This is a genomic window from Kribbella yunnanensis (assembly GCF_039529655.1).
GTDB classification, from domain to species: Bacteria; Actinomycetota; Actinomycetes; order Propionibacteriales; family Kribbellaceae; genus Kribbella; species Kribbella yunnanensis.
On the sequence record NZ_BAAANF010000002.1, the window covers coordinates 485,345 to 598,273 of the forward strand.

Here is a 112,929-nt window from a genome sequence, read left to right on the forward strand (position 1 = left end):
CGGGAGGTGGGGGTGGGTGGTTGCTGTTTGTGGGTGGGGTGGGGTTTTATCGCGGGGTGACGGATGTGCACGGGGCGATTGATGCGGTGTGGCGGATCGAGTCGGCGCGGATTGTGGCCGGGGTGGCTCGGATCGTGCGGGATGTGGGGCTGGCGGAGGAGCTGGCGGGGGACGCGTTGGTGGCGGCGCTCGAGCAGTGGCCGGAGTCCGGCGTACCGAATAATCCGGGTGCTTGGTTGATGGCGATCGCCAAGCGGCGGGCGATCGACTTGATTCGGCGCAAGGAGACGTACCAGCGGAAGCTTGCCGAGATGGGGCATGAGCTGGAGATCGACGGGGAGAGCGTCGAGGACGACGTGGAGGCGATTCTCGAGGATCACATCGAGGACGACCTGTTGCGGCTGGTGTTCACGGCGTGCCATCCGGTGTTGACGATGGATGCGCGGGTGACGTTGACGCTGAAGTTGCTGGGTGGGTTGAAGACCGACGAGATCGCGCGGGCGTTCCTGGCGCCGGAGTCGACGATTGCGCAGCGGATCGTGCGGGCGAAGCGGAACCTGGCCAAGGCTGGGGTCGGGTTCGAGGTGCCGGCTGGGCCGGAGTTGCTTGATCGGTTGGGGAGTGTGCTCGAGGTCGTCTACCTGATCTACAACGAGGGTTACTCCGCGACCGCCGGTGACGACTGGATGCGGCCTGCGCTGTGCAACGAGGCGATGCGGCTCGGTCGGTTGCTGGTCGAGCTGATGCCGGACGAACCCGAGGTCCTCGGGCTGCTTTCCCTGATGGAACTGCAGTCCTCCCGTGCGAACGCCCGCGTCGGCCCCGATGGCGAGCCGGTGCTCCTCCTCGATCAGGACCGTCGGCGCTGGGACCGCCTGCTGATCAACCGCGGTCTGGCCGGTCTCGACCGCGCGTGGGCCCTCGAAAAACCGCCCGGCGCTTACCTCCTGCAGGCTGCGATCGCCGCCTGCCACGCCCGAGCCGCCGACCCCGACGACACGGATTGGGCGCGAATCGCCGGCCTGTACGCCGTACTGGCGCAGCTCGTCCCGTCACCGGTCGTCGAGCTGAATCGTGCGGTCGCGATCTCGATGGCGTTCGGTCCTGAGCAAGGGCTGGAGGCGGTCGACGCCCTCGCCGACGAGCCGTCGCTGAGGGACTATCACCTGCTGCCGAGTGTTCGCGGGGACCTACTCTTCAAGCTCGGCCGCCTCGACGAGGCGCGCAAGGAGTTCGAGAAGGCCGCCGGCCTCACTCGCAACGAACGCGAACGCACCCTCTTGCTCGAACGCGCCGCCGCCTGCTGAAAAACACAGTCCGGGAGCCCCTTGCAGCGGAGGCTCCCGGACTGGGAGGGGTCTACTGGTCGATCACCAGATCTGGTTGACCCGGCTGCGCTCGGCGGAGTTCGGGTACGCGTTGGTGCAGGACGGGCCAGGGCCACCACCCGACATCAACTCCGAGCACGGGCCAGAGTAGTGGTCCGGAAGGCCAAGCACGTGGCCGGTCTCGTGCGCGGTGATCCGGGTCGAGTCGTACTGCTGCGCCTGGCGGTAGTCGATGAAGATGTACCCGTGACCGCGTCCGTCGGTGGAGGCGTACGAGCCGCGGGAGCTGTTGCCCTCGCGGTAGGTGAAGTCGCCGCCGCTGGTGACCTCGGCCAGGCGGACATCGGTGACGGACGAGTTCCAGATCTGCGTGCTCCGGTTGATCTGGGTCCGGAAGGTCGATCCGATCACTCGGTAGGTGACGGTGACCGCGGCCAGCTTCTGGCCGGCCTTCGCCGCAGCGGCGTGCTTGGCGAGCGCGGACTTCATCACCGCGTCGTAGAACGCCTTGTTGGCGGCCTGGTCCTCCGGTGAACCGGTGTACGACGACACCGTGGTCGGCGCGGCTTGCGGGGCCGGTGCTGCGCTGGCGGTGGTGGCCGGTACGGCGACGGCAGTGGCGAGTACGGCGAGGGTTGTCAGGGCATAACGGTACGACATGGGCGGGCCTCACTCCGTTGGGCGGCGGATACGAATAGCGACCGGGGGACTACCTGTCGCTACTTCTCCGGAGAATGCCAAACCTGTCTGGTGTATGCATCCCCTCGTCCCCAACACAGGGGATAACCCTCACAATTCACCGTCCACCCGCCAAAAACCCCCCCGTACCGACCATCGCCGGCAAGGGGATAACACCAACGGATAACCCGCGCGCTTGCCCCTTCTGACCCCTTGTGAAGGGGGGAGAAGGGGCAACGCCGGGGGATATCCGTTGGTGTGTGCGGGGGTTACTTGGAGCGGCTGGCGAGCCAGGCTGCGGCGCCGGCACCGAGCAGTACGGCGCCACCTACGGCGGCTGTGGTTTTGGGGTGCTGCTTTGTGAGCGCGGGGACGTGGGTCGCGGTGTCCTTCACGCGGAGACCGGCGTACCCGGCGTTGGCGCGGATCCGCTGACCGGCGACGCCGGCGTTCGCCTTCACTCGGCTGCCTGCCTCGGCGGCTGACTCCTTCAGCCGCTTCGGGACGTTGAGCTGGTGGGTGAGCTCCTGGACGGTGTCGGCCAGGTGCTGGCGAGTCTGCTCGAGTTCGAGGCGCAAGGCCTCGGTCTCGGAGATGTCGTCGCGGTGTTTCATGAGGTGAGAGTCCCTTCCGGGTGATGGCCTCTGAGGGCTTCGATGTCCTCGTGGACACCCTCGACGGCACGTTGCGGAATGGGCGGAGTGGCGTGACTGACATGACGTTTGCCCAGCACCGCCGCGACTGCGGCGACGGCGAACAGCGCGACGGCGACGATCAGCGCCGACAGCCACGTGGGTAGTACGACGGCGAGCCCGCAGATGGCCGCGGCGATCAGCGCACCGAGACCGTAGAGCGCGAACGTGCCGGCCCCACCGAACAGGCCGATACCGACACCGGCCTCCTTGCCTTTGTCCTTCAGCTCGGCCTTGGCCAGCTGCAACTCGTCGCGAACGAGCCGGCTCATGTCGCTGGCCAGGTCACTCACCAGCGCGCCGACATGCTCGTCCCGTACGACGCCTGAACGCGTACTCATCCTCGGCCTCCCGTGATCGGCTCTGACGCCCAGTACCCAACTGGTTAGGTTGTGAACATGGATCAGACTGCCCTGAACGAGCTCATCCGCCGGTTCTTCGACGCCTTCGTCTCCGGCCCCGACTGCGAGGAGCGGCTGGACGCGTTGCCGGAGCTCTTCATCCCGCAGGCCGTGATCGTCCGGACCTGCGGCAGCGAGCCGCTGGCCTATACCGTCGACGAGTTCATCGCGCCCCGCCGCGTGCTCCTCACCGGCGGCACGCTCACCGACTTCCGCGAATGGGCGCTGGACGGCCGCTTCGACATCTTCGGCGACATCGCGCACTGGTACGGCGCCTATGCCAAGGAAGGCCGTCAGGACGGTGTCGCGTTCACCGGCCGCGGGATGAAGACGATCCAGTTCGTCCGGACCGCGGCCGGGTGGCGGATCAGCGCTGCCGCCTGGGATGACGAGCGTCCAGGTGTCGTCATGTCGTGAGCATGATGGTCAACAGTTGATCAGTGATGACGACTGTTGAGTTGAGCGTCACGACTGCACGGTTCCCCGATACCGTCAATGTGGCGGGCAACGTCGTACCGGCCTGTGTCACGGTGACTGCGGTGGCTGCGCGGGCGGTTTCGAAGGCGAGGGTCTTCAAGCGCAGACGGCCGTGCCGGACCTCGACAGTCGCCGTCTGCGAGGTCGCCGTACGGGTCTGGTGGTAGCGACCCCAGCCCTCGGCGGCCGTGAAGGCGCAGGCGAACTCCTCCGGTGTCAGTCGCGGCGCGAACCCCAGATGACCGCGCGGTCCGTGGTATTCGTACCCGCAGGCCGCCAGGTAGGTGCCGAAGCTCATCATCGCCCGCGCGTAGTGGTCGCTGGCCTCGATCTCGTTGTAGGGATTGCGTTTCTCGCCGCGATGCCGGTCGTAGATCGCCCGCGACACCGCAAGTCCCTCAGCGGTCAGACCCTCCGCGAACAGCTGCGCGGCGAACTGCCACTCCTGCCCGGTCCACACCTCGTTGAAGTACGGATGCCCACCGGCCTCGGTGGATCCGCCGTTCGGCCAGGTCACCATGATCGTGCCCGGCTCGTTGGCCGTCGTGTACACGCGGCCGGCGGGCAGGCCAGGCGGCCGGTACGCCGATGGGTTCGGCTGGAAGTTGTTGCGGTACAGACTCGTCAACGCCGTACGCGCCTTGTCCGCCGCGAAGACCCGCGGGAGTCCGAGCTGAGCGGCGTACGTCTGCCCATACATCTGGTCCACGAATACCCCGCGGTTCGTGTTCGCCGCCGGGTGCGCCGGGTCGACCTTCTGCACGTAGTAGCCGTAGGTCCCGTTCCACAAGGATCCGTTCAGGTACGACGATCCGCGGTCGGCGATCGTGGTGTACCGCGTGGCCGCCGTGGGGTCGCCCATCTCGGTCGCCATCGCGGACGCGGCCCGCAGCGCGGCGACGTACAGGCCGCTCAGCCAGGGGATCTCGCCGAACCACTCGGTGTCCAAGGTGTTCCACTGCCCACCGCGGAAGATGCCGTCCTGATCGGATCCGTCCCGCGCCGAGATCACGTATTCGACCGAGGTCTTCACCTTCGCCCAGACCCGGGTCAGGAACGCCGTGTCCGGGGCCATCTGGTGTTCGCGATAGATCCGCAGGATCGTGCCGCAGTGCCCATCCGCGAACGAGGATGCCGCGTCACCGGACTCACCGCGGTTCGCGATCTCGCCGCTGGGCTTGTAGGCGATACCTAGGTCGACGCGTTCGCGGGTGTCGCGTTCGAGATCGGGGAACAGTCGGCCGATCGCCTGGGCGTAACTCCACACGTGCTGGCAAGTGCCGTGGCAGCAGTAGACGCCTTCCCACGCGTAGAAACGGCCGTCGCTCCAGCGATGACACGTGCCGGTCGCGATGGTCGAGGTGTTGGCAAAGGTCCGCTCGAGAAACCAATGCGGCAAGGTGGAATCGTCGTACCAGGTCCGCACCCATTCGCGCGTGCCCGACTCCAGCCGCTCGAGATTCGCCGCGATGTGCTCGGTGACCTGGCGAGCGGAGTTGAAGCGGGTGGCGTAGTGCCGGAGGAACGTCGAACCGTTGGTCAGATGCCCGAAGTGCCGTCGTTCCGGCGTCGGGTAGAACCAGCTCTGCGCGAATCGCAGGGTTCGCGATTCACCGGGTGCGAGGCGGACGCTGACCGCGACCGTGCCGACCTGGGTGTCCGAGCCGTCCACCTCGGCCGGACCATCGGCCGCGTTGAAGAGTTCGGTCGGCGTCGACCAGGCCGCGATTGATCGCCGTACGACGGCTTGCGATTCGACTGTGGACAAGGCGAAACTGCCCGCATCGGTGCGGTCGGCAACGGGTTGCTGGCGAATCGGCCGGTCGCTGAAGATGATCCGGTCGACGTTGATATGGCCCCAGCCGCCGGTGGACTTGTCGATGATCTGGATCTGCGCGGACTTTCCGGCCCAGCGACCGACGGACCAGCAGATCGCGTCCAGCGGTTCGATATCGGCGCCGGTGGCGGTGGCGACCACGGCACCGTCGACCAGCAGGTTGACCGCGGTCGTCGCCGGGTTGCTGCCACCGCCTGTCCACACAGTGATGTAGCGCCGGTCGATGGTGAAGACGCGGCTGGTCAACGTCCCCTGTGAGCCGTCGAGTGAGCCGTCGCGGAAGTTGTACGACGTCACGAACCGGCTGCCCGAAACGTTGAGCTCGGTGCGGTTGCCGAACGGTCGCCGGAAGTCGGCCGGCGTCTCGACGACCGTGACCGGCCCCGCCCCGAACGCCGTACCGGTGACTGTCCAGCCGTCGTAGTTGGCGCGTTCCCAGTCCTCGAAGAGGATGTCGGCCCGGTCGGTGAACGTGATGCTGCCGACGTTGATGTGCGCCCAACCGCCACTCACGTTGTCGACTACCTGGATCCGCGCGGTCTTGCCCTCGTAGTTGCCGACATCAAGCAGTTGGCCGACCAGAGGTTCGCTGTTGGTACCGGTGGCCGTGGCCACGACGTTGCCGTCGACAACCACATTCACGCTGCCCCGATTACCGCCGCCGATCGCGACGGCGACGTACCGGCGGGAGATCTCGAACGGCGGGCTGGTCAGCGTGCCGGTCCGGCCATCCGGATCCCCACTCAGCCGGAAGTTGTACGACGTGACGAATCGCGATCCCTGGACGTTCAGATCGCCGTACCGCTGCATCAGGGCTGGGGTCTGCTCCGGCTTCACCGGTCCGGTGCCGAACGCGTCGCCGGTGGTTGTCCAACCGCCGTACGTGTCGCTGCCCCAGGTCTCGAAGACGACATCGGCCCGGTCGCTGAAGACGATCCGATCCACGTTGAGATGCGCCCATGCGCCGGTCGCGTTGTCGACCAGGCGGAGCTGTGCGGTCCGGCCCTGGTACGACGAGACGTCGAGCACCCGGGTCTGCATCGGCTCGGTGTCCGCGCCACTCGCGGTGGCCACGATGTTGCCGTCGACAACCACCTGGAGAGCCGTGGCGGTACTGGCTCCACCGCCGATATGCGCTGCTACGAAACGACGATTCACGACGAACGGCGCGCTGGTCAGCGTGCCGACATGGGCATCCGCGCCGCCGATGTCGTTCGGGTTGGCGCGGTAGTTGTGCGAGGTGACGAACCGCGTCCCGTGGGCTCGGAGGTCGCCGAACCGCTTCATGTACTCCGGGATCGCCGCCACCGCGACCGGGCCGGCCCCGAACGCGGTGCCGGTGGCGGTCCAGCCGTCGTATGTGTCGCGCTCCCAGTCCTCGAAGAGGATGTCGGCTCGCGGCGAGGCCACCGGATCGGCCGCCGACCACTCGATCCCGGACCCGAAGGCTGTCGCGCGTTGTGTGGTCGGCTGGCTGCGCCGACTGTCGAGGCAGACCGGATTCTCGGAGTACCCGAGCAGCGTCGCATCGACAGCCTCGGCCGATGTATTGCGCAGCGTGAAGGCGAAGACCGTGGCCGGCAGTGTCGAGTCGAGCGTCTCCAACGGGGTGAACGGCGAGAATGCATCGAGCGTGACCTCGACCGGGCTCGCGATGCTCTTGTAAGACACTCGGCCGATCGGGTACTGCCCGGTGAAGCGCACGTCGCTGAAGCCCTTGGCGTCGACGTACCGCGCGGTTGTGCCGGTGCGCAGCGCGAAGCCCTGCCGGAAGCGGGTGGCACCGGGTGCGTCGGCGGACAGCGGCGTGACGTAATGCGTACCGGCGAAGTCGGCGCCGCCGAGCGGATAGCTCAAGGCGTTCGCCACATCCCAGCCCCACATCCGGCCGTCGCCGGACAGGTAGACCTGGCCCGCGCAGCCGCCCCCAATCGGCATGCCGATCTTGGCGAGCGCCGTACCGGAGTAGACCGTCGGCTCACCCCGATCCGCGAGCGCAGCGGCCTCGGCCGCCGTCAGCGGAGCACGAGGTACAGCGGCGGCGCGCAGAGCATCCGGCGCGGCGAGTACGCCGAGCCCGGCCGCGCTGATCGAGAGGAAGGTGCGCCGCCCGACACCCGCGCGCGGGCATGAGCCTCCGCAGACGGGGTTGTCACAGGCGGAAAGCTGAGAGGCCGGCTCGGAGGCGGGCAGTCCAGGTGCGGCAGGCGGGTGGGGCTGGATATCCATCGCGGTCTCCCGGGGCGGTGGGAACTCCTGGCCCAGCACACTAGCCCGTCAGGCGCCTCTGAGCAATCGATTTCCCCGTGGCTAAAAGGCCGAGGGCCCGGTGGACGAATCCACCGGGCCCTCGGGTACTACCCCGTTGTACTACTTCGAGCAGGTGTAGATGCTCGCGTTGTCCAGCCACCAGTTGGCCGGGATCAGGTCGGCGAAGTCCTTGCCGTGTTCGGTCCAGCGGAACTTCAGCTGCTTGCCCTGGAACTCGGTCAGGTCCAGCCGGCTGGTCTCCCAGCCGCCCGAGTTGCCGTGCCAGGCGGCCGGCTCGTCGTCGAAGTTCGGGTCGACGGTCGGGCCGTTCGTCCAGCTCAGTGCGGAGCTGTCCTGCCAGGTCGCGCCACCGTTGTCGGAGTACTCCAGGGTGGCGGTACCGGTGCGGACACCGAAGATGATGAAGACGTTGTAGAAGTTGTACGCGTGCTGGAAGCGCAGGTACGTCTTCTGGGCCTTGATCTTGGTGCCGTTGGCGGTCTGGATGCCGATCGCCTGGTCGGGGGCGGTCACCATGCCGAACATGGAGTCGTCACCGTCCTTGCTGTACGACGTGTCGACCTGGGAACCGTCGACGCCCTCCGCCTTGCCGAGCACCCAGCCCTGGTCGCGGACGACCTTGCCGTCCGGGTACTCCTTGAAGCTGGTCTTCAGCAGGTTCTTGACCTTCGCGCCGGCGGTGTCGCAGACCGGGGCCTGGGCGGGCAGACCGACGGCCGGCTCCTTGTCCAGCTCGGTGGCCTTGATGGCCAGCTCGACCTGGGCACAGTCCTTCTTGGTCATACCGGACTTCTTTTTCTTGGCCAGTTTGTCGCAGGTCGCGCGCAGACCCTCGGCGAGGTCGCCGTAGTCGGCGCCGGTGGTGAGCACCTTCTGGGTCTCGTGCCACAGCACCTCGGAGCGGGCCAGGCCGATACCGATCATCTTCTGGCCGTTGAAGCCGCCGCCGTCGGCGATCAGGTACGCCGTCTTGTTGCCGACACCCGAGTTCAGGTGCACGCCGCCGTTGTCCTGGAAGAAGTCGTCGACGAACCAGTTCGGGCTCGTCATCTTGTCCGGGTCGTTGAACTTGGTCGGGTCGGACATGCTGCGGATCGCGCCGAGGCTCGAACCCTCACCCATCAGCCAGCGGTTCTCCGGGGTGTCGTCCGCGGAGCCGTTGGTCAGGTCGACGAACTCGCCCATGATGTCGGACAGCGATTCGTTGATGGCGCCGGCCTCCCACAGGTAGGCCAGGCCGGAGGTGTTCTGGGTGACGCCGTGGGTCAGCTCGTGGCCGGTGATGTCGTCGGTGCTGACACCTTCACCGAAGGCCATCTGCTCGCCGTTCCAGAACGCGTTGGCGAACGGGCAGCCGCCGTCGACGCAGATCCGGACGGTACCGCGGATCGCCTTGCCCTTGCCGTCGCCGTAGTCGACGCCGATCAGCTGGGTCAGGTCGGTGCCCAGCGACTGGTAGGTGTCGGAGGTGTCACCGAAGAATTCGAAGACCTGGTTGACGTCCGGGACGTCGGAGGCCGGACCGCCCTCGACCCGAGTCGGCTCGAAGGCCTTGCCGGTGCCGCAGCGCACGTCCTCGCCGCCGGTCTGGATGATCGCACGGTTCGCGTCGCAGACGATGCGGTTGATCTTCTCGCTCATGTCCCAGGCGAGCAGGGCCTGGCCGGTGGCGTGCACCATGGCCTGCCAACGGACATCGCCGGCGCCGGTGACCTCGTACAGGTAGACCGGGATGGCGACCGAGCCGGGCTGGCGCGTCATCAGGCCCATGTCGAACCAGCGCGGGCCGGTCAGCTCGGCCTTCAGCTTCGAGACGTCGAGCTTGCCCTGCTTGGCGACCGCGGCCAGCGCCGCCTCCTGCGCCTTGGCCTTGGCGGCGTCGACCTTGTCGGCGGCCGGGAAGGCGCCGTACGTCGCCAGTGCGACCTCGCCGTTGGCGGACTCCAGCGAGCCGGCCTTGTCCAGGTTGGTGACGATCTCGCCGCCGAACACCTCGACGCCGTCGATGGTCTGCTGGAAACGCGTCTGCGAGCCGTACTCCGACATCGAGGTGCCGGTCGCGACCAGGTCGGCCGGGCGGGCGCCGAAGTACGGCGCGACCGCGTCGACCTGGGCCTTCGCGACGGCTGCCGAATCGGGGCGGCTGGTGGCGGCCTTGGCCGCGCGGGAAGCCACCGACTTCGGTGCCTTCAGCGGAGTCGTCGGGCGGACCGAGTGGGCGCGGCCGAGGGCATCGCGCTTGGCGACGATCCCGGCGCCACCACCGGTCGGGGTGTCGAGCTGGCGAACGGTCGGCTTCGGGGCCGGGTCTGCCGTCGGCGCACCGACGGCGGCATTGGGTGCAGCCAAAGTCAGAGCGACTGCGCCGGCGGCAAGACCGGCGAGCCAGGTACGGGCTTTCACAGAATTCCTCCCAGTTCCGTCTGGCGCCAGGAACGCGACGAGCCCCCAAGCTCGTTCCTGGCCGGAACGTCCAGCCCCAACCGGAGATCACAAGCGGGGCGGACGCTTGTTGACCGCACCCTGTCATCCGGCGACTCCGGATCGCGACCGGCTGTGATCCATGTCACATTGGTCCCTGAACTACGCGGGTTTTCCTCCTCGCGCCGGGTAATTTCCGCAGGCCGTGTCGATCTGGCGCGAGAATGTTCGACGCACTGCCAAGACCACCTAGTGAAGGAGCAGTGCCATGCACACAACGGTTTCCAAGGACGGTACGACGATCGCCTACGACAGGCGCGGTTCCGGACCGGCCCTGGTGCTGGTCGACGGCGCCCTGTGCAGCCGCGCGCAGGGCCCGATGCCCGAGCTCGCCGAACTGCTCGCGGATCGGTTCACCGTCTACAACTACGACCGCCGCGGCCGCGGCGACTCCGGCGACGCGGGGGAGTACGCGGTCGAGCGCGAGATCGAGGACCTGGCTGCGATGATCGAGGTCGCGGGCGGATCGGCGTACGTCTATGGAACGTCGTCAGGCGCGGCGCTTGCGTTGCAGGCCGCGAACGCCGGGTTGCCGATCGAGAAGCTGATCGCGTTCGAGCCGCCGTTCGTCATCGACGACACCCGCAAGCCGATGCCGACCACCTTCATCGCGGACCTCGAGGCGCGCAAGCCGGCCGATGCGGTCAAGTACTTCATGACCAAGGGCGTGGGCCTGCCTGGCCCGCTCGTGACGATGATGCGGCTGATGCCGGCCTGGAAGCAGATGACGGCCGTCGCGCACACCCTCCCGTACGACGCTCGGTTCGTCGCGCACAACGGGGTTGGTCGGCCGCTCGACACGACGCAGTGGGCGGCGGTCGACGTAGCGGTGCTGATGGTCTTCGGCGGGAAGAGCCCGGCCTGGATGAAGAACTCGGTGAGCGCGGTGGCGGACGCCGTACCGGGTGCGGAGCTGCACGAAGTGCCTGGTCAGACGCACATGATGGCGGCCAAGGCGATCGCTCCGGTGATCACTGATTTCAGCACGCGGCCCCGGTGATCCGCGAACGGATCACCGGGGCCGGGAAGTAGGTCAGGCGCGGGCCGCGTCGAAACGGGCCTGGGCGTCGGCCCAGTTCACCACGTTCCACCAGGCCTTGACGTAGTCCGGCTTGACGTTCTTGTACTGCAGGTAGAAGGCGTGCTCCCACATGTCCAGCATCGCGATCGGGATCTGCCCGGCCGGCAGGTTGCCCTGCTGGTCGTACAGCTGGTGCACCAGCAGCTGGCCGCCGAGGGTGTCCCAGCCGAGGATCGCCCAGCCGGAACCCTGGATCGTGGTCGCGGCCGCGGTGAAGTGCGCCTGGAAACCGTCGAACGAGCCGAACGACTCGTCGATCGCCGCGCCCAGCTCGCCGTCCGGCTTGTCGCCACCGTCCGGCGACAGGTTCTGCCAGAAGATCGAGTGGTTGACGTGCCCGCCGAGGTTGAAGGCGAGCGTCTTCTCGAGGCCGACGATCGCGCCGAAGTCACCCTTGTCGCGGGCCTCGGCCAGCTTGTCGAGGGTGTCGTTCAGGCCCTTCACGTAGGTCGCGTGGTGCTTGGAGTGGTGCAGCTCCATGATCTCGCCGGCGATGCTCGGTGCGAGGGCGCCGTAGTCGTAGGAAAGATCGGGAAGCGAATACGTGGTCAACTCTGCTCCTTCGTCGGGGCCCCGGGGGCCGGTATCGCCGCTGTCCTGGTGTCACCACCAGCTTGAAACTTCAACCACGGTTGAGGTCAAGACGCCACGCGGAGGGACGGATCCCGGCGGCACCTCCGACCGGTGCCCGATGCGACCGCCACCAACCGCAGGCGCACCCATCGGACCCCACCAGCTTCACATACGCCCCCACAGCCCCGGCCCCGGGTCTCGGTCCTTGTCGGTAACGACATGTAGTAGTCCTCTACGTAGACCGCCCGGCACGCTCAACGAGTGAGCGGACCGGGCGTTGTTGGCCCCTACTACGTGTCCTTAGCTACAACAGCTCGATCAGCTGACGGCGTAGCGCTGGTTCGAACCCCTTCGGATCGTCGGCGAACCCGATATGCCCGCCGGGGAAATGCGTCGGCGTGATGCCGAGCAGCCCGGCCAATGCGGTCGACGTTCGGTCGCACAACTGACCAGTTGAGTCGGCGCCGATACCGACGACCACCTGTACGGCGCTCAGTCGTGCGAGGTCCGGTTGCCAGCTGATCGACTCGCGCATCTCGTGTTCGAACCAGAACCGCTCGTCAGCCACCACCTGCGGATCCCGCTCACCACCGAACATCGCCTGCGCCACTCCCGGCGGCAGGTCGATATTCGCCAGCGCGAAGAACTGTTCCCAGGCGCCGACGACATCGCCCTTCAGGTAGTCGGCCATCATCGCCTCCGACTTCGCGAGCAGCTCCGCGCCATCCGGAACTAGTCGATCCAGCGGCGGCTCATGCGCGATCACCGCCAGCACGGTGTCCGGATGGTTCTGCGCAAGCGCCAGCACGCTCACCGCCCCACCGCTCGACCCGAACGCCACCGCTGGCCCGCGATCGACGTACCGGATCAGCCGCGCCAGGTCGTCGGCGCGCTGCTCGGGCGTCGACGTACCGGTCAGTTTGCTGCGGTTGACGCCGCGCGGATCCGTCGTCAGCACGCTGTGGCTGTCCGCGAGCAGGTCGGCGATGGGTGCGAACGCATCCGCACCCATCGGTGCGCCGACGAGCACAACCAACGGCCCGCTCCCGCGCACTTCGTAGTACAACTCGGCCTCAGGTACCACCAGTGTGTTGTTCATACCCCCTCTACGAACGGGGGTACGCCGGATGGACACATCAGAGGCGTTGCCACAGCGAGGGGGCGTTGGGCGGTTCCCAGGTTGTGATCGAGGTGTGCGCCTGCAGGCACTTGTAGTTGATGCCGCTGTAGGTGACTTGCGCACCGACGGCGTACGGCGTGTTCGGTGCCCAGGTCGTCGTACCGGGCGGGCCGGTCGGGGGTTGGGACGGGGACGGTGTTCCGGTGCAGGCGCCGAAGATCTCGAACTCCCAGAGTGAGAAGCCGTAGACCGTTGCGCGGCTGGTGCCGTACATGCGGACATATCTGGCGGTGCCGGTGATGGCGAGATCCTCGATCGCACCCGAGCCGAAACTCGTTGAATAGGCGTCTGACCAGGTAGTGCCGTTGCTGGACAGCTGGATCTGGTACGCCCGGCCGTAGGCGACTTCCCAGTTGAGCCGGACTCTCGACAGTGCCTGGACCGAGCCCAGGTCGACGCGGAGCCAGTTCGGTTCGTTGTGAGCGCTCGACCAGCGGGTGCCGGTGTTGCCGTCGACGGCGTAGGCCGCAGCCTGGTTGGCGCTCTCGATGCTCGACGCGGTCACCGGCTTGTTCCTGGACAGCAGTGGTCCGCAGGTCGGCGGCGGCGTGGGTGGTGGACCCGCGCCACGCGTGTAGGCCGCGACATAGTCGATGACCATCGGGCGACCCGGAATCGTCGATCCGGTGGGGGTGCCGATCCCCGACTGGTTGTTCGGGAAGGCGCCGCCGATGGCGACGTTCAGGATGATGAAGTACCCGGCGTGGCCGGTGATGGCGTTCCAGGTGCCGGCGTCGACCTGGTTCTGGGTGACCTGGTGGAACTGCTGACCGTCGACGTACCAGCGGAATGCGTTCGGGGTGCTGGAGCGGTCCCACTCGAACGTGTAGGTATGGAAGGCCGACTGGCAGCTCGAGCCGGGACAGGCACGGTTGGCGACGATGCCGGTGGTCTCGTTGCAGGGGCCGCCCGGGTTGACGCCGCAGTGCAGCACGCCCCAGACGCTGTTGATGCCGTTGACGTTCTCCATGATGTCGAACTCACCGACGCTCGGCCAGTTCCAGTAGTTACCCCGGTACGGCGAACCGAGAGCCCAGAACGCGGGCCAGTAGCCCAGCGCTCCGGCGCCGGTCACGTTGGGCATCTGGATCCGGGCCTCGATCCGGAGCAGGCCGTTGTCCGGTGCCTTGAAGTCGGCCTTGTGGGTCTCGATCCGGGCGGAGGTCCAGTTGCCGGCGCCGTCGCGGAGTGGGGTGATGCGGAGGTTCCCGCCGCCGTCGAGGCTGACGTTGGCGGGATTGTTCGTGTGCGCGGCGATCTCACCGGTACCCCAGTTCCCCGGTCCGCCGGGGTAGGAGTGGCCGATGTCGAAGATCCAGTTACCGCCACTCGGCAAGCTGTTCGCCGGGCCGTTGAAGTCGTCCGCCCAGACCTGGGTCCACCCGGTCGGCGGTGGTGGCACCACCGCCTGCGACCGGGCGACGCGCACGCTGACGGCGGTCAGGCCCACGAGGGCGGCGGTCGCGAGGACGAGTGCGGTTCTGAGCAGGGTGGTTCGGGGACGAGGTGGGGCGGGCATGACGGACCTCCTCGACGAGGTCGGAGCGGGGCGGGAGAGAGGTGATAGTGCAACCTTGTTGGCAATTCCATGAAAGCGCTCTCATTCACCGCTGTCAACGCTTCGCTGAACGGTGTCGCCCGATGGACGCAACCGCCACAAAGAGGTCGTCTCGCCCACCCGAGCCCGCCGATGAGTCGGTACGACGCTCGACCGCCCAACCACGCGGAGTCCGGCCTCCCGGAAGGTGGTCAGCAGTTGATCCCGCGACCGAAGCCCGAGCAACTCGGCCACATCCGACAACACCAGCCACGCCTCGCCCCCCGGATTCAAGTGCTCCCGAACCCCGTGCAAGAAGCCACGCAACATCCGGCTGTCCTCGTCGTAAACAGCCGTATCAAGCACCGTCCAAGCCCGCCCCGGAACCCAAGGCGGATTACACACAACCAAGTCCGCCCGCCCCACCGGAAAGAGATCCCCCTCAACCACCTCAAACCGCGCGCCCACCGCGCCCGCGGCGTCGGGCGCTGGCTCGCCTACCCGTGCCCGTCCACCTCCGGCATCGGCCCGGCCCGCCCTCGTCCTGCCACCTGTGACGCCGGTCCTCTCCGTCCTCACCACCCTCGGATCGCCAACCGCGTCGTCGGCGCGCATCGTGTCGCCGGCCGCATCGGCCCGGCCCGCCCTTGTCGTGCCACCTGTGACGCCCGTCCTCTCCGTCCTCACCGCCTTCTGATCGCTCACCACCAGGGCGGTCAAATTCTCCCGTGCACATGCGACCGCCCGCGGATTGTTGTCTGTGGCAACTACCTTCGGGATGCCGCGGCGCAGCAGCACCGCTGCCAGTACCCCGGTTCCAGTGCCGATGTCGAACGCCACCTCCGCCGGCGGCAACGGCTCGGCGGCGACCAAATCGACGTACTCGGATCTTGTCGGCGCGAAAACCCCGTAGTGCGGATGAATCCGCGCGCCCAGCGCAGGCAGGTAGATCCCACGCTTCCGCAACTGATGCGCGCCGACCACCCCCAACAACTCGCGCAACGGAATGAGCCGCTCGCCGTCCGGTGCGCCGTACGCCTCCGAACAAGCCTGATAAACCTCCGGCGCCCGCCGCAACCGGATCTCATAGTCTTTTGTTGCTATCAGCAACGAATTCAACAGTTCTGGCTTTCGGGTCCGGCGACCGAGCGCCGCCAGCAGCTGTCTCGCATTCTGGAAATCGCCCTCCCAGCGGAGGGTGTGGCCTCGGCGGATCAGGCGCAGCGCCCGATCCGCGGACATGGTGTCGTCCACGGTGATGAGATTCAAGAGAGTCGTCCCTGCCATCGAACAGAAGAAGGTGGGCAGCACGGCTCACCCGGAGGCCTGATCGGCGCCGGGGAGCGGACGACGGAACTAGCGGACTACCGCCGCAAAGGCAGGTGCGGTCACCCGGTAAGTCTAGGCCGTGTCTGGCGGCCCCGCGCCTACTGCGCTGCACTCGGCACGGCACCTCGCCGCACTGGAGGAAAGGCCACGATGAACCACATCGAGGCCTCCCCTCCAGCGCACCGATGCACCGCACCGAGCACATGCTCGCTACGGCCCGGGACCACCAGACACGGCCGGGGTGGAAACCGAATAGAATCGCGCCCAGGAATCCCCAGAAGACGGCTTGAGGTTTGCTGTGCTCACCATGCAGGACGCGCTGATCGCGCTGACGAAGTACTGGACCGACCGGGGCTGCATGATCGTGCAGCCGTTCAACACCGAGGTCGGGGCCGGGACGCTGAACCCGGCGACGATCCTGCGCGTGCTCGGTCCCGAGCCGTGGCGGGTCGCCTACGTCGAGCCGAGTGTCCGGCCCGACGACGCCCGGTACGGCGAGAACCCGAACCGGCTGCAGACGCACACCCAGTTCCAGGTAGTGCTCAAGCCGGACCCGGGGAACCCGCAGGAGCTGTTCCTGGACAGCCTGACCGCGCTCGGGGTCGACATCCACGCGCACGACGTCCGGTTCGTCGAGGACAACTGGGCGAACCCCGCCACCGGCTCCTGGGGGCTCGGCTGGGAGGTGTGGCTGGACGGGCTGGAGATCACCCAGTTCACCTACTTCCAGCAGGCCGGCGGGATGACGCTGGACCCGGTGTCGGTGGAGATCACCTACGGCATCGAGCGGATCATGATGGCGCTGCAGGGTGTCTCGCACTTCAAGGACATCGCCTACGCGCCCGGCATCTCGTACGGCGAGGCGTTCGGCCAGGCCGAGTACGAGATGAGCCGGTACTACCTGGACGACGCCGACGTGGAGTCGCAGAAGCGCCTCTTCGAGGAGTACGCGAACGAGGCCCGCCGGCTGCTCGACTTGCGCCTCCCGGTGCCCGCGCACATCCAGGTGCTGCGCTGCTCACACACCTTCAACGTCCTCGACGCTCGCGGTGCGGTCAGTACGACGGAGCGCGCGAAGGCCTTCTCGCGGATGCGCACGCTGGCCCGCGAGGTCGCCCAGCTGTGGGCAGAGCGTCGTACCGAGCTGGAGCACCCGCTGGGCACCGCCGAGCTGCCGCCGGCCGCCGAGGCGCCGACGTCGTTCCCGGTCGCGACCGGGACTCGGCAGTTGACGTTCGAGATCGGCACCGAGGAGATGCCGCCGTCGGAGGTCACCAAGACCGCCGCCGCCGTGAAGGCCGCGCTGACCGAGAAGCTGGGCGCGACCCGGCTCGGCCATGGCGCCGTCACCGTCTACGCGACCCCGCGCCGCGTGGTCGCCTTCGTCGCCGAGGTACAGGCCGGCGAGCCGGACGCCGAGCGCGTCAACCGCGGTCCGAAGAAGGTCGCGGCGTACGACGCCGACGGTAACGTGACCAAGGCCGCCGCCGGGTTCGCCCGCGGTCAGGGCGTCGAGGTCAGCGAGCTGCACACTCTGGACGTCGACGGCGTCGAGTACGTCGCTGTCACCAAGCCGGACCCGGGTCGCGGCGCGGCCGAGGTGCTGAGCGGCGTCCTGAGCGAGATCGTCGCCGGACTGCGTTCGGACAAGAACATGCGGTGGAACGACGCCAAGCTGTCCTTCACCCGGCCGGTCCGCTGGCTGGTCGCACTGCTCGGTGACGAGATCGTGCCGGTCTCGGTGTCGTCGCTGGCCGCCGGCCGGACGACGCGCGTGCACCGGACCGCCGCCCAGCCGAAGGTGGAGATCGCGTCCGCCGAGGGCTACCTGGACCTGCTCCGCATCCACGGCATCGAGGCCGACCCGGCACGTCGTCGCCAGCTGATCATCGAGACCTCCGAGCGGCTCGCCGCCGAGGTCACCGGGAGTATCGACTTCGCGGCCGAGTCCGCGCTGCTCGACCAGATCGTCAACCTCGTCGAGGAGCCGACGCCGATCCTCGGCAACTTCTCGGCCGACTACCTGGACCTGCCGCCGGAGATCCTCACCACGGTGATGCGCAAGCACCAGCGCTACCTGCCGGTGCGCGACGCGGACGGCAAGCTCCTTCCGCACTTCGTCGCCGTCGCCAACGGCTCGGTGAACGAGGCGACCGTGCGCAACGGCAACGAAGGCGTGCTGCGCGCGCGGTACGAGGACGCCGCCTTCTTCTGGCGCGCCGACCTCGAGACCCCACTGGCCGACATGAAGGCCGAGCTGGACAAGCTCGCCTTCGAGGAGAAGCTCGGTTCGATGGCCGACCGCGCCGGTCGGATCGGCCGGATCGCGCTGGCGCTGGCCGCGGTGGCCGAGGTCTCGGACGACGACCTGGCGACGCTGACGCGGGCTGCTGAGCTGGCGAAGTTCGACCTCGGTTCGCAGATGGTGGTCGAGCTGACGTCGCTGGCCGGGACGATGGCGCGTGAGTATGCACGCCGTGCCGGTGAGACCGAAGCTGTCGCGCAGGCTTTGTTCGACATGGAGCTGCCGCGATCGGCGGGTGACCCCGTTCCGTCGACGACTCCGGGTGCGCTGCTCGCACTCGCGGATCGCTTCGACCTGCTGGCCGGGCTCTTCGGTATCGGCGCCAAGCCGACCGGTAGCTCGGACCCGTTCGCGCTGCGTCGCGCGGCCGGTGGGGTGGTCGCGATCCTGCGCGAGCACCCCGCGTTGCGGGCGATCACCTTGCCGGCCGGCCTGCAGGCGGCCGCTGCGGAGATCGGTGCGCAGGGGATCGACGTACCAGCTGAGTCGTTGGACGAGGTGGCCGAGTTCACCATCCGGCGTTACGAGCAGCAGCTGATCGACCGCGGCGACGACCACCTGCAGGTGGCCGCAGTGTTGCCGCTGGCAACGGCTCCGGCAGTCGCCGACGAGACCCTCACCAGCCTGCAGAAGCTGGTCGGTAGCGCCGACTTCGCTCAGTTGGTCGCCGGCCTCCAGCGCGTCCGCCGAATCGTCCCCGAGGGCACGGAAGCGTCGTACGACGCAGGCAAGCTCACCGAGCCCGCCGAGGTCGTCCTCCACGAAGCCGTCCAAAAGGTAGGCCAAGCCCCCACCGCCCTGGCCGACTTCGTCACCGCCGCCACCATCCTGGTCGAGCCCATCACCACCTTCTTCGAAGAAATCCTGGTCATGGCCGAAGACCCCGAGGTCAAGGCCGCCCGCCTAGGCCTCCTAGCCACCATCGGCGCCCTAGCCGCCCCAGTCCTCGACTGGCAGGCCCTAGGCACGTCGCTCACCCCGTCGGAGTAGCTCCTTCACCCACCCGCGCCCCCTCAACCGGGCGCGGGTGGGCCGTCACCTACCCAGCAGCGGGATCAGCCGTTCGGCGATGACTCGGTAGCCCTCGGGGCCGGGATGGACACCGTCTGTGTAGAGGGCTTCGGCTTCAGCACTGGTGAGGATGGTGCGGCCGTCGATGATGCGGACGGCTGGGTCTACTCGGGCTCCGCGTTCTACGCAGGTTCGGACGTCTTCGAGGGTGAGGCCTACCGCGTTGGGCGTGGTTTCGCGGTCGGGGACCACGAGGGGCGTGATGACGACGATGGGGGTCTGCGGGTGGCCGTCGCGGACTGTCCGCACGAAGGACTCGACTTGGCTGGGGAGGGTTCGGCCGCTGTAGGTTGCGCCGCCGTAGATGTTGACGCCCAGGCACAGCGAGATGAGCTGGGCCGGGGTGTCGCGGATGGTGCGGGCCGCGACCGGGTCCAGGTGGCACTCGCCGGACAGGCCTAGGCACGTGAGGTGGTAGCCGTGGTGCCGGGCTACCAACGCCGGCCAGGTTTCGGAGGGACCGGCGGCGCCGCCGGCTTGGGTGATGGAGCTGCCGTAGGTGGTCCAGCGGGGGCCGGTTGCCGGGAGCGGTTCGGTTGGACCGTCAAAGCTGAGGCCGCGTACGGCGACTCGGCCGAGTTGTGGCAGCCAGATCTCGACCGACCGGGGACCGCCGGGTGGGAGGTCGATAGTCAGTTCCTGCTCGCCTTCGCCGATCTCGCAGCGGCGGTGGAGTTCGCCGTCGACCAGGACATCCAGCGGCGCGACCCGCTTCGCGATACCGCGCGTCGCCCGTAACTCGACGCGGACCGCCAAAGCCGTCGTACTCCAGCGGCCGCAGACGCCGGCGGGTGTTCCGGCACGTTCCCAGAGGCGTTGGCCGGGGCGGTCAGGGTCGCCGATCCACTCGGTCAGGGCGAGGTCTTGGCCGCGGGGGTCGAGGCGCCAGTACGTCGTCCAGCCGTCGCCGTCGGTTTCCGCGTACTGGTAGCCGGTCCATAATGCCTCCGTCATCCGTCCACCCTCCGGATAGCCTGCAGTCGAGAAGCACAGCTTATGAGGAGGCCCAATGCCGGTGACCGCTGCCGAGATCGCCGCTCGCTCGCGGGGGATCGCGCCGTCGCTGCACGAGTACCTGCCGCCGACGCCGTTGCTGCCGTTCCACGGTTTCGGTGCGGACCTCGGGATCGAGGTGCTGGCCAAGTGTGAACACCTCCAGCGCACCGGCTCATTCAAGGCACGTGGAGCGCTGGCGAAGATCCTCTCCCTGACCGACGCCGAGCGGCAGGCCGGCGTCGTCACCGCCTCCTCCGGCAACCACGGCCTCGGCGTCGCCAACGCACTGGCCCTCCTCGGCGGACGCGCGATCGTCTACCTCCCCGAGAACGCATCGACGAGCAAGGTCGCCGCGCTCCAACGACTCGGCGCGGAACTCCGGGCCGAGGGCAACGACACTGGCGCCCAGGAGCTGAAGGCACGGGCCTATGCGGACGAACACGGCCTGACCTACGTCTCGCCGTACAACGACGCCGACGTGATCGCCGGCCAAGGAACCATCGGGGTCGAGCTGATCAAACAACTGAAGGGCGAACCGCTGGATGCAGTGGTCGTCGCCGTCGGTGGCGGCGGTCTGATCAGCGGTATCGCAGCGGTCCTCAAGCAACAGCTCCCCGGCATCAAGGTGTACGGCGCCTCGCCGTCAGCCGATGCCGCGATGGCCGAGTCGGCGCGCGCGGGCGAGATCGTCACGGTCGACGCAGCGCCAACGCTTTCCGACGGTACGGCGGGCAGTGTCGAACCAGGCGCGATCACCTTCGACCTGTGCCGGGAACTCGTCGACGAATGGATCCTCGTCGACGAACCCGCGATCCGCGACGCGTTGCGGGCGGTCATCGACACCGAGCACCACCTGATCGAGGGTTCCGCCGCGATGGCGTTCGCGGCCGCCCGGACGCTGACGACCGGCCGCGTGGCCGTGGTGTCGTGTGGCGCCAACATCTCCTCGAAGACGCTGGCCGAGGTACTGGCTTGAGAGAACTGGTCGTCCTCGGCACCGGAAGCCAGGTGCCGTCCCGCGAACGCACCCAGAACGGGTACTTCCTGCGCTGGGACGAGGACGGGTTTCTGTTCGATCCGGGGGAGGGCACCCAACGACAGATGCTGTACGCCGGGGTCGCGGCCGGCGCGATTACGCGGCTCTGCATCACGCATTTCCACGGCGACCACTGTCTCGGCGTACCGGGAATCGTGCAGCGGCTGTCACTGGACGACGTACCGCATGCTGTTCGTGCGCACTATCCGGCATCCGGGCAGGAGTACTTCAACCGCCTCCGGTACGCCGCTGCCTTCTACGAGCGGGCCGAATTGCTGGAGGAGCCGGTCGAGGAAGACGGCTTGCTGGCCGTCGGTTCGTTCGGTCAGTTGTGGGCGCGGCGGCTGGAGCATTCGATCGAATCGTTCGGCTACCAGCTGATCGAACCCGACGGTCGACGGATGCTCCCCGACCAACTGAAGGCCCACGGCGTCGCCGGCCCGGATGTCTCCCGCCTGCAGCGCGCCGGCTCCATCACGGTCGACGGCCGCACGGTTCACGTCGACCAGGTCAGCGAACCCCGTCGTGGCCAGCGCTTCGCCTTCATCATGGACACCCGCCTCTGCGAGAACGTGCTGGCCCTCGCCGACCAGGCCGACCTCCTCGTGATCGAGTCCACCTACCTCTCCGCCGAAGCCGACCTGGCCCGCCGCTTCGGCCACCTCACCGCCCGCCAGGCCGCCCGAGTCGCCCAGGAATGTGGCGTCCGCAAACTCGTCCTCACTCACTTCTCCCAGCGCTACCTGGAACCCGCCCGCTTCCACGAAGAAGCCGCCGCCGAATTCTCCGGCGAAATCGTTGTCGCCTCGGACCTCTCCCGAACCGCGGTCCCCGCCCGGCGTTGACCATCCGCCGACCGACAGGACGTATACGCCCACTGGCCCCCAACGCACTCATGCCTCAGGCGGGCCACGGCGTGTGCCACCCCTATACGTCCTGTCGTTGTGCAGACGATCAAGGGTTGTCGGCGAGGAAGTCGTCGATGAGGGCGTTCACCTCGGTGGGAGATTCGAGGGCGGCGAGGTGGGCGGACTGCTCCAGTACGACGAAGCGGGCGCCGGGGATGGAGTCGGCCATCAGTTCGGTTTCGGCGACCGGGAAGGTCGCGTCCTCGGCGCCGGCGACGACGAGGACCGGGGTGCGGATCTGGCCGAAGAGGGTGTGCTGGTCGGGGCGGTGCGGGACGACGCTGGTGACGGCGTGCAGGCCGGACTTCACGTTCACCTGCTGGGCGAGTTGCTTGACTGTGGCAACGACTTCGGGCTTCTCGCGTTTCGCCGTCGGTCCGAGGAAGGCATCGACCACGGGACCGACAAGCGGACCGCGGATCCCGCCTAGCAATCGGGCCGCCAACGTGAGGAATCCGTACTCGAATTTCTGGCGCGGGTTCGACGGCGAGGCGGTCGCATTCATCAACACAGCAACGCCGATTCGGTCCGGATGCAGAGCGGCGAACGTGCCGCCGATCATCCCGCCCCAACTGTTGCCGATGACATGGACCTTCTCGACACCCAACTCGTCGATGATCGCCACGATGACGTCCGCGCACTGCTCAAAACTGAACGGCCCCGCAAGATCCGAGCTCCCACCGTGCCCCGGCGGATCCACCAGCACCACCTGATAGCGGTCGGCGAAATGCGCGATCTGCCCAGCCCACAACGTCCCGTCCATCAGCAGACTCGGCCAGAACAGCATCGCTTCCCCGGATCCCCGTACCCGCACGCGGATCTTCCCCAGCACCGTCTCGACGTACCGATCCTCGACCCCGGTCAACGACATGACCGCACGCTACCGCTCAGATACTCGGTACGGCGAGAGTCAGCCGCTGCGCGAGGTCGCGGACGTGGGCGATGAGCTCAGGCGGCGACTCGATGTCGAAGGGGTGGCCGAGAAGGCCGACGTACAGGGCGAGTTCGTCGAGCGAGTTGGAGCCGGCCTCGACCCTGGTGGTTGCGGAGTCGATCGCGGTCACGGTGGCGACGTTGGGGCCGAGTTGGTCGGCGACGACCTCGGCGGGGGCCTGAATGCGGAAGACGGCCTGGTAGCGGTAGCCGGCCGATGCGGTCTTGGTCTCGGGGACCTCGCGTGGTGTGAAGCGCGGTCCGGTGGGGATCACCGGCTGCACGCGGTCGAGGCGGAAGGTGCGCCAGTCGGTGCGGTCGAGGTCCCAGGCGATCAGGTACCAGCGGCGACCGGTATTCACCAGGCGATGCGGTTCCGTCGTACGGCGGGCTTCCGTGCCGTCGTGGTTGCGATAGTCGAACCGCAGGCGCTGGTGATCGCGGCACGCCTCGGCGACCGCCAGCAGCACATCCGGTTGGACCGCGGCCGCCCCAGACGGTGTCACCGCGACGCCCTGAAGCAGCTTGACCCGATGCCGCAACCGCGAAGGCAGAACCTGCTCAAGCTTGGTCAGCGCACGAACCGACGACTCCTCGATCCCGGCAACCGTCCCACCGGCAGCCTGCCGAAGACCGACCGCCACGGCGACAGCTTCCTCGTCGTCGAGGAGCAGGGGCGGCAATGACGCCCCGGCGCCCAACCGATAACCAGCCACGCCCGGTACGGCGTCGACCGGGTAGCCGAGGTTGCGCAGCTTCTCCACGTCACGCCGGACGGTTCGCGGGCCGACGCCGAGCTCGGCGGCCAGGGCGGCGCCGCTCCAGTCCCTGGGGGATTGGAGCAGCGACAGCAGTTTGAGGAGTCGTGCGGAGGTTTCCAGCATGCGCAGAATTCTTTCCGGTCGCCTAGGACAGGAGTTGACCTAACTGGCTGGAAGACTACAAGACATGACGACGATCAAGCCCTTCCGCATCGACATCCCGCAGAGCGCACTCGACGAGCTGGCCGCGAAACTGGCCGCCGCCCGGCTCCCCACCCCGCTGCCCGGTGACGACTGGACCACCGGCGTACCGGTTGCGTACCTGACCGAGCTGGTCGACTACTGGCGGACCAAGTACGACTGGCGGGCCGCGGAGGCCGAGCTGAACGCGTTCCCGCAGTACACGACCGAGATCGAGGGCCAGCAGATCTACTTCCTGCACGTGACCTCGGCCGAGCCGAACGCGCTGCCGCTGCTGCTGACGCACGGGTGGCCGGGCTCGGTGGTCGAGTTCCTCGACCTCATCGGTCCACTAACGAACCCGGTCGCCCACGGCGGCGACGCGGCCGACGCGTTCCACGTGGTCATCCCGGCGCTGCCCGGATTCGGGTTCTCCGGTCCGGTCTCCGAGGGTGGTTGGACCGCTGACCGGATCGGCCGGGTCTGGGCCGAGCTGATGAACCGGCTCGGGTACGACAAGTACGGCGTACAGGGTGGTGACATCGGTGGTGCGGTGTCACCCGAGGTGGCGCGGGCGGCTCGCGAGCACGTGGTCGGCGTCCACACGAACGGCGGGCCCGGCCCGATGCCGCCGCTCCCGCTGGCTGATGAGGAGCTGCAGAGCCTGAGTGCGCTGGAGCAGGATCGTGTCGCGCGGATCGGCAAGTTCATGCAGGAGGAGTTCGGCTACATCGCGATCCAGGCGACCCGCCCGCAGACGCTCGGCTATGGCTTGGTCGACTCGCCGGTCGGGCAGCTGGCCTGGATTATGGACAAGTTCCACGCCTGGACCGACCCCAAGAACGTCATCAGCAACGACCGCCTGCTCACCAACGCGATGCTCTACTGGCTGACCGGTACGGCGAACTCGGCGGCGTACGTCGGTTATGCGCAGGCGCAGGCCTGGGGAGCCGGCAAGGTGAACTCCGGCGTCCCCACCGCTGTACTGGCCTTCGCCCACGACGTGCCGGTCCGCAAGTACGTCGAGCAGGAGAACACGGTCACCCGCTGGAACGACATCGACCACGGCGGCCACTTCGCAGCCCTCGAAGAGCCCGAGCTGCTGGTGGCCGACGTCCGCGAGTTCTTCAGCGACCTTCGCTAGAAGTCACCTGAAGATTGCCCTGGGCCTCCAGGGAGAGGTCCTGCCAGTCGGACCAGGTCTTCAGGCGGTCGGCGTAGGCCTGCTGGATCATCGGGTAGAACCCCAGGCCGAAGAGGATCCGGAGCGGCGGGTTGTCCGAGTCGACGATCTTCAGCAGGGCCTGCGCTGCCGCGGCCGGGTCACCCGCAGGCTGCTTTCCGGCTATTGCGCCGAGCCGCTTGCGCAGGTCGTCGTACGCCGGACTCGGCTGGGCCATGTGGTCATTGGCCAGCGGATCCGGGTTCTTGCCCTTCCTGGTGGCGAAGCCGCCGGGCTCGACGATGGTGACCTTGATGCCGAACTCGGCGACCTCCTGCGCGAGAGCTTCGTTCAGGCCTTCGAGGGCCCACTTGGACGCGTGGTACGCGCCGCCGAGCGGCATCGCGATGAGCCCGGCCGCCGAGGACAACTGGATGATGTTGCCGGAGCCCTGCTCCCGCAGGTAAGGCAGTGCGGCCTTGACGACCCACACCGCACCGAACAGGTTGGTCTCCAGCTGGTCCCGCAGTTCCTGCTCGCTCAGTTCCTCGATCGCGCCGATCTGGGCGAAACCGGCGTTGTTGACGATCACGTCCAGCCGGCCGAAGTGCTCGTGGGCCCGCTGCACACTCTGGTCGACGGCGGCCTTGTCGGTCACGTCCATCTGCAGCGGGAGCAGCGCGTCGCCGTACTCCGTCACCAGCTCCGCGAAGCTTTCCGTCGTCCGTGCGGTCGCCGCGACCTTGTCGCCGCGCGACAAAGCGGCCTCGACGAACTCGCGGCCCAGACCCCGCGACGACCCGGTGACGAACCAAACCTTGCTCATAGGCTCTTCCTTCTCTCGTTGGATTCGCCCACAAGACGCCGCCCGCCCACTTCCTGTGACAGCTACGACGAGTGACCCGAGCCACACCGCCACCCGCAATGGATCCTCCGTCAGTAGTCGGTCGAGGTGGACAGGTGCGCCCAGGCAGCGGTCTCGTCGGCCCGCTCCTGGGCGCCTTGCTGGGCGCGGGTGAAGGCGTCGGTGCCGAGGAGGAGGCGGATCGGGGGCTGGTCGGCATCGACCACCTGGAGGATGGCTTGGGCTGCCTTCGCGGGGTCGCCGGCCTGCTTGCCGTCGGCCTCGACGCGATAGCGGTTCATCGCGCCGACGGTCTCGTCGTAGTCGGGGTGGGTCGGGGCGATCGTCATCGACGAACCGCCCCAGTCGGTCCGGAAGGCGCCCGGCTCGATGATCGTCACCTTCACACCGAACGGTTTCACCTCGTTGTTCAGTACCTCGGAGAACCCCTCGACGGCGAACTTCGCGGTCTGGTACGCGCCCATCCCCGGCGTCCCGCCGACCCGGCCGCCGATCGATGAGAACTGCAGGAAGTGCCCACTCTTCTGCTCGCGGAACACGGGTAGCGCTGCCTTCGTCACGTTCACCACGCCGAACAGGTTCGTCTCCACCTGGGCGCGGAAGTCATCGTCGGGGGTCTCTTCGATCGCGGCGCTGTTCGCGTAGCCCGCGTTGTTCGCGACCACGTCGAGGCCGCCGAACTCGTCCACAGCAGTCTGTACGGCGGCCCGCGCGGCCGCCGGGTCCGTCACGTCCAGCGCGACTGCCCGCACCTGATCGCCGTACTTCGTGACCAGGTCGGAGAGCTGCTCGGGGGTCCGCGCTGTCGCGACGACCCGGTCGCCAGCCGCAAGCACTGCCTCGGCCAGCGCACGCCCGAGGCCACGGGAACTACCGGTGATCAACCACACCTTGCTCATTGTCAGTCCTAACTAACCAAACGGTTGGATACTTCATGAGCATATAACCAACCGGTTGGTTATATGATTCCCGCATGCAGCAGCGGAATGCCGACCGGACCCGAAACAAGATCCTGGCCGCGGCCACCGAGGAGTTCGCCGAGCGCGGGATCGCCGGCGCCCGGGTGCAACGGATCGCGGAGGTGGCCGGGTGCAACAAGGCCATGCTCTACGCGTATTTCGGCAACAAGGACGGGTTGTTCGACGCCGTCTTCAGCGCCTCCGTCGACGAGTATCTGGAGGTCGTCGGCTTCGACACCGAGGATCTTCCGGCTTACGCGGGGCGACTGTTCGACTACTTCGAGGACAACCCCGCGCGGTTGCGGCTGACCAGCTGGTACCGGCTCGAGCGGCCGGACGGTGAACCGCTCGAGGCGATCATTGCGGTGAACCAGCACCGACTCGACGAGCTCGATCGCGCGCAGCGCCGCCGTACCGTGTCGAAGCAGTTCTCGTCGGTCAGCCTGCTGCCGTTGATCCAGGCGATCGCGACGAGCTGGTCGTCGATGACACCTGAGTACGGCGCGGCCACGCCTAGCCGAGCTTCGCGGCGGAAGGTTGTGATCGCGGCGGTGGAAAAGATTCTCAGCTGATTCATTGGTTGACCCGAGTCTGTTCTCAGATCCGCGAGCTCTACTCGTACCAGAAGGAACTGGGCTGAGGAGGGCAACGGCAATGAGCGACGGTGCGGGACAGCAGGACGACCAGCAGGCACAAGGGCCGCGGCCCGATCAGGGTCCGCGACCCGAGTGGAATGCTCCGCGGGCGGAGGAAGAGACTCCGCGGCGGGCGATCCCGCTTCCGCCCGGACCGCAGTACCAGCAGTCCACTCCGAACCAGCCGGCACCCAATCAGCCGGCACCGAACCAGCCGGCACCGAACCAGCCGGCACCGAACCAGCCGGTGCCGAATCAGGGTTGGCAGAACCCGGGATGGCAGTTGCCGGGGGCACCTGTTCAGGGATCCCAGTATCCGCAGCCGGTGCAGCATCCGCAGCAGGCACAGGTGCCGGCGCCGTACGGCGGCTGGCACAGTGGCGGTGGTTATCCACCGGTGCCCGGTCAGGTCATCGGTTCCGGTCCGGCCAAGCCGCCGCGGAAGAAGAAGCGCCGGTTGCTCGCTGCTGGTGCGATGAGCATCGCGGCGTTGCTGGTCGCTGGATCGGTTGCCTGGGGCATCGATCAGCAGGTTGGCGGTTCGCACGGTTCGCAGTTGTCGCAGACGCAGTTCGACCCGGCCGCTGTCGCGTCGAAGGTGTCGCCTGGGTTGGTGAACATCAACACCGTGCTCGGGTTGGAGAATGCGAAGGCTGCGGGTACTGGCATCGTGCTGACTTCGGATGGCGTGATCCTGACGAATCACCACGTCATCGAGGGTGCGACGTCGATCACGGTTACGGATGTGGGCAACGGTAAGACGTATGTCGCGACTGTGGTCGGGTACGACGAGGACCACGACATCGCCGTACTGAAGCTGAAGGATGCCTCGGGTCTGCAGACCGCGAAGCTCGGGAACTCCGACAACGTCAAGGTCGGCGACCAGGTGGTCGGGATCGGGAACGCGGGTGGCAAGGGCGGTACGCCGACGTACGCGGCCGGCAAGATCACCGCGCTGAACCAGGCGATCACCGCGACCGACCAGAACGGCCAGGACCCCGAGAACCTGAAGAACCTCCTCCAGACCGACGCGAACATCCAGGCCGGTCAGTCCGGCGGCCCGCTCGCGAACGCCAACGGCGAGGTGATCGGCGTCGACACCGCCGGCAACAACGGCGGCAACGGCGGCCAGGGCAACCCCGGCCAAACCTCCGCCGGCACCGCCACCAACTCCAACCCCCACCTAGCCGCCGACGGCGACGGCTTCCCCCAGAACCCGTACGGCGACCCCGGCACCGGCGGCCAGTGGAACGGCGGCCAGGGCTACGGCGGCCAGGGGTACGGCGACCCGGGTCAGGGTAACCAGGGCTACGGGGGCCAGGGTGACGGCAGCCAGGGTGACGGCAGCCAGGGTTATGGCGGGCAAGGAAATGGCGGGCAAGGAAATGGTGGTCAAGGGAACGGCGGACAGGGCGGTAGCGGTACCGGCGCCCAGGGGTACGCGATCCCGATCAACCAGGCGATGGACATCGCCAAGAAGATCCAGTCGGGCCAGGAGTCCGCGGACATCCACATCGGCGCCGACCCGCTGCTCGGTGTCTCGATCGTCCCGAACGCCGGTGTCCAAGGTGCCGCGATCCAGGACGTGATCCCGCAGGGCAAGGCCGACGAGGCCGGCATCACCGCCGGCGACGTCATCACCTCCTTCGACGGCAAGCCCGTCACCTCACCCGAGACCCTGTCCGAGCTCCTCGACCAGCACCACCCCGGCGACAAGGTCGAGGTCGCCTGGACCGACCAGCAAGGCCAATCCCACAAAGCCACCATCGAACTAGTCACCGGCCCAGTCCGCTAACCCACCCACCGGCCCACCCGGCACCAACCCGCCCGCCGGACCACCCGGCATCAACCACCCCGCCGGACCACCCGGCATCAACCACCCCGCCGGCCCATCCCGGCTAACCACCCCGCCGGCCCGGCCGGCACCAACCCCAACCCGGGTCGCCAGCACCACCCCCTTGCTCGGCGGCCCGCACCGGGCCCGGCGCGTCTCCCCCTCCCCGAGGCGCCCGGGCCCGCTTTCACGTCCCACCCCACCCCACCTTGAGCAGCGTTCGACCATGGGCGAGCCGCTGATGTGGTTGGTGGCTTCTCAAAGTGGCGTTTCGCGCCCAAAGAGCTGCCGACCCACCTTTGCGCGTGGATCTTTGGGCGCGGATCGCGTCTTTGAGTACCTGTCGACAGTGGTGAGCGCGTCGAGATGGTTGGTGGGTTCTCAAAGTGGGGGTCTGTGCTCAAAGAGCAGCCGACCCACCTTTGGGCGTTAGGTGAGGCGGGGGAGGGGGCTGGGGTGTTCCGCAGGGTGGAAATGGGTGGATGGGGTGGTGAACAGGTGTTTACTGTGGTGGGGTGAGGGCTCGGGCGGTGCTGGGGGTTTTGGGGTCTTGTGGGGTACTGGTTTCGGTCAGTCAGACGATTGTGGTGCCGCTGTTGCCGGAGTTTCCTGGGATTACGGGGAGGTCGGCGGCTGATGTCAGCTGGTTGTTGACGGTGACGCTGCTGACTGGGGCGGTGTTTACGCCGCTGCTCGGGCGGGCTGGCGACATGTATGGCAAGCGGCGGGTGTTGTTGGTTGCGTTGAGCTCGATGGTGGTTGGGTCGCTGTTCTGTGCCACGAGTTCTGACTTGCCGCTGTTGATTGTTGGGCGGGCGTTTCAGGGGGCCGCGATTGCGGTGGTGCCGCTGGGGATCAGCATCCTGAGGGATGAGTTGCCGCCGCGGCGGGTGATTCCGGCGATCGCGTTGATGAGTTCGACGCTTGGGGTCGGGGCGGCGTTCGGGATTCCGGCTGCGACGTTGGTGGTCGAGTACTGGAACTGGCACACGATGTTCTGGATCTGCGTCGGTCTTGGCGTGCTCGACATCCTCTTGGTGCTGCTGCTTGTCCCCGAGTCCACCGTCAGGACCAGCGGGCGGTTCGACATTGTCGGCGCACTCGGGCTCGCGGCGTTCCTCGTCTGTCTGCTGCTTGCGGTTTCGAAGGGCAGCGCGTGGGGCGCCGGCCCGACGATCGCGCTCGCGCTCGGCGCAATCGCCGTCGTACCGGTCTGGGTTTGGTTCGAACTCAGGACAGTCTGCCCCCTGGTCGATCTGCGGGTCTCGTCCCGCCCCGCAGTCCTGTTCACGAACGCCTGTGCGTTGCTGATCGGGTTCGCGTTCTACGCCAACTCGTTGGCGACTGCGCAGCTCGTGCAAGAGCCGACCTGGACCGGATACGGGCTCGGGGCATCGATCGTGGTGAGCGGTTTGTGTCTGTTGCCAGGCGGGGTCGCGATGGTGTTGTTGTCGCCGGTTTCGGCGCGGATCTCGACCGCACGTGGGCCCCGGTTCAGCCTGGCGATCGCGTCGGTGCTGATGGCTGCCGGGTACGTCGTTCGGTTCTTCACGAGCCATTCGATCGCCGGGATCGTGCTCGGTGCGACCGTGGTGTCGGCCGGTACGGCGATTGCGTATTCGGCACTCCCGGCTCTGATCATGCATGCTGTGCCGGTGACCGAGACGGCGGCTGCCAACGGCCTCAACACCCTGATGCGCACGGTCGGGACCGCGATCTGCAGCGCGATCGTGGCCACCGTGCTGACCACTGTGACCGTGTCGAAGGGCGACCGCGTCGCCCCGACGCTGTCGGCGTACCTGATCGTGTTCGCGATCGCCGGCTTGGCCGCGGCGGTCGCTGCGGGGCTGGTCGCGTTGATCCCGGGCCGCAGGCCGGCGGGTGCGTCGTGATCGACCCAGGCCGTACGGCGATCCTTCGCGCCGCTCGGCGTGCGTTCGCCCTGCAGCCGTACGCCGCGGTGACGTTGCGCGGGATTGCCGCAGACGCCAACGTGAGCGCGGCACTGATTGTGAAGCACTTCGGCAGCAAGGAAGCGCTCTTCGAACGAGTCGCGGATTTCAGCGAGGCCGCGGAACTGCTGCTCGCGGCGCCGGATGCCGAGCTCGGTGCGCATGCTGTCCGGACGCTGGTCACCTATCGCCGGGACAACGGCCTGGATCTGCTGGTACGGGTGATCTTCGCGGCCGGCGGTGGTGACGAACGCGCCCTGATTCGCGAACACTTCCGTGATCAGGTGACCCGCGCCTTCGCGAACCGCCTGACCGGCCCGGATGTCGACCTCCGAGCGGAATTGATCACCGCCCAACTGCTCGGTCTCAGTGCCGCGATGGCGATCGAGAAGACCGGCTCGGCCGCCACCGCGGAGGCCGAGCGGATCGTCGACCTCTACGCCCCGGCGATTCAGGCGCTGATCCACTAGCTCGAAATATGAACAGGTGTCTCGTACGCTGGACATTGAGGCAGTCATCCTGCTGTGACGCCGCTAACATGGTGCGACCGGCTCGAGAGGCGCTGCAACGGATCTTTACGATCCGCCACGCTCGGGTGGGGCCTCGTTGGGGAGGCACGTTGCAAGGGCGCCTCCGGAGCGAATCTGGAGGTGACGCGACGGATGAGAATTGACCGGGGCGGCGGGGTGGGGCAAGCAACAAGCACAGCGAGACTTCGGGAGCTGTTGTCGGAGCGAGTGGCGGTGCTGGACGGTGCCTGGGGCACGATGTTGCAGGGCGCCAAGCTGACCACCGAGGACTATCAGGGTGACCGTTTCCGCGATCACACGCATGACGTCACCGGCGACCCCGACCTGCTGATTCTGACCCGTCCGGACCTGATTCTCGACGTCCACCGGCAGTACCTCGCGGCCGGCGCCGACATCACCACCACGAACACCTTCACCGCGACGAGCATCGCGCAGGCCGACTACGGCCTGGAGGCGTACGTCCACGAGATGAACGTGCGCGGCGCGCAGCTCGCCCGGCAGGCGGCTGACGAGTTCGGTGACCGGTTCGTCGCCGGTTCGATCGGCCCGCTGAACGTGACGCTGTCGTTGTCCCCCAAGGTCGACGACCCGTCGTACCGGGCGGTCACCTTCGAGCAGGTCAAGGCGACGTACGCCGAGCAGATCGCCGCACTGGCCGAGGGCGGTGTCGATCTGCTGCTGATCGAGACCATCTTCGACACGCTGAACTGCAAGGCTGCGATCGCCGCCGCCCAGGAGGTCGCGCCGCATCTGCCGTTGTGGATCTCGGTGACGATCGTCGACCTGTCCGGCCGCACCCTGTCCGGGCAGACCGTCGAGGCGTTCTGGAGCTCGATCGAGCACGCCGACCCGCTCGTCGTCGGCGTCAACTGTGCGCTCGGCGCGGCCGAGGCGCGTCCGCATGTCGCCGATCTGTCCCGCTTCTCCGACACGTTCGTCGCGGCGCACCCGAATGCCGGCCTGCCGAACGCCTTCGGTGGGTACGACGAGACTCCGGACCAGACGGCTGGTTTGCTGCACGAGTTCGCCGAATCGGGCCTGGTCAACATCGTCGGCGGTTGTTGCGGGACGACGCCGGCGCACATTGCCCAGATCGCGACCGCGGTCAAGGGCCTGCCGCCGCGGCCCGTCGTACCGACTGATCACACCACCCGCTTCTCCGGCCTGGAGCCGTTCAAGATCAGTGCCGACACCGGCTTCGTGATGATCGGTGAGCGGACCAACGTGACCGGATCGGCGCGGTTCCGCCGGCTGATCGAGGGGGACAACCACCAGGCCGCGGTCGACGTGGCGCTGGAGCAGGTCCGCGGTGGCGCGAACCTGCTGGACGTCAACATGGACGCCGACCTGCTGGACTCCGAGCAGGCGATGACCACGTTCCTGAACCTGATCGCGACCGAGCCCGAGGTGGCCCGGATCCCGATCATGATCGACAGCTCGAAGTGGTCCGTGCTCGAGGCCGGCCTGAAATGCGTGCAGGGCAAGGGCGTCGTCAACTCGATCAGCCTGAAGGAGGGCGAGGAGGAGTTCCTCGACCGGGCCCGGCGGATCATGTCGTACGGCGCGGGTGCGGTCGTGATGGCGTTCGACGAGCAGGGGCAGGCCGACACGGTTGAGCGCAAGGTGGCGATCTGCGGCCGTGCGTACGACCTGCTGACCGGGATCGGTTTCCCGGCCGAGGACATCATCTTCGACCCGAACGTGCTGGCCGTTGCGACCGGCATGTCCGAGCACAACGGCTACGCGAAGAACTTCATCGACGCGTTGCCGTTGATCAAGGAACGCTGTCCGGGTGTGCACATCAGCGGCGGGATCTCGAACCTGTCGTTCTCGTTCCGTGGCAACGACGTCGTCCGCGAGGCGATGCACTCGTCGTTCCTGTACCACGCAGGCAAGGTCGGCCTGGACATGGGAATCGTGAACGCCGGTCAGCTGGCGGTCTACGAGGACATCCCGAAGGACCTGCTGGAGCTGGTCGAGGACGTCATCTTCGACCGTCGTGACGATGCGACCGACCGGCTGGTTTCGTTCGCCGAGAACGTGAAGGGCAAGGGCACCAAGCGCGAGGTCGACCTGAGCTGGCGCGAGGGCACGGTCGAGTCGCGGCTGTCGCACGCGCTCGTGCACGGGATCGTCGACTTCATCGAGGCCGACACCGAGGAGGCCCGGCAGAAGCTGCCGCGGCCGCTCGAGGTGATCGAGGGTCCGCTGATGGACGGGATGAAGGTGGTCGGCGATCTGTTCGGCGCCGGCAAGATGTTCCTGCCGCAGGTGGTGAAGAGCGCGCGCGTGATGAAGCGTTCGGTCGCGTATCTCGAGCCGTACATGGAGGCGGAGAAGGAGCAGGCCCGGCTGGAGGGTCGCGCTGAGGCCGTCCGCGGTCAGGGCAAGGTCGTGCTGGCCACCGTCAAGGGCGACGTCCACGACATCGGCAAGAACATCGTCGGTGTGGTGCTGGGCTGCAACAACTACGAGGTCATCGACCTCGGTGTAATGGTGCCTGCGGCAAAGATTCTCGACACGGCTATCGCTGAAGGTGCCGATGCGGTTGGGCTGTCCGGTCTGATCACGCCGTCGCTGGACGAGATGGTTGCGGTGGCCAGTGAGATGCAGCGCCGCGGACTCAAGCTGCCGCTGCTGATCGGTGGCGCGACCACGTCGAAACAACACACTGCGGTTCGCATCGCTCCGGCGTACGAGAAGACGACCGTGCACGTGCTGGATGCGTCGCGCGTGGTCGGCGTGGTGTCGGATCTGCTGGATGACGACCGGGCCGAAGCGCTTGCCATCAGCAACGCTGCGGACCAGGAGCGGCTGCGTGAGCAGCACGCCAACAAGCAGCGCGCACCACTGCTGACCGTGGAGCAGGCTCGCGCGAACTCCGAGCCGGTCGAGCACGGTACGCCGCCGGTGCCGGCATTCACGGGATTGCGCCGGGTGTCGCCGAGCATCGAGACGCTGCGGGCGATGGTCGACTGGCAGTTCCTCTTCCTGGCTTGGGAATTGAAGGGTAAGTACCCGGCGATCCTGGACCAGCCGGTGGCGCGCGAACTCTTCGACGACGCGAACACGTTGCTCGACGAGATCGTTGCCAACGGCTCCTTCACGGCCGAGGGCGCGTACGGTTTCTGGCCGGCGCACAGCGAGGGTGACGACATCCTGCTGGACGGTCTGGATGTCTCGTTCCCGATGCTGCGGCAGCAGACCGAGAAGCCGGCCGGTCGGCACAACCGATGCCTGGCGGACTATGTGGCGCCGGCGGATGACTACCTCGGTGGTTTCGGGGTGGCGATCCACGGGGCCGAAGCGCTGGCGGCGACGTACGAGGCGAAGAACGACGACTACCGCGCGATCATGGTGAAGGCGCTGGCCGACAGGCTCGCCGAAGCGTTCGCCGAGTGGATCCACCTGGAGGCGCGGAAGGCGTGGTTCGAGCCGGATGCCGAGCCGCTGCTGGAGGACCTGCACGCGGAGCGGTTCCGCGGGATCCGGCCGGCGCTCGGGTACCCGGCGAGCCCGGATCACAGTGAGAAGCGCGAGCTGTTGGAGCTGCTCGAGGCCGACAAGCTGGGGCTGGAGCTCACCGAGTCGTTCGCGATGACCCCGGCGGCCGCGGTCTCGGGTCTGATCTTCCAGAACCCGGCGTCCCGCTACTTCAGCGTCGGCCGCCTGGGCAAGGACCAGATCGAGGACTACGCGCGCCGCCGCGGAGAAACCGTCGAGGAAATCGAGCGCTGGCTCCGCCCGAACCTCGCCTACGACCCGGCTTAACTGGGGCCGGGCTCGGCCGGGCCGGCCGGCCCCGACCTGGGCCGGCCAGCTCCTCGCCGACCGGCCATCTTCTCCCCGACTGGCCGGCTCCTTCCGACTGGCCTGGTCCGGAACTAGCCTGACCCACATGACCGTGACTTTGCGCCCAGCCGTGCCTGCTGACTCCGACGCTATCGCGTCCATCTGGCATCTCGGCTGGGCCGACGGTCACCACGGGCATGTGCCCGACGAGTTGGTCGCCATCCGCACCAAGGAGTCGTTCTGGACTCGTGCTGCGGACCGGATCGGCGACGCCACGGTCGCGGTCGTGGGTGACGACATCGCCGGGTTCGTGATGGTGGTCGACGACGAGGTCGAGCAGGTGTACGTCTCGCGGGACCACCGAGGTTCGGGCGTGGCGGGCATCCTGCTCACCGAGTCCGAGCGGCAGGTTGCGGCCAACGGGCACGGCGAGGCCTGGCTGGCGGTCGCGACCGGCAACGCCCGGGCCCGCCGGTTCTACGAGCGCTGCGGATGGACCGACGGTGGGCCCTTCGACTACCCAGCGTCAGTCGAGCGCGGCACCCTCCCGATCCCGTGCCATCGCTACGTCAAAGCCGTGACATCTGTCAGCTGAGTCGCACCCCGGACGGGTTTAGGTTGCAGAAGCAAGCCAACTCGTTCTGGGAGAGGTCATCATGGGTATCCGCATCTCGCGGCGGATGGTTGCCGTCGGTACGGCGGCAGTCGCGCTGACGTCGGTGGTCGGTGGGGTCGCGTACTCGGCGGGAGTCGCGACGAAGCAGCCGGCCATTCAGACGTCGACACCGCACAGTGAACGCAATGTCACGAATATCGACGTACTGCGGCAGCAGCTGCGGAACTACTACGGCGATCCGCTCGGATCCGGGACATTCGGTGCCGACAGCAACTATGCGCGCGAGGCCGGCTCGGTGGCCAAGGCGGGACAGCGGTGGATCTCGGCGCAGCACCACACCAAGAAGACCAAGGCGATCCTGCTGGACGTCGACGACACCTCGCTGGCCACCTGGAACTACGAGATCGCGAGCAACTGGGCGTACAACCCGACGACCAATGCGGATTACGTGCTGGGGCAGAAGTTCCCCGCCGTACCGGGGATGGTGGACCTGGTGAAGACCGCTGAGCGAGAGGGTTATGCGATCTTCTTCCTGACCGGCCGTGGCGCCGCGCAGGAGCAGGCGACGCTGGGCAACCTGACCGCAGATGGCGTCGGGATCGATGCCGGATACCCGAAGCCGACCACTCTGCCGAACGGCGAGGACGGTCTGTTCACGAAGCCCGCGCTCGCCGACTACCCGGCGTACTTGAAGACGGCCTGTGCGGCAGACCCGAACGGCGCCTGTACGACGATCCACTACAAGTCGGCCACCCGCGCGCACATCGAGTCGCTGGGCTACGACATCGTCGCGAACTTCGGCGACCAGTACTCCGACCTCAAGGGTGGGTACGCCGACCGTACGTTCAAGCTGCCGAATCCGAACTACTACCTGCCCTGAGCAATCCGGCCGACCAGCTCGCGGCGGCTGCGGACACCGACCTTCGTGAAGATCGACTTCAGGTGACTCTGCACGGTGTGCGGTGACAGATGCAGCCGCCCGGCGATCTCGCGGGTGTCGTTGCCCTGCAGGATCAGCTCGGTCAGCTCCCGCTCGCGCGGGGTGAGCCCGTAGGCGGCCGAGATGAGAGGTGCGATCGACGGTACGGCGGCCGCCTGCAGGACCACTGCCACGCGCTGGTCCCAGGCGGTCTCCGCCGTCGCCGGGGCGGCGTGGACCTGGATCCACTGACCGGATTCGCCCAGCATCCGCGCGGTCGCCTCCTGGCCGGTGAGGCGGACCCGCTCGACGACCGAAACCACCTCGTACGGCAGCCGGTCGGCGGTCACCGAGCCCTCGAAGCCGAACTCCTCGAGCCAGCGCGCGGTCGACGGCGTGTGCGACTCGACCCGGCGGTCGCTGTCGAACACCAGTACGCCGGGCCACAGATCCGCACCTGGTCCCGCGGCCCGTGCGTGCACACCTGCTGCCCGAAAGGACAAACCCAGCAGGGGTGCGATCACGTTGGCGAAATCGCGTTCCTCCGGGGTGAAATCGCCCTGGCGGAAGAACGAGGCACAGCCCCACGGAATGCCGTCCACGACGAACGCCGTCCGCAGTTCGCCGGTCATCCCGACTGGTTCGAGCAGAGCGACGTACCGGCTGCTTTTGCGTAGTTCGCCACCGGTCGCCTCGCTCAGGATCCCGGCGTGCCGGGGTGCCTTGAACAACGAGGCGAACGAGTTGTAATCGTCATACAGGTAAGCGATTTCGGCGATCTCCGCGGTCGGCGCCGGCATCTTCTCGGCCGAGTACCGGGTCTCGATCAGCGTGCTCGGATCCATCGCGTGCCAGCAGCTGCTGTCCCGCGGCAGCGCGCGGCGCAGGACCTGCTGGGCCTCGTCGAAGAGGTCGGCCAGCGGCAGCTTCGCGGCCGCCAGTGAGACCACCTGGTCGTAGGCGCGGAAGTGGGCAGCGTGGTTCACCTCTCGATGGTCACACACGCTCAGCGGGTGGCGGTATCCCTTAAATGTGGCATGGCCGCCGGGCCCGGCGGCTGGTTAGCGTAACCGCGTTCGTACTTCGTCTTCCTTGGGGGAACCAATGCCTGCAGCAACCACCGTGTTCACCGCCGTCGACACGCAGGACTTCGACGCCTTCGCCGCGATGCTCGCCGACGAGTCGACGTTCGTGTTCGGCAACCAGGAGCCGTTCGTCGGGATCGAGGCGATCCTGGCCGGGAACGCGGCGTTCTTCACGGCGGTCCAGCGGACCGAGCACCACATCAACCGGGTCTGGACGGTCGGCCCGACCACCCTCGCCGAGACCGACGTGACCTACACCCGCCTCGACGGCAAGGAGGTCACCCTCCCCGCGCTCAGCACCTGGGACGTCGACGAGGCCGGCCTGATCACCAGCTACCAGGTCTTCGCCGACCTCACCCCGGTCTTCGCCCCCTGATTCACCGCGGGAGTACGCCGGTCAGCAGCGTGGTGAGCTGCTCACGCAAGGTCGGCTCGAACTCCATCCGCAGTGGCGCGAGGGAGGGGTCCGCGCAGAATGCGGCCAGCAGGGCCGGGGTGGGATGGGCGTGGGTCCACACCGCCCCGGCCAGCATGCTTGCCGGTGGGATGAACCGCATCGCGCCCTCGCGCCCGATCTCGGGCAGCGCGATCGTGACCAGTTCGATCATCCGGTCGTAGCCCACGGCGGCCGATCGTTTGAAGGCCAGCGCCGTCTCGGTCGAGATGTTGCGCTCCAGGACTGACGCCTGACTGCTGATCAGGTCGCAGAGCACCGGGCGAGCGCTGATCGTGCTGACGATCACCTCGACCAGCAGGTCGGCACGCTTGGCGAGCGGCGCGGACGACGGCATCGCCGCGATCCCGGCGGCCAGGTCGTCCACCCAGGACGTCAGCTCGGTCGCGGACAGCTCCAGCAGCACGGCTTCGCGGGACTCGAAGTACTTGAGCACGTTCGACTTGGCCAGGCCGACGCGGCGGCTCAGCTCGTTCAGGCTGACGTCGTTGACCGGCATCTCGGTCAGCATCTCCGCGGCGGTGGCCAGGATCGCCTGGCGCCGGACCGCGCGCTGCTCCTCGCTGCGGGCGCGCTGGAAAGTCGTCACCCTCACATCCTACAGACCAACGGTCTGTTGTTATCGAACCAGCGGTCTGATAACGTCTTCCATAACAGACCATCAGTCTCTTATGGAGGATCCGATGTACGTCGTCCCCGACCAGACCGGCAAGCTCGCCGTCGTCACCGGTGCGAACAGCGGTACCGGCAAGGAAGCCACCAAGCGCTTGGCCGCAGCCGGCGCCCAGGTCGTGATGGCGGTCCGGACCGTCGCCAAGGGCGAGGCCGCCCGCGCCGAGATCCTCGCCGAGGTCCCCGGCGCCCAGCTCGAGGTCCGCCGCGTCGACCTGGCCGACCTGGCCTCGGTGCGTGAGTTCGCCGACGGCCTGATCGCCGACGAGTCGCACCTCGACCTGCTGGTCAACAACGCCGGCGTCATGCACCCGCCGAAGCGCTTCGGCACCGCCGACGGCTTCGAGCTCCAGTTCGGCTCGAACTTCCTCGGCCCGTTCGCGCTCACCGTCCGCCTGCTACCGCTGGTGCTCGCCGCGCCCGCACCGCGCGTTGTGACGATGAGCAGCGGTACAGCGAACTACGGCCGCATCCGCTGGGACGACCCGAACTGGCAGCAGCGCTACAACCCGTTCCTGGCCTACGCGCAGTCGAAACTCGCCGACCTGATGCTGAGCAACCACCTCGCCAAACTCGCCACCGACCGCAACTGGAACCTGCTCAGCGCCGCCGCCCATCCCGGCTACACCCGCACCAACCTCCAGACGGCTGGGGCTTCCCTCGGCAGCAACCGTTCGAGCGAACCCTTCATCAACCGCATCCTCGGCCCACTCCTGCCTTCCCAGGAAGTTGCCCAGGGCACCGAACCGCTGTTGTTCGCCGCCACCAGCCCCGAGGCCCAGCAAGGCGCGTACTACGGCCCGTCCGGAAGGTTCCACCTCGTCGGCCCGGTCGAACTCGCCAAGGCGCCGAAGCGCTCCCGCAACGAGTCCGACAACGCCCGCCTCTGGTCACTCGCCGAATCCCTGACCGACGTGGCCCTCCCGGCGAAAGTGGGCTGACTACTTCTTCTTGGCAGCGTTGAGCGCGGCCACCGCCCGCCCGCGGTACGCCGTGATCACATCGGCGAGCGGATGTTCCTGCGACGGATTGGCGATCAGCTTGTCCAGGGTCTGGTAGATCTCCTTCAGGCGCTCGTCGGCGATCGCCGCGTCCGGTGCGTCGATCACCGCCTTCATCTTCGCGGTCACGGCCCGGTCGGCGGCCGTCGACAGCGCGTGGGCGAACTCGAACTTGACCGTCTTCAGTTCGCCGTCCGCGTCGTGCTCGTGACCGGGCTGATCCTTGGCCAGCAACCCGTGCGCCTGCCGGTCGCCGAACTCGACCTGCTTCTTCTGGATGTGCTCGTCGAGCTTCTCGGCGGCGGTGCGGAGCAGAAGCACACCGCCACGGCTGCCGAGGACGGTGCCGAGGCCGCCGACGGCAGCTCCCTTGGCCGCGTCGGTGATCGGACCGAAGGCGCTCGGCTGCTCGATCCCACGCTGGAACCCGCGCTTGGCGCCGTCGTACACCGCGCCCGGTAACGCGTAGGCGACTGCGCCGGCCTGGTTGATCGCGCCCATCAGGTCTTCCATGGCGCTGTCGTGCTTGACCGGCGACTCGTCGCCGAGCTGAACCTGGTCGGGCGTCGGCGAGTTCTTGCTGCGGCCGGCGAGTTTGTCCACCAAGGGCATTTCGGCGTCGATCTCGTCGGCCGCACCACGGATCTTGTGCGACAACGCGTGCATGCTGTCGGTCTTGCCGAAGGTCGCGGTGGTCAGCCCGCTGAGCTTGTACTCCACCTCGTCGATCGCGATCTCGACGAAGTTCGAGTGTGACCAGAAGTCCTCCAGGGCGTGCGACGCCCGGCCGATCAGATTCAGCGCCTCGGGCGAGGCCGCGTGGCCGGACGGCGCGGCGCCGCCGGAAGTACGCCGTACCTCGGAAGCTGTCTCGGTGGCGACCGCGGTCGCGGGCAGGGCTCCGGTGAGCGGCGCTGCTGTGTTCTGGTCCGGCTTGTCCAGTACGGCGCGCATCGCCTTCGAGTGGTCCGCCGCGGCTGCGGTCTGGCCGCGCGCGAGCTCGGGATGGGTCAGCTGGGCGGCGTTGAAGAGCATCTCCTTGATGTACTCGCGGGAGATGTACATGTGCGGCGGCAGCCCACCGGTGTCCAGCGGGCCGAGCTCGGCGACCTTGTCGTTGGCCGCGGTCGCGGCCGGGTTGTCCATGTGCTCGTAGAACTTGTAACCGCCGTACGACGTGCTGTCGGCGAGCTTGCCGGGGTCCGCGAGCGCCGCGTCGATGATCGCCTGGCAGGCGTTGTGGAACGCGGTGATCTCGGTGTTGGTGAGCCGGCCGTCCTTGGCGGCGAGCTTGACCGCCTTCCACTCCAGGATCGCGTTGCCGAGCGCGGGGTGGGCCTGGGAGAGGTCGCGTTCCCAGTTGGCGGCGTAGATCAGGCCGATCTCGTCCGGCGTGAAGCCGGAGCCTTCGAGGCCGTTGACGACCGAGGTGCGGTGGTAGCGGGGGTCGAAGTGCTGGACGGCCAGCTGTTTCGGGGCGGGGAGGGCGGCGAGTGAGCCGGAGGCGGCGGTGCGGGAGTGGGCGATCGACTCGGCGCCGGCTTCCAGGGAGTCGTGGCCGCCCGGTGCGCCGGTGCTTTGCTGGACTACGTGGCCTAGTTCGTGGGCGAGGACGTGGTCGCCGCGGGGTGTTCCGGGGGAGATCCCCGGAGCCAGGTGGACGTCGTGGCCCTCGGTGAGGCCGTGTACGCCGGCTGACGCGGCGCGGGTGCTGTCGCGGTGGATGGTGGTGGGGGAGAGGTCGAACCCGGTGACGCCTTCGACCTGGCTGCGGACGGTCGACTCGGGGGCGCTCATCATCGCGCCGGCGACCGCTGCGTTGCCGGCCAGGCGGCCGAGGTCTTGGATGCGGGACTGTTCCGGGGTCAGCGTTTCGGTCTCGTGGGTGTGGCCGACTGAGTTGCTGTCGAGCTCGTCGTCCTTCTCCGCCGACTTCCGCATCGCATCCCCTCCGCCCGGACTACCGACGGTAGCTGGGCGCCGACGTACGTCGTAAGAGACAAACGGGCATCGCAACCTGCACCCTAAGGAGATGAGCGAGTGGTCGTTTGGCGAGATCTACGAGTCGTATGTGGGCCGCTGGAGCCGGGTGGTCGCCGAGGAGTTCGTCGGCTGGCTCGACCAGCCCGCAGGATTGCGCTGGCTGGACGTCGGTTGCGGGACGGGTGCGTTGACGAGCACCATCCTGCGGACGGCGAACCCGGCCTCGGTGCTCGGTGTCGACCCGTCGGCCGGCTTCGTCGGGTACGCGCGGCAGACCATCCCGGACGCGACCTTCGAGGTCCGCGCGGCCGACAACCTCCCGGACGGCCCGTACGACGTGGCGGTGGCGGGCCTGGTCCTGAACTTCATCCCTGAGCGCGTCGAAGCACTCCGGCGGATGCGCGAAATCAGCCCGACTGTCGCCGTCTACGTTTGGGACTACGCCGAGGGCATGCAGCTGATGCGGTACTTCTGGGACGCGGTGGTCGCCCTGCGCCCGCAGGATCGCGAGTACGACGAGGCCCCGCGCTTCCCGTTCTGTACGGCGGAAGGCCTGACCGGCCTGTTCACCGAGGCCGGGTTCGACGCGACCGAGACCCGGGCGATCGTCGTACCGACTGAGTTTGCGTCGTTCGACGACTACTGGCAGCCGTTCCTCGGCGGGCAGGGCGTCGGACCGGCGTACGTGCGCACGCTGGACGAGGCGGATCGCGATGCGTTGCGGGAGGACATCAGAGCTCGGTTGCCGATCGAGGCCGACGGGTCGATCCGGCTGACCGCACGAGCCTGGGCGGCTCAGGCGTCGAGGTAGTCGCTCCGTAGTAGGCCGAAGAGTAGGTCGTCGGTCCACTCACCCTTGATCCAGGTGTGCGACCGGCGCAGACCTTCGCGCTGGAAACCGACGCGCTCTAGCAGTCGCGCGGAGGAGGTGTTGCGGGCATCGCACTCGGCCGAGACGCGATGCAGGTTCTTCGCCGTGAACAGATGATCGAGCAGCCCGCGCACGGCCTCGGTCGCATACCCCTTGCCCTGGTACGCCGGTGCGAGCGTGAACCCGAGCTCGGCCTGCATCAGGTTCTCGTCCAGGTGCAGTCCGAGATCCCCGATCAGTACGCCGTCCAGGTCGACGGCGTACTGGAACCAGCCGGGCGCATCCGGATCGCCGTTGCCGAAGCCGGTGACCGTGGTCAGCGCCTCCGGCTCCCGGACCGGCGCCTCCCAGGACTGGAAGCGGGCGACTTCGGGATCCGATCGGTATGCCGCGAACGCGGTCGCGTCGCCAGGAGTGAAGCGGCGCAGCGTCAGCCGCTCGGTCTGCACGAACATCTCGCCATCATGTCAAACCGCGGCCGTCGGCTCCGTCTGATTATCGAGAGGAGTATGCCGATGAGATTCCTGTTGATCGTGCACGGGGAAACCCGCGCTGACCTGCGCAGATCCGTCTTCGAGCAGGCCGCCCGCGAGGCCGGTGAACTGGTCGGCGGTGAGCTGCTGGCGCACCAGCAGCTCACCGTGACTGTGCCCGATCGGGCCGGCCCCGAGGACATCGACGCGTACTACGTGATCGACGTCGACAGCCCAGCGCGCGCGGTCGAGCTGGCCCGGCTGCTACCCGACGCCTGCCTGGAAGGCCGGTACGTCGAGATTCGCGCGATCATGCGGCCGGCCGGGGAGCTCTAACGCAGTACGTCGAACCACAGATTCGTGCCCGCGGTCGTGGATCGTGGTTGGAGGCGGACCGTGCGACCGCCCGGTTCGTCGAACACTCGGGTCCCGGCGCCGAGGAACACCGGCGCGATGATCAGCAGCACCTCGTCGAGCTCGCCGGCCGCGATGCACTGCCGGGCGATGTCGGCGCCGATCACGTTGACGTACTTGTCCCCGGCCGCCGCCTTCGCCATGGCGATTGCCTCAGGCAACTGATCGACGTACGTGACACCCGGTTCCGGCGTACTCGGCAGGCGGTGGGTGACCACGAAGAGCGGTCCGTCCCAACCGCCGCCGAACGCCTCACCTTCACCGGGTTCACCCTTGTGCGGGTCGTCGCCGTCGTGCGAACGGCGGCCGACCAGGATCGACCCGATCCGCGGAATCAGCTCGGTGACCTCGGGGTTCGGGCCGAGATAGGGGCGCATCCACTGCATGTCCCCGTCCGGTCCGGTGATGAAGCCGTCGGCCGACATCGTCACCGAATACAGCAGCTTGGCCCTGCTCGCTCGTTTGTCCATAGTCGTTGAGACGAGCGAGCAGGCGAAAAGTCATCGCGAGGCGGGACCGACGTCGGCCGGCGTCAGCGGACGACGTACCGGGGTTGCGGTGTTGTACTCGTCGGCACCGACGTCCGCGCGGCCGGTACGAGCCTGGCCGTCGGCGTCCTGGGTCACCGACGCGTAGGTGCGGCTCGCGGCATCGATCGCCGGGCTCCCCGCACCGAGACGCCGTACGCCGTCATTGCCCGCGACCAGCTTGGGGTCCTTGCGGGTGAAGCCGGAGGCCGGGATGTTGCCGTTGCCGGCCGCGCCCCAGAGGATATTGCCCGACCAGGTGATGCCCTGCTGGTACGGCATCGACACCAACGAACCGGAGTCGCCGACGAGCAGGTTGTCGGCGATCGTGCAGCCCAGGGGTGGCAGGGTGCGCTGCGATTCGCCGCTGATCGCCGTACCGGAGGAAAGCACGGTGTTGAGGGCGATCGTCACCCGGTCGGGTGCGTCGTTGCCGCGGCGGCTCTCCGCATCATCTTCCGGTTTGTGGTCGCGGACGCTGCCGCTGCCGAGCACGATGCCGGAGCCGCTGACGCGCTCGACGTAGTTGTTCACGATCAGGTGATCGTTGCCGTAGATCCGGATTCCGTTGCTACCGGCAAGAATAAAGTTGCCTTCGACCCGGGTCTTGTTGCCGTGCCGGAGCACGATGCCGCCGAGGCTGTTGCGAACCGTGTTGTAGCGAATGAAGTTCGCCGACGACTTGACCGAGATCGCCTCCGGGTCGCCGTTCGCGCGCTCGAACAGGTTCTCCTCGACGATCGCGCCCGCGTCGCTGAGCGAGCGGCCGCTGAGACCGAGCCGGATCGGCTCACCGCCGTTGTCGCCCGCGAAGGTGTGGTCGGAGAAGTAGTTCCGGACGATGCGAACGCCGCGAGCCATCCCGGCCGAGCCGGGGCCTTCGACGCCGAGGAAGACGCCGAGCGTCGACTTGCCGTGGAAGTGGTTGCGCTCGACGACCGCGTTGTCGCCGCGAACCATCAGCCAGTGCATCCCCTCCACATCCGCGAGCTGGATGTCGTTGCGGCTGATCCGGATGTTCTTGCAGGTGGTCGGGATATCGAGGGTGGTCCGCTGCCGCAGCTTGAAACCACTCAGCACGACGTACGCCGAATCGGTCAGCACGAACCCGCGGTCACCGGCCAGTGTGGCGCCGCCGGTCGATGCGGCCCGCACGATGATCGGGGCGGACGCCGTACCGCGGCGGCCCTGGATCGGGATGCCTTGACTGCCGGTGACGTTGTAGGTCCCGTCGGCGAGCACGATCTCGGCTCCGGGCTGGGCGGCGGCGATCGCGCGCCGGAGTTCGTCGACGGTCCGGACCTGAGTGGCCCGGGTACTGGCTCGCGCGGAGCTGGTCCCGCCGATGGCGGCGGTTGCAAGGGCGGCGGACAGGAAGGTACGGCGGCCGAGTGATGGCATCGGGGTCTCCGGGGTTCGGGGCGGTGGAGGGGCGGCCAGTGTGTGGTCGGTTCGTGGTGGATGGCAAGCGCTTACCGCCGGGGTCGCCAGAATCTCCCGCGGGGTGGAAGATTCGGGGCCGGAGTTCCGCAACGCGCCCCCTTGGGGAGTCCGCGCTGGGTGCGCGGTAGCCTTCCGGCCACGTGGTCTTTTCGGATTGTGGAGCGAGGTGGTCGGGACGATGCCGGAGGGTGACGTCACGCGCCGGGTCGGGCCTGAGCTCGACCTGAACCGCCCGTCCGACGCCCGCATCTACGACCTGATGCTGGGCGGTAAGAACAACTTCGAGATCGACCGGCAGGTCTTCGCGGAGCTGCTCAAGGTCGCCCCGGAGATCCCGCAGCTCGCCACCGAGAACCGCCGCTGGATCGCCGCCGCGATCAACCGGATGGCCGCGGCCGGCATCCGCCAGTTCCTCGACCTCGGCTCCGGCCTCCCGGCCGAGCGCAACCTGCACGACGAGGTGCTCGCCGTCGATCCCTCCGCGCGGACCGTGTACGTCGACAATGACGTGACCGCGATCGCGCACGGCCAGGCCCTGCTCGCGGACTACCGCAGTACCTTCTTCGCCGCCGCCGATCTCCTCGATCCGGCGATGGTCCTCGAGCACCCGACCGTCGTCGACGCACTCGACCGCGACCGCCCGGTCGGCCTCATCTTCGGCCTCACCCTGCACACCCTGCCCGGCACCGACCAACTCCGGCAGCTCCTCGACGACTACCTGTCGCCGTTCCCCTCGGGCTCCTTCGTCGCCATCACCCACCCGATGAACCCCAACGACGGCAGCCGCCTGGCCGACTTCGCGACCTCCATCGAAGCCAAGTTCCGCGAGTACTTCCCGCGCCTCCGCTTCCGCACCCGCGAAGAACTCACCGAGGCCCTGACCGACCTCGAGATCCTCGACCCCGGCATCGTCGACCTGGCCCACTGGTGGCCCACCGGCCAGCAAAACCTCAGCCCCACCGGCGCCGCCCGCCTCATCCTCGGCACCCTAGCCCGCAAGCCGTAACCCCCCACGTCCGCCCCCACCTGATGGGTTCACCCACCAGCTTGTGGGTTCTGCACCCGCATGCGGGTCGAACACCCACAACCCCATGGGTTCACCCACCAAACGCGAGATGCCCGCGCCCCCTGACACCCGCCGCTGCCCTCGCCCTCAGTACGCCGCCCGTTCGTGCGTCCCCGTTTGGTGGGTCCTCCGCCGTACGAAGGAGCAGGTCGTAGTCGGACCTCGCCGTACGAAGAAATAGGTCGCGGTCCCGCGTGTGGAGAAATGGGTGGTGGGGTGGTGGGGGACGGTCGATGATGGGGGTATGTCTGCTGAGGCTGCTGCTGCCTTCTGATCTGCGGTTGTTCGCGTGATCACACCTGTCGGGTACGACGGGTGTTCTGGTGTGCAGTTGTCCAGTGTGGAGCTTGTTGTGCTTGAGATTGCTTGTGACGAATCCGGGTTTTCCGGATCCAATCTGCTCGACCCGATGGCGCCGGTCATTACGCATGCCTCGGTTGACCTGACGGTCGTGGAGGCGAGTGAGCTGCTCAGCGGGATCAAAGCCCGGACGACCAAGGAGTACAAGTCGAATCGGCTCCTGCGTCCCGATCAACGGGCTGTGCTCGAACGGTTCCTCGCAGCGCTCAGTGGGCGGGCGCACGTGCATGTGATCGACAAGACGTCGTACGTCGCGACTCGGGTGCTCGAGTTGTTCACGGGCGAGCCCTCGTACGGCGATGGGACGCGACTCGGCCGGGATCTGGATGTCGGCGTACTGCGGTCGCGGACCGAGTTCCTTGAGTCGTTTCTGGTGCTGGCTCGGACCAAGCGGTTGCGGCTGCTCGATCATGGCGCGATCGACCGGTTCTTCGGGTTGCTTCCGGAGGAACTGCGTGGATTGTCGCGAAGCCGGGTCGAGGAGACGTTGCTGCGGTTGATCGAGGATGATCCGGCGATTCCGCCGCCGCTGGAGCCGATGGTCCCGGCGTTGGCGGAGACCGCGCTGTTCTGGAGCGCCGGGGAGCGGTCGATCAAAGTGGTGCACGACGAGCAGAGTGCGCTGACCCCGCATCGGGTGGCTCGATTGGCCGGGTACCTCGCCACGGCCGTCGTACCGGCTCCACCGCCTCTGGCTGGGGTTCGGCAGGTTGATTCGCGGCTGGATCCGCGGGTGCAGGTGGCCGATCTGCTGGCCGGGGTGGCGCGGCGCGCGGCCGAGGTCCCGGGGCTGGCAGAAGTTCTTGGCGCAGAATGTCGAGGGCTGCTCGGCGGCCTCGACGTCGCGGGTATCCAACCAAGGAGGATGTCGTGAAGTACGTGATCCTGATCCACTCCAACCCGCAGCCGTGGGGCCACCCGACCATCGACTTCACCGAGGTCGGCCGGGCGATCCCGGCCGACGAGCGGGCCGCGATGGGCAAGGAGTTCGAGGAGATGCTGACCGAGCTGTCGGAGTCCCGTGAGCTGGTCTCCGGGCAGGCGCTCGGCCCGGCCGCCGGCGCGAAGCTGTACCGGACCGGTCTCAACGGCCGGGTCACCACCGACGGTCCGTACGCGGAGGCGAAGGAGCATCTGGCCGGGTTCTTCCTGATCGACGTGGACTCCGAGGAGCGCGCCGACGCCATCGCCCAGCGGTTCGCGGGGCCCGGCGACACCATCGAGCTCCGCGCAACAATGTGACGCGGTAATTTAATTCCCGTTCCGGCACCGGGCCGGACGTGACGTACGCCGTACCGCAACGCGCCTGACTCACCTAAAGTGGTCGAACTTACCGAGAGTCAGGAGGCGACGCAGTGACGACTGTCGTCCTGATGGGCCCACCCGGTGCCGGCAAGGGCACTCACGCCGGGACACTGGCCGGCGAAGTCGCCGTGCCGGCGATCTCGACCGGCGACATCTTCCGGGCACACGTTGCCGCCGGGAGCGCGCTCGGCCGAACCGCGCAGCAGTACGTCGACTCCGGAGCGTATGTGCCGGACGAGGTGACGAACGCGATGGTTCGCGAGCGGCTCGCCGAGGAGGACGCCCGCTCCGGCTTCCTGCTGGACGGATATCCGCGCACTCTCGACCAGGCCGCCGTACTGGACGACTTACTCGCTGCACAGGGTCGCGACCTGACTGCAGTCATCGTGCTCCGCGTCGACCGCGAATCGCTGGTCCGCCGTCTGCTCCGCCGAGCCGAACTCCAAGGCCGCTCCGACGACTCCGAAGACGTCATCCGCCGCCGCCTCGAGGTGTACACCGAGCAGACGGTTCCGCTCGTCACCCTGTACGGCGGCCGCGGCCTCGTGCACGAGATCGACGGCAACGGCGACATCGACGCGGTCCGCGAGCGCATCCTGCAGGTCACCTACACCTTCACCCCCGCCAGCTGACGGAACATCCCATCCGGCAGGTGGGTTGTGATGGGTATGCATGGTGAGTACAAGGTGCCGGGTGGGAAGTTGGTCGTAGCCGATCTGGATGTGGTGGGGGACCACGTTCGGAGTGCGCAGATCAGTGGGGACTTCTTTCTGGAGCCCGATGATGCGCTGGAGCGGATCAATGGCGCTCTAGCGGGGTTGCCGGTGGTGACCCCGGCTGCGCAGGTGGCGGCTCGGGTGCGTGGCGTGCTCGGGGACGGCGTCGAGATGGTCGGATTTTCGCCGGAGGCAGTGGCGGTTGCGGTACGGCGGGCTTTGACCGGCGCGACCGGTTGGCACGATCACAAGTGGCAGTTCGTGCATGACGTTCCGCGCGACCCGGCCTTGCAGATGGCGCTGGACGAGGTGCTGACCGAGCAGGTCGGGGCGGGGGAGCGGCCGCCGACGTTGCGGGTGTGGGAGTGGGATCGCAATGCGGTCATCATCGGTAGCTTCCAGTCGCTGCGGAACGAGGTCGACCTCGACGGCGCGGCGCAGAACGACGTGACGGTGGTACGGCGGATCTCCGGCGGCGGCGCCATGTTCGTCGAACCGGGGAACACGATCACCTACTCGCTCTATGTCCCCGAATCCCTGGTGTCCGGGCTCTCGTTCGTCGAGTCGTACGCGTTCCTCGACGACTGGGTGATCGGGGCGCTGAACGACCTCGGTATCGCGGCGACGTACCAGCCGATCAACGACATCACCTCGCCGGCCGGGAAGATCGCGGGTGCCGCGCAGAAGCGGTTCGCGGGTGGCGCCGTACTGCATCACGTGACGATGGCCTACGACATGGACGCGACGAAAATGCTGCAGGTACTGCGGATCGGTCGCGAGAAGCTGTCCGACAAGGGCACGACCAGTGCCAACAAGCGGGTCGATCCGCTGCGCAGCCAGACCGGTCTCGACCGTCGCGAGGTGATCGACCGGATGGCCGCGTCGTTCAACACTCGCTACGGTCTGACCGACGGCACGATCGATGCCGACACCGTTGCCCGCGCGGAGGCCTTGGTGGCAACGAAGTTCGGCACCGACGACTGGCTCCACCGCGTGCCCTAGCGGCTGAGGTTGTAGAAGGTCGCGTTGCCGATCGGGTAGCTCTTGACCACCTGGAACTCGCGCAGCGCGGCCGCGACGTCGTCGGTCAGCAGACGCTCGCCCTCGCGGATCAGGATCGGTGAGACGCCGAGGTCGAGCTCATCGATGAGACCGGCCAGCAGGTACTGGCGAACGGTCGACGCGCCACCGCCGATGATGACGTCCTGATCGCCGGCCGACTCCTTCGCCCGATCGAGTACGACGTCGATCGGCGCGCTGGTGAAGTGGAACGTCGTACCGCCCTCCATCGTCACCGACGGACGCTCGTGGTGCGTCAGGATGAAGGTGTCGTGGTGGTACGGCGGGTTGTCGCCCCACCAGCCCGTCCAGGACTCGTCCGCCCACGGACCGCGGTGCGGACCGAACATGTTCCGGCCCATGATCGTCGCGCCGGCCTGCTCGTGGAAACGCTGCAGCTGATCGGCCTCGGGGCCACCGCGGCCGCTGTCCCGCTCCACCATCGCGGATTCGTACCAGGCGTGCAGTCCTTCGGTGTTGTCGCCGAACGGCTCGTCCATCCGCTGGTTCAGCCCGGACGAGAATCCGTCGATGCTGACCGTGAAGTTGGCTACTCGTACCTTGCCCATGACCTGCTCCTTCCGAGGGTTCCTTGCTTACACCCCTCGGTCGGAGCCGTCACGAGCACTTTGACATCAGGTGGAGAAGTTTCTGCCGGGACCTCTGAAGTGGCCGCGGTGGTGATGCCGGCGGCGGTGCATGCTGCTGAAGATCGCGACCCAGAACACGCCCCACAACAGCCAGGGCGCGGTCAGTGTGACCGCGGTGATGACCAGGCCGACCATCAGGAACGGCACCAGCATCAGGAACGGCGGCGGCATCGTGAACTGCTGCGGTCGGCCCGGTCGCTGCGCCATCTGCAGCTCGCCCGGCTGCGGCAGGTCCTCGAAGAGCGGTTCCAGCTCGTCGACAAACCGGGCCCGAGTAGCAATCTCGCTGCGCTCCTCGAACTCGTCCTGCGTCAGCCGACCGGCCACGAAGTGCTCACCGAGCAACTCCACCGCCCGGTCCCGCTCCGAGTCCCCGATCCGCACTGCCCGGCGGGCAGCCCGCGCACCCCGGTCGTCACGGTCCTGCCGACCCGACCGCACCGATCGCAACGGTGCGGCGTACCAATCAGGGCCCTGCCATTGGGGCGTGCTCATCGCTCTTCGTCCGCCGGTCGATCGTCGGCGAGGATTCCGTAGAGCTTCCGTCGCAGGTCAGCCACCGCGTCCTTCGCCGCGGCCTGCTGCTCCGGGGTTCCGGTCGAGATGATCTGCCACATGGCCGCGGCGACCTGACCGAGCATCGGCTTCAGCCCGTTGTCGTCGGCCTCCGTGGGCGCGCTCATCGCCTCCCAGGGCGCGGCGACCTCGTCGGCGTGCTCGGCGACGTACGCCCGGCCCTCGTCGGTCAGGGTGAACGTCCGCCGCCCGGTCTCGGCGTCGGCCGTCACCAGGCCCTCGTCCTCGAGCTGCTGCAGCGTCGGGTAGATCGAGCCGGGGCTCGGCTTCCACGCGCCGCCGCTGCGCTCGGCGATCTCCTGGATGATCTGGTAGCCGTTCATCGCCTGCTCGGCCAGTACGGCGAGGATCGCGGCCCGGACGTCGCCCCGCCGCGCCTTCGGTCCGCGCGGTCCCCAGGGTGGCGGCCCGAAGTGCTGCCCGCCGCCGAACATCCAGCCCGGCCCGGGGCCGAACCCCTGATGCCCGCGGTGCCCGCGCCGGCCGCCCATCGCGGTGTGCAGGTCGCGTTTGAGATTCTCGAAGAAGTCGTCACAGTTGCGCTCCGCGCGGGCCCAGGGCCAGCCGGCCGCGTACGCCGATCCCGTCATTCCGATCCACCATCCTTCAGGCTCCGATAGTTCGACGATATATCGCGAACGATCGGTACCCAACCCCTCTGAAGGATGAAAAACACCCACCGAACCCCTAAGGGTCGGTGGGTGCTGTTGTCCGGCAGGTCAGGCGTTCAGCTTGAGGTTCGCCGCCGTCGCGATCAGGACCACGTTGCCGTTCTCGACCGCGACCTCCTTGAGGGTGGCGTCGTACGGGAGCTTCGGCAGCGAGATCCCGCGGGCGAGCCGGGCCTTCAGCAGGTCACGGGCAGCCGCCGGCACATCGCCGGCGATCTCGTCGACGGTCAGCGCGACCCGGCCGTTCTTCGCGGTCGGGGTGACGGCGACGTCGAAGTCGAAAGTACCCAGCGTCAGCTTGGCCCGCAGTTTGCCCTCGACGGCCTCCATCTTGAGCCCGCCGAGCCCGGTACCGCGGGCGGCGAGCTTCGCGACCTCGGCCGGCGACAGCGCCAGCCGGATGTCGGTGCTGTCGACAGTGACCGCCGCGTCGCCGCCGGTGACCACAGCTCGCGGGACGTGGACGCCGGTCATCTTCACCTCGAGGTTCTCGCCCGGCACGTCGGAGAACGTCGGCTTCGTCATCGTCATCGTGACCGACGAGAACTCCTCCTTCGCCACCTGTGGCAGGAACCCGAACCCGCCGATCTGGACGGAGGTGTCCTGAGCGGTCAGGTCGTAGCGCGCCGCCTGCTGCTCGGCCATCGAGGCCAGCCGGTTCTCGGCGGCCCACGCAGCGGCCCGATCGGCCGCTACCAGCAGCACTCCGAGCACGATCAGCGTGACGACCAGCCGCCGCACCCAGCGACGTGGTTTCCTCGAACTCATCCCAGCCCTTCCCGGCTTCGGTGTCCCCGTCGAACCCGCACAGCTTAGGGTGTGCCCCCAACTACTGACGCCCGGTGGACCGATTCAGTTCGATCATCTCCTGTACGGCGTCCGCCACCGGGACCGGTTTGATGCCGAAGGCAACAATTGCGGCGGTGCTGTCGAGGGTGAACGGACGGCGCCATTGGTACTGCGTCTCGACCGATGCGCGGGCGGTCGGGGCGAACAGCCCGGCCAGTCGCAGCAGCAACGAAGGCATCGCCGAGATCCGGGCCGGCGCCGTACCGGCGAGCTCTGCGGTCAGGGTCGCCAGTGCGCGCACCGACATCGGCTCCGGGCTTGGCACGTGCCAGGCGCGACCCCACGCTGCCTCGTCGTCGGCCACGGCGACCAGGGTCCGCGCGACATCGCCGACGTACGTCCAGCTGTGTGGTGCATCGAGGTCGGCGGGGATCGAAGCCGCCTTGCCTGCCAGGAGTTTCGGGAGGACAAGCACGCTGTACGGCGACGTCGCGCCCGCGCCGAGGTAGTCCGAGCCGCGGACTTCGGCGGTGCGGATCCGCCCGGCCTCGTGTGCTATGAGTGCCTCGGTCCACACCTGCGTTCGGACTTGGCCCTTGACCGAGTTCGGCCGCAATGGCAGGTCCTCGCGGATCGGACCGTCGACTTCGCCGTACCCATAGAGGTTCCCGGTCGTCACCAACAGTGCTTTGCTCAGCTCAGCCGCTCGCACCAGCCCTGCACCCAGTGGCGGCCAGTCAGTGGCCCACTGGTGGTACGCCGGTCCTGCGCACGAGTAGATCGTCGCTGCGCCCTCGGCGATCCGCGCCAGTTCGTCGCCGTCCGTTGCGTCGGCCGCCACTCCTTCGACGCCATCCGGAGCGCCGCCTCGCCTACTGATGAGCTTCACGCGGTCCCCGCGCTCCACCAGCAACCGTGCAACCGCCGTACCGACCGGACCACGCCCGACAACCACCTGCAATGCCATTGCTCCAACTTACAATGGACCTCCGCCTGCTGTGAGGATCGTCATGGACAGCTTGATTCTGCAGACCGTCATCGGACTCGTCTTCGCCTTCGCGGCCTTCTCGGTACTGGTCTCCGTGCTGACCGAGGTCGTCGCGCGCTACATCGGGCTGCGCGGTGAGTACCTGCTGCGCGGTATCCGGTCGCTGGTCGACGGCAAGAGTGATTTCACGATGCGGCTGCCGGATCTGGTTCGCCGTACGTCGCAAGCGCCCGAGCCCAAACCAGGTGAGCCGGCGGAGCCGATGGTGACGCGGATCGTCGAGCAGCCGATGGTCTCGCGCTCGGCCGCCAAGGGTGAGGCGCCGCCGAACGCGGGGAACGCCAAGCTGAGTGTCAAGGACCGGCGGAGTCTCCCGTCGTACGTCTCGGGCCGGTCGTTCGCGCGCGCGTTGGTCGGGGTGCTCGTCCCGGACGCCACCGGCGCCACGACGATCACCGAGGTGCGCGCGAAGGTCGTTGCGCTCGACGCATCGAACCCGTTGAAGCAGCCGTTGCTCGGTCTGCTCGCCGAAGCGGGCGAGGACGTGGCGAAGTTCCGCGCCGGCATCGAGGAGTGGTACGACGACCACATGGCGCGCGTGTCCGGCTGGTACAAGCGGCACGTGCGGTGGATCTCGCTGGCGCTCGCATCGATCGTTGTCGTCGCTTTCAACGTCAACGTGGTCGAGCTGACTCGCTCGCTCTACACCGACGAGGCGCTGCGCGGCGCTGTGGTCGCTCAAGCCACGGTCAGCTCCAACTGCTCCGGTACGCCGGCGGAGTGCCTGGACGACCTACGTCAACAGATCCGTGACGCTCGTGCGTCCGGTCTGCCGATCGGGTGGGGTGTCACCGCCACCTGCTCGTTGCCGGACGCCTCGTGCAACTGGTTCGAGCGCCACGGTCTGGGCGACGCAGGCGCCGTACTGCTCACACTGCTGGGCTGGCTCCTGATGGCGCTGGCCACTCTGCCCGGTGCACGCTTCTGGTTCGACGCGTTGTCTCGCCTTGGCTCACTGCGCTCCAGCGGACCGAAACCCCGCGCGAGCTAAGCCTTTGGTGCTAGAGCATTTGAGGCTTCAGCCCGATGTGTGCGGCAGGTCCGAGTTCCTAGGTTGATTGGTGTTCCGATCAACCGAGGGAGAACGATGAAGCGGATGGTTGTCGCTGCCGCAGTGTGCCTGCTGGCAGCAGGGTTGACGAGTCCGGCGTATGCGATGACAGGCGGTACGCCGGCTCGCAGCGCGGAGGCGCCGTGGATGGTGGGAATCGCCAATGTGGCGAAGAAGCCGGGCGAGCCCTATCTGCAGCGGTACCGCTGCGGCGCCGTACTGATCTCGCCGACGCGAGTGCTGACCGCCGGACACTGCCTGGACTACGCCGCTCCGGGTGATGTCGAGTTCCACATCGGCGACAAGGTCGTGCAGGCCAAGGCGTTCTCGACGCATCCCGGCTACCGGATGCTTGATTCGACGGTCGATCCGGACAACCCGCAGGCGCAGGTTGCAGTCAACGACCTGACCATTGTCGAGTTGGCCCGGCCGGTACGAGGGGTTCGGCCGTTGCCGCTTGCGCAGACCGCGTTGCGGCCTGGGACCACGCTGACCGTCTACGGGCACGGGATCACTGCCCCGCCGCAGCCGGGAACGACGTACAGCTCGGTTTTGCTGAAGGCCTCGCTGCACGCGCAGCCGTCGTCGGTGTGTGCCGCCCAGGACAAGTCTGGCGCTGCCGCCGATCCGTCAGTGCTGTGTGCACAGGCGCCGGGTATGAACGTGTGTCCGGGGGACAGTGGCGGTCCGGTCGTGGCACGCGAGTACGGCCGACCTGTCCTCGCCGGTCTGATCAGTTCCGGCGGTGAGATCGTCGGCAAGGAGTGCGTCCAGGGTGCGATCAACGAGTTCACGAACATCCCTGCGCTGCGTGCTTTCGCCACTCAGGCACATCCGGTGTGGGCGCCGCGACTGGCTGGCACGGCGAAGATCACTGGGACGCCTGCGGTCGGTCAGACGCTGACCTGTTCGCTGCCTGGTTGGCGCAACCCCAAGCCGACCAAGGCGGTCGAGTATCGCTGGGTGCATCGCAAGACCGGTAGCGACGACTGGTACTTCGAGATCGAAGGTGCGAAGGCAGCCAGCTTCACGCTGACCAAGGCTCAGTCAGGTGAGGACGTCGGCTGCATGATCACCGCCGAGAACGCAGGCGGTCATACCGAGTACCTCCCGAAGCCGGTGGCTGTCGGCTGACCTACGGCAGTGCGCGGCGCAGCCGGAGCTCGTCACGAATAGCAGGGGGCACCGGCAGCCCGTACCGCTCCAGGGCCTCCTCGTAGGCTGCCAGCGCCGACATGAGCCGATCCCCGTTGCTGCGGAGGCCGCCGCCACCCGGCGGCCGCGCGGCACGGCCCAACCGCTCGGCCACTCGCGCCGACACGACTGCGGCGTACAGGTGGGAGAGGTCGTGGTCGGCGTTCGACCGACGGCAGACGTCGCCCAGCTCAGGACCACGCAGGTCACTCACCGCTCGCTGCCTCGATCCCGGAGAGGACGAACTGCGCGGGTACCTCGTTGTCGTCCGCACTGGCCTGGACCATCGCCTGCTCGGCGACATCCTCCGGCGTACCGGGCGGGATGGTGAGTAGATCGAGCCGCCAGCCGTAGGAGTCGCGCATGGCGATCAGCAGGTTGAGCGGCTGAGTCGTGAAGTAGCCCATCGTCACCACGCGCCCGTTCACCGCCAGCCGCGCCGGGTGCGCACTCCACGACGGCCGGTGCAGCAGCAGCCGGGTGACGATTCCGTCGCCCAGCTCGTCCAGCGCCATGATCAGACCGGGGAGCTCCGTCACCGGGTCGTCCGTCCGCGGCCACCAGGCGCCGTTCAGCGGTAGGTCACGGTTCGCAGCCTCCCGCAGTCGCAGCCGCGGCGTCGTCGGTTCCTGCTCGAAACCCGCGACTCGCGCCCCCGACTGAAACTTGTTCACGACGTGGACCTGGACTCGAACCGAACCTTCATGGCGCATCCCTACGGGTGGCCGGCGCGGCACCTCAAGGGGGATGTCGTCGACTCCGGATTCCCTCACCCTACGCCCTCTCGCAGACCCGCATCCCCGGCCCGCGTGGCTACACGGGTTTGTGTAGGGCGGGTATGGCGGCACCCGGCAGGTTGGAAACGACCGCAGTCCGTCGAGACCTGGGGAGATGACTGACCATGCCGGCCGCTACCTGGTAGTCACTGCGCCATTCGAACTCTGGTTACTTACGGGAGTGGTTGTTTCTGGCAACCACTCCCGGCCTTGCTGCCATCTGTGCTACACCTGCTCGCAGAAACCGACCCGGGGTGGCGAGGGCTGGGGGCCAGATGCGACTGCGAGTGCTCGGACCGCTGGAGGTTCGGGACCTGGACGACCGGCCGCAGGTGCTGGGACGGGTCAAGGAGCGAGTGCTGCTCGGCATGCTGGCGCTGCGCGTCAACACGCTGGTGTCTCGGGACGCGCTGCTGGCTGGGCTGTGGGAGGGCCGGCCACCGCGGTCCGCGCCGGCCAACGTGACGTCGTACGTGTCGAATCTGCGGCGCATCATGCAGCCCGGGCTCGTCCTCGAAACGCTTCCCGGTGGGTATCAGCTGACAGCTGATGCCGATGCGATCGACCTCCTGTCGTTCGAGCGACTGGTCGAGCAGGGGCGCCAGGCCCGGGCCGACGGGCAGCACGCGCTCGCGGTCGAGCGGCTGACACAGGCCGCCGGGTTCTGGCGCGGACCGGTAATGGACGGGCTGCCGGTACCGGACGCCGTACGGCCGGAGATCGCCCGGCTCGAGGACCTGCGACTGACCGCACTGGAGGAATGCATCGATGGCCGGCTCGAGCTCGGGCAGCACGGCACGCTCGCTGACGAGCTGGCCGTGCTGACTTCGCGGCACGAGTTCCGCGAGCGGCTCTGGGGACAGCGGATCCTCGCGCTGTACCGGTCCGGTCGGCAGTCCGAGGCGCTGGCGGCGTACCAGGAGGTGCATCGGCTGCTGGACGAGCACCTGGGGATCGAACCGGGTGCTGCGCTGCGTGCACTGCATCAGCAGGTACTGCGCTCGGATCCGAAGCTCGAGTACGCCGTCGTTGCCGAGCCCGTGGTCGTCAGCTCGTGGACGCCGCCGCGGCAACTGCCGCCAACTGTGTGGGCCTTCACCGGTCGGGCCGACGAGCTGGCGTGGCTCGAGTCGCAGGGTGCTGCGGAGACGATGACCGTGATGGCGCTGGTCGGCACCGCCGGGATGGGCAAGACCGCGCTGGCAGTGCACTGGGCGCATCGCGTGGCGGACCGGTTCCCCGACGGGCAGCTGTACGTCGATCTGCACGGTCATGGCACGCAGGATCCGTCGACTCCGATCGAGGTACTGACGTCGTTCCTCCGTGCGCTCGGCGTACCGAGTGAACGGATCCCTACCGACGTTGAGACGGCGACGGCGAGCTATCGCTCGAAGCTGGCCGGTCGACGGGTGCTGGTCATCCTCGACAACGCAGGCTCTGCTGAGCAGGTCCGTCCGTTGCTGCCGGGGGAGCCTGGTTGTCTCACAATCGTCACTAGTCGTCGCCGTATGACCGGACTGGTCGCTCTGGATGGCGCTCGCGCGCATGTGGTCGGGGGACTCACGCCGGACGACGCTCACGAGCTGCTGACGCGGCTCCTGGGCGCGGAGCGCGCCAACGCCGAACCAGCTGCGGTAGCGAAGCTCGGCGAGGTGTGCGCCCACCTTCCGCTGGCCCTGCGGCTGGCCGCGGCTCGGGTCGCCGGTATGGACGGCTCGATCGAGGACTGTGTCGCCGACCTCGCCAGTGTGCAGACCCTCGACATGCTCGCCGTCGACGACGAGCCGAGTGCGGTCAGGGCAGTCTTCGACTCGTCCTATGAGCCGCTGAATCCATTGGCACAAAGGCTGTTCCGGCTGCTCGGACTCGTGCCTGGCGGCGGCTTCACCCGTCGTACGGCGGCCGCGCTGCTCGACGTGCATCCGGACAAGGCAGACGCGGTGCTCGACGTACTGGTGTCTGCGAGCATGATCGAGCGCCGGGCTGCGGGGCAGTTCGTCATGCATGACCTGCTCTGCCGGTATGCCACCGAGAGGGTCGCTGCTGAATCCACCGAGGATCGTGGTGCCGCTTTGGGGCGGTTGTTCGGCAGCTACTTGCAGGACACCGAGACGGCTGTTGTCACGATGGGTTCGGGGATGGCTCGGATCACCCAGCCGCTCGCGGAGATCCTTCCTGAGCTGGAGTTTCAGGGGAGTGGCGAAGCCCTTGCCTGGCTTGATGCGCAGCGACAGAGCCTGGTCGCCGCTGCGCTGTACGCCGCCGAGCACGGTCCACATGGTGTGGCCTGGCGGCTGTGCGATCAGCTGCGCGGCTACTTCTGGGCTCGTCGCTGTCATCCCGAGTGGCTGACTGTCGCGGAGGCCGCGGTGACTGCGGCCGGCGACGACCTTGAGGCCGCTGCGGCTGCCAGACACTGCCTTGGTGACCACTTCTGGAGCCTTGGCGACTACGAGCCCGCGATCCGCCAGTACGTGCAGGTTGTTGCCGCTTGCGCGGAGGCCGGTCTGGCGCGGCGACAGGTCGGCGTACTGATCAATCTGGGCGCTGTCCATCGTGAGCTCGGTCATCTCAATCAGGCGCACGACCGCCTCCGGGATGCGCTGGATGTTGCCCAATGCAACGAGTTCGCCGAGACCACCATTCGCGCCAACCTCGGTGCGCTGCATGTCGAGATGGGGCGGATGGAGGACGCCGTACAGGAGCACACACGCGTCGTCGATGGAGGTCAGGCCTCCGCGCCAGAGCGGGCTTTCAGTCTCAACTCCCTGGCGACCGCCCACCGCCACCTGGGTCACCTGGACGAGGCGCAGACCTGCGCCATGAACGCCCTCGCCCTGCATCGCGAGACCGGCAACCGCGCCGGCGAAGCCAGCGCCCTGGAAACCCTGGCCGCGATCCACCTGGACCGCGACCACCCCACCGAAGCCTTCGCCTTCGCCAAGGATGCCCTGGCCATCGCCCAAGCCATCGCCAACCCCCGCGCCGAAACAGCGACCCTCACCATGCTCGCCGCCGTCCACCTCCACCAAGGCGACCACACTCAAGCCGAGCACTACTTCACCCTCGGCCTCGAGTCCGCGCGCACCAACCGCATCACCTACACCGAGCTGGAAGCCCTCCTGGGCCTAGCCGCCACTCACCAAGCCACCGCCCGCCCCACCACCGCCCGAGCCCTGGCCACCGAAGCCCGCCAAGCCGCCCAAGCCTCCGGCTTCGCCCACCATCAAGCCACAGCCGAAACCCTCCTTACTGGACTAGGCCAGTGACCCGATGGCTGCCTAGGGTCGTGCGAAACGACGAGGAGGCTTTATGCACAAGAGGAAACTGGGGATCGCTCTTGCCGGTGTGGCCGCAACGGCCGCGCTGATCAGCAGCCCCGTACAGGCAGTCGCCGCGCCCGCACCGGTCGCAGCACCTGCCGCGGTGAACGGTGACTACTACTTCACCGGCGAGTACTACACCTACCTGAACGACTGCAAGGCGGTCGGCGCGGAACGAGTCAGGTTGGGCTGGATCGCGGCCTACGCCTGTCTCAACGGTTCACCCGCGCCGTGGGACGACTACGAACTCTGGGTTCGCAACTAACAACACACCAGAGCTCCGGACCTCACTGCGAGGTCCGGAGCTCTGTCTAGCGGTGGTCGAGTTTGCCGAGTGGCCAGGTGGATTCCAGCCAGTCGACGAGCGTGCTGTGGAGGCCGGTGTCGAGGTCGGCTCGGTCGGCGCGGACCCAGCTGCGGAGGACGGCGTCGTACTCGGGCTTCTTGGACGGGTAGAGGTAGACGCAGCCGATCACGTCGCCGGTGCCGGGGTCGAGCACCGTGTAGGTGAAGCCGCGACGGCTGGTGAAGTCGTCGGCATGGCGTTGCAGGTCACCGAGGTTCGCCTCCAGTGACATGCCATCCAGCGGTGGCCACTGACCCATCTGCGCAGTCGCGCGGATGTGCTCGATACTCCCGCTCCACGCCGCGTGATCGGCGACGTTGTGCTGCGGACCCAGCGGTTCGAGCCGGAACCGCGGATCGACGTACTCGGTCGGCACCTCGAAGTCATCGGGAACCAGCGCAGTGTCTGCCATGACCGCAACCCTACGATCAGTCCGGGCGGCCCTTCAGACGGCGGTTGAGGGCGCGTTCGGTTTCGCGGGTGGCTTCGCGTTCGGCGAGAGCGTGCCGCTTGTCCCAGGTCTTCTTGCCGCGGGCCAGGGCGATCTCGACCTTCGCGCGACCGTCCTTGAAGTACAGCTTCACCGGGACGATGGTCAGGCCGCTCTCGTTCACCTTGCGCTCGATCTTGTCGATCTGGGCGCGGTGCAGGAGCAGCTTGCGCTTGCGCCGGGAACCACCCTCGAACCAGCGCGCCTGCGAGTACTGCGGGATGTGTACGCCGTGCAGCCAGATCTCGCGGTCCTCGATCTGCGCGAAGCCGCCGACGAGCGAGGCCCGGCCGGCGCGCAGGCCCTTGACCTCCATACCCTGCAGCACGATCCCCGCCTCCCACGACTCACCCAGTTCGTACTCGTGGGCGGCCTTGCGGTTGCGGGCGATCACGGGATCGGTTTCCGGCTTCTTCACACGACGATTCTGCCTCGATCGACGTTTTGGAGCGTGTTGTTACTCTGGGTGATTCCCTCCTAGCCAACCATGACTGAAGGGTTTACCCCCATGGGCATCTTCGACTCCCTCAAGGACAAGGCCACCGAGCTCCTGTCCGGCGCCACCGACAAGGTCACCGAGGCCACCGGTATCGACCTGTCCGGCGCGACCGACAAGCTCGCCGAGACCACCGGCGTCGACGTCGGCGGCGTCGCCGACCAGGCCACCCAGGCCACCGAAGGCCTGGCCGACCAGGCCCAGGGCCACGCGGAAGCGGCCCAGGACCAGGCCAACGCCTTCGGCGACCAGGTCACCGAAGCCACCGGCATCGACCTGCCGACCGAAGGCCTCACCGACCAGGCCACCGACAAGTTCGGCGAAGCCACCGGCCGCTGACCGTCTTTTCCATCGGCTCCCGCTCTCCAGCGGGAGCCGATCGGTTGGAGCTGAGTCAATGCTGAAGGTCCGCGGCATCTCCTACCTGATTGGTGAGGACACCGCCGCCGTACGACGAGATCTCGAGACCATCGCCCGAGATCTGCACTGCACGACTGTGATGCTGATCGGCGCCGACGGACCGCAGTTGATCGACGCCGCCCGCACCGCCCTTGAGATCGGTCTGGGCGTCTATCTCCGCCCCAACGTCCCCGAACTCCCTGAGCCACAACTCCTGGCCCACCTGGACGCCGTCGCCGCAGCAGCCGAGGAACTTCGTCAGGCCCACCCCGACCAGGTGACCCTCTTCGTCGGCAGCGAGTTCTCCCACACCGTCCCCGGCATCGTCCCCGGACCTAAATCCTTCCTGCGGCTGAAGCTCATCCTGCGATTCCATCGCCTCCTACGGCGCAGGCTCAACCGACGCCTACACAAGCTACTAACCGCCGCCGCGACCACCGCACGCCACCGTTTCCACGGCCCCATCACCTACTCCGCGGCCGGCTGGGAGCACGTCGACTGGTCCCCGTTCGACCTCGTTGGCGTCAGCCTCTACCGAGGCCGCCGCAACCACGCCACCTACCCGGACCGCGTCCGCAGCCTGGTCCGTGACAACTCCCAGCCCGTAGTGATCACCGAGTTCGGCTGCGGCGCCTTCACCGGAGCCGAACTCCGTGGCGCCGGCTCCTTCCAAATCGTCAACTGGTTCGCCGACCCCCCACGCATCCGAGGCGACCATCCACGCGACGAATCCGTCCAGGCCCGCTACCTGGGCGAACTCATCGACCTGTACGACGCGGACGGCGTACACGGCTGTTTCGTCTTCACCTACGCCATGCCCGATTTCCCGCACCGCGACAACCCCCACCTCGACCTCGACAAGGCCGGCTTCGGAGTCATCGCGGTCACCGAGGACGGCGTACGAACACCCAAGCAGGCATTCAACGAGGTCGCTCGCCGGTACGGCGCGATGGCCGCGAAGTGACCCTACGGCGTGGAGAACAGGCCGAGCCCCGGAGGCGTGGGACCGTCGGCGCGGACGCCGTTGGTGACCCGGAGGAACTCCAGCTTCTCCGCGTCGGCTGAACCCGCAGCCACTGTGTAGACGACGAGCCGGATGTCGCAGCCCGGGACGGTCAGCACGTCGCAGTCGCAGACCACCTCACCCACCTGAGGGTGTACGACGGTCTTGCGAGCCGAGACGTGCGGTCCGACGCTGCCCTCGTCCCACCGGCGGGCGAACTCCGCGCTGGCCGACCGCAGCTCCTCGACGAGGCTGCTCAGGCCGCGGTCGCGGGGATAGTTGACGAGAGCCGTGCGCAGGTCGGCGACCAGGGCGGGCTTGAGGGCGTCGCCATCCTGGAGCACGGGCCAGGACGTGAGCCCGCTGGACCCTGTCGCGAAGACCGCCCGGGCCAGGTTGCGCTCGTTGTGTGCCGATGCGCTGGGGTCGCCCATCAGGACAGCCCATCCGGGAGTCCAGGTCAGCAAGTTCCAGTCGACGCTGAACACACCCACCGGGAACTCCCCGAGGCGGGCCAGCATCCGCTGGACCCCGGCCGGAATATGCGTCGAGATCGTCCCCTCCTGGGGAGGCAGCAACCCGGCCAGCCGGTAGGCGTGATCGCGTTCCATGGACTGCAGTTGCAGTGCCCTGGTCAAGCTCGCGACGACCTGTGCCGAAGGGCTTTTGGCGCGTCCCTGCTCCAGGCGAACCACGTAGTCGACCGACAGCCCGGCGAGTTCGGCCAGTTCCTCACGGCGTAGCCCCACCGCACGTCGTCCGGGCCGAGAAGTCAGTCCGACGTCGGCGGGAGACAGACGGTCGCGCCAGCGGTGCAGCGCCGTACCTAGGGTCTCGTCCACTCCGCCATTGTGTCCGCCCGGCCGGCGTCGTGCCTGGTACTGGCTGTCCTACCGTCACGCAGAGCACTGGCTGGCCGCTGGCCCCGGACCGAGAGTGGACGCATGACCACCACCTTCATCACCGGAGCCAACAAGTCCCTCGGGTACGAGACCGCCCGCCGCTTGATCGAGGCCGGCCACACCGTCCTGATCGGCGCTCGTGATCCGGAACGCGGCCAGGCGGCCGCCGACGCACTCGGTGCCCGCTTCGTCCAGATCGACGTGACCGACGACGCCTCGGTAGCCGCTGCCGCCGCCCAGATCGCGGCTCGCGAGGGCAGCATCGACGTACTGATCAACAACGCCGGTATTTACGGGACGCACAGCCCCGCCGACCAGATCACCGCCGCTGACGCCAGCGAGGTGTTCGACGTCAACGTCGTCGGGATCGTCCGGGTCACGCACGCGTTCCTGCCGCTGCTGCGCAAGTCCGCGCACCCCGTCATCGTCAACGTGTCAAGCGGCATGGGCTCGTTCGCGGCCACCCACGACCCCGACCGCGTCGAGTCGCGAAACCTCGCACCGCTCTACACAGCCTCGAAGTCCGCGGTCACCATGCTGACCACGCAGTATGCAAAGTCCTGGCCGGACATGAAAGTCAACGCGGCCGACCCCGGCTACACCGCCACCGACTTCAACGCCCACAGCGGCCCGCAAACCGTGACCGAAGGCACCGACGCAATCGTCGAACTCGCCAGCATCGGCCCAGACGGCCCAACCGGAACCTTCCGCGACCGCCACGGCGACCTGGCCTGGTGACCATGAGCCGCGATTCCGCAGCGATCAGCGCAGACTAGAACCAGAAGTCGGCTTCCGGGTTCTCCGGTGTGGGGCCATCGAGTACCGGTCGCGGTTGACCGAGCAGATGCTGATCGAAGAACGCACGTACATAGGTGCGAGTCAGGGCCAGCCCACGAGCTCCCTCAAGGCCGCCCGGTTCGGATAGACCTAGCTGGTCGGTCAGGACCGTGAGATCGGTGAAGCTGGCGTGGTCCGACTTCTTGAAGGTGATCCATCGCTTCCACCCGGCTAGCCGTGGGTAGTCCCGATCCCAGGACGGCTCATGACCGCCGGGCACATGCCCGTCGCCATTGCCCAGCAGCAGGAACGGCTTGGTGAACCCGGTCGCCGGAATCGGCGCGAAGAACGTACCGTCCATGTTGATCCCGGCCAGTACTCGACGATCATTCAGCATCACCTGCGACGCCGAGTTGCCGCCGATGGAGTGCCCGGCCATGCCGATCAGCTTCGTGTCGATGATGTTGAAACCCTGTGGCCAAACTGGTTCAGGGCCGATCAGCCGGTTGATGACGAAGCCGACATCGGCTGTCCGTACGGCGGTGATCTGCACACTGTTCGCCGTACCGCAGGCAACACAGGTGGTCACGTGACCGTCGGGGAACTCGGTGCCGTACGACTCGTAGTTGTGACCGATGAGCGCGACCACGTAGCCGCGGCTCGCCAGCTCCTCGGCCAGACCGGTCAAGGTCGAGCGGGTATAGCTGAAGCCCGGCGACAGCACGATCAACGGGAACGATCCGCCTGCGGCCGGCGCGTTGACCCACGCCCGGCTCTTGGTCTGAGCAACCTGCTCGGCCGGGACTTCGGAAGCGCCGAGCCAGTCGAGGAACAGCCTGGCTTCACCAGCGGTCATGTACGGATGCGGCGCACCAAGTGCGCGCCACGCGGGATAAAACATCGTCACCATCAACTGGCGCGCCCCGGACTCCGGCACCCACGGGTCGACACGGGCCTGGTCAACCAGGTGGAACGTCTTCGTACCGACGTACAGCTTGCCGGTAGGAGCCGGGATGGTCAGCGGGCTCGGGGGAGCGGCTGAAGCAGGCGCCGCGACCATCAGCGCAGCCAGCATACCGATGCTCGTCAGCAAGGCTCGAAACTTATGCATAGAGCCTATCCAAGTGGGCGCTCAACCCCACCAACACGACCAAAAAGGCAACCCTTCGCGCCGAGACGCTACAACGGTCTCGATGGTGTCGCTGTCGCGGCGCTGAAGCCGGGCGAAGCCCTGGTGTACGGCCGGACCGAGGCCTACTGGGTGGTCGCTCGCTCCCTAACGACAATGCGCCTCCGGTCCTAGCGCAGGACCGGAGGCGCTCAGTAGGGCCTATACAGGCGCTTGGAAGCCCTTGAGTTTCCCATCGCCACCGCACGTTTTACACATCTCGGTCACCCAGGCCGTACTCACCTCGGAGTTCCCCCGTACGCTGACAGCGGCACGGGGAACCCGCAGTTCGCCGGTACCTTCGCAGGTCGGGCAGATCGTGTTCATTCTTACCTGTTCACCCATCCGACGCCTCCGCACTGCGGACATGGTTCCTGAACGTTCTCGGTCACGGGCTTGCCGTTCTTGATCCGCTGCTTCGGGGTGATCTTCCATGCCTTGCCCTTGCAAGACGGGCAGATCTGCTGCGCGGGTCGGTTGTCTCTCGCCATGACACTTCTCCCTCGATGATATAGCCGGACGGACTGGGCCCCCTCTCGGCAGAGGTGGAGGAGAACGTTGAGGACGTTCAGCCGAGAGAGGACTCAGGCTTGGAGGCGCGACCGGCGCGGACTCAGGGACCGTCTGCACGCCAGCCGCGCCGGACTAGATCGGCCGCCTACCTGCTTCCACCATGGCGGCACGGACTTGGTGGTACGGCGAGGTCTCTGCCGTGGAGTCGGCCGGGCTCTCGAGCGGGTCAGGATCGAGCCAGAGCACCTCCGAGGCGCCAAGGTGACCATGGATCTCAAGAAGGTCGAAGACGCTTGGCCAGAAGGTCATCGCCGGATGAATACCGAGCCATTTCAGAGCTACCCATTGGTGGCCCTCATGGTCGGGCGGGAACTCAACGCCGAGTGCTACCACGCCTGTGCCGCTGACGTCCGATGGGTCGCGGTACCGACACAGCTCGAACCGGCGCATCACTGGACCTCTGCTAACTGCTCTGCGATCGGCTCGTTCTTCGTCCGCAGGCGCAGAGGGGCGAACCTGTGCGCGATGAAGGCGGCGTAGTCCTCGGCCTCCCCGGCAGGGCCGGTCCAGTCGGCTATGGCATGCGAACCGAACCGCATCCGCATGCGATGTAGCGGCTCCGCATTGTCTGCTTGATCGGTCATCGACGCCCCCTGCGCAGGTCATAGGAGAGGTCCCACAGCATCCCGATGAGCGAGGCGCCCGTGACGATCGCGAGCACCCACATGGTGGCATTCATCTGACCTCCCCCTTCCGCGCCGGTGTCCTCTGTGTGACAGTTAGTAACTGGCTTAAGCCAGTGTGGTCACCAAGCTGCGCGGGTGTCAAGCACTGGCTCAAGCCAGCACCTACGATGGGTCCGATCGAGTCCGACAGCGGCCCTGGCGAGGAGTTGCCCGATGAGGGAGGTTGCGACGAACGCCGACAAGGAACATGCGAGCCGGACGATAGAGCGCGACCTGCGACGCCAGGTCGAAAGTGGCGCTCTCGCGGTTGGCGAAAAGCTGCCCTCTGAACGGGCGTTGGCTGAGCAGTACGGCGTAGCCCGCAACACAGCCCGTGAGGCGATCCGTCTACTCGCAGAACAAGGGCTGGTAACCATTCGCCACGGCAGCGGCGTCACCGTGCGAGGCAAGCCGCGCTTGATGCGGTTCGGAGCCGAGCGCTACGCACGCACACTGCGCCAAGAGACCTGGCTGTCGCCGTTCCGTGCCGAGGTGGGACGCCAAGGACGCGAACCTCGCGTGGACTGTACGTCGATCACGCGGATTGCCCCGCCGGCCGACATCGCCGAGCGGCTGCTGATCGACCCTGAGACCGAAACCGTGGTGCGTCGGGAGAACTGGTACTACGCCGACGACGAGCCAATGCAGGTGGGCGTCACCTACTCGCCTTGGTCGATCGTCGAAGGAACCCCGGTGGCTGACTCCGCGAAGATGGGCAAAGGCAGCCTGTACGCCCGGTTCGAGGAGCGCGGCCACGCCATCACGACCATCCGCGAGGAGGTCACCGCGCGGATGCCTACACCCGATGAAGCCAAAGGGCTGCGCATCCCAGACGCCGTACCGGTCCTTGAAGTCACTCATACCGGCATCGACCAGGACGGCATGCCGTTCGAGGTCACCATCTTCACCATGCGCGCCGACTACAACGCCCTTGACTACCGAATGCCCGTGGAGGACTGACCCATGCCAGATCCGATCATCCGCCCCCGTCAGGACGCAGATCTGGAATCGGCCGGTGCAGCCTTGGTCGACGTACACAGCACCGACGGCTACCCAGTCGAAGGCGTTGCTGATCCGGTGGCCTGGCTCGAACCCGCCGGGCTAATCAGCTCATGGGTGGCTGAACTCGACGGCCAGATCGTCGGGCATGTTGCAATCAGTGAGCCGCAACCCGGCGACGACGCCGTCCGGCTCTGGCTCGAGCAGTCCGACGACGCGGTCGAGAATGTCGCGGTGATCGGCCGCTTGTTCGTCACCAAAGCCGCCCGCCGCAAGGCCATCGGAGAGCGGCTGGCGCGCGCCGTCGTCACCGACCCCGCAGTCCACGGTAAACGCTTGGTCCTAGACGTGATGGACAAGGACCAGGACGCCATCCGTCTCTACGAACGTCTCGGCCTCAAGAAGATCGGCGTCGCCACGCACAAGTTCGGCGAAGACCAGTCGATCACCGCTTACTGCTACGTGGTGCCCGAGATGAGGTAGACAGCGATGGCCGTTACGGATGCGCCGTTGCCGGACGCGGACATTGAGCCATCGTTTCAGCGCGAGCACGTCGCGGGATCCGCCTACCGAAACTGTGTGTGCATGCCCTTGGCTATTAGCCGGGGTGTCCGGCTCTGACCTGGGAACAGTCTGGCTATCCCAGGTCAGAGGCTGGTTGGTGCCCCCAGCAGGATTCGAACCTGCGACGCACGGTTTAGGAAACCGACGCTCTATCCCCTGAGCTATGGGGGCGCACTGCGGGGGACAGCTTAGCGGAGAGTGCTCTGGTGGTGTTGGCGGCGACGGTGGTTGGGTCTGTGGGTGGGCGGTCTAGGAGGGTGGCTAGGTCGGGGCTGGTGGTGTTGAGGAAGCCGTGGCGGATGGTGGTGGCGATGGAGGCCAGCATGGCGGGTTGGAACGGTAAGAGGGTTGGGTCGGCGAGTAGGCGGGAGCGGTAGTCGGCTAGGCCGAGTGTGCGGTGGGGGACTCCGAGGTGGGCGGCTACGTCGTTGGCGCTGATGGGGGTGCCGACTAGGTCGTAGGTCTGGTTGAGGTGGGAGTTGGGGGTGGCGGCGATGGTGGCTGTTGCGGCGGCTAGGTCTGTTCGGGCTACTGCGGCTAGGCGGCCTGAGCCGAAGGCGGACTCCAGGCCGTTGGGGGTCCAGGCGATCAGGGCGCCGAACAGTTCGGCGTACAGGCCATTGCGGAGGATGGTCCAGGTGAGGCCGCTGGCCTTGATGAGCTGCTCGGTGGCTCGGTGGGCTAGGGCGAAGCCGAGGTGGTCGCCGGCGGTGGTGAGGCTGGTGTAGATCACGTGGTCTACGCCGTCTCGGACTGCGGCGTCGAGGGCGGCTTGGTGGCGTGCGATGACTAGGTCGTCCTCGGCGTACCCGGCGGAGACTAGGACCAGGGTTGAGATGCCGGTCAGGTCGAGGGTCGTGGGGTCGTCGAAGTCGAGTCGGCGCTGGCCCTCTGCCGGGGTGCGGGTGCCTCCGATGGCCGGGATTCCTCGCTCGGCCAGGTGGGCCAAGGTGAGGGATGCGAGCTGTCCATTGGCTCCGGTGACCATGATCATTGAAGTTGTTGTCCTCACAGGTTGGTTCTCATCAGTAACTACTGTGAAGATCCTCAGTGTCGGCTTGCTCGTCCCACAAGGAGGCAGTTCCGTGTCAGCGAGGCACACCGAAGTAACCGTCAGGGCTGCTGATCTCGACCCGTGCGGCAAGGTGGATCACCCTGATTGCGGGATCCGCGAGGTTCTGGACCGGGTTGGAGACAAGTGGTCGGTCCTGGTCATCGTTGAGCTCGCGAGCGGCGTACGGCGGTTTCGGGAGTTGCAGCGGGCCGTTGACGGGATCTCGCAGCGGATGCTGACGTTGACGGTTCGCCGGCTGGAGCGGGACGGGCTGGTGGTGCGGACCGTCTATCCGACGGTTCCGGCGCAGGTCGACTACCGGCTGACTGAGACCGGCGCGAGCCTCACGCATCTCGTGAAGGCATTGGCCGACTGGTCTCTCGACCACCGGGCGACCATCGCCGAGGCTCGCCACAGCTACGACACTGAACACCCCGACAACGACATCCGCTGAGGTCAGCCGGTGAGGACGCGGACTCCGAGGTGGCCGGAGATCGAGGCGTAGCGCTCGGCGTACAGGGTGGTGCAGCGGGACGACGCGCAGCCGGCGCCGGCGAAGGTGATGCCGCGGATGGTGGCGGCGCTGGAGCCGGAGCGGCTGTAGACGGGACCGCCGGAGTCGCCGCCGATGATCGCGATCTGGCCGCCGCGGGTTGCGCGGATGACGAAGGTGGTGCAGCCGTCGACATCGCAGTACTTGGCTGACGTCGAGCGGACGGTGAGCCCGCAGAGCGACGTACTGAAGCTGCCCGACTGGCAGACGACGGTGCCTACGCCGGGGTCGGCGCCACCGGTGACGGTGCGCTTGGAGGCGGAGTCGCCGGGGCCGTCGGTCCAGATCCGCGGGCCGTAGGTGCTGCCGGTGAGCAGCGACTGGTCGTAGTCGGGGTAGTTGGTGCGGACCGAGGTGGTGCCGTAGAAGTTCGGGCCGGACTTCCAGGTGGTGCCGACGCCGCCGCAGTGGCCGGCGGTCACCGAGCCGCGCTTGCCATCGGAGCGGCGAACGACGGAGAAGCCGGCTGAGCAGTTCTTCGCGGTGGACGAGATGCGGGCACCACCCCAGTGGCCGCCCTTCGGCGTGTCACTGAGCCGGGAGGTGCGCTCGAGACCACCGGCAATCGCCTGTACGCCGGTCAGTCCGCGCAGGCCCGCGATGGACTCGGGCGACGTGCTGACCTCGTCGTACTCGACCTGGATGTTCTCGCTGACCGGGTCGAGGTCGGCCCCGAACGTGGTGCGCTTCGCGTCGTCGGACCAGGCGCGGGCACCGACCGTGTTCCACGCGTCGGCGATGGACTTGGCCGAACGGCAGCTGCGCTCGAGGCCGACCATCTGTTTGCCGGCGGCCGGCATGTTCTTGGCGAGGGCGGCGCGGTACTTCTTCTCGTTCAGGACCTTGGTGTCCACCACGACCTTGTAGCCGGTCGTTGCCGTACCGATCACGCCGATCACGCCCTGGCTCAGCCCGAACGGCAGCCCGGACTTAGGGCGGCCGGTCGCGTCGAGCGGCTCCAGCGAGCGGACGGCGATCCCAATGCCTTCACCCATGGTCTCGCCGAGTGGGCGCGGATCCTTGGTCGACGTCGGTTGGGACAACCGCTTCGCCGCGGCGGCGCTCACACTCGGGCCGCCGTGGGAACAGGCTGCTGCGGTGGTACCGGCAGCAGCCTGTGGCCGCCCGGCTGCAGTGGGGGTGAGACCGACTGCGAGGAGTGAGACTGAGCCAAGGGCCAGCAAACCGACGGTGGCTGAGAGTCGCACAGGGCTCCTTCATCGGTGGACGACCTCGGTCAATCGTCCGCGCAGAGACTCCGCTCAGTCAATAGGTGATCACCGTCCGCAAGCAAATTTGACTACCCTGCGCGAGCGTACTTCGCAAGCTCGTGTCCGTCCGCGGCAGCGAACGTGAGCGTGTCCCCGGTGACTGCGATCCGCTTGGCGGACTGCAGGACGCCGGTGTGCGGAACGTTCTCGCAGCCGATCAGGTGCTGCGGACCGATCTTCGCGGCGAACTCACCGCGCTGACCGATCGTGAACGTGCCCTGGAGGGCGTTGCAGCCATCCGAACCGGACCAGGTGCCGTCCGCCTTGAAGAGCAGGACCGGATCATCCGGCCGCGGCATCTTCAGGGACTTCGTGCCGGTGATCTGGACAGCGTGCCAGCGGCCGGCGATGGTCTTGGCCGAGAACGGCTGGACCGCAGTCGTCGTCGGGGCTGTGCTCTGGGGGGCTCCGCCGGCGGCAACCTGTGGCTGCTCCGGTGTGTTGCCGCCGGTGAGAGCAAAGCCGGTGACGGCGACCGCGGCGACTGCGACCGCTGCCGCACCGGAAACCATCCAGGTACGGCGGCGGGCTTGGCGGACTCCGGTCGCGGCGCGGTCGGACAGACCGCTCGCCGGCGGTACGGAGGCCGCGGCGCGGTCGAGTGTCCCGCGCAGCTCATCCTCGAGATCGGTGTTGCTCACGACAACCTCTCATCAACACGGTTGGACTGCCTGCTCTGCCGGAGCGTGGCCAGCCCGCGGCTGGCCGTCGCCCGGACGGAGGACGGTTTGATGCCGAGCAGCTCGGCGATCGTGCGGTCGTCCAGGTCCTGGTAGTAGCGCAGCACCAGAACGACCCTCTCCCGGGCCGACAACTCCTGCAGGGCATGCCAGAGGTCGTCGGAATCCACGATGCCGGTGGCGGGATCGGGCACCGTGCTGTGCGGGTCGACGTCGGCCGTCGGCGCCTCGGTGAACGAGCGCCGGCGCGTCATCGACAGGTACTCGTTGACCAGGATCCGCCGCACGTAGTGATGCGGGTCGTCGGCCTTGCGCACCTTGCGCCAGGACCGGAACGCCTGCATCAGCGCGATCTGCGCCAGGTCCTCGGCCCGCTGATAGTCGCCGGAGACGGTGAAACCGAGCCGCACCAGTTCCTGCCCGCGCGCGGACACGTACTCCTCGAACTCCACTCGCCACTCCCCGGCTGGGCGTACAACACCTCACATCTATTAGATGCATCGAGATGCTCAGAGTGCTGCACAGGTGCTGCATTGGTTGCCGCACAGTCTGATCTCACCGTGCTGCTTTCAGGTGCTGAGTGTCACCGGGCGGTCCAGACCGGGGTGAACCGGTCTGGACCGCGGGTGTGACCCGGTCCGGACGGCTTCGGGGGGCGCGTCCGGCGCAGGGTCAGCGCAGGCCGAGCGACTTGATCAGCTCGGGGGTCGCCTGACGCGGCGCCGGCAGTGCGCCGGGCTTGCCCTGGCCCTCCAGCGAGGTCGCGACCAGGCGGCGGCAGCCGAAGGACTCCACGGTGACGGACAGGACGCCGCGGTCGTTGTCGGTGAACCGCAGGACCCAGGTCGGTCCGAGCTCCTTGGTGCAGAAGCCCGGCTTCTTCGCGACCGGAGGCGCTGCGTTGACCAGCCCGAACAGCTGGGTCGCCTGCGCCGCGGTGCGCTTGGTGGTCACGTTCGCGTAGGTCTGCCCGGTCGCGCCTTCGTCGTACTGGCAGATCGTCACGGAGACCGGCTGGAACAGGGACTTGGCTGTGCCGGCTCCCCAGGCCACCTTGTCGGTGGCGGTCTTGACCGCCGCGATGGTGTCTGGGCAGTCCATACTCGGGGTGCTGCTGGGTGTGCTCGGAGTCGGCGTGCTGGTGGTCGGGGTACCGGTGGGCTGGGCGGCGGGCGGGGACGAGGCGTTCTCGGAACCGCAGGCGGCGGTCATCCCGAGAAGCGCCACGACAAACGTCGCACCGATCAGGCCCCGTGTCCGTAATGCGCTCACGACTGGGTCCTTCCGGTTGGCAAGGTCCCCCATGATGGTCGACAGGAGTCTCACCGCGAGCGCCAAACCATCACGGCGGCGCGTCGTTCCGGTCACACGGGCCGATCGTGCGGCAACCGAACCCGACCTGTAACGCGCACGCGCTGTACGCCGTTGCGCACTACGATGGTGTCCCGTGGGCCGCAACGACAACAGAGCCGGTACGGCACAGCGTGAGCGCGACGAGTGGCAGCTCGGTATCGACTGGGCGCGCTGGCTGCTGGGCGGGAACCATCCGCAGCCGTTGACCATCTACGGTCTCGTCCTCGAACCGGGTGAGGTCGCGTACGTCAACACACCCGCGCATTACGCCCGCCTGTACCGGGGGAGTGGCCGCTACACGCAGAGCGGCGGCTTCATCATCGGCCACCCCGCACTCGTGGTCGGAGCGATGGCTGCCAACGCTGCCGTGAACGCGAGCCGCAAGGCTGCAGCGAAGCGCAACACCGAGCTGATGTGGCGAGACCTGCAAGAGGTTCCCACGGTTGCGACGAACTATCGGATCCTCTGCCAGCTGCCCGGCCGCGGCTGGTTGAGCTTCTACTACAACGCAGTGCAGGAGTTCTATCCCGATCCGGCCAACTGGCAGATCACCTTCGGATTCCAGAACGCCGAACCGCTCCAGCTCGGCGGACTCGCGATGCCGACCTTGTCGATCCTGACCGCGTGGTGCGTGCTCGGCAGTGACCGCTGGCACGGCGAACCGGGCATCCAGCCGCTGCTCCAAGCCGCCGTCGCTCCCCAGATCGACCCGAACGCCGTCCAGGGCGAGGTGGTCGCCGACCAGCCGCGTGAGCTCGGCACCGGCGAGCCCCGCGGACTCGGTAACCTGGAACCATGACAACTCCGTACGAGGACGACGAGCCGGTGCTGCCCGACCAGACCCGCGACGACGACCCGCGGAGCTGGGGCGAAGGCGACTCCACCAGCGACGACGACGAGCGCATCCTGCGCGAGGTCCCGCCGCACCACGGATGAGCTCAACGGTTCTGCTCGTCCATGGCGGTCTGTGGGAACCCATGGACGCCGAGAAGTTCTGGGGTACGCCGGGGATCACCGCCGGACTCACTTCTGCTGGCCTGACCGTGTTTGCCCCCGACCGTCCGAAGGATCCGAGCGGTTGGGACGTCGAGCTCGAAGCCCTCGGTGAACTGCTGGCGAATCACGCCGGACCGCTCACCATCGTCGGCGCATCCAACGGATGCACAGTTGCTGCTTTGCTTACATTGGTCTACCCCGATCTGGTCGAGCGACTCGTACTTGCCTGGCCTGCAACGGCAGGTGACGCCGGGGTCGACACGCTCGTGCTGGCCGGTCTTCTCGGCCGCGGTTGCGCCGCCGATGATGCCGAGAAGCTGTTGGCCGGCGACACACTGCGAGGTACGACGGACGGCGATCTGATCGAGCTGGCTCGGATCCCGGTCGCCGTGCTTCCGTCGCTGCTCGAGAATCCGACACATCAACGTCAGACGGTCGACGCCCTGCTGGGGCTGATCGCGGGAAGCCGGGAGCTGCCCGGTTGCCCGGAACCACCGCGCCCCGCCTTCTCGTCAAATCAGATCAGTCCGCCGTACCTGGATCAGTTCGTGCGGACGATCGTGGAGTTCGTGAAGTAGGAGTTACGGCCGCAGACGCAGGGAGTCGCGGATCTCGGTCAGCAGTTGCTGGTCGGTGGTCAGCGCCTCGTCGTCCGGAGCCGGCTCCTCACCCCGCTTGCGGCGCTCGGCGAGCTTGTTCAACGGCACCACGATCAGGAAGTACACCGCGGCAGCGACCGTCAGGAAGTTGAAGATCGCCTGCAGGATCAGCCCGATCCTGAACTCCGAGTTGTTGAGGGTGAACGCCCAGACATCGCTGATGTCCGGCTTGCCGAAGATGGCGGCGATCAACGGGGTGATCAGACCGGCGACGATCGACTCGACGATCTTGACGAAGGCTGCGCCGATGACGAACGCGACCGCGAGGTCGATGACGTTCCCGCGCATGATGAATTCTTTGAAGCCCTTGAGCATTGGAGTGCCTCCACGAAGCGGATGTTGTACTCCGGTCAACGTAGGACCGCACCGCAGGTCACGCGAGGGCACGCGCCGCAGTGATCAACTCGTATCCGGGGTCAGCGCGACACTGATTCTGGAATTCGTCGTGGCCTGGGCCAGTCTGGCGGCGACGGCGGGGGAGACGGCTGTGACGATCAGTGCGCCGGTCGATCGTGAACTCGGCAAGGCGATCACCCGGACGGCGTGGGCCACGAGGCCGGCCGCAGCGGACGTCGTACTGGTGCCGGCGTAGAGGTCGATGCGATCGCCGACCCGGAGCAAGGCGCCGACCTCGGCGTCGTCGATACGGAACGGATATGCGACCAAGCCGGAAGGGACCAGGCCTGGGCCTAGGAAACGGGCATCGGTGAGTGGTTCGCCGGCTCTGACCGGTCCGGTCAAGACGCGAGCTGCGAGGTCGGCGCCGGGTCTGAGGGCTGCCGAAGGTACGGAGTCGGCAGGCAAGGCGAGCGAGCGTAAGTCGTCCGCGGTGGGCGTGATTCCGCCCGGTAGGTCACGGGCTGCGGCCAGGACAGTGACCGTGGGTGGGGCGGCGGGAGCGAGGGAGGCGAGGCCGAAGTAGACGGCGGCCGCGGCGGCGACGCCGGCCAGGAGGCGGCGGTGCCAGCGAGCGGCTCGGGACAGATCGCGAAGGAACGAAAGGCTTTTCATGCCAGAGAAAGTACGAGTTTCTCCGGCACTACTTTCAGTTATCCACAGGCCAGATCAGGCAGCGCTGGTGGAGCTGGACGAGCCGCCCGAGCTGGACGTCGTGGAGCTGCTCTTGCTCGACGAGTCCGAGGACTTCGCGGCCGGCTTGGAGTCCGAAGAGGAGGTCGACGACGACTCCGACTTGGCCGGGAGCGAGCTCTTGCCGGACGAGCGGCTGTCGGTGCGGTAGAAACCGGAGCCCTTGAAGACAACACCCACCGCGTTGAAGACCTTACGCAGCGTGCCCTGGCACGCGGGGCAGACGGTCAATGCGTCGTCGGTGAAGCTCTGCCGCACCTCGAGCGCCTCACCGCAATCGGTGCACTGGTACTGGTACGTGGGCACGGTTGGTTCCCTTCAGGCCGCTGGCACTCCTACTACTCGACTGCTAATAATGCGTCAGCGGCCCGAAGTATTCCAAACTCCCGTCTCAACTGCGCCCCGCAGCCCCCTCCGGACGCAGAGCAACGCAAAGTTCACCGGACCCCATTTGGGGCCACGGGCTGCATTCTCTACGGTTGGGTCCGTGCGTCGCCTGCTTCGAGCCGTCATCATCTGCGGTATCGCGCTCGCCACGGTCCTCGTGGTGATCGCCGGTACTGCCGTCTTCGTCGTCCGCCACTCCTTCCCGACGTACGACGGGACGGTCGAGCTGGCGGGTCTGGACGCCGATGTCGAGGTGGTCCGGGACAGCAACGGGATCCCGCAGATCTACGCCTCGAACCCGGCCGACCTGTTCGCCGCGCAGGGCTATGTGCACGCGCAGGACCGGTTCTTCGAGATGGACTTCCGCCGGCACGTCACAGCGGGCCGGCTGAGTGAGCTGTTCGGCAAGGACGCACTGGAGACGGACAAGTTCGTCCGCACGCTGGGCTGGCGCCGGGTCGCTGAGAAGGAGCTCGGGCTGGTCAGCCCGTCCACCCGGCAGTACCTGGACGACTACGCCCGCGGTGTGAACGCCTATCTGGACAAGCACAGCGGTTCCGGCCTCAGCCTGGAGTACGCCGTACTGGGTCTGGATCCCAATGGTCGTCGGGACTATCGCCCGGAGCCGTGGACCGCGGCCGACTCAATGGCCTGGCTGAAGGCGATGGCCTGGGACCTCGGCGGCAACATGGGCGAGGAGATCAACCGCACCAAGCTGCTGGCCACGATTCCTTCCAAGAGCGTCGACTCCCTTTACCCGGCGTACCCGTACGACCGGAACGAGCCGATCGTCCCGACTGCTTCGGTCGGCAAGGACGGCAAGTTCAGTGCGACTCCGCCGGCCACCAACGAGCTCCGGCGCGGCATGCTGACGACCGATCTGCTGAAGTCACTCGACTCGGTGGACAAGGTCGCCAAGGGTCTGCCGCAGCTGCTCGGCCAGGGCGACGGCATCGGTTCGAACTCATGGGTCGTGTCCGGCGACCACACCGACAGCGGGAAGCCGCTGCTGGCCAACGACCCGCACCTCGGCGCCACTATGCCGGGCATCTGGTCGCAGGTCGGTCTGCACTGCACCAAGCAGAGCCGCACCTGCCCGTACGACGTCTCCGGCTTCAGCTTCTCCGGACTGCCCGGTGTGGTGATCGGCCACAACAACGCGATCTCCTGGGGATTCACCAACCTCGACCCCGATGTCCAGGACCTGTACCTGGAGAAGATCGAGGGCGACAACGTCCTCTACAACAACCGCTGGAAGCCGCTGTCCAAGCGCGAGGAGACATTCAAGGTCGCCGGCCAGGACGACCCGGTGAAGATCACTGTGCGGGAGTCCCGGCACGGCCCGATCATCTCCGACGTCGGCGCCGAGGAGCGCGAGACCGGTGAACTGGCCGCGCGGCGCGACAAGGCAGCGACGGCGTACGGCGTGGCTTTGCAGTGGACTGCGCTCCGGCCGGGGAAGACCGCCGACGCGCTGTTCGCGATCAACCGCGCGCAGAACTGGACCCAGTTCCGCGACGCGGCCCGGCAGTTCGAGGTCCCTTCGCAGAACCTGATCTACGCCGACACCGAGGGGCACATCGGCTACCAGGCGCCCGGTCTGGTCCCGATCCGCAAGGTCGCCAGCGGGAAGTGGCCGGTGGCCGGCTGGGACCCGAGGAACGACTGGACCAAGTACATCCCGTTCGACGCGATGCCGACCGAGCTCGACCCGGCCGACGGGATCATCGTCACCGCGAACCAGGCCGTCGTACCGAAGTCGTATCCGTACTTCCTGAGCGACAGCTGGGACTACGGTTACCGGTCACAGCAGATCTTGGACCGGATCAAGGCGGCCGGCACGCTCGACGCGAGCAAGATGGCGTCGATCCAGCTGGACACCAAGAACCGGGCCGCCGAGATGCTGGTGCCGTCGCTGCTCAAGATAGGGATCAACGACGCCTTCGACCGGCAGGGGCAGGACACCCTCAAGGGCTGGGACTTCACCCAGCCTGCCGATTCCGCACCGGCGGCGTACTTCAACGTCGTGTGGCGCAATCTGCTGTCGCTGACCTTCCACGACCAGCTGCCGAAGGCGGCCTGGCCGGACGGCGGCTCCCGGTGGGTCGAGGTCGTGCACACGCTGCTCGGGCAGCCCAGCAACAGCTGGTGGGACGACCTGCGGACGCCACAGCGGGAGAGCCGCGACGACATCCTGCGGCAGTCGCTGGTCGACGCCCGCGAGGAGATCACCAAGAAGATGGCTCGCGAGCCGTCGAACTGGAAGTGGGGTCAGCTGCACAAGCTGACGCTGGAGAACCAGACACTGGGTACGTCGGGCATCGGTGCGGTCGAGAAGCTGTTCAACCGCGGTCCGTACGAGCTCGGTGGCGGCAACTCGATCGTGGACGCGACCTCCTGGGACGCCTCGGTCGGGTACGGCGTGACCTCGGTGCCGTCGATGCGGATGGTGGTCGACCTGTCCGACTTCGACAAGTCCCGCTGGATCAACCTGACCGGTACGTCGGGTCACGCGTTCTCGAAGAACTACATCGACCAGACGAAGCTGTGGGCCAAGGGGGAGACGCTGCCCTGGGCGTTCACGCGTGGTGCGGTCGAGGCCAAGCGCGAGCACACGCTCACGTTCACCGGTAAGCCCGAGCGCTAACAGACAGGTACCAGTCCGCGCGGTGTGAGCGCCGCGTGGACCAGGTGGTCGTGCGGATCGGACGGTAGCGAGTCGACGACCTCGGAGTCGTAGACGGCCGCCCAGATCGGCGTACCGGGCGTGACGCGCGTGAGTGCCCGGTCGTAGGAGCCACCGCCGCGCCCGAGCCGCACGCCGTCCCGTGCGACCGCCACGGCCGGGCAGAGGACCAGTTCGGCGGTGCTGATCGCCGCCGGGCCCAGATCGGTCCGTGGCTCGGACAGACCGAGGCGCCCCGGGACCAGGTCGGCCGCACCGGGCGCAACACCCCAGCCGAGGTCGTTGTCGGCGTACAGGATCGGCAGGAGCACCTCACGGCCGCTGGCCAGCAGCCAGTCGATCAGTGCGCCGGTCTGCGGTTCCGCGCCCATCGAGACGTACAGGGCGATCCGCTGCGCACTCTGCAGGAGCGGTAGGGAGCGGGCAGCGGGCAGCAGGTCCTCGGCGGGCCTCGCGGTGCGGGCGGTGAGGAAGTGCTGCCGCGCTACGGCCTTCGACGCGAACACGCTCTGATCGTAGGCGGGCGTGACGCGGTTAACACTGCGATTACCCCGTGTCCCCTAGGGTTGTGACATGAGTGCGGTGGGGTTGAAGCAAGCTCAGGACAAGATGCGGGCGGCTGGGGCGGCTGAGGTCGCCATCCGCGTGTTCACCCACTACTACCGGCTCCTGGAGTCCGGTCAGCAGGGGACGATCCGCGAGGACGACATCGAGCCGGTGGGTGATCTGCCGCATCTGGACCACCTGGACACCGACCCCGAGGCGATGCGGGCCGCGCTGGCCGAGACCGTGGTGATCAAGCTCAACGGCGGCCTCGGTACGTCGATGGGGGTCACCGGACCGAAGTCCGCACTACCGGTCAAGGACGGGCTGAGCTTCCTCGACATCATCGCCCGGCAGATCCTGAGCACGCGGCGTAAGTACGACGTACCGCTGCCGCTGGTGCTGATGAACTCCTTCCGCACCAAGGAGGAGTCCCTGCAGGTCCTGAGCGAGTACGACGGCCTCCGGGTCGACGGTCTGCCGCTGGACTTCCTGCAGAACATGGAACCCAAGTTGTTGGCCGACGACCTCACTCCGGCCGAGTGGGAGCCGGATCCGGAGCTGGCGTGGTGTCCGCCCGGCCATGGTGACCTCTTCACCGCTCTGGTGGCGTCCGGCACGCTGGACGCGCTCCGCGAGCACGGCTTCCGGCATGCGTTCATTTCGAACGCCGACAACCTCGGTGCGACCGCGGACCCGCGAATCGCCGCCTGGATGGCTGAGCACGACGTGCCGTTCGGCATGGAGGTCTGCCGGCGGACCCGGTCCGACCGCAAGGGCGGGCACGTCGCGGTGCGTAAGTCGGACGGCCGGCTGATCCTGCGGGACAGCGCACAGGTCGCTGAGGAGGACAGCAAGTACTTCCAGGACATCACCCGGCACCGCACGTTCAACACGAACAACCTGTGGATCGACCTGGACCGGCTGGCCGACCTGATGGCCGGTCACGACGGCATCCTGGGCCTGCCGATCATGGTGAACCGCAAGACCGTCGACCCGGCCGACCCCACCTCACCGAAGGTGATCCAGCTGGAGACCGGGATGGGGACCGCGATCGAGACGTTCGAGGGCTCCCAGGCGGTGCTCGTGGACCGCAGCCGGTTCAAGCCGGTCAAGACCACCAACGACCTGCTCGTGCTGCGCTCGGACGTCTACGAGCTCGACGACGCCGGTGACCTCAGCACGACGCACGAGGGTGACGAGCCGTACGTCGACCTCGACCCGGAGCACTTCAAGATCCTGGCCGACTTCGACGCGCACTTCGCGGCCGGACCGCCGTCGCTGGTCCGGGCCGACCGGCTCGAGGTGCGTGGCGACGTGGTGTTCGGCAAGGACGTCACGGTGATCGGTGAGGTCGAGATCGAGGCCGCTGCGGGTGAACGGCGGCTGGTCCCGGACGGGACGGTTCTCGAAGGCTCATGAAATACCTTCCCCGCCCCACCGCCCCGGTCGACGACCTCCTGATCCGGCCGCTGGAGCCGTACGACACCGACGAGGCCGCGCAGGTCTGGTGGCGCTCACGGCACGCTCCGGGCGCTCAGCTGCCGCCGGCGATCCACACGGCCGAGCAGGTGGCGACCTGGTTCGCCGAGGTACTGCTCCCGGACGCACAGACCTGGGTGGGACTCGACGACGGCCGGATCGTCGCCGTACTGACGCTGGACGGTGACGACCTCGACCAGCTGTACGTCGACCCGGAGGTGGCCGGCCGTGGCATCGGATCGACACTGGTCGATCTGGCCAAGGATCTGCGGCCCGGCGGACTCGCCCTGTGGACCTTCCAGACCAATCTGAGCGCCCAAGCCTTCTACCGCTCACACGGCTTCACCGAAGTACGCCGTACCGACGGCGCAGCGAACGAAGAGCGCGCACCGGATGTCCGGATGGTGTGGGGTAAGCACCCCGAGGCGGTCACCGACTGAGGGCACGTCTGGTAATTCCCCGCCTACTGCGCTGCACTCGGCACGGCACCTCGCCGCACTGGTGCAAAGGCCACGATGGAAAAGCATCGAGGCCTCCGCCCCAGCACACCGATGCACCGCACCGAGCACATGCTCGCTACGGCGCGGAATCACCAGACATGCCCTAAGGTCGGGCACGTGAAGCGCAGTGTTGAGGAGCATCTGGAGGCCGTACTCGGGCGGGTGACCGCACTGCCGGCCTTCGACCAACCGCTGATGGAGGCGCTGGGTCTGGTACTCGCCGAGGACATCGTCTCGGGAGTGAACCTGCCCGGGTTCGACAACTCGGCTATGGACGGTTATGCCGTCCGGGCCGAGGACCTGGCTGGTGCGAGTGGTGCGGCGCCGATCACGTTGCCGGTGATCGGTGAGCAGCGCGCGGGGCAGATGGTGCGGACCATCGTCACGCCGGGCACGTGCATGCGGATCATGACCGGCGCACCGATGCCGCGCGGCGCGGACAGCGTCGTACCGGTGGAGTGGACCGACGGTGGGACCGTCAACGTGCGGATCGACCAGCAGCCGCCACTCGGTGGATCGGTACGGCGGTTCGGTGAGGACGTGCAGGCGGGTCAGCAGGTGCTCGAGCGCGACACGTTGCTCGGGCCGCGGCAGATCGCCGTACTGGCTGCTGTTGGCCGGGCCCGGGTCAAGGCGCGGCCGCGACCGCGGGTGGTCGTGGTGTCCACCGGATCGGAGCTGCGTGAGCTGGGTACCGCTCTGGGTGATGGACAGATCTATGACTCGAACAGCTACACCATGGCGGCGTGTGCTCGGGACGCCGGAGCTGAGGTGTACCGCGTTGGAGTGGTCGACGATGATCCGAAGAAGATCATGGACACACTGAACGACCAGCTGTCCCGTGCGGATCTGGTCATCACCACCGGTGGTGTCAGCAAGGGCGCGTACGACGTGGTGAAAGAGGTGCTGACCAAGACGGGCACCGTGGACTTCCCAGAGGTCGCTATGCAGCCAGGGAAACCGCAGGGCTTCGGAGTGCTCGGCGCCGACGAGGTGCCGATCTTCACGCTGCCTGGGAACCCGGTGTCGGCGTACGTGTCCTTCGAGGTGTTCGTGCGGCCGGCTCTGCGCAAGCTGATGGGCCAGATGCCGTACCGGCGGAGTCTTACCCGCGGAGTGTGCCTGGACGGGTTCAACTCCCCGTCCGGGAGGCGACAGTTCGTCCGCGCAGCGGCCAGGTCCGGCGACGAGGGCTGGATGGCCAGTACAGTCGGCGGGCACGGCTCGCACCTGCTCGGCGGGCTGAGCCGGGCGAACGCCCTGATCGTGGTCCCGGAGGACGTGACGTCGGTCCGGGCCGGTGAGCAGGTTGAGCTCTTGCTGCTGGACGAGGAGACCGGATGACGCAGGACCGGGGGCTGACCCACGTCGACGAGACGGGGGCGGCACGGATGGTGGACGTGTCCGCCAAGGACGCCACCACCCGGCGGGCTGTTGCCTCTGGCAAGGTTCTGGTCTCGGCCGAGGTGGTCGCGGCGCTGCGCGGTGACGGCGTCCCGAAGGGTGATGCCCTCGGCGTCGCACGGATCGCCGGGATCATGGGCGCGAAGCGGACACCCGACCTGATCCCGCTGTGCCATCCGATTGCGATCACCGGCGCCAAGGTCGAGCTCGAGGTGGCGGACGACGCCGTACTGATCACGGCTGCTGTGAAGACCACTGATCGAACTGGTGTCGAGATGGAGGCCCTGACCGCAGTGGCCGTGGCTGGGCTCGCCGTCATCGACATGGTGAAGGCACTGGACCCGGCTGCCGTGCTGTCCGACGTACAGGTCGAGCGCAAAGAGGGTGGCAAGACCGGTCTCTGGGAGCGCTCGTGAAGGCGCTGGTGATCAGCATCTCCAACCGGGCCGCCGCTGGGATCTACACCGACACCACTGGTCCGCTGATCGCGGAGCGGTTGAGCGAGTGGGGTTTCGAGGTGTCCGGGCCGCAGGTGGTGCCAGATGGTGCACCTGTCGGTGAGGCGCTGCGTGCTGCGGTCGCGGCGGCGTACGACGTCGTACTGACGACTGGTGGCACGGGGATCTCGCCGACGGACCGCACGCCCGAGGAGACGGCGGCTGTCGTCGACAAGATGGTTCCGGGGGTTGCTGAGGCAATCCGCGCGTACGGCGTCGCAAACGGCGTACCGACTGCTGCACTGTCGCGCGGGCTCGCCGGAGTCGCTGGTACGACGGTCATCGTGAACCTCCCGGGGTCGCGCGGCGGCGTGAAGGACGGCCTCGCCGTACTGGAGCCGTTGCTGCGGCACGCGGTCGAGCAGGTGCGCGGTGGGGACCATGTGCGGACGGACACTGACTGATGGCGATCGTCCACTGGCCTGTCGAGCTCCAACACGGACAGGTCGCACTGAGGCCGCTGCGCGCCGGCGACGGTGCCGAATGGGCAGCAGCCCGACAGCGCAACGTCAGCTGGCTGCGGCCGTGGGACGCGACGCAACCGCCCGGTGCGGACGACGGTGCACGCACGTTCCGCGCCATGGCACGCGACTGGAACCGGCAGGCGCGGTACGGCCGCATGCTGCCCTTCGTCATCACGTACGGCGGTGCGGCCGGCGCAGGTGCCCGGGCGAAGTGGCCGCTGGTCGGCCAGCTCACTGTCTCCGGAATCACCTATGGCTCAGCCCGCTGGGCCAACCTCGGCTACTGGGTCGACGAACAGTACGCCGGTCGCGGCATCGTGCCGACCGCCGTGGCACTGGCCGCGGACCACTGCTGGTTCACCCTCGGACTGCACCGCATCGAGGTGGCCATCCGGCCCGAGAACAAAGCCAGCCTGCGCGTGGTGGACAAGCTCGGCTTCCGGTACGAAGGCGAACGGCCGCGGTTCCTGCACATCGACGGCGACTGGCGCGACCACCGCATCTTCGCGCTCAACAGCGAGGAAGTCGGGCCGGGTCTCGTCTCCCGATTGGAGTGACTACGCTCCGTACTGTTCACATCAGTCACACGAGTCTTCTTGCGACACACCGTGCCACGTACCCCATCTGACCCGCGCTGGGTCTTAGCGTCGTCGCATGGGGACGACAGGACTGATCTATGTGGCGATCGTCGCCGCGTGGGCTGCCTACCTCGTCCCGATGATGCTGAAGCGGAACGACGAGGCCAGGCGCCGCTCGGCGGTACCGTCGACGGCCGACGCACGCGTCCTGTCGCGCGACCCGTCCACCACCCGGTACGTCGTCCGTCCACCGGGCTCTGTCGAGGTCCCGGACGTCGAGGCCGCTGACGACCTGTCGCCACCGAAGCGCTACGTCCCCAACCGAGCCCGCCGGGTGGCCGCTATGCGCCGCCGGCGGGTCCTGTCGATCCTGACCCTTTCGCTGTTGTCGGTGACCGCACTGGCCGGACTCGGCATGCTCCTGTGGTGGACCGTCGCCATCCCGGCCGGCCTCATCGTCGGCTTCGTCATCCTCACCCGCGTCCAGCTCCGCCGCCAGGCCCGCGACCGCGCCCGCCTCGCGGCAGATCGCCGTACCCGGATGCAGGCCCACCACGACCGCGGCCCCGCCGGTAAGCCTGCCCCGTCCCCCGACGACGAGCTCACCATCGAGGTCAAGCTCCCCGCCGACCCCGCCCCCGTCGTCGAGAAGCCCGCCGCCTCCACCGAAGGCCTCTGGGACCCCGTCCCCGTCACCCTCCCCATGTACGTGATGAAGGAGAAGGCCCCGGACCGCACCGTCCGCACCATCTCCCTCACCGACGACGAGGTCTTCTCCAGCGCCCGTACGACGGACCCCGCCGACAAGCCCCTGGTCGCCGAAACCCCACCCCCCGCCGCCGAAGAACCCGAGGTCAGGCGAGCCGTCGGCGACTGACCAACCGGTTTTAGAGTCCGGGCCTGAACGTGTTAGAGTTTCGCGGTCGCCAGGGAAACCATGGCGGCCCGATTTGGGGCTGTGGCGCAGTTGGTAGCGCGCTTCGTTCGCAACGAAGAGGCCAGGGGTTCGAATCCCCTCAGCTCCACGAAGTCGATAGGCGACTCGTGTCCCCGGAAAACGGGGACCGGGTCGCCTTCGTCGTTTGTGCGGCTGCGCTTCGCTTGCCGCGGGCGGGGGCTTCGCCACCCGCACCCCCTGCGCCTCGCTGCGCGTCGGCGGATTCGGTGGGGGCACGCTGCTTGGTTGCCGACACACTTGGTGGGGGAGCCTGGTGGTGCTGGCGCGAGTACGGTCGGTTGTCATGGAAGAGGCTGAGAGGGTCATTCGGGCGGTGTGCGGGGAGGTTGATCGTGCGCTGACTCGGCTGCGGGATGATCCGGGTTTTCGGTCGGTGGGGTCCCGGGGCGCGGGGGGCATGCGGGTTGACGATGCCAGGGCGGCGTTGCTGAGGGCGATGGGCGCACTTGATGCCGGTGTGCGACCGGTGCTGGGTGCGTTTGCTCAGTTGGTTCTCCTCGACGACAGAGCGCATCCGCGCATCGCGCCTTACCAGTTGCGGGTCGCGTTCGGTGCATATGTCGAGGCGTCGAGGCTCGCCGCTGACTCTTCCACTCAGACAGACCATGCCTTCGGGGCCTCGCAAACGCCCCAGGCAGTCAAGGTGCGACTGTCCTTGGCCAAGGAGGCACTCGATCGCTGCGTTGCTGACCTCGACCGACCTGACCCTGAACCTGTCGAGGACAGCGGTCCTGGTCAGTGGATCGGAGCGCGTCCTTCGGCCGGCCCACGGTTCTCCGAGGACGGTGCCAAGAAGCAACGCGAGGTGTTGCGCGAAGCGTTGTACGAGCAGGCGTTGCCTTTCGCCGAGGCGGTCGGAGCGGAGATGGCTGGTGCTACGGAACCCGCCGGAGTCCCCGGGCCCTTTGCCGATGTGCGCGAGCCATGGCTTCGCCGGGTGCTGCGCCGCGGCCGTCGATCCGAGTAGCCGATGACCGGGATATTTCAGAGCGCTCTGACCGGTGGACGCGCGTTGCTGGTCGGCTGGATCCTGCCCAGCCTGATCAACGTGCTGATCTTCGGGGTCATTGTGACACCGAAGATCAGCAGTTTCGACGCGCTCGATGCCGAGGCTGCCCGCGGGGCGATATTCGGCCTGGTCGTCACTGCAGTGGTCGGTCTGGTCCTGGCCGCGCTGCAAACCCCGCTCTACCGTGTTCTCGAAGGCTATCTCTGCTGGCCCAAGTGGCTGGCCCACGCGCGCCGCCGGCGCCACCTGGCACGCAAACACCTGCTGCGTAATCGAGTCGACGCAGCAGCCCTGGCACTGCAGGACCGAACTGGCTCGCTGGCAGTCGCCGACCGGTCGGTCCTGGCCGCCTTCCGCGCCCACGGGGTCATCGGCCGCTACCTCGACGTCGACCTCCACAAGGGTGCGGTCTGGCTCGCGCTGCTGGAGGAGCGCCTGCACCGATACCCGGTCGACGATCGACAGGTCGCCCCGACTCAACTCGGCAACGCGATCCGGCGGTTCGAGGAGTACGGGTACAGCCGGTATCGTCTCGACACGCAGGTGCTCTGGCACGAACTCAACGCAGCAGTCGGCGAACCCGCACGCAAGCAGACCGATGACGCCCGGATGAGCGTCGACTTCTTCGTCAGCCTGCTCTTCGGCCACCTGATCGTCATCGTTGCCGCAGCCGTCGGCCTCGCCACCGGCACCGTCGTACGTCCCTGGCTCGTCGTCGCGACGATTGCCGTCCTGCTGCCGCTGACTCTCCTCTGGTACCGCCTCGCCGTCGTGTCCACCGACGAATGGGCCGGCGCGGTCCGAGCCATGGTCAACCTCGGCCGACACCCCCTGGCCGCGGCGCTCGGCCTCACCCTCCCGCAGGGGATCGATGACGAGCGCTCCATGTGGCTTCTCGTCGACGACTTCGTCCGCACCGGGTTCCATCCGAGGCTCACCACCCTGGACGCCTACCGGACGGCCCCTGAGGGACCGGAAGCGGGCGACGCGTCGGCCTCCACCGAGTTGGCACCGCCTGCCTCCTGACCAAGCATTCTCACTACGGTTCCAGGTCGGCGACGCCTTTGCCGGTGGTGATGTCGTAAGGGACTGAGATCTGGTCGTGGGCGATCAGCCAGGTGTCGTTGAGTTTGCGGAAGCAGAAGGTGGCTCGGACCCACATGCCGGGGGTTCGGGCTCCGGTCGGCAGGGTGCCGGTGAGGCGGCCGAAGGCGTGGGCGTAGGCGATGTCCTCGCCGGCGGTGACCACCAGGTCGCGGACCTCGTAGCTCACCTCCTGGAAGACCGCGAACACTCGCTCCCAGTTCTTGAGCTTTGCGGGCAGTCCGACGTGTTGCAGGGGTGGGTCGATGTCGAAGGAGACGACGTCGGGTGAGTAGATCTGGGCCAGGGCGTCCAAGTCCTTGGCGCGGAGGGCCTCGATGATCTTGTCGATCTGTCCGGTGATTGCGGATTCGGTCACGTGTCAGGCTCCGAAGGCGGGGGCGTTGTCGCGGGCCCAGTCGGTGAAGGTCAGGGCGGGGTGGCCCAGGAGTGCCGCGACGGTTTCGGTGGTGGGGCCCGGGTGGGTTGCGTAGTCGGCTAGGGAACCAAGGAGGCGGGCTGGGACCTCTTCGGGGAGGCCTTGGGCGAGCATGGCTTGGCGGACCTGGTTGGCGGGGAGTTCCTGGAACGACAGCGGTCGGCCAATCGCGGAGCCGATGATGCGCACCTTCGCGGACTGGTCGAGCGGCTGGGGGCCGGTCAGCGTCAGCGTTGAACCGGCGTGGGCCTTGTCTGCGAGAGCCTGTACGGCGACCGCGGCGATGTCGGCCTCGTGGATTGGTGAGGTGGTGGCGGTGGCGTAGGCGCCGCGGACCACGTCGCCGGCTTTGATTTGCGGGGCCCAGGCGAGCGCGTTCGCGGCGAAGTCGGCCAGGCGGAGGATCGTCCAGTCCAGGCCGGAGTCCTTGACCAGGTCTTCGGCTGCCTTGAACTCAGCTGCGAAGCGCGGCTCGCCGGCGGGGTGGTTCACGGTAGTTGCCGATAGCAACACTGCGCGGCGGACGCCTTGTTTGGATGCCAGCTGCAACAGCTCACCCAGCCCGGGGCCGGTGGCGCGGGGGCTGATCTGGATGGCTTCCACGCCTTCGAGGGTTGGTTCCAGCCAACTTGGGTTGAAGAGGTCACCTTGGACGGTGTTGGGGAGGGAGTTTTCGCCGCGGGTGACTGCGGTGAGGGGGATGCCCTTGTCGACGAGTTGGCGGGCTACAGCGCGGCCGACGACGCCGTTGGCGCCGGTGAGGAGGATCATCGGGAGCTTCCTTTGCTCAGGGTGGGGTTGTGGCGGCCGCCGGTTCGTTTGGTGAAGGCTGAGGGGATGGGGGATTTGGAGCGGTAGAACTTGAGCGGGCTGGAGCTGACGGCTTCCTTGTAGGCGATGGCGGCTCGGCCTTTGAGGTACCAGCGGCTTGGGGTGTCGTCGGGGTTGGTGAATTGGATGACGGCGTCCTTGCGGCCCAGCGACACCGGCTGGTGGATGTAGCCGAAGCGGAACGGGCGCGGGTCTTTGCCGCGCAGGATCCGGGTGATCGACTCGGCCGTGTGGGCGCCTGCGGGGATGGCGCTCTGGCAGGTGCCGTGGATGGTGCCGTAGGCCTGGCGGATTGCGGCCGCGTCGCCGATCGCGAACACCTCAGGGTGCGAGACCGAGCGCAGGGCCGCGTCGACGGTGACCCGGCCGGCGTCGTCGACCGCGATGCCGGCTTCTGCGGCAAGACGAGCATGTACGACGCCCGTCGTACACAAGGTGATGTCGGTCGGGATGCGTTCGCCGTCGTCGAGTTCGACAGCGTGCGGGTGGATCCGGGTGACCGTCACGCCGGTGCGGATCTCGACGCCGAGACGGTCGAGCGTGTTCATCAGGTAGCTGCGTGCCTTCGAACCCATCATCGACCCCGGCTCACCGCGGCTGAGCAGGATCACTCGCATCTTCGGGTACGCCTCGGCGGCTTCGGCGGCTGCTTCGATGCCGGTCAGGCCGGCGCCGCAGACGGTGAGGACGCCTTCGGCGTTGTCGCGCAGGGCCTGTGCGAACTCCGGGTCGTCGATGGCGAAGGCGTGCTCGGAGCGTGGGGTGGCGCTGCCGATCGCATAGACGAGGTAGTCGTAGCCGAGGTTGTTGCCGTCAGCAAGGACCACGCTGCGGTTGGCAGCATCGATCTGGGCCGCCCGGCCCTGGACGAAGGTGACACCCGCGGGCGCGACGAGATCGGGGATGCGGTGGACGGCGAGCTGCTGACCGACCGCGGCCTGGTGCTGGCGGAGGCGCTCGTTGAAGACGTCGGTCGGGTTGACGAGGGTGACGTCGGCGTTCCTGGTACGGCGCGCGATGCCGTGGGCGGCCATCATGCCGGTGTAGCCGGCGCCGAGGATGACGATGCGGTGCTTCGGGTCCATGGGTTCCTACCGGAGTTCAGGGGATCGGTGCTGATCCACTGTCGGGCTCAGGAAGAACCGGCGGCAACGGCGATGTGCTCAACGGCTGTTCAGCACGGTTGAAGACCCGTGTGAACGCCTCGCCGTCATTCAGCGGCGTTCAAGGATTGTTTCGCAGGTCCGCACTACTGCGCCGGGGGCCAGTCGAGGATCACCGGACCGTGATCCTCGGCGAGCCGGGCGAACGCCCGGACGAGTTCGGTTTCGCGGTCGGCCCGCCAGATCAGCGCCGACGCGACGGGCGGACCGTTCTCGATCGGCGTGTAGGCGATCCCGGGATGCTGGTTGTACTGCGCGAACTGCGCCAGGATCGGGCCGATACCCTTGCCGGCCATGACCAGCGCGACACCGGCCTGCAGGCTCTCGACCAGGAGCGTGCGCTCGATCGGTCGTCCCGACGGCGTCTGACTCGGCACGAAGTAGTCGATCCAGTACGACTCCGGGTCACCTGCGGCGACGACGATGGGGTTGTCGGCGAGATCCTCCATCGTCGCGTAACCCCGACGTACGATCGGGTGTCCGTCGGGCGCGGCCATCAGCAGGGTCTCGCGCAGGACCACCGGTCCGACGATCATGCCGTCCTCGCGGACAGGCAGCGGTACGGCGAGGATGTCGACCCGGTCGTCCCGCAGCGGCCGCAGGTGGTCGCCGACCTCTGCCTCCAGCACGAGATGCACGGTGGATCCAGGCTGACGCGATTCGAAGGTGCGCGCGAGTTCGACCAGGTGCCGACCATTCGCCGTACCGAGGAAGCCGAGCCGCAGTTCGCCGTCGAGGCCCTTGGCTGCCTGGATGGTTCGCTGGACGACCTGCTCCACGGCCTCGTGCGCGGGCGCGAGGTCGCGCTGGAACTGCCGACCGAGGTCGGTGAGGGTTACACCGCGCGTGTTGCGCTCGAACAGGGCGGCACCGATCCGGCGCTCGATCTTCTGGATGAGTTGGGTGACGCGCGCCGGCGAGATCCGCAGGCGCTTGGCGGTCCGGCCGAAGTGCAACTCGTCGCACAGCACAAGGAACGTCTCGATCTCCTGACGCTCCACAGCACCTCACATCGGTTGTTCAACCACGGCGAACAATCGTTCAGCCAACTTGAACACCGAGTATGAGCGATCACCGGATCACCCGTCGAGCCCCCGCCGGTCGTCGATCAGATCGCCTTCCACCAGGCACCTCGGGCCGACCGGAACCTGGCGCGCCGCAGCGGTGTAGGTGAGTTGTCCAACTGCCTCAGCCCACGTCGGGAGTCCGCATGCATCTCTCCAGGAGCACACTGCTGATCGCCGGCGCTTTGGTGATCGCCGGTTGCAGTTCGGTGCCGGACCGCGTTATCAGTGTCGCCGAGCAGCCGGCCGCCACCAGTACTGCGGAGGTGCGCGCTGGGTCGGTCAGCATCCAGGTTCAGTCCGCCGAGACTCGTACGTCGGTGTCTGTGGCGGGCGGTGCCAGTCAGCCACTGGAGGTTGACGGGCGCTGGGTGCTGCCGCGGGTCGTGGCGGACGGTCCGCCGGACGGCGCGACACCGGATGGCAGCCGGGCCGTACTGGCCGAAGCCGCCGGCTCTCGGGGAGGCGTGAGTCGATTCATGCTCCTTGACCTGAAGGCGATGGCGTCGAAGCTGGTGGAGTTGCCCGGTGACTTCACCTACGACGCCTGGTCGCCCGACGGGGCCGTCATCTACTTCATCGAGCACCGACCGCCGGCCGATTCCGGCAAGTACGTCGTACGTGCGTATGACCGGGTGTCTGCTGCTCTGCGTCCTGACGCGGTGGCTGACAAGCGGACCTCGGGCGAGGAGATGGCCGGGCTGCCGATCGCGCGCGCGTCAACCCGCGACGGACGGAGTGTGGCGACGCTCTATGTCCCCCATCCCAGCGGCTCGCACGGCGACGGCCACGAGGGGCTCGGGCGCCCCCACGGGCCGTTCGTACACCTGTTGTTCGCGGCCGATGCGACGGCCTTGTGCGTCGATCTTCCGGCGGAGGTCGCTCGTGGCTGGACCGTTGCCGTGAAGGGGAAAGTCCTCCACATCTCCCGGCCGGAGGTCGCGCGCGCCTACGCGATCGACCTCCTCTCTGGCGAGCTCACCACAACCACACGCTGATCGCAGTACGGGTGGTGTACGGGCAGCGGGATGAAGGTGCGCGCTTCTAGCCTGACGTCGTCCTGACGAGCTAGGAGTGATTGTGACTTTTTCTTTGCGACGGGTGTTTGTGGCGGCGCCTTTGTTCGGCTTGCTGATGGCGACTGGGGTGGTGGCGCCGGGGGCCGGCGCGGCTGAGGCCGAGGCGGTGACGTGTGTGCGGTCCTCGAACGAGCCGGACAGCGTTCTGGGTGGGATTGGATACGGCTACCGGAATTGGCCGGGTGGGGATGCGAAGGTGCGCGTCACGTACTCGATCGCGGGCACCGTGAAGATGATCCGCGTGCGGAAGGCACAGAACGGATCCAGCACCTCCACCACGCTTCTCGGTACGCGGGGGCGCAAGGTCACGAAAACGGTCAGCTTGAACTACCAGCCCCGCGGCGACGGAACGCTGTGGTTCGAGCCGCGCGGCGACAGCTCGACAACGGGGCGCGTCATCTATTCCTTCTGCTTGTACAAGGGATGACCGAGCCCAGGTAGCGGCGGACTGTTCGTCTCCTACGCGGCGCTCCAGAAGGCGTCTTCTACGGCCTGGTCCTCGCCGATGAGCCAGATCTCGGCGATCTTGTCGGCGTCGACGCGGAAGACGTCGACGCCGTGCTGGTCGAGGTCGGGGAGTCCTTCGCGCTTCGCGGTGAAGCGGACCGTGGTGGAGACGAGGTTGCCGCTTTCGGTGGCGGACTCGGTTTCCAGGGTGAAGGTGCCGTTGCTGAGGGCGAAGAAGCGGCCGAGGTGGGCGACGATGGCGTCGGGGCCCACGTGGTCGCCGGACAGCGGGTTCGCGCCCGGCTGGTGCCAGACGGCATCCGCGTGCAGGGTGGCGGCGAGAGCTTGCAGATCACCGGCCGCGACGGCGGCGCCGTACTTGCCTACGACATCTATGGCTGACATGTCCATCCTCCATGGTTAGCTGGGATCCCAGCGTGCCGGAGGAGAGGGTGGTTACTTCAACGTGACCGGATCGAACCGCGAGTGGACGGTGTTCTCCGCCCAATGCCCGTCGCGAGCATCGCTGGCGCGGATCGCGAACAAGTGGACCGCGATGATCGTGATCCTGCTCCACGAGCAACCGCTGCGCTTCGGCGAACTACACCGTCAGGTGGAGGGCATCACCAAGAAGGTCCTCGTCGACACGCTGCGAGCACTCGAGCGAGACGGCATGGTCGAACACATCCACCAGGACCACGCCTACTACCAGCTCACCCCCCTCGGCCGAACCCTCCACGAACCACTCCAGGCACTCCAAGTCTGGGCCGAGTCCTACGTAGACGACGTACAAGCAGCCCAAGACCGGTACGACGACGCCGCCGACGACCAAATCCTCGACTAGCCCCGCGCGCGGCGCACGAGGATGTTCACAGTCTCGTCGGGAGAACGTCGGTTGGTGTTGCGGCAGGTAATCTTGACTCATTCCAGAAAAGGGGGAAGACTGCAGGGGTGCCGACCGTGGAAGAGCTCCAGCAGTTGCTGCGGGGGAGTGAGCTGCGTGTGACGCGGCCGCGGGTTGCGGTGTTGCAGGCGGTGTATGCGCACCCGCATGCCGATACGGACTCGTTGATCGGGGCCGTGCGCAACGATCTGCCGGAGGTTTCGCACCAGGCGGTGTACGACTCGTTGCACACGTTGACGGCGGCGGGGCTGGTACGGCGGATCCAGCCGCTCGGGTCGGTTGCGCGGTACGAGTCGCGGGTGGGCGACAACCACCACCATGTCGTGTGCCGGAACTGCGGCGCCATTGCCGATGTCGACTGTGCGGTGGGGCATGCGCCCTGCCTGCATGCGTCGGACGACCACGGGTTCGTGATCGACGAGGCCGAGGTCATCTACTGGGGGCTCTGCTCCGACTGTGCTTGACCTTCTGTGAAAACTTACGTCCAGTCCTGGAAGGATTCAGATGTCCGACAACCATGAGCCGCACGAGCCCCTGCCCGGTGAAGGCAGTGAGGAGAGCCGCGGCGAAGAGAACGCCCAGGCGACCGGCGGCTGCCCGGTGGCCCACGGTCAGGGTGTGCAACCGACCTCGGGCGACGCGAACCGGGCCTGGTGGCCGAACCAGCTGAACCTGAAGATCCTGGCCAAGAACCCGGCCGTGTCGAACCCGCTCGGCGAGGAGTTCGACTACGCCGCCGAGTTCCAGACGCTGGACCTGGCCGCGGTCAAGGCCGACATCGCCGACGTACTGACGACCTCGCAGGACTGGTGGCCGGCCGACTTCGGGAACTACGGCCCGCTGATGATCCGGATGGCGTGGCACAGCGCCGGGACGTACCGGGTCAGCGACGGCCGCGGTGGCGCGGGTGCGGGGCAGCAGCGGTTCGCGCCGCTGAACAGCTGGCCGGACAACGCCAACCTGGACAAGGCGCGGCGGCTGCTCTGGCCGGTGAAGAAGAAGTACGGCCAGAAGATCTCCTGGGCCGACCTGATGATCCTGACCGGCAACGTGGCGCTCGAGACGATGGGCTTCAAGACCTTCGGGTACGCCGGTGGCCGGGCCGACGTCTGGGAGCCGGAGACCGATGTCTACTGGGGCCCGGAGACGGGCTGGCTGGACGATGAGCGGTACAGCGGCGACCGCGAGCTGCAGAAGCCACTGGGCGCCGTACAGATGGGTCTCATCTACGTGAACCCGGAAGGCCCGAACGGCAACCCGGACCCGATCGCGTCGGCGCGCGACATCCGCGAGACCTTCGGCCGGATGGCGATGAACGACGAGGAGACCGTGGCGCTGATCGCCGGCGGTCACACCTTCGGCAAGACGCACGGCGCCGGTAACGCCGAGGAGCACGTCGGGGTCGAGCCCGAGGGCGCCGACCTCGAGCACCAGGGCCTCGGCTGGAAGAGCACGTTCAACTCCGGCAAGGGCAAGGACGCGATCACCAGCGGCCTCGAGGTCACCTGGACCACCACGCCGGCCAAGTGGGGCAACGACTTCTTCGAGATCCTGTTCGGCTACGAGTGGGAGCTCACCAAGTCCCCCTCCGGCGCGAACCAGTGGGTCGCCAAGGACGCCGAGGCGATCATCCCGGACGCGTACGACGGTCCGAAGAAGAAGCCGACGATGCTCACCACCGACCTGGCGCTGCGCTTCGACCCGATCTACGAGCCGATCTCGCGCCGGTTCAAGGACAACCCGGAGCAGTTCGCGGACGCGTTCGCCCGCGCCTGGTTCAAGCTGACGCACCGCGACATGGGCCCGATCGTGCGCTACCTCGGCTCCGAGGTTCCCGCCGAGACGCTGATCTGGCAGGACCCGCTCCCGGCCGTCGACCACGAGCTGATCGGCGCCGACGACATCGACGCGCTGAAGGCGCAGATCGCGGCCTCCGGCCTGTCGGTCTCGCAGCTGGTGTCGACCGCGTGGGCCTCGGCCTCGAGCTTCCGGGGCAGCGACAAGCGCGGTGGCGCGAACGGCGCCCGCATCCGCCTGCAGCCGCAGGCCGGCTGGGAGGTCAACAACCCCGACCAGCTCGCCCAGGTACTGCGCACGCTCGAGGGCATCCAGCAGTCGTTCCCCAAGCCGGTCTCGCTGGCCGACCTGATCGTCCTCGCCGGCGGCGTCGGCGTCGAGGTCGCGGCCAAGAACGCCGGCGTCGACCTCGTCGTACCGTTCACCCCGGGCCGCGCGGACGCGACCCTCGAGCAGACCGACGTCGAGTCCTTCGAGGCCCTCGAACCGGCCGCCGACGGCTTCCGCAACTACTACGGCAAGGGCAACCGCCTCCCCGCGGAGTACCTCCTCCTCGACAAGGCGAACCTGCTCACCCTGAGCGCCCCCGAGCTCACCGTCCTGGTCGGCGGCCTCCGAGTCCTCGGCACCAACTACGACGGCTCGACGTACGGCGTCCTCACGGACAACCCCGGCACGCTCACCAACGACTTCTTCGCGAACCTGCTCGACCTGGGCACCGAGTGGAAGTCGACCGACAGCAGCCAGGAGTTCTTCGAGGCGAAGGACTCCGCCGGCAACGTCAAGTGGACCGGCACCCGCGCCGACCTGGTCTTCGGCTCGAACTCCGAACTCCGCGCCGTCGCCGAGGTCTACGCCTCCGACGACGCCAAGTCCAAGTTCGTCACCGACTTCGTCGCCGCCTGGCACAAGGTCATGGAACTAGACCGCTTCGACCTGCACCGCTGATCCACTCTTGAAGGCCGGCCCACCACCAGGGGGGCCGGCCTTCAGGCTTGTCAGGCGGCGATCGCCGGAGTGGTGTCGGCCAGGGCAACGAGTGCTTCGTCGAGCAACCGCCGGATCGCCGCGTTCACACCGGTGCACTCGCTGTCGATCAGCTCCGCGTTCTTGTGGATTCCGCCGGCCAGTCTCTTGATCTTCGCGATCCGCTCCAGCTGAGCGAGGGCTGCACCGATCTTCTCCTCGGCGGTCGCGATGTCGCTGACCCCCGCCCGCACGGTCGCGGTGAGGGCAACGGTTCGGATCAACAGGACGACGGTCCGGAGCAGCTCGGCATCGTCGTTGTCGGGGTCGAACGCCAAGACGATCCGCCGCGGACCTAGGACGCGGACCAGTTGGCCGCCGTTCTGCTCCGGGGTTCGGACGACGCCGATCGAAGCGACCGCTGCCCGGTTGCGCTCGGCTTCGTCGAAGTACTCGCCCCATCCGGTGCGCGCCGAATCGGTCATCTCCAGTACGACGCAGGTCGACCCGGCGACCGTGAGTACGCCGTCGCCCTTCTTGCTGCGCGGAATTCGACCGGCTCGGGTGCCAGTGGCGACGTACTCATCGCCGAGTGCGGTGGCGATCTCACTCAGCAGATGGTGCATGGCCACCTCGAAGGCGTCACCCTTGATCGGAGTGACCTTGATCAGCTCGGTCCTGGCCTGCTGCACTCTGAGCGCCGTGGTCAGCTCGTCGACCTTCGCAGCGAGCTCGCCATGACGCGTCTCGAGCTGCTGCGTGAGCTTGGCCATCGGAGAGGTCGGGTCGCTGGGATCGAACTGCTGTGCCGCCCGCTCCAACAGCTCCCGCGTACTCGCCCGGACCTGAGACTCCAGGCCAACCGCGAACTTGTCCAGCAACGGTTGCAAGCGCTCGAGCAGCTCAGGGCTGTCGCCGCCGACCAGGCGTTTGATCTCGCCCGTCAGGTTGCTCGTAGCATCCTTGACCGCCGACTCGGTCAGTGCGGCCGCCTTGGTGCTTGCCGCGGCGGTCTGATCACCGACCTCTTTGAGCATCTGCTCGAGAACGCGGGCCTCGGCCGTCTGGGCGGTTGCGGCGAGGGTGCGGGAGCCGAGCAGCAGTGCCTCGGTCACGAACGGCGTCAGGTCAGCCGCAGCCAATTGCCCCGGATCGTCGACGGCCTGGGCTCGACGGCCGGTTGTCCAGTGATGAGCTTCCCGTACGACGGTGCTGTCGGTGATCGCGAGCGTGGTGAGGACGATCGCGGTCGCCGTGCTGTCGAAGCGGGCAGTGGATGCGTTCATGGGCGTTGCTCCCCGAGTCGTGCAGTTGATGGGGAGAGCATCCTCGACGGCTCCGACATTTTCCGGCTGCTTGTGAGGGGTGAGGGTGCGTGTCAGGCTGGCCGGGTTGCGTCAGGCGGAGAAGGGAACGGGGATGCGGTTTCATCATGATCGGGAGCCTTCGGGGGACCTGACGTTCAGTGATGTGTTTTTGGTGCCTGGGCGGTCTCGGGTGGGGTCGCGGCTGGATGTGGATCTTTCGACGGGGGACGGGAGTGGGGGGTCGATTCCGGTTGTCGCGGCGAATATGACTGCGGTGTCGGGGCGGCGGATGGCGGAGACGTTGGCTCGGTGTGGTGGGTTGGCGGTGATTCCGCAGGATATTCCGGTGGATGTGGTGGGGGAGGTTGTTGCCTGGGTCAAGGAACGGGATCCGGTGCATGACACGGCCTTGGTGTTGCCGCCGTCGGGGACGGTGGGGGAGGCGCTGAATCTGCTGCCGAAGCGGGGGCATGGGGCGGTGGTGGTGGTTGATCGGGGGCGGCCGGTGGGGGTTGTCACCGAGGCGGACTGTGCTGGGGTGGATCGGTTCACGCAGTTGGATGCGGTGATGTCGCGGGAGTTGCTGACGGTGCCGGCGGGCATCGATCCGGAGGCCGCCTTCAACCAGTTGCATGACGGGCGGCATCGGTTGGCGCCGGTGGTGGACGAGGCTGGGACGATCGTCGGGATTCTCACGAGGCAGCGGGCACTCAGAGCGACGCTGTACGAGCCGGCGCTGGATGCTCAAGGGCGTCTGCGGGTCGCGGCGGCGATAGGAATCAACGGGGATGTCGAGCAGCGCGCAAAAGCCTTACTGGACACGGGAATCGACGTACTGGTCATCGACACCGCGCACGGTCACCAGGCGCGGATGCTCGAGGTACTGCGGACTGTGAAGAGCCTCGGCCCCGAGGTCCCGATCGTTGCGGGCAATGTGGTGACCGCGGAGGGTGTCAGCGATCTGGTCGAGGCCGGCGCCGACATCATCAAGGTCGGTGTCGGACCGGGCGCGATGTGTACGACGCGGATGCAGACGGCCGTTGGTCGACCGCAGTTCTCGGCTGTGCTGGAGTGTGCGACGCGAGCGCGTGAGCTGGGCAAGCACGTGTGGGCGGACGGCGGCGTACGGCATCCGCGGGATGTCGCGCTGGCGTTGGCCGCGGGGGCTTCGAGCGTGATGATCGGCTCGTGGTTCGCCGGGACGTACGAGTCGCCCGGCGATGCGCATCGCGACAGCGACGGGCGGATGTACAAGGAGAGCTTCGGTATGGCGTCCGCCCGCGCGGTGCGGTTGCGGACCGCCGAGGACACCCCGTTCCAGCGGGCCCGGAAGGCGATCTTCGAGGAGGGCATCTCGTCGGCACGGATGTACCTCGATCCTGAGAGCCCGAGTGTCGAGGACCTGCTCGACTCGATCGTTTCCGGAGTGCGCAGTTCCTGCACGTACGTCGGCGCTGCGAACCTCGCCGAATTCCACGAGAAGGCGGTTGTCGGCCTGCAGACCGCGGCCGGTTACGCCGAAGGCAAGCCGATGGACACCAGCTGGTGAGTCACTCCCGGGGTGAGGTTGAGAACACAACAACCTCATACGGAGAGCGATTGGCACGCCCTGTCGGCGGTGGCACGCTGTAGTCAGCAGGGGGGAGAGAACGCCAAACACACTGCAGGTGGTGTTCGATCTCGCTGGGGGAGTGAGATCGAGCAGTGCGGGATGTACGGCGTTCTGGACGTGGTCGCGGGTGGTGGACTGGGATTCGGCCGAGGCTTGGGAGGGCGACTCGGGGATTCCTCCCCACCCGCGACTGCCGTTCAGGGTGGAAATCAGTTTGCACCCGGTGAGAGAGTCGACATGTGCCGACCACCATCGTCTGTGACGAGTCCGGGTACGAGGGCGAGAAGCTGGTCGGCGGCGTCACGGATGTCTTCGCCCACGCAAGCATCCGCCTGGACGAAGAAACCGCAGCAGCCTGCGTCGCCGAACTCCGCGACCGCATCAAATCACCGGCCACCATGTACAAGGCCAACCACCTCCTCCGCGCCAAACACCGCGCCACCCTGCTCTGGTTCCTAGGCCCCAACGGCCCGCTCCCCGGCAACGCCAGCGTCTTCGTGATCGACAAGACCCACTTCCTGATCACCGCCCTGGTCGACCACCTCGGCGCGCGCCCGGCGACGATCCCCTTCCTGTACGACGCCTACCGCCGTACCGAGGAAGCCCGCGCATTCCTCGACGCGGCCAACGACTACCTCCGAGCCCACGAGACCGCCGTACTCCCGCGACTCGATCCGTTACTCCCCGCGATCATCCGAGCCGCGGAGTACTGGAGCGACGGCACTCCGGTCCACATCGCGCACGACCGCCAGACCACCCTCTCCCCAGCCCGAATCACCGCCCTCCGCCAAGCAAGCCCGGCCATCGCCGCCATCGACCAGCTCGACTCCTTCGTCGACCACCGAGTTCAAATCGCCGACTTCCTGGCCGGCATCACCTACCGGATTGCGTCTGGGTACCTGAACGGGGCAGGCGACCCGGAGGTGACCGCGGCCCTCGCGCCGTACGTCGATCCGCAGTCGCTGTGGATTACTCCTTGGCTTTCGGCTGTGGCTTCGGCATAGTCAGCGTTGTTGATCGATAGAGCAGGGGTTGCGTGGTGCCGGAGGACGGGCCGGCCCCGCTCAGGGTTGACGCCGAGACCGCGATCATCCTGCGCGAGGCCTATCACAAGATCGAGGCGCTGTTCCGCGCCGATCACTACGGGCTGTACGACTACGTGCGGGTCGTGGTGGCGAAGGTTGCGCGGGTGGACACGTTCTATGTGGGGTTCCTGCACGGGGCGACGCGGGTGCGGTATCCGTACGGGTACGACGACGGGCAGTACGTCGATCCGGATACGCATCGGTTCGGGCCGCAGGGGCAGACGGCTTGGTTGCTGAAGCATCGGCAGACTTATCGGTTCGCGTACGACAACGGGGCTGCGTTGCATGCCGGCGTACCGATCGGGGAAGTGGGGCGGCGCTCGGCGGATGCGGTGACGGTTCCGATGTACCGGTCGGTGAAGGATGGGGCGGATCAGCTGTTCGGCATGTTGTCGATGCAGAGCTACGAGGCGCATTCGTACGACGCCAACGCCGTACGAGCGTTTGAGTGGATCGCCGGTGTGGTTGAGCGGGTGCTGACGCGGGAGGGGGAGGATCGGGAGGCGTTGCGGCGGTTGCCGGCGGGGGATGTCGGGCCGGGGATGCTCACGTCGGATCATGTGGCGGAGTACCTGACGCATCGGATCGCGTCGATTCGGGAGATCGCGGCGGAGGCGATGACGGCGGACGACGTCCCGACGGAGGTGCATGGGCATCTGACCCGGATCGTGGAGACGACCGAGCACATTCAGTCCGAGCTGATCGAGATGCTGATGGAGGCTGACGAGGGGCCGGAACGGCGGTTTGCGGGGCTGACGAAGGCTCAGCAGGGGATTGCGGTGCTGTTGGTGGACGGGTTGGACAACGATCAGTTGGCGGCCGAGTTGGGGATCAGCCTCAACACCGTGAAGACCCATCTCAGCGCGATTTTGCGCAAATACGGGATGGCGCACCGGGCGCAGGTGGCGGACGACGTGCGGAAGTACCTCGCACCGTAGACATACTTGAGCGGTTGAAGTAACTTCCGGGTGGCCCGTTTATTAGGAAATATCCAGTCCGCCCTGGAGGCTCCCGTGGATCCGTTGTCCCGCCGTACGTTCCTGGCCGCGAGTGGTGGGTTGCTGGCGAGCGTCACGCTGCCCGCGGCCGGCGCCGAGGCCGCGCCCCAGCCGGCCGCCGCTCCGCCGAAGACTGATCTGGCGCGGTATCGGCCGGTGCGGGCGTCGTCGAGCGCGTACGCCGCGACACCGCCCGAGTTCGCGGTCGACGGGCTGGCGGTGCCGGGCGTGCGGGGATCGGGCTGGCGGGCGGCAGGCAACGACCCGCAGTGGCTGGTGGTGGACCTGCAGGCGAAGTGCCGGGTCGAGTCCGTGCGGCTGACGTTCGAGGCGACCTCGAAGGACCCGGCCTTCGACTTCTCCGGTGGCAATCCGTACGGGAACACGACCGGTCAGGAGCTGCTCTCGAGTTCGCCGCTCGACTTCCGGGTCGACATCTCGACCGACGGGTCTTCGTGGCGGACTATCCACCAGGCGAGCGATAGTGCTGGTGGCACTGTCGACGTCACGCTGGACAGCCCGGTCACGGCGCAGTACGTGCGACTGACCGCCAGCCGCCAGGCGAACACGAACGCGCTTGGTCTCAACGGCTTCCAGGTCTACGGCAGTACGACGGCCTCGCGTCCCGCCGCGACCGGGTGGACCGACTGGGGTAAGCACGCCGATCGCCCGCCGGCGCTGACCAAGGCCGCCGACGGGACCTTCCCGATCGAATCCGGCTGGACGCTGACGATGGATGACTTCGCGGGTACGGCGGATGGCGCCGTACTAGCGCAGTCGGGTCTGGACACGTCGACGTGGTTGCCGGCGGTCGTCCCTGGAACTGTGCTCGGATCGCTCGTGGAGGAAGGGCATTTCCCCGACCCGGTGGAGGGGATGAACAACCTCGAGATCCCGGAGGCGCTCAGCCGGCACGTCTGGTGGTATTACCGGAAGTTCGATCGCCCGACGGCCTCGGGGACGCGGGCCTGGCTCGAGTTCGACGGGATCAATCATCAGGCGGATGTCTGGCTGAACGGCGTCTCGATAGGGACGGTGAAGCATCCGTTCGCGCGGGTCGCTCTGGATGTGACGGCCGCGCTGAAGGCGAAGAACGCGCTCGCGGTGAAGATCACACCGATGCCGCACCCGGGATCTGCGGGGGACAAGGGTGATGCGGGGCAGGCATTCGTCCAGGCTGCGACGCTTTACCTCGACTCGCCGACCCTGCTCGCCGCGTCTGGCTGGGACTGGATGCCGGCGGTTCGCGACCGTGCGGCCGGGATCTGGAACCATGTCCGCCTGCGGTTCACGGGCGACGCCGTACTGGGTGATGCCCGCGTGGTGACGAAGGTGCCGCGCGCTGATCACGCCACTGTCGCGATCAGCGTGCCGGTCCGGAACGCATCAACGGCACCGCGCACTGTCACAGTCAAGGCGGCGTTCGACGGCTGGGCGGGTAGCAAGACCGTGACGCTGCAAGGTGGAGCGAGTGCGAAGGTTGCCTTCGACATCGTTGCCATCGACAACCCGAAGCTCTGGTGGCCCAACGGGTACGGCGATCCTGCGCTGCACACGCTCACCGTCACGGCGACTGTCGGTGGTGCCGTCAGTGACAGTCGCAAGACCACCTTCGGCATCCGCGAGTTCGGCTACGACTACGAGATCCCGATCAAGATCGACCCGGCGACGAACAGTGCGTTGCAGACCGTCAACATCGCTCGGCAGACCGCGCGGTACCTGCGGATCCAGGGCCGCCGCCGGGCGACCGGGTGGGGGTATTCGCTGTGGACACTGGCGATCAAGGACAGTGCCGATCCCTCGGTCGACCTGGCCCGGTCCGGTACGGCGAGCGCTTCGGATGATGACGGCAGTCCGGCGCAGAACGCGATCGACGGTGATGACCGCAGTCGCTGGTCGTCGGCGTACAGCGATGATCAGTGGATCCAGGTGGACCTGGGAACTGCGAAGAGTTTTGACCGGATCGAGTTGCTGTGGGAGACGGCGTACGCGTCGCTGTTCGAGATCCAGGTATCGGATGACGGCAGTGCGTGGCGCAAGGTGCAGGAGGTCAACAACGCGCCGGTGCCGTTGAAGATCAGCGTGAACGGCGTGCGGATCTTCTGCCGGGGTGGCAACTGGGGCTGGGACGAACTGCTGCGCCGGATGCCTGAGGAGAAGATGCGTGCGGTGATCGGCATGCACCGCGACATGAACTTCACCATGATCCGCAACTGGATCGGGTCAAGTACGCGGGAGGAGTTCTACCAGGCGTGCGACGAGAACGGCATCCTGGTCTGGAACGACTTCTGGGAGGCCGGTCCGTTCACCGACAACCTGCCCGGGTACGTCGACATCGCGCGCGACACGATCGTTCGGTACCGGACGCACCCGTGCATCGTGGTGTGGTGCGCGGCCAACGAGCAGCACCCGCCGCCCGCGATCCACGAGGGGATCCAGGCCGCGATCCGCGAGGAGGACGACGAGATCCTCTACCTGCCGGATTCGGCGGCCGGGTTCGTGTCGGGACACGGGCCGTACTACTGGGTGGACCCGGCCAAGTACTTCGACGCGAACACCTACGACACCTTCAACTTCGGCTTCCACACCGAGATCGGGATGCCGACGATCCCGGTCGTCGAGTCGATGCGCAACCTGGTCGGCGCTGACGATCCTGGCTGGCCGATCGGTACGCCGTGGTACCACCACGACTGGTCGACCCATGGCAACCAGCACCCGGAGACCTATCTCGGCGCGATCGACGAGCGGCTCGGAGCGTCGAGCGGGCTGGAGGAGTTCACCCGCAAGGCGCAGTTCGTGAACTACGAGAACATGCGGGCGATGTTCGAGGCCTGGAACGCGAATCTGTGGAACGACGCGTCGGCGCTACTGCTGTGGATGTCGCATCCTGCGTGGCATTCGACGGTGTGGCAGACGTACGACTATGACCTCGATGTGAACGGTTCGTACTACGGCGCCCGCAAGGGCTGCGAGGCGATCCACGTCCAGGCCAACCAACCCGACTGGACCACAGTCGTCCTCAACCACACCACGTCCCCGCTGACCGCTTCGGTAACAGCCGACCTCTACGACCTGAACGGCGTCCGGCTAGGTTCGCAGAACCAGGCGATCACCGTTGCCGCCAGCAACAAGACTGAAGGTTTCAAAGTTGCCTTCGGCGCCGACCTCCCGGCCCTGCACCTGCTCCGCCTCAAACTGACCGACGCCGCCGGCAAGGTCCTCTCCGAAAACACCTACTGGCGCTACCGCAAACCCACCGACCTCCAGCGCCTCAACTCACTGGCGCCCGCCAAACTCGACGTACGGTCGACTGCTGTGCGCGGCAAGCTGACCGCCACCATCCGCAACACCGGCAAAACAGTCGCAGCCCTAACCCGCTTGTCGTTGCGCGACCGCACCGGCAACCGAGTCCTCCCAGCCACCTACACCGACAACTACTTCTGGCTCCTCCCAGGCGAAACCCGCACCATCACAGTCACCACCCCAGCCACCGTCACCGGCCTAACCCTCATCGCGTCCCCCTACAACAACTAGCCCGCCGCCTCCAGGCGAACCCCCCAACTCGATGGATATCCCTCCGGTTGGGGGGTTGCCCCCTGAGATTTTCGGTGTGCAACACCCCAACTCGAGGGGCATCCCCTCAGCTGGGGGGTTGCCCCTCGAGAGTGGGGGTTGCCCCTTGAGAGTGGGGGTTGCCCGGCGGGACGGGGCGCGGGGGTGGGATGGAGGGGGTGGGGTGGTTAGTAGGAGCGGGCGACGAAGGCGGTCAGGCCGCGTTCGTCGTCTTCGACCGGCAGCGAACCGTCCTCGCGTTGGAGGCAGCGGACGGTGAGGGCGGCGGTGGCTAGGCGGTCCTCGCCTGATTCGCCGATGGCGTCGTACGGGAGAGTGGCCCAGCCGGTGGCGGCGGCTTCGATGGCTTCGTCGACGGTGGAGACCGCCGTGGTGCGGGCGGTTTGGCGGGCGAGGGCTTCGTCGTGAAGCCAGGTTTGGTCGGCTGCCAACGCGTCCACCACGGTTGTCACCACGTCGGACAGTCCGACGGCCGACTTCGCCGACGCGCGCAGACGTCGTACGACGGTTGCCACGCCCGCCGCCTGGTCGCGCGGACCGATCTCGACGCGGAGCGGGACGCCCTTGAGCTCCCAGTTGACGGCTCGGCGACCGAAGGGCTGATCCGTCCGATTGTCGAGGTGCACCCGGACACCGGCAGCGCGCAGTTCGTCGGCGATCTGGCCGGCTGCAACCAGAGTCTCGTCTTTGACGGCCAGTACGACGACCTGGGTGGGCGCGGCCAGGGGCGGGATGCGGAGGCCGGCGTCGTCACCATGCACCATGATCAGCCCGCCGAGCATCCGGGTCGAACTTCCCCAGGACGTGGTCCACGCCAGCTCGCGTTGGCCTTCGCTGGACAGGTAGCCGATGTCGAAGGCGCGGGCGAAGTTCTGCCCGAGCTCGTGTGACGTGCCCATCTGCAACGCCTTGCCGTCACCCATCATTGCCTCGAGCGCGATCGTGTTCACCGCACCCGCGAACCGCTCGCGCCGCGTCTTGCACCCGACCACGACCGGAATCCCGAGGACGTTCACCACGACATCGCGGTAGACCTCCACCGCGATCCGGGTCGCATACGCACGGGCTTCCGCTGCGGATGCGTGAGCCGTATGCCCTTCCTGCCAAAGGAATTCGGTCGTCCGCAGGAAGGTCCGCGGCCGCAGCTCCCACCGAACCACGTTGGCCCATTGGTTCAGCAGCAGGGGGAGATCGCGGTAGCTCTGGATCCACTTCGCCATCGACTCGCCGATGATGGTCTCCGAGGTCGGCCGGATCACGGCGGGTTCCTCGAGCTGCTTGCCGCCGGCGTGCGTGACGACCGCGAGCTCGGGACTGAAACCCTCGACGTGCTCGGCCTCCCGCTGCAGGTAGCTCTCGGGAATCAGCAGCGGGAAGTACGCATTCTCCGCGCCCGCCTCCTTGATCCGCCGGTCCATTGCCGCCTGCAACAGCTCCCAGATCCCGTAGGCATACGGTCGGATGACCATGGTCCCCCGCACCGGCCCGTTGTCGGCGAGCTCGGCTTTGGCAATCACATCCTGGTACCACCGGGGAAAGTCCGTCGCCTGCGCGGCAAGCACGGATCGGGTCGCTGTCATGCCCGCCAGTGTAGGAACGGCATCCCGCAGGCGGCCACGCATTTGTCACCCGAACGACAGGACGTATACGTGTGCGACGGCGCTCGCGCGGTGACTCCAGGCGGGGCGCCGGGGTCTACGTAGACGGATACATCCTGTCCTTCGGAGGCTAGCCGTAGAGCTGCTGGTACTGCGCGGCTGCGCCGGAATGCAACGGGATCGGGGTGGTGACGACTAGGGACTGGAGATTGAGGTACTGCGCTCCGACCGCGGATGGCGGAACCAGCAACCGGGCCTGCCGGACCAAGGTGTTGGTGACCTCGCGGGCGACCGCGTTGGGCAGATCGGGCCGGCAGAGCAGGAGGTTGGGGATGCCGAGGACGGCCACCGCGCTAGGCGCTTTGTAGACACCGGCCGGGACGAGCACATCCTGGTAGACGGATCCGAAGGTACGGCGGAGTGGGGCGAGCCAGTCGCCGAGTGGCAGTAGGCGGATCGGCGTACGGCGGCTGAGCTTGTCGAGGGTGGTGGTCGGAACGCCGCCGGACCAGAACATCGCAGCAATCTGGTTGTCGGCGAGCGCGGTAGCGGCCTTCTCCAGCGGGAGGTGGTTCTGGGTGCAGTCGACACGGGCCGCGGCGAGCAACCGGGCCGCGGTGACAGCTGCCCCGGATCCGGCCGCGCCGGCGGAGATCGTCGTACCGGCGAGGTCGGTCAACACCTTGTGCGGGCTGTCCGCGCGGACCACGCATTGCAGGTAGTTCTCGTAGACGCGGCCGAGCGCGCGGATGGACGGTCCGGAGGTGATGGCGTCCGCGAGGCTCAGAGCCAGATCGGTTTCCCGGGCGGCGAGCAGCCGCAGGTTGTCCGTGCTCCCGCCGGTTTCCCGAACCACGACGTCCCGGGCAACCCCCGCCACCCGCAACTGGATCGCCAGCAACTGCGCGAACTCCAGATAGAACCCACCAGCCTCCCCAGCCGCGATCGTCACCCGCTCAACCGCGGGCCCACGAGTACATGCAGTAAGTGCAAGGCCGGTAGCACCTAACAGCACTGTTCGACGCTTCACGGGGCCTCCGGCAACTTGATGGTGGCGGTGAGGCCGTGCGGGTCCGTTGGCGACAGCTCCAGGGTGGCGCCGATGGCTATGGCGGTTTGGGCGGCTATAGCTAGGCCCAGGCCGGTGCCCGCGGTCGTCGAGGTGCCTCGCCAGAAGCGTTGGGTCGCCAGCGAGAGGTCCGGGACCGGGATGCCGGGGCCGTTGTCGGAGATCTGTACGACGAGGCCGTCGGCAGCTCGCGTTGAGGTGACGATGACGGTGGTGCCGGGGCCGGCGTACTTGATGGCGTTGTCGAGGAGGACTCCGACCAGCTGGCCGAGGTCGTGGTCGTTGACGGCGGCAACCAGTCCGGGAACGGCGTGCAGTTCCAGGGTGATGTCGGCCGCCGTCGGTTGCCAGGTGTCGATTTCTTCTTCGAGGACGGCCTCGACCAGGCAGGTGGCGGTGGTGGGCTCGGCGCGGCCGTCGGTGATGCGGCTCTCGATCGCGGCCAGTTTCAGCAACCCGGCCAGCACGTTCTCCAGCCGCTCCAGATCGTGCTGCACATGCGCCAGCCCATCAATTCCCGGGTCGAGCGAATCGACCCGCAAGCGCAACGATGCCAACGGATTCCGGAGCTGATGGGAGGAGTCGGCAACCATCTGCCGCTGTACGTCGATCGACCGCTGAACCGTCGCCCCCATCACCTCGACCGATCGCGCCAACCGCCGTAACTCCGGCGGTCCACTGGCTTGCAGCGGCTGGTTCCACCCGCCCGACCGCCCCAGTTCGACGACCGCATCTTCCAGCCGACCGACCGGACGGATCACCCACTGAGCAGCCTTCGATGCCATGAACAGCAACAACAATTGAGCAGCCACCGCGGCCGCGCAGATGACAGCCCACGACCGCGTGACGTCGTCAAGAGCCGGGCGAGCAGCCACCGCCAGCACAACCGCACCGGCCGGCTCCTGCGGCGAACCGACCGGCGCCGCAATCAACGGATGCGACGAGCTCCACGGTCGCAGCGTGTTGATCGTGAGCTGGGGCAGATCGCGAGCAGCCAGCTCCGCCACCGCGCCCACCCCGGGCGACGCGAGAGCCATCCCGCCTGTCGACACCACCACGCGCCCGGAAGCATCGGTGATCAGGACAGATTCGGCGTACAGCTCCTGATGGCGCTCAGCCTCGAGCCGCACCCCGCTGTAGTCACCATCGGCCGCAGCCCGCCCGGCCAACCCGGCGAACCGGTCGAGCGCAGCACTCCGAGCGAGCTGCAGAGCCTGCGTGCGGGTGTCGGAAACCGAGTCCAGGAAGGGGATGACGAGAGCCGCCAGCAGGATGAACGAGACGACCGCGAGCACGCCCATCAACCGGGCCCTCATGGTTCGAGCCGATACCCGAAGCGCCTGATCGTGGTGATCACCGGTCGACCGAGCTTGCCGCGGATCTCGTGCAGGTGGACATCCAGAGCCTTCGACTTCGTGACGAACGCGTCGCCCCAGACCTCGTCCTGGATCACCTCCCGGCTGACCGCTGTCCCCGCCCGCCGAGCCAGGACGGCCAGGATGTCGAATTCGGTCGGCGTCAAATGGATCGCCACCTCATCCAGCGTCACCGACCGCACCCCGAAGTCGATCCGCAGCCCACCTGCCTCGTACGTCGTCCCGTCCGGAGCCGACCGCTTGTATCGCCGGGCCGAGGCCTCGATCCGTGCCAGCAGTTCGGCCAGCCGGACCGGCTTCGTCAGGTAGTCGTCCGCGCCGAGCCGGAGCGCCAGTACGACGGACCGCTCGTCGTCGCGGGCGGTCAGCACGATCACCACCACGTCGTCGACCCGTCGGAGTTTGCGCAGTACCTCGAGGCCGTCGATATCCGGCAGGCCCAGGTCGAGCAGGATGACCTGGGCCTCCGCGTGCCGGAGCAGAACGTCTTCGCCGCGGCCGACCAGCGTGACGTCGTGACCGTTGGCGCTCAGCACATCCCGGAGCGAACGACCCAGTGTTTCGTCGTCCTCGGCGATGAGTGTGCGCATTGGGTCATTGTGCCGTTGGCGTCCGCGGTCGTTCCACCGGGCGCGCGCTCGAGTGCTGAGCCTTCATGCGACCGCGCGTTTCCGACATGGTCAGGTAGACGATCAGGCTGATCAGTGCGCAACCGCTGACGTAGTAGTAGAACGACGACTCGTGGCCGGCGTCCTTGAGCCACAGCGCGACGTACTCCGCCGTACCGCCGAAGATCGCGACCGTGACGCCGTACGGCATGCCGACGCCGAGCGCGCGGATCGCGGTCGGGAACAGCTCGGCCTTCACGATCGCGTTGATCGACGTGTACCCGCTGACGACGACGAGTCCGGCGAGCATCAGCAGGAACGCCGTCACCGGTGTCGCATCCTCGAGGGCGGTGAGGATGGGCACGGTGAGCAGCGTGGCGCCGAGGCCGAAGAAGATCAGCAGCGGCCGGCGCCCGATCTTGTCCGAGAGCATTCCGCCGAGCGGCTGGAGCGCGACGAAGATCAGCAGGGCAAGGAAGTTGATCCAGGTGACCTGCGACTTCTCCAGGCCGGTCGTGTTCACCATGAACTTCTGCAGGTACGTCGTGAACGTGTAGAACGCGACGGTCCCACCGAGCGTGAGTCCGACGACGGTCAGCACCGCGCGCGGGTGCTTGGCCAGCTCCCGGAGCGAACCCTGCTTGAAACGACGATTGACAGGCTGCGCCTCGAACTCCGCCGACTCGTCCATCGACCGCCGCAGCCAGAACACGATCACCGCAGCCACCGCACCGATCACGAACGGGATCCGCCAGCCCCAGGTCGCCAGATCCTCCTTCGACAGCGTCTGCTGCAGCCCGATCTGGACCGCGAGCGCCACCAACTGACCCGACGCCAGCGTCACGTACTGGAAGCTGGAGAAGAATCCGCGCCGGCTGTCGGTCGCGACCTCGGACATGTACGTCGCCGATGTCCCGTACTCACCACCGACGGACAGACCCTGCAGCAACCGTGCTGTCACCAGCAGCACCGGTGCGGCAAGACCGATGGTCGCGAACCCCGGCGTACAGGCGATCACCAGCGAGCCGGTTGCCATCAGCGTGACCGACAACGTCAAAGCAGCCCGCCTGCCGTGCCGATCGGCGTACCGACCGAGCAGGAAACTGCCCACCGGCCGCATCAGGAACCCGACCGCGAACACCCCCGCGGTGTTCAGCAGCTGGCTGGTCGGGTCGCCCTTGGGAAAGAAGACCGGGGCGAAGTACAACGCGAACGCCGTGTAGACGTACCAGTCGTACCACTCGACCAGATTGCCCATGGAGCCTTTGAAGATATTGCTGACGACTCGTCGTGAATCCACGATGCCTCCTCGGAACGTGAGTTGCCGCCACTCTCCGGGCTACGGAAAGTGGCGGCAACAGCGCTCAAGGCATCCTTAACGCGCCTTAATTTACAAAGATGCGAGAGCGTCGTTCCAGGTCTTCGAGGGGCGCATCACGGCGGCGGCGAGGGCCGGGTCGGGCTGGTAGTAGCCGCCGAGGTCGACCGGGGAGCCCTGTACGGCGATCAGTTCGTCGACGATCGCCTGCTCGTTGGCGGCCAGCGTCTCGGCGAGCGAGGTGAACTGGGCGGCGAGGTCGGTGTCGTCGGTCTGCTTGGCCAGCTCCTGGGCCCAGTACAGGGACAGGAAGAAGTGGCTGCCGCGGTTGTCGATACCGCCGACGCGGCGGGTCGGCGACTTGTCCTCGTTCAGGAAGGTCGCGGTGGCCCGGTCGAGAGTGTCGGCGAGGACCTGGGCCTTCGCGTTGCCGGTCGCCTGGGCCAGGTGCTCGAAGCTCGCGGCGAGGGCGAAGAACTCGCCCAGGCTGTCCCAGCGCAGGTAGTTCTCCTTGACCAGCTGCTGCACGTGCTTCGGCGCCGAACCGCCCGCGCCGGTCTCGAACAGACCGCCACCGGCCATCAGCGGGACGACCGACAGCATCTTCGCGCTGGTGCCCAGCTCGAGGATCGGGAACAGGTCGGTCAGGTAGTCACGCAGCACGTTGCCGGTCACCGAGATGGTGTTCTCGCCGCGGCGGATCCGGTCCAGCGAGATCTTGATCGCCTCCACCGGCGCCAGGATCTTCAGGTCCAGGCCTTCGGTGTCGTGTTCGGTCAGGTACTTGGTGACCTTGGTGATGATCTGAGCGTCGTGCGCGCGGGTCTCGTCCAGCCAGAACACGGCCGGGTCGCCGGTCGCGCGGGCCCGGGTGACGGCCAGCTTGACCCAGTCGCGGATCGGGTCGTCCTTGGTCTGGCAGGCGCGGAAGATGTCACCCTGCTCGACATCCTGCTCCAGTACGACGTTTCCGTCGCCGTCGACGAGGCGGACGACGCCGGCCGCCGCGAGCTCGAACGTCTTGTCGTGCGAGCCGTACTCCTCGGCCTTCTGAGCCATCAGACCGACGTTCGGCACCGAGCCCATGGTCGCCGGGTCGAAGGCGCCGTGCTCACGGCAGTCGTCCAGGACGACCTGGTAGATGCCCGCGTAGCTGCTGTCCGGCAGTACGGCGAGGGTGTCGGCCTCGGCGCCGTCCGGGCCCCACATGTGGCCCGAGCTGCGGATCATGGCCGGCATCG

Annotated in this window: 109 protein-coding genes and 2 tRNA genes (1 of these 111 running past the window's edge); 56 read left to right on the forward strand and 55 right to left on the reverse strand. The window is 67.4% G+C overall.

Annotated elements, in window-relative coordinates:
• The first annotated feature begins 56 nt into the window (after positions 1-56).
• Positions 57-1,307: an RNA polymerase sigma factor gene (locus tag ABD231_RS03790; RefSeq protein WP_425554149.1), complete on the forward strand. Its 1,251-nt coding sequence runs from the start codon at positions 57-59 to the stop codon at positions 1,305-1,307.
• A gap of 63 nt (positions 1,308-1,370) precedes the next feature.
• Here the strand turns inward: ABD231_RS03790 and snpA are convergent, their stop codons facing one another.
• The 3 genes from snpA to ABD231_RS03805 form a co-directional block, all read right to left on the reverse strand.
• Positions 1,371-1,988 carry a snapalysin gene (gene snpA / locus ABD231_RS03795; protein ID WP_344145167.1) on the reverse strand — a complete coding sequence of 206 codons (618 nt, stop codon included), beginning with the start codon at positions 1,986-1,988 and terminating at the stop codon, positions 1,371-1,373.
• A gap of 287 nt (positions 1,989-2,275) precedes the next feature.
• On the reverse strand, positions 2,276-2,620 hold the full coding sequence (locus ABD231_RS03800) for a DUF3618 domain-containing protein (protein ID WP_344145169.1): 345 nt from the start codon (positions 2,618-2,620) through the stop codon (positions 2,276-2,278).
• The gene (locus tag ABD231_RS03805; protein WP_344145171.1) at positions 2,617-3,039 is read right to left on the reverse strand and encodes a phage holin family protein; all 423 of its coding nucleotides are present in this window, start codon (positions 3,037-3,039) and stop codon (positions 2,617-2,619) included. The genes ABD231_RS03800 and ABD231_RS03805 overlap by 4 nt, the downstream gene beginning before the upstream one ends.
• A 57-nt stretch (positions 3,040-3,096) precedes the next feature.
• Here ABD231_RS03805 and ABD231_RS03810 point away from each other — a divergent pair, with 57 nt between their 5' ends.
• Complete coding sequence (locus ABD231_RS03810) at positions 3,097-3,516, forward strand: DUF4440 domain-containing protein (protein WP_344145173.1); 420 nt, start codon at positions 3,097-3,099, stop codon at positions 3,514-3,516.
• Here the strand turns inward: ABD231_RS03810 and ABD231_RS03815 are convergent.
• Complete coding sequence (locus tag ABD231_RS03815) at positions 3,506-7,642, reverse strand: GH116 family glycosyl hydrolase (protein ID WP_344145175.1); 4,137 nt, start codon at positions 7,640-7,642, stop codon at positions 3,506-3,508. The genes ABD231_RS03810 and ABD231_RS03815 overlap by 11 nt on opposite strands.
• Before the next feature lie 141 nt (positions 7,643-7,783).
• Complete coding sequence (locus tag ABD231_RS03820) at positions 7,784-10,087, reverse strand: M4 family metallopeptidase (protein ID WP_344145177.1); 2,304 nt, start codon at positions 10,085-10,087, stop codon at positions 7,784-7,786.
• 286 nt (positions 10,088-10,373) lie between these two features.
• Between ABD231_RS03820 and ABD231_RS03825 the strand changes: the two genes are divergently transcribed.
• Positions 10,374-11,165, forward strand: a complete 792-nt coding sequence (locus ABD231_RS03825) for an alpha/beta fold hydrolase (RefSeq protein ID WP_344145179.1) — start codon at positions 10,374-10,376, stop codon at positions 11,163-11,165.
• A 33-nt stretch (positions 11,166-11,198) separates the two neighbouring features.
• Here ABD231_RS03825 and ABD231_RS03830 read toward each other — a convergent pair whose 3' ends face one another.
• The 4 genes from ABD231_RS03830 to ABD231_RS03845 all read right to left on the reverse strand — a co-directional run bounded on the left by ABD231_RS03830 (position 11,199) and on the right by ABD231_RS03845 (position 15,805).
• A complete protein-coding gene (locus ABD231_RS03830; protein ID WP_344145181.1) occupies positions 11,199-11,798 on the reverse strand; it encodes a superoxide dismutase in 600 nt (199 codons plus the stop codon).
• A gap of 325 nt (positions 11,799-12,123) precedes the next feature.
• Entirely contained in the window at positions 12,124-12,918 is a 795-nt protein-coding gene (locus tag ABD231_RS03835; RefSeq protein WP_344145183.1) for an alpha/beta fold hydrolase, read from the reverse strand.
• 37 nt (positions 12,919-12,955) lie between these two features.
• A complete protein-coding gene (locus ABD231_RS03840) occupies positions 12,956-14,518 on the reverse strand; it encodes a galactose-binding domain-containing protein (RefSeq protein ID WP_344145185.1) in 1,563 nt (520 codons plus the stop codon).
• An 81-nt stretch (positions 14,519-14,599) separates the two neighbouring features.
• Positions 14,600-15,805 carry a methyltransferase gene (locus ABD231_RS03845; protein WP_344145187.1) on the reverse strand — a complete coding sequence of 402 codons (1,206 nt, stop codon included), beginning with the start codon at positions 15,803-15,805 and terminating at the stop codon, positions 14,600-14,602.
• A 346-nt stretch (positions 15,806-16,151) separates the two neighbouring features.
• Here ABD231_RS03845 and ABD231_RS03850 point away from each other — a divergent pair, with 346 nt between their 5' ends.
• Entirely contained in the window at positions 16,152-19,160 is a 3,009-nt protein-coding gene (locus tag ABD231_RS03850) for a glycine--tRNA ligase (protein WP_344145189.1), read from the forward strand.
• A 45-nt stretch (positions 19,161-19,205) separates the two neighbouring features.
• Here ABD231_RS03850 and ABD231_RS03855 read toward each other — a convergent pair whose 3' ends face one another.
• Positions 19,206-20,195: a GDSL-type esterase/lipase family protein gene (locus tag ABD231_RS03855; RefSeq protein ID WP_344145191.1), complete on the reverse strand. Its 990-nt coding sequence runs from the start codon at positions 20,193-20,195 to the stop codon at positions 19,206-19,208.
• 55 nt (positions 20,196-20,250) lie between these two features.
• Here ABD231_RS03855 and ABD231_RS03860 point away from each other — a divergent pair, with 55 nt between their 5' ends.
• Complete coding sequence (locus tag ABD231_RS03860; protein ID WP_344145193.1) at positions 20,251-21,213, forward strand: pyridoxal-phosphate dependent enzyme; 963 nt, start codon at positions 20,251-20,253, stop codon at positions 21,211-21,213.
• Positions 21,210-22,118 carry a ribonuclease Z gene (locus tag ABD231_RS03865; RefSeq protein ID WP_344145194.1) on the forward strand — a complete coding sequence of 303 codons (909 nt, stop codon included), beginning with the start codon at positions 21,210-21,212 and terminating at the stop codon, positions 22,116-22,118. Before ABD231_RS03860 ends, ABD231_RS03865 begins: the two co-directional genes overlap by 4 nt.
• A 109-nt stretch (positions 22,119-22,227) precedes the next feature.
• Here ABD231_RS03865 and ABD231_RS03870 read toward each other — a convergent pair whose 3' ends face one another.
• On the reverse strand, positions 22,228-23,052 hold the full coding sequence (locus ABD231_RS03870; RefSeq protein ID WP_344145195.1) for an alpha/beta fold hydrolase: 825 nt from the start codon (positions 23,050-23,052) through the stop codon (positions 22,228-22,230).
• 16 nt (positions 23,053-23,068) lie between these two features.
• Complete coding sequence (locus ABD231_RS03875) at positions 23,069-23,998, reverse strand: helix-turn-helix transcriptional regulator (RefSeq protein WP_344145197.1); 930 nt, start codon at positions 23,996-23,998, stop codon at positions 23,069-23,071.
• Between the two features lie 64 nt (positions 23,999-24,062).
• On the opposite strand from ABD231_RS03875, the gene ABD231_RS03880 reads away from it, so the two are divergent.
• Positions 24,063-25,199 carry an epoxide hydrolase family protein gene (locus ABD231_RS03880; RefSeq protein ID WP_344145199.1) on the forward strand — a complete coding sequence of 379 codons (1,137 nt, stop codon included), beginning with the start codon at positions 24,063-24,065 and terminating at the stop codon, positions 25,197-25,199.
• Here the strand turns inward: ABD231_RS03880 and ABD231_RS03885 are convergent.
• Together ABD231_RS03885 and ABD231_RS03890 are read right to left on the reverse strand one after the other, a co-directional pair.
• A complete protein-coding gene (locus ABD231_RS03885) occupies positions 25,183-26,043 on the reverse strand; it encodes an SDR family NAD(P)-dependent oxidoreductase (protein WP_344145201.1) in 861 nt (286 codons plus the stop codon). The genes ABD231_RS03880 and ABD231_RS03885 overlap by 17 nt on opposite strands.
• Positions 26,044-26,153: 110 nt before the next feature.
• Positions 26,154-26,981, reverse strand: a complete 828-nt coding sequence (locus ABD231_RS03890) for an oxidoreductase (RefSeq protein WP_344145203.1) — start codon at positions 26,979-26,981, stop codon at positions 26,154-26,156.
• A 74-nt stretch (positions 26,982-27,055) separates the two neighbouring features.
• Between ABD231_RS03890 and ABD231_RS03895 the strand changes: the two genes are divergently transcribed.
• From ABD231_RS03895 to ABD231_RS03925, 7 genes are all read left to right on the forward strand, one after another.
• Complete coding sequence (locus ABD231_RS03895) at positions 27,056-27,613, forward strand: TetR/AcrR family transcriptional regulator (RefSeq protein WP_344145205.1); 558 nt, start codon at positions 27,056-27,058, stop codon at positions 27,611-27,613.
• Positions 27,614-27,695: 82 nt separating this feature from the next.
• The gene (locus tag ABD231_RS03900; protein ID WP_344145207.1) at positions 27,696-29,471 is read left to right on the forward strand and encodes a S1C family serine protease; all 1,776 of its coding nucleotides are present in this window, start codon (positions 27,696-27,698) and stop codon (positions 29,469-29,471) included.
• 569 nt (positions 29,472-30,040) lie between these two features.
• On the forward strand, positions 30,041-31,402 hold the full coding sequence (locus ABD231_RS03905; protein WP_344145595.1) for an MFS transporter: 1,362 nt from the start codon (positions 30,041-30,043) through the stop codon (positions 31,400-31,402).
• Positions 31,399-31,932: a TetR/AcrR family transcriptional regulator gene (locus ABD231_RS03910; RefSeq protein WP_344145209.1), complete on the forward strand. Its 534-nt coding sequence runs from the start codon at positions 31,399-31,401 to the stop codon at positions 31,930-31,932. The genes ABD231_RS03905 and ABD231_RS03910 overlap by 4 nt, the downstream gene beginning before the upstream one ends.
• A gap of 192 nt (positions 31,933-32,124) precedes the next feature.
• Complete coding sequence (gene metH, locus ABD231_RS03915) at positions 32,125-35,763, forward strand: methionine synthase (RefSeq protein ID WP_344145211.1); 3,639 nt, start codon at positions 32,125-32,127, stop codon at positions 35,761-35,763.
• Positions 35,764-35,890: 127 nt separating this feature from the next.
• Positions 35,891-36,379 (forward strand): GNAT family N-acetyltransferase, encoded by a 489-nt coding sequence (locus ABD231_RS03920; RefSeq protein WP_344145213.1) that lies wholly within the window; start codon positions 35,891-35,893, stop codon positions 36,377-36,379.
• Positions 36,380-36,440: 61 nt separating this feature from the next.
• A complete protein-coding gene (locus ABD231_RS03925) occupies positions 36,441-37,280 on the forward strand; it encodes an HAD family acid phosphatase (RefSeq protein ID WP_344145215.1) in 840 nt (279 codons plus the stop codon).
• Here the strand turns inward: ABD231_RS03925 and ABD231_RS03930 are convergent.
• On the reverse strand, positions 37,268-38,305 hold the full coding sequence (locus tag ABD231_RS03930) for a helix-turn-helix transcriptional regulator (protein WP_344145217.1): 1,038 nt from the start codon (positions 38,303-38,305) through the stop codon (positions 37,268-37,270). The two genes, ABD231_RS03925 and ABD231_RS03930, sit on opposite strands and share 13 nt — an antisense overlap.
• Positions 38,306-38,423: 118 nt before the next feature.
• Between ABD231_RS03930 and ABD231_RS03935 the strand changes: the two genes are divergently transcribed.
• Positions 38,424-38,780: a nuclear transport factor 2 family protein gene (locus tag ABD231_RS03935; protein WP_344145219.1), complete on the forward strand. Its 357-nt coding sequence runs from the start codon at positions 38,424-38,426 to the stop codon at positions 38,778-38,780.
• A 1-nt stretch (position 38,781) separates the two neighbouring features.
• On the opposite strand, the gene ABD231_RS03940 is transcribed toward ABD231_RS03935, so the two are convergent.
• Positions 38,782-39,447 (reverse strand): TetR/AcrR family transcriptional regulator, encoded by a 666-nt coding sequence (locus ABD231_RS03940; protein ID WP_344145221.1) that lies wholly within the window; start codon positions 39,445-39,447, stop codon positions 38,782-38,784.
• A 94-nt stretch (positions 39,448-39,541) separates the two neighbouring features.
• Between ABD231_RS03940 and ABD231_RS03945 the strand changes: the two genes are divergently transcribed.
• Positions 39,542-40,471 (forward strand): SDR family oxidoreductase, encoded by a 930-nt coding sequence (locus ABD231_RS03945; RefSeq protein ID WP_344145223.1) that lies wholly within the window; start codon positions 39,542-39,544, stop codon positions 40,469-40,471.
• Here the strand turns inward: ABD231_RS03945 and ABD231_RS03950 are convergent, their stop codons facing one another.
• Positions 40,472-42,472: an eCIS core domain-containing protein gene (locus ABD231_RS03950; protein WP_344145225.1), complete on the reverse strand. Its 2,001-nt coding sequence runs from the start codon at positions 42,470-42,472 to the stop codon at positions 40,472-40,474.
• A 91-nt stretch (positions 42,473-42,563) separates the two neighbouring features.
• On the opposite strand from ABD231_RS03950, the gene ABD231_RS03955 reads away from it, so the two are divergent.
• Positions 42,564-43,325 (forward strand): class I SAM-dependent methyltransferase, encoded by a 762-nt coding sequence (locus ABD231_RS03955; RefSeq protein WP_344145227.1) that lies wholly within the window; start codon positions 42,564-42,566, stop codon positions 43,323-43,325.
• Here ABD231_RS03955 and ABD231_RS03960 read toward each other — a convergent pair.
• Complete coding sequence (locus ABD231_RS03960; protein ID WP_344145229.1) at positions 43,310-43,840, reverse strand: GNAT family N-acetyltransferase; 531 nt, start codon at positions 43,838-43,840, stop codon at positions 43,310-43,312. The two genes, ABD231_RS03955 and ABD231_RS03960, sit on opposite strands and share 16 nt — an antisense overlap.
• 60 nt (positions 43,841-43,900) lie before the next feature.
• On the opposite strand from ABD231_RS03960, the gene ABD231_RS03965 reads away from it, so the two are divergent.
• Positions 43,901-44,194: a YciI family protein gene (locus ABD231_RS03965; protein ID WP_344145231.1), complete on the forward strand. Its 294-nt coding sequence runs from the start codon at positions 43,901-43,903 to the stop codon at positions 44,192-44,194.
• Here the strand turns inward: ABD231_RS03965 and ABD231_RS03970 are convergent.
• On the reverse strand, positions 44,191-44,742 hold the full coding sequence (locus ABD231_RS03970; RefSeq protein WP_344145233.1) for a dihydrofolate reductase family protein: 552 nt from the start codon (positions 44,740-44,742) through the stop codon (positions 44,191-44,193). The two genes, ABD231_RS03965 and ABD231_RS03970, sit on opposite strands and share 4 nt — an antisense overlap.
• 30 nt (positions 44,743-44,772) lie before the next feature.
• Positions 44,773-46,200 (reverse strand): chondroitinase-B domain-containing protein, encoded by a 1,428-nt coding sequence (locus ABD231_RS03975; RefSeq protein ID WP_344145234.1) that lies wholly within the window; start codon positions 46,198-46,200, stop codon positions 44,773-44,775.
• A 220-nt stretch (positions 46,201-46,420) separates the two neighbouring features.
• On the opposite strand from ABD231_RS03975, the gene ABD231_RS03980 reads away from it, so the two are divergent.
• The 5 genes from ABD231_RS03980 to lplAB all read left to right on the forward strand — a co-directional run bounded on the left by ABD231_RS03980 (position 46,421) and on the right by lplAB (position 50,691).
• Complete coding sequence (locus ABD231_RS03980) at positions 46,421-47,248, forward strand: SAM-dependent methyltransferase (protein WP_344145236.1); 828 nt, start codon at positions 46,421-46,423, stop codon at positions 47,246-47,248.
• A gap of 412 nt (positions 47,249-47,660) precedes the next feature.
• Positions 47,661-48,542: a hypothetical protein gene (locus ABD231_RS03985; protein WP_344145238.1), complete on the forward strand. Its 882-nt coding sequence runs from the start codon at positions 47,661-47,663 to the stop codon at positions 48,540-48,542.
• A complete protein-coding gene (locus ABD231_RS03990) occupies positions 48,539-48,910 on the forward strand; it encodes a YciI family protein (RefSeq protein ID WP_344145240.1) in 372 nt (123 codons plus the stop codon). The genes ABD231_RS03985 and ABD231_RS03990 overlap by 4 nt, the downstream gene beginning before the upstream one ends.
• A 113-nt stretch (positions 48,911-49,023) precedes the next feature.
• A complete protein-coding gene (locus ABD231_RS03995; protein ID WP_344145242.1) occupies positions 49,024-49,605 on the forward strand; it encodes an adenylate kinase in 582 nt (193 codons plus the stop codon).
• A 30-nt stretch (positions 49,606-49,635) separates the two neighbouring features.
• Positions 49,636-50,691 (forward strand): lipoate-protein ligase LplAB, encoded by a 1,056-nt coding sequence (gene lplAB / locus ABD231_RS04000; protein ID WP_344145244.1) that lies wholly within the window; start codon positions 49,636-49,638, stop codon positions 50,689-50,691.
• Here the strand turns inward: lplAB and ABD231_RS04005 are convergent.
• The 5 genes from ABD231_RS04005 to ABD231_RS04025 all read right to left on the reverse strand — a co-directional run bounded on the left by ABD231_RS04005 (position 50,688) and on the right by ABD231_RS04025 (position 54,401).
• The gene (locus ABD231_RS04005) at positions 50,688-51,317 is read right to left on the reverse strand and encodes a dihydrofolate reductase family protein (RefSeq protein WP_344145246.1); all 630 of its coding nucleotides are present in this window, start codon (positions 51,315-51,317) and stop codon (positions 50,688-50,690) included. The genes lplAB and ABD231_RS04005 overlap by 4 nt on opposite strands.
• Before the next feature lie 66 nt (positions 51,318-51,383).
• Positions 51,384-51,893, reverse strand: coding sequence for a DUF1707 SHOCT-like domain-containing protein (locus ABD231_RS04010; RefSeq protein WP_344145248.1), 510 nt, complete (start codon positions 51,891-51,893; stop codon positions 51,384-51,386).
• Positions 51,890-52,564 (reverse strand): PadR family transcriptional regulator, encoded by a 675-nt coding sequence (locus ABD231_RS04015; protein ID WP_344145250.1) that lies wholly within the window; start codon positions 52,562-52,564, stop codon positions 51,890-51,892. Before ABD231_RS04015 ends, ABD231_RS04010 begins: the two co-directional genes overlap by 4 nt.
• A 129-nt stretch (positions 52,565-52,693) precedes the next feature.
• Positions 52,694-53,413, reverse strand: coding sequence for an LmeA family phospholipid-binding protein (locus ABD231_RS04020; RefSeq protein ID WP_344145252.1), 720 nt, complete (start codon positions 53,411-53,413; stop codon positions 52,694-52,696).
• Positions 53,414-53,474: 61 nt separating this feature from the next.
• Positions 53,475-54,401, reverse strand: coding sequence for an NAD-dependent epimerase/dehydratase family protein (locus tag ABD231_RS04025; protein ID WP_344145254.1), 927 nt, complete (start codon positions 54,399-54,401; stop codon positions 53,475-53,477).
• 43 nt (positions 54,402-54,444) lie between these two features.
• On the opposite strand from ABD231_RS04025, the gene ABD231_RS04030 reads away from it, so the two are divergent.
• Positions 54,445-55,473 carry a hypothetical protein gene (locus tag ABD231_RS04030; RefSeq protein WP_344145256.1) on the forward strand — a complete coding sequence of 343 codons (1,029 nt, stop codon included), beginning with the start codon at positions 54,445-54,447 and terminating at the stop codon, positions 55,471-55,473.
• A 96-nt stretch (positions 55,474-55,569) separates the two neighbouring features.
• Positions 55,570-56,667 carry a S1 family peptidase gene (locus ABD231_RS04035; protein ID WP_344145258.1) on the forward strand — a complete coding sequence of 366 codons (1,098 nt, stop codon included), beginning with the start codon at positions 55,570-55,572 and terminating at the stop codon, positions 56,665-56,667.
• A 1-nt stretch (position 56,668) separates the two neighbouring features.
• Here ABD231_RS04035 and ABD231_RS04040 read toward each other — a convergent pair whose 3' ends face one another.
• Both ABD231_RS04040 and ABD231_RS04045 read right to left on the reverse strand, forming a co-directional pair.
• Positions 56,669-56,941 (reverse strand): hypothetical protein, encoded by a 273-nt coding sequence (locus tag ABD231_RS04040; protein ID WP_344145260.1) that lies wholly within the window; start codon positions 56,939-56,941, stop codon positions 56,669-56,671.
• Positions 56,934-57,401, reverse strand: coding sequence for a DUF5994 family protein (locus ABD231_RS04045; protein WP_344145262.1), 468 nt, complete (start codon positions 57,399-57,401; stop codon positions 56,934-56,936). The genes ABD231_RS04040 and ABD231_RS04045 overlap by 8 nt, the downstream gene beginning before the upstream one ends.
• A gap of 377 nt (positions 57,402-57,778) precedes the next feature.
• Here ABD231_RS04045 and ABD231_RS04050 point away from each other — a divergent pair, with 377 nt between their 5' ends.
• Together ABD231_RS04050 and ABD231_RS04055 are read left to right on the forward strand one after the other, a co-directional pair.
• Positions 57,779-60,772, forward strand: coding sequence for an AfsR/SARP family transcriptional regulator (locus tag ABD231_RS04050; RefSeq protein WP_344145264.1), 2,994 nt, complete (start codon positions 57,779-57,781; stop codon positions 60,770-60,772).
• Positions 60,773-60,815: 43 nt separating this feature from the next.
• Positions 60,816-61,091 (forward strand): hypothetical protein, encoded by a 276-nt coding sequence (locus tag ABD231_RS04055; protein ID WP_344145266.1) that lies wholly within the window; start codon positions 60,816-60,818, stop codon positions 61,089-61,091.
• A gap of 46 nt (positions 61,092-61,137) precedes the next feature.
• On the opposite strand, the gene ABD231_RS04060 is transcribed toward ABD231_RS04055, so the two are convergent.
• Positions 61,138-61,584 carry a GNAT family N-acetyltransferase gene (locus tag ABD231_RS04060; RefSeq protein ID WP_344145268.1) on the reverse strand — a complete coding sequence of 149 codons (447 nt, stop codon included), beginning with the start codon at positions 61,582-61,584 and terminating at the stop codon, positions 61,138-61,140.
• A gap of 16 nt (positions 61,585-61,600) precedes the next feature.
• On the reverse strand, positions 61,601-62,080 hold the full coding sequence (smpB, locus tag ABD231_RS04065) for an SsrA-binding protein SmpB (protein WP_344145270.1): 480 nt from the start codon (positions 62,078-62,080) through the stop codon (positions 61,601-61,603).
• 90 nt (positions 62,081-62,170) lie between these two features.
• On the opposite strand from smpB, the gene ABD231_RS04070 reads away from it, so the two are divergent.
• On the forward strand, positions 62,171-62,497 hold the full coding sequence (locus tag ABD231_RS04070) for a hypothetical protein (RefSeq protein WP_344145272.1): 327 nt from the start codon (positions 62,171-62,173) through the stop codon (positions 62,495-62,497).
• Between the two features lie 58 nt (positions 62,498-62,555).
• Positions 62,556-63,521 (forward strand): glycoside hydrolase family 113 protein, encoded by a 966-nt coding sequence (locus ABD231_RS04075; RefSeq protein WP_344145274.1) that lies wholly within the window; start codon positions 62,556-62,558, stop codon positions 63,519-63,521.
• A 2-nt stretch (positions 63,522-63,523) separates the two neighbouring features.
• On the opposite strand, the gene ABD231_RS04080 is transcribed toward ABD231_RS04075, so the two are convergent.
• Complete coding sequence (locus tag ABD231_RS04080) at positions 63,524-64,402, reverse strand: helix-turn-helix transcriptional regulator (RefSeq protein ID WP_344145276.1); 879 nt, start codon at positions 64,400-64,402, stop codon at positions 63,524-63,526.
• A gap of 102 nt (positions 64,403-64,504) precedes the next feature.
• Between ABD231_RS04080 and ABD231_RS04085 the strand changes: the two genes are divergently transcribed.
• Positions 64,505-65,200 (forward strand): SDR family NAD(P)-dependent oxidoreductase, encoded by a 696-nt coding sequence (locus ABD231_RS04085; RefSeq protein ID WP_344145278.1) that lies wholly within the window; start codon positions 64,505-64,507, stop codon positions 65,198-65,200.
• Positions 65,201-65,234: 34 nt separating this feature from the next.
• Here ABD231_RS04085 and ABD231_RS04090 read toward each other — a convergent pair whose 3' ends face one another.
• The 3 genes from ABD231_RS04090 to ABD231_RS04100 all read right to left on the reverse strand — a co-directional run bounded on the left by ABD231_RS04090 (position 65,235) and on the right by ABD231_RS04100 (position 67,564).
• Positions 65,235-66,350, reverse strand: coding sequence for an alpha/beta hydrolase family protein (locus ABD231_RS04090; RefSeq protein WP_344145280.1), 1,116 nt, complete (start codon positions 66,348-66,350; stop codon positions 65,235-65,237).
• 702 nt (positions 66,351-67,052) lie between these two features.
• Positions 67,053-67,370: a hypothetical protein gene (locus ABD231_RS04095; RefSeq protein ID WP_344145282.1), complete on the reverse strand. Its 318-nt coding sequence runs from the start codon at positions 67,368-67,370 to the stop codon at positions 67,053-67,055.
• Positions 67,370-67,564 carry a hypothetical protein gene (locus ABD231_RS04100; RefSeq protein WP_344145284.1) on the reverse strand — a complete coding sequence of 65 codons (195 nt, stop codon included), beginning with the start codon at positions 67,562-67,564 and terminating at the stop codon, positions 67,370-67,372. Before ABD231_RS04100 ends, ABD231_RS04095 begins: the two co-directional genes overlap by 1 nt.
• A 255-nt stretch (positions 67,565-67,819) precedes the next feature.
• On the opposite strand from ABD231_RS04100, the gene ABD231_RS04105 reads away from it, so the two are divergent.
• Together ABD231_RS04105 and ABD231_RS04110 are read left to right on the forward strand one after the other, a co-directional pair.
• A complete protein-coding gene (locus ABD231_RS04105; RefSeq protein ID WP_344145285.1) occupies positions 67,820-68,605 on the forward strand; it encodes a GntR family transcriptional regulator in 786 nt (261 codons plus the stop codon).
• A gap of 3 nt (positions 68,606-68,608) precedes the next feature.
• On the forward strand, positions 68,609-69,127 hold the full coding sequence (locus ABD231_RS04110) for a GNAT family N-acetyltransferase (RefSeq protein WP_344145286.1): 519 nt from the start codon (positions 68,609-68,611) through the stop codon (positions 69,125-69,127).
• Between the two features lie 176 nt (positions 69,128-69,303).
• Here the strand turns inward: ABD231_RS04110 and ABD231_RS04115 are convergent.
• Both ABD231_RS04115 and ABD231_RS04120 read right to left on the reverse strand, forming a co-directional pair.
• Positions 69,304-69,379, reverse strand: a tRNA-Arg gene (locus ABD231_RS04115).
• On the reverse strand, positions 69,342-70,202 hold the full coding sequence (locus ABD231_RS04120) for an NAD(P)H-binding protein (protein ID WP_344145597.1): 861 nt from the start codon (positions 70,200-70,202) through the stop codon (positions 69,342-69,344). Before ABD231_RS04120 ends, ABD231_RS04115 begins: the two co-directional genes overlap by 38 nt.
• Positions 70,203-70,293: 91 nt before the next feature.
• Here ABD231_RS04120 and ABD231_RS04125 point away from each other — a divergent pair, with 91 nt between their 5' ends.
• Positions 70,294-70,716: a winged helix-turn-helix transcriptional regulator gene (locus ABD231_RS04125; protein ID WP_344145288.1), complete on the forward strand. Its 423-nt coding sequence runs from the start codon at positions 70,294-70,296 to the stop codon at positions 70,714-70,716.
• A gap of 2 nt (positions 70,717-70,718) precedes the next feature.
• Here ABD231_RS04125 and ABD231_RS04130 read toward each other — a convergent pair whose 3' ends face one another.
• The 4 genes from ABD231_RS04130 to ABD231_RS04145 form a co-directional block, all read right to left on the reverse strand.
• Positions 70,719-72,023, reverse strand: coding sequence for a S1 family peptidase (locus ABD231_RS04130; protein WP_344145290.1), 1,305 nt, complete (start codon positions 72,021-72,023; stop codon positions 70,719-70,721).
• 92 nt (positions 72,024-72,115) lie between these two features.
• A complete protein-coding gene (locus ABD231_RS04135) occupies positions 72,116-72,727 on the reverse strand; it encodes an META domain-containing protein (protein WP_344145292.1) in 612 nt (203 codons plus the stop codon).
• The gene (locus ABD231_RS04140; RefSeq protein ID WP_344145294.1) at positions 72,724-73,218 is read right to left on the reverse strand and encodes a SigE family RNA polymerase sigma factor; all 495 of its coding nucleotides are present in this window, start codon (positions 73,216-73,218) and stop codon (positions 72,724-72,726) included. The genes ABD231_RS04135 and ABD231_RS04140 overlap by 4 nt, the downstream gene beginning before the upstream one ends.
• 220 nt (positions 73,219-73,438) lie before the next feature.
• Positions 73,439-74,038, reverse strand: a complete 600-nt coding sequence (locus ABD231_RS04145) for a hypothetical protein (RefSeq protein WP_344145296.1) — start codon at positions 74,036-74,038, stop codon at positions 73,439-73,441.
• Positions 74,039-74,213: 175 nt separating this feature from the next.
• Between ABD231_RS04145 and ABD231_RS04150 the strand changes: the two genes are divergently transcribed.
• Genes ABD231_RS04150 through ABD231_RS04160 form a run of 3 tightly spaced genes read left to right on the forward strand, consistent with a single transcriptional unit; the run spans position 74,214 to position 75,693 of the window.
• Positions 74,214-74,918: a hypothetical protein gene (locus tag ABD231_RS04150; RefSeq protein WP_344145298.1), complete on the forward strand. Its 705-nt coding sequence runs from the start codon at positions 74,214-74,216 to the stop codon at positions 74,916-74,918.
• On the forward strand, positions 74,915-75,055 hold the full coding sequence (locus tag ABD231_RS04155; RefSeq protein ID WP_344145300.1) for a hypothetical protein: 141 nt from the start codon (positions 74,915-74,917) through the stop codon (positions 75,053-75,055). Before ABD231_RS04150 ends, ABD231_RS04155 begins: the two co-directional genes overlap by 4 nt.
• Positions 75,052-75,693, forward strand: coding sequence for an alpha/beta fold hydrolase (locus ABD231_RS04160; protein ID WP_344145302.1), 642 nt, complete (start codon positions 75,052-75,054; stop codon positions 75,691-75,693). The genes ABD231_RS04155 and ABD231_RS04160 overlap by 4 nt, the downstream gene beginning before the upstream one ends.
• A 3-nt stretch (positions 75,694-75,696) precedes the next feature.
• On the opposite strand, the gene mscL is transcribed toward ABD231_RS04160, so the two are convergent.
• The 3 genes from mscL to ABD231_RS04175 form a co-directional block, all read right to left on the reverse strand.
• Positions 75,697-76,089, reverse strand: a complete 393-nt coding sequence (gene mscL / locus ABD231_RS04165; protein ID WP_344145304.1) for a large conductance mechanosensitive channel protein MscL — start codon at positions 76,087-76,089, stop codon at positions 75,697-75,699.
• A gap of 84 nt (positions 76,090-76,173) precedes the next feature.
• The gene (cpaB, locus tag ABD231_RS04170; RefSeq protein ID WP_344145306.1) at positions 76,174-76,785 is read right to left on the reverse strand and encodes a Flp pilus assembly protein CpaB; all 612 of its coding nucleotides are present in this window, start codon (positions 76,783-76,785) and stop codon (positions 76,174-76,176) included.
• A 54-nt stretch (positions 76,786-76,839) separates the two neighbouring features.
• A complete protein-coding gene (locus ABD231_RS04175) occupies positions 76,840-77,169 on the reverse strand; it encodes an FmdB family zinc ribbon protein (RefSeq protein ID WP_344145308.1) in 330 nt (109 codons plus the stop codon).
• Between the two features lie 181 nt (positions 77,170-77,350).
• Here ABD231_RS04175 and ABD231_RS04180 point away from each other — a divergent pair, with 181 nt between their 5' ends.
• Positions 77,351-79,897, forward strand: a complete 2,547-nt coding sequence (locus ABD231_RS04180) for a penicillin acylase family protein (protein WP_344145310.1) — start codon at positions 77,351-77,353, stop codon at positions 79,895-79,897.
• Here the strand turns inward: ABD231_RS04180 and ABD231_RS04185 are convergent.
• Positions 79,894-80,442 (reverse strand): 5-formyltetrahydrofolate cyclo-ligase, encoded by a 549-nt coding sequence (locus ABD231_RS04185; protein WP_344145312.1) that lies wholly within the window; start codon positions 80,440-80,442, stop codon positions 79,894-79,896. The genes ABD231_RS04180 and ABD231_RS04185 overlap by 4 nt on opposite strands.
• 67 nt (positions 80,443-80,509) lie before the next feature.
• Here ABD231_RS04185 and ABD231_RS04190 point away from each other — a divergent pair, with 67 nt between their 5' ends.
• The 10 genes from ABD231_RS04190 to ABD231_RS04235 all read left to right on the forward strand — a co-directional run bounded on the left by ABD231_RS04190 (position 80,510) and on the right by ABD231_RS04235 (position 88,397).
• Positions 80,510-81,901 (forward strand): UTP--glucose-1-phosphate uridylyltransferase, encoded by a 1,392-nt coding sequence (locus ABD231_RS04190; protein WP_344145314.1) that lies wholly within the window; start codon positions 80,510-80,512, stop codon positions 81,899-81,901.
• Complete coding sequence (locus tag ABD231_RS04195) at positions 81,898-82,401, forward strand: GNAT family N-acetyltransferase (protein WP_344145315.1); 504 nt, start codon at positions 81,898-81,900, stop codon at positions 82,399-82,401. Before ABD231_RS04190 ends, ABD231_RS04195 begins: the two co-directional genes overlap by 4 nt.
• A gap of 177 nt (positions 82,402-82,578) precedes the next feature.
• Positions 82,579-83,805, forward strand: a complete 1,227-nt coding sequence (glp, locus tag ABD231_RS04200) for a molybdotransferase-like divisome protein Glp (RefSeq protein ID WP_344145317.1) — start codon at positions 82,579-82,581, stop codon at positions 83,803-83,805.
• On the forward strand, positions 83,802-84,281 hold the full coding sequence (moaC, locus tag ABD231_RS04205) for a cyclic pyranopterin monophosphate synthase MoaC (protein ID WP_344145318.1): 480 nt from the start codon (positions 83,802-83,804) through the stop codon (positions 84,279-84,281). Before glp ends, moaC begins: the two co-directional genes overlap by 4 nt.
• Positions 84,278-84,766: a MogA/MoaB family molybdenum cofactor biosynthesis protein gene (locus ABD231_RS04210; protein ID WP_344145319.1), complete on the forward strand. Its 489-nt coding sequence runs from the start codon at positions 84,278-84,280 to the stop codon at positions 84,764-84,766. The genes moaC and ABD231_RS04210 overlap by 4 nt, the downstream gene beginning before the upstream one ends.
• Complete coding sequence (locus tag ABD231_RS04215) at positions 84,766-85,383, forward strand: GNAT family N-acetyltransferase (protein ID WP_344145320.1); 618 nt, start codon at positions 84,766-84,768, stop codon at positions 85,381-85,383. The genes ABD231_RS04210 and ABD231_RS04215 overlap by 1 nt, the downstream gene beginning before the upstream one ends.
• Before the next feature lie 97 nt (positions 85,384-85,480).
• Positions 85,481-86,281, forward strand: a complete 801-nt coding sequence (gene sepX, locus ABD231_RS04220; RefSeq protein ID WP_344145322.1) for a divisome protein SepX/GlpR — start codon at positions 85,481-85,483, stop codon at positions 86,279-86,281.
• Between the two features lie 75 nt (positions 86,282-86,356).
• A tRNA-Ala gene (locus ABD231_RS04225) sits at positions 86,357-86,429 on the forward strand.
• Between the two features lie 330 nt (positions 86,430-86,759).
• Entirely contained in the window at positions 86,760-87,329 is a 570-nt protein-coding gene (locus ABD231_RS04230) for a hypothetical protein (RefSeq protein ID WP_344145324.1), read from the forward strand.
• A 3-nt stretch (positions 87,330-87,332) separates the two neighbouring features.
• Positions 87,333-88,397 (forward strand): hypothetical protein, encoded by a 1,065-nt coding sequence (locus ABD231_RS04235; RefSeq protein WP_344145326.1) that lies wholly within the window; start codon positions 87,333-87,335, stop codon positions 88,395-88,397.
• Between the two features lie 13 nt (positions 88,398-88,410).
• On the opposite strand, the gene ABD231_RS04240 is transcribed toward ABD231_RS04235, so the two are convergent.
• The 4 genes from ABD231_RS04240 to ABD231_RS04255 all read right to left on the reverse strand — a co-directional run bounded on the left by ABD231_RS04240 (position 88,411) and on the right by ABD231_RS04255 (position 91,888).
• On the reverse strand, positions 88,411-88,833 hold the full coding sequence (locus tag ABD231_RS04240) for a YybH family protein (RefSeq protein WP_344145328.1): 423 nt from the start codon (positions 88,831-88,833) through the stop codon (positions 88,411-88,413).
• A gap of 3 nt (positions 88,834-88,836) precedes the next feature.
• Positions 88,837-89,664, reverse strand: coding sequence for an NAD(P)H-binding protein (locus tag ABD231_RS04245; RefSeq protein WP_344145330.1), 828 nt, complete (start codon positions 89,662-89,664; stop codon positions 88,837-88,839).
• A complete protein-coding gene (locus tag ABD231_RS04250) occupies positions 89,661-90,809 on the reverse strand; it encodes an NAD(P)/FAD-dependent oxidoreductase (RefSeq protein WP_344145332.1) in 1,149 nt (382 codons plus the stop codon). The genes ABD231_RS04245 and ABD231_RS04250 overlap by 4 nt, the downstream gene beginning before the upstream one ends.
• Before the next feature lie 164 nt (positions 90,810-90,973).
• Positions 90,974-91,888, reverse strand: a complete 915-nt coding sequence (locus ABD231_RS04255) for a LysR family transcriptional regulator (RefSeq protein WP_344145334.1) — start codon at positions 91,886-91,888, stop codon at positions 90,974-90,976.
• 209 nt (positions 91,889-92,097) lie between these two features.
• On the opposite strand from ABD231_RS04255, the gene ABD231_RS04260 reads away from it, so the two are divergent.
• A complete protein-coding gene (locus tag ABD231_RS04260) occupies positions 92,098-92,949 on the forward strand; it encodes a hypothetical protein (RefSeq protein ID WP_344145336.1) in 852 nt (283 codons plus the stop codon).
• Positions 92,950-93,031: 82 nt separating this feature from the next.
• The gene (locus tag ABD231_RS04265; protein ID WP_344145338.1) at positions 93,032-93,457 is read left to right on the forward strand and encodes a hypothetical protein; all 426 of its coding nucleotides are present in this window, start codon (positions 93,032-93,034) and stop codon (positions 93,455-93,457) included.
• 32 nt (positions 93,458-93,489) lie between these two features.
• Here the strand turns inward: ABD231_RS04265 and ABD231_RS04270 are convergent, their stop codons facing one another.
• Entirely contained in the window at positions 93,490-93,882 is a 393-nt protein-coding gene (locus ABD231_RS04270) for a nuclear transport factor 2 family protein (protein WP_344145340.1), read from the reverse strand.
• A 61-nt stretch (positions 93,883-93,943) separates the two neighbouring features.
• On the opposite strand from ABD231_RS04270, the gene ABD231_RS04275 reads away from it, so the two are divergent.
• From ABD231_RS04275 to katG, 3 genes are all read left to right on the forward strand, one after another.
• The gene (locus ABD231_RS04275) at positions 93,944-94,321 is read left to right on the forward strand and encodes a winged helix-turn-helix transcriptional regulator (RefSeq protein WP_344145342.1); all 378 of its coding nucleotides are present in this window, start codon (positions 93,944-93,946) and stop codon (positions 94,319-94,321) included.
• 116 nt (positions 94,322-94,437) lie between these two features.
• The gene (locus ABD231_RS04280; RefSeq protein ID WP_380154829.1) at positions 94,438-94,845 is read left to right on the forward strand and encodes a Fur family transcriptional regulator; all 408 of its coding nucleotides are present in this window, start codon (positions 94,438-94,440) and stop codon (positions 94,843-94,845) included.
• Between the two features lie 40 nt (positions 94,846-94,885).
• Positions 94,886-97,126, forward strand: a complete 2,241-nt coding sequence (katG, locus tag ABD231_RS04285; protein WP_344145346.1) for a catalase/peroxidase HPI — start codon at positions 94,886-94,888, stop codon at positions 97,124-97,126.
• A 50-nt stretch (positions 97,127-97,176) separates the two neighbouring features.
• On the opposite strand, the gene ABD231_RS04290 is transcribed toward katG, so the two are convergent.
• Positions 97,177-98,430 (reverse strand): Fis family transcriptional regulator, encoded by a 1,254-nt coding sequence (locus tag ABD231_RS04290; RefSeq protein ID WP_344145348.1) that lies wholly within the window; start codon positions 98,428-98,430, stop codon positions 97,177-97,179.
• Positions 98,431-98,563: 133 nt separating this feature from the next.
• Here ABD231_RS04290 and ABD231_RS04295 point away from each other — a divergent pair, with 133 nt between their 5' ends.
• From ABD231_RS04295 to ABD231_RS04310, 4 genes are all read left to right on the forward strand, one after another.
• Positions 98,564-100,000: a GuaB1 family IMP dehydrogenase-related protein gene (locus tag ABD231_RS04295; protein WP_344145350.1), complete on the forward strand. Its 1,437-nt coding sequence runs from the start codon at positions 98,564-98,566 to the stop codon at positions 99,998-100,000.
• A gap of 302 nt (positions 100,001-100,302) precedes the next feature.
• The gene (locus ABD231_RS04300) at positions 100,303-101,067 is read left to right on the forward strand and encodes a hypothetical protein (protein WP_344145352.1); all 765 of its coding nucleotides are present in this window, start codon (positions 100,303-100,305) and stop codon (positions 101,065-101,067) included.
• A gap of 35 nt (positions 101,068-101,102) precedes the next feature.
• A complete protein-coding gene (locus ABD231_RS04305) occupies positions 101,103-102,086 on the forward strand; it encodes a response regulator transcription factor (protein WP_344145354.1) in 984 nt (327 codons plus the stop codon).
• 75 nt (positions 102,087-102,161) lie between these two features.
• Positions 102,162-105,680: a discoidin domain-containing protein gene (locus ABD231_RS04310; RefSeq protein ID WP_344145356.1), complete on the forward strand. Its 3,519-nt coding sequence runs from the start codon at positions 102,162-102,164 to the stop codon at positions 105,678-105,680.
• Positions 105,681-105,886: 206 nt separating this feature from the next.
• Here ABD231_RS04310 and proS read toward each other — a convergent pair whose 3' ends face one another.
• From proS to ABD231_RS04340, 6 genes are all read right to left on the reverse strand, one after another.
• Positions 105,887-107,299, reverse strand: a complete 1,413-nt coding sequence (gene proS, locus ABD231_RS04315) for a proline--tRNA ligase (RefSeq protein WP_344145358.1) — start codon at positions 107,297-107,299, stop codon at positions 105,887-105,889.
• Positions 107,300-107,447: 148 nt separating this feature from the next.
• Positions 107,448-108,347 carry a TAXI family TRAP transporter solute-binding subunit gene (locus ABD231_RS04320; RefSeq protein WP_344145360.1) on the reverse strand — a complete coding sequence of 300 codons (900 nt, stop codon included), beginning with the start codon at positions 108,345-108,347 and terminating at the stop codon, positions 107,448-107,450.
• Positions 108,344-109,702, reverse strand: coding sequence for a sensor histidine kinase (locus tag ABD231_RS04325; protein WP_344145362.1), 1,359 nt, complete (start codon positions 109,700-109,702; stop codon positions 108,344-108,346). Before ABD231_RS04325 ends, ABD231_RS04320 begins: the two co-directional genes overlap by 4 nt.
• Positions 109,699-110,352, reverse strand: coding sequence for a response regulator transcription factor (locus ABD231_RS04330; protein WP_344145364.1), 654 nt, complete (start codon positions 110,350-110,352; stop codon positions 109,699-109,701). Before ABD231_RS04330 ends, ABD231_RS04325 begins: the two co-directional genes overlap by 4 nt.
• A gap of 4 nt (positions 110,353-110,356) precedes the next feature.
• The gene (locus ABD231_RS04335) at positions 110,357-111,670 is read right to left on the reverse strand and encodes an MFS transporter (protein WP_344145366.1); all 1,314 of its coding nucleotides are present in this window, start codon (positions 111,668-111,670) and stop codon (positions 110,357-110,359) included.
• A 90-nt stretch (positions 111,671-111,760) separates the two neighbouring features.
• Positions 111,761-112,929, reverse strand: the 3' portion of a protein-coding gene (locus tag ABD231_RS04340; protein ID WP_344145368.1) for an NADP-dependent isocitrate dehydrogenase. 1,048 nt of this gene lie beyond the right edge of the window; 1,169 of the gene's 2,217 nt are visible here — the last part of the coding sequence; its start codon lies off the right edge, out of view — the gene reads right to left on this strand; it ends in the stop codon at positions 111,761-111,763.

What these genes read in the sequence shown, in the direction of transcription:
- ABD231_RS03980 (WP_344145236.1), top strand. Translation starts at nt 46,421, where the DNA reads ATGCCGGAGGGTGACGTCACGCGCCGGGTCGGGCCTGAGCTCGACCTG.
- ABD231_RS03885 (WP_344145201.1), bottom strand. Translation starts at nt 26,043, where the DNA reads ATGAGCAAGGTTTGGTTCGTCACCGGGTCGTCGCGGGGTCTGGGCCGC.
- ABD231_RS04035 (WP_344145258.1), top strand. Translation starts at nt 55,570, where the DNA reads ATGAAGCGGATGGTTGTCGCTGCCGCAGTGTGCCTGCTGGCAGCAGGG.
- katG (WP_344145346.1), top strand. Translation starts at nt 94,886, where the DNA reads ATGTCCGACAACCATGAGCCGCACGAGCCCCTGCCCGGTGAAGGCAGT.
- snpA (WP_344145167.1), bottom strand. Translation starts at nt 1,988, where the DNA reads ATGTCGTACCGTTATGCCCTGACAACCCTCGCCGTACTCGCCACTGCC.
- moaC (WP_344145318.1), top strand. Translation starts at nt 83,802, where the DNA reads ATGACGCAGGACCGGGGGCTGACCCACGTCGACGAGACGGGGGCGGCA.
- ABD231_RS03815 (WP_344145175.1), bottom strand. Translation starts at nt 7,642, where the DNA reads ATGGATATCCAGCCCCACCCGCCTGCCGCACCTGGACTGCCCGCCTCC.
- ABD231_RS04085 (WP_344145278.1), top strand. Translation starts at nt 64,505, where the DNA reads ATGACCACCACCTTCATCACCGGAGCCAACAAGTCCCTCGGGTACGAG.
- ABD231_RS04005 (WP_344145246.1), bottom strand. Translation starts at nt 51,317, where the DNA reads ATGGGCAAGGTACGAGTAGCCAACTTCACGGTCAGCATCGACGGATTC.
- ABD231_RS03890 (WP_344145203.1), bottom strand. Translation starts at nt 26,981, where the DNA reads ATGAGCAAGGTGTGGTTGATCACCGGTAGTTCCCGTGGCCTCGGGCGT.
- ABD231_RS03895 (WP_344145205.1), top strand. Translation starts at nt 27,056, where the DNA reads ATGCAGCAGCGGAATGCCGACCGGACCCGAAACAAGATCCTGGCCGCG.
- ABD231_RS03935 (WP_344145219.1), top strand. Translation starts at nt 38,424, where the DNA reads ATGCCTGCAGCAACCACCGTGTTCACCGCCGTCGACACGCAGGACTTC.
- ABD231_RS04245 (WP_344145330.1), bottom strand. Translation starts at nt 89,664, where the DNA reads ATGATCCTCCTCACCGGCGCCAACGGCGTCGTCGGCCGCGCTGTAGCC.
- ABD231_RS04100 (WP_344145284.1), bottom strand. Translation starts at nt 67,564, where the DNA reads ATGACCGATCAAGCAGACAATGCGGAGCCGCTACATCGCATGCGGATG.
- ABD231_RS04295 (WP_344145350.1), top strand. Translation starts at nt 98,564, where the DNA reads ATGCGGTTTCATCATGATCGGGAGCCTTCGGGGGACCTGACGTTCAGT.
- ABD231_RS03825 (WP_344145179.1), top strand. Translation starts at nt 10,374, where the DNA reads ATGCACACAACGGTTTCCAAGGACGGTACGACGATCGCCTACGACAGG.
- ABD231_RS03970 (WP_344145233.1), bottom strand. Translation starts at nt 44,742, where the DNA reads ATGGACAAACGAGCGAGCAGGGCCAAGCTGCTGTATTCGGTGACGATG.
- ABD231_RS04055 (WP_344145266.1), top strand. Translation starts at nt 60,816, where the DNA reads ATGCACAAGAGGAAACTGGGGATCGCTCTTGCCGGTGTGGCCGCAACG.
- ABD231_RS04235 (WP_344145326.1), top strand. Translation starts at nt 87,333, where the DNA reads ATGACCGGGATATTTCAGAGCGCTCTGACCGGTGGACGCGCGTTGCTG.
- ABD231_RS04195 (WP_344145315.1), top strand. Translation starts at nt 81,898, where the DNA reads ATGAAATACCTTCCCCGCCCCACCGCCCCGGTCGACGACCTCCTGATC.
- ABD231_RS04260 (WP_344145336.1), top strand. Translation starts at nt 92,098, where the DNA reads ATGCATCTCTCCAGGAGCACACTGCTGATCGCCGGCGCTTTGGTGATC.
- ABD231_RS04270 (WP_344145340.1), bottom strand. Translation starts at nt 93,882, where the DNA reads ATGTCAGCCATAGATGTCGTAGGCAAGTACGGCGCCGCCGTCGCGGCC.
- ABD231_RS04110 (WP_344145286.1), top strand. Translation starts at nt 68,609, where the DNA reads ATGCCAGATCCGATCATCCGCCCCCGTCAGGACGCAGATCTGGAATCG.
- metH (WP_344145211.1), top strand. Translation starts at nt 32,125, where the DNA reads ATGAGAATTGACCGGGGCGGCGGGGTGGGGCAAGCAACAAGCACAGCG.
- ABD231_RS03835 (WP_344145183.1), bottom strand. Translation starts at nt 12,918, where the DNA reads ATGAACAACACACTGGTGGTACCTGAGGCCGAGTTGTACTACGAAGTG.
- ABD231_RS03950 (WP_344145225.1), bottom strand. Translation starts at nt 42,472, where the DNA reads ATGCGGAAGTCGGCGGAGAAGGACGACGAGCTCGACAGCAACTCAGTC.
- ABD231_RS04015 (WP_344145250.1), bottom strand. Translation starts at nt 52,564, where the DNA reads ATGACGGGATCGGCGTACGCGGCCGGCTGGCCCTGGGCCCGCGCGGAG.
- ABD231_RS04020 (WP_344145252.1), bottom strand. Translation starts at nt 53,413, where the DNA reads ATGAGTTCGAGGAAACCACGTCGCTGGGTGCGGCGGCTGGTCGTCACG.
- ABD231_RS04095 (WP_344145282.1), bottom strand. Translation starts at nt 67,370, where the DNA reads ATGCGCCGGTTCGAGCTGTGTCGGTACCGCGACCCATCGGACGTCAGC.
- ABD231_RS03900 (WP_344145207.1), top strand. Translation starts at nt 27,696, where the DNA reads ATGAGCGACGGTGCGGGACAGCAGGACGACCAGCAGGCACAAGGGCCG.
- ABD231_RS04090 (WP_344145280.1), bottom strand. Translation starts at nt 66,350, where the DNA reads ATGCATAAGTTTCGAGCCTTGCTGACGAGCATCGGTATGCTGGCTGCG.
- ABD231_RS03800 (WP_344145169.1), bottom strand. Translation starts at nt 2,620, where the DNA reads ATGAAACACCGCGACGACATCTCCGAGACCGAGGCCTTGCGCCTCGAA.
- lplAB (WP_344145244.1), top strand. Translation starts at nt 49,636, where the DNA reads ATGGGTATGCATGGTGAGTACAAGGTGCCGGGTGGGAAGTTGGTCGTA.
- ABD231_RS04050 (WP_344145264.1), top strand. Translation starts at nt 57,779, where the DNA reads ATGCGACTGCGAGTGCTCGGACCGCTGGAGGTTCGGGACCTGGACGAC.
- ABD231_RS04075 (WP_344145274.1), top strand. Translation starts at nt 62,556, where the DNA reads ATGCTGAAGGTCCGCGGCATCTCCTACCTGATTGGTGAGGACACCGCC.
- ABD231_RS04070 (WP_344145272.1), top strand. Translation starts at nt 62,171, where the DNA reads ATGGGCATCTTCGACTCCCTCAAGGACAAGGCCACCGAGCTCCTGTCC.
- ABD231_RS03810 (WP_344145173.1), top strand. Translation starts at nt 3,097, where the DNA reads ATGGATCAGACTGCCCTGAACGAGCTCATCCGCCGGTTCTTCGACGCC.
- ABD231_RS03920 (WP_344145213.1), top strand. Translation starts at nt 35,891, where the DNA reads ATGACCGTGACTTTGCGCCCAGCCGTGCCTGCTGACTCCGACGCTATC.
- ABD231_RS04025 (WP_344145254.1), bottom strand. Translation starts at nt 54,401, where the DNA reads ATGGCATTGCAGGTGGTTGTCGGGCGTGGTCCGGTCGGTACGGCGGTT.
- ABD231_RS04250 (WP_344145332.1), bottom strand. Translation starts at nt 90,809, where the DNA reads ATGGACCCGAAGCACCGCATCGTCATCCTCGGCGCCGGCTACACCGGC.
- proS (WP_344145358.1), bottom strand. Translation starts at nt 107,299, where the DNA reads ATGACAGCGACCCGATCCGTGCTTGCCGCGCAGGCGACGGACTTTCCC.
- ABD231_RS03975 (WP_344145234.1), bottom strand. Translation starts at nt 46,200, where the DNA reads ATGCCATCACTCGGCCGCCGTACCTTCCTGTCCGCCGCCCTTGCAACC.
- ABD231_RS04230 (WP_344145324.1), top strand. Translation starts at nt 86,760, where the DNA reads ATGCGGGTTGACGATGCCAGGGCGGCGTTGCTGAGGGCGATGGGCGCA.
- mscL (WP_344145304.1), bottom strand. Translation starts at nt 76,089, where the DNA reads ATGCTCAAGGGCTTCAAAGAATTCATCATGCGCGGGAACGTCATCGAC.
- ABD231_RS03805 (WP_344145171.1), bottom strand. Translation starts at nt 3,039, where the DNA reads ATGAGTACGCGTTCAGGCGTCGTACGGGACGAGCATGTCGGCGCGCTG.
- ABD231_RS04215 (WP_344145320.1), top strand. Translation starts at nt 84,766, where the DNA reads ATGGCGATCGTCCACTGGCCTGTCGAGCTCCAACACGGACAGGTCGCA.
- ABD231_RS04325 (WP_344145362.1), bottom strand. Translation starts at nt 109,702, where the DNA reads ATGAGGGCCCGGTTGATGGGCGTGCTCGCGGTCGTCTCGTTCATCCTG.
- ABD231_RS03840 (WP_344145185.1), bottom strand. Translation starts at nt 14,518, where the DNA reads ATGCCCGCCCCACCTCGTCCCCGAACCACCCTGCTCAGAACCGCACTC.
- sepX (WP_344145322.1), top strand. Translation starts at nt 85,481, where the DNA reads ATGGGGACGACAGGACTGATCTATGTGGCGATCGTCGCCGCGTGGGCT.
- ABD231_RS03855 (WP_344145191.1), bottom strand. Translation starts at nt 20,195, where the DNA reads ATGACGGAGGCATTATGGACCGGCTACCAGTACGCGGAAACCGACGGC.
- ABD231_RS03870 (WP_344145195.1), bottom strand. Translation starts at nt 23,052, where the DNA reads ATGTCGTTGACCGGGGTCGAGGATCGGTACGTCGAGACGGTGCTGGGG.
- ABD231_RS03945 (WP_344145223.1), top strand. Translation starts at nt 39,542, where the DNA reads ATGTACGTCGTCCCCGACCAGACCGGCAAGCTCGCCGTCGTCACCGGT.
- ABD231_RS03965 (WP_344145231.1), top strand. Translation starts at nt 43,901, where the DNA reads ATGAGATTCCTGTTGATCGTGCACGGGGAAACCCGCGCTGACCTGCGC.
- ABD231_RS03875 (WP_344145197.1), bottom strand. Translation starts at nt 23,998, where the DNA reads ATGCTGGAAACCTCCGCACGACTCCTCAAACTGCTGTCGCTGCTCCAA.
- ABD231_RS03880 (WP_344145199.1), top strand. Translation starts at nt 24,063, where the DNA reads ATGACGACGATCAAGCCCTTCCGCATCGACATCCCGCAGAGCGCACTC.
- ABD231_RS04120 (WP_344145597.1), bottom strand. Translation starts at nt 70,202, where the DNA reads ATGATCATGGTCACCGGAGCCAATGGACAGCTCGCATCCCTCACCTTG.
- ABD231_RS03925 (WP_344145215.1), top strand. Translation starts at nt 36,441, where the DNA reads ATGGGTATCCGCATCTCGCGGCGGATGGTTGCCGTCGGTACGGCGGCA.
- ABD231_RS03960 (WP_344145229.1), bottom strand. Translation starts at nt 43,840, where the DNA reads ATGTTCGTGCAGACCGAGCGGCTGACGCTGCGCCGCTTCACTCCTGGC.
- ABD231_RS04030 (WP_344145256.1), top strand. Translation starts at nt 54,445, where the DNA reads ATGGACAGCTTGATTCTGCAGACCGTCATCGGACTCGTCTTCGCCTTC.
- ABD231_RS04330 (WP_344145364.1), bottom strand. Translation starts at nt 110,352, where the DNA reads ATGCGCACACTCATCGCCGAGGACGACGAAACACTGGGTCGTTCGCTC.
- ABD231_RS04105 (WP_344145285.1), top strand. Translation starts at nt 67,820, where the DNA reads ATGAGGGAGGTTGCGACGAACGCCGACAAGGAACATGCGAGCCGGACG.
- ABD231_RS04060 (WP_344145268.1), bottom strand. Translation starts at nt 61,584, where the DNA reads ATGGCAGACACTGCGCTGGTTCCCGATGACTTCGAGGTGCCGACCGAG.
- ABD231_RS03860 (WP_344145193.1), top strand. Translation starts at nt 20,251, where the DNA reads ATGCCGGTGACCGCTGCCGAGATCGCCGCTCGCTCGCGGGGGATCGCG.
- cpaB (WP_344145306.1), bottom strand. Translation starts at nt 76,785, where the DNA reads ATGAAAAGCCTTTCGTTCCTTCGCGATCTGTCCCGAGCCGCTCGCTGG.
- ABD231_RS04290 (WP_344145348.1), bottom strand. Translation starts at nt 98,430, where the DNA reads ATGAACGCATCCACTGCCCGCTTCGACAGCACGGCGACCGCGATCGTC.
- ABD231_RS04010 (WP_344145248.1), bottom strand. Translation starts at nt 51,893, where the DNA reads ATGAGCACGCCCCAATGGCAGGGCCCTGATTGGTACGCCGCACCGTTG.
- ABD231_RS03955 (WP_344145227.1), top strand. Translation starts at nt 42,564, where the DNA reads ATGAGCGAGTGGTCGTTTGGCGAGATCTACGAGTCGTATGTGGGCCGC.
- ABD231_RS04160 (WP_344145302.1), top strand. Translation starts at nt 75,052, where the DNA reads ATGAGCTCAACGGTTCTGCTCGTCCATGGCGGTCTGTGGGAACCCATG.
- ABD231_RS04155 (WP_344145300.1), top strand. Translation starts at nt 74,915, where the DNA reads ATGACAACTCCGTACGAGGACGACGAGCCGGTGCTGCCCGACCAGACC.
- ABD231_RS04190 (WP_344145314.1), top strand. Translation starts at nt 80,510, where the DNA reads ATGAGTGCGGTGGGGTTGAAGCAAGCTCAGGACAAGATGCGGGCGGCT.